This is a genomic window from Pseudomonas sp. TE24901, from assembly GCF_054058375.1.
In genome coordinates this window covers 340,482-455,824 of record NZ_JBSSAF010000005.1, presented here as the reverse complement: position 1 = coordinate 455,824, position 115,343 = coordinate 340,482, and the positions used below count along the sequence as shown (strand labels likewise).

Annotated in this window: 85 protein-coding genes (2 of these 85 cut by a window edge); 45 read left to right on the top strand and 40 right to left on the bottom strand. The window is 61.0% G+C overall.

All coding sequences use genetic code 11. The annotated features are described in order from the left end of the window. Positions 1-2,039, top strand: partial view of a cystathionine beta-lyase gene (gene metC / locus ACVWVP_RS13050; RefSeq protein ID WP_457406337.1) — the 3' portion only. The gene continues 655 nt to the left of window position 1, outside the view; 2,039 of the gene's 2,694 nt are visible here — the last part of the coding sequence; its start codon lies beyond the left edge, outside the window; the stop codon is at positions 2,037-2,039. A 42-nt stretch (positions 2,040-2,081) separates the two neighbouring features. Here metC and ACVWVP_RS13045 read toward each other — a convergent pair whose 3' ends face one another. The 6 genes from ACVWVP_RS13045 to ACVWVP_RS13020 form a co-directional block, all read right to left on the bottom strand. Further along, the gene (locus ACVWVP_RS13045; protein WP_259171280.1) at positions 2,082-3,158 is read right to left on the bottom strand and encodes a nucleoside hydrolase; all 1,077 of its coding nucleotides are present in this window, start codon (positions 3,156-3,158) and stop codon (positions 2,082-2,084) included. A gap of 27 nt (positions 3,159-3,185) precedes the next feature. Next, the gene (locus tag ACVWVP_RS13040; protein ID WP_178924527.1) at positions 3,186-4,496 is read right to left on the bottom strand and encodes an MFS transporter; all 1,311 of its coding nucleotides are present in this window, start codon (positions 4,494-4,496) and stop codon (positions 3,186-3,188) included. A 227-nt stretch (positions 4,497-4,723) separates the two neighbouring features. Further along, complete coding sequence (locus tag ACVWVP_RS13035; protein ID WP_457406335.1) at positions 4,724-5,356, bottom strand: N-carbamoylsarcosine amidohydrolase; 633 nt, start codon at positions 5,354-5,356, stop codon at positions 4,724-4,726. Between the two features lie 11 nt (positions 5,357-5,367). Beyond that, on the bottom strand, positions 5,368-6,120 hold the full coding sequence (locus ACVWVP_RS13030; protein ID WP_122307871.1) for a maleate cis-trans isomerase family protein: 753 nt from the start codon (positions 6,118-6,120) through the stop codon (positions 5,368-5,370). An 11-nt stretch (positions 6,121-6,131) separates the two neighbouring features. Next, positions 6,132-6,935 carry an alpha/beta fold hydrolase gene (locus tag ACVWVP_RS13025; protein WP_457406333.1) on the bottom strand — a complete coding sequence of 268 codons (804 nt, stop codon included), beginning with the start codon at positions 6,933-6,935 and terminating at the stop codon, positions 6,132-6,134. Continuing rightward, complete coding sequence (locus tag ACVWVP_RS13020) at positions 6,932-8,065, bottom strand: FAD-dependent monooxygenase (RefSeq protein ID WP_176998131.1); 1,134 nt, start codon at positions 8,063-8,065, stop codon at positions 6,932-6,934. Before ACVWVP_RS13020 ends, ACVWVP_RS13025 begins: the two co-directional genes overlap by 4 nt. A 307-nt stretch (positions 8,066-8,372) precedes the next feature. Between ACVWVP_RS13020 and ACVWVP_RS13015 the strand changes: the two genes are divergently transcribed. The 4 genes from ACVWVP_RS13015 to ACVWVP_RS13000 all read left to right on the top strand — a co-directional run bounded on the left by ACVWVP_RS13015 (position 8,373) and on the right by ACVWVP_RS13000 (position 14,193). Continuing rightward, on the top strand, positions 8,373-9,425 hold the full coding sequence (locus tag ACVWVP_RS13015) for a 2,5-dihydroxypyridine 5,6-dioxygenase (protein ID WP_178924532.1): 1,053 nt from the start codon (positions 8,373-8,375) through the stop codon (positions 9,423-9,425). 177 nt (positions 9,426-9,602) lie between these two features. Beyond that, positions 9,603-10,037, top strand: coding sequence for a MarR family winged helix-turn-helix transcriptional regulator (locus ACVWVP_RS13010; RefSeq protein ID WP_176998133.1), 435 nt, complete (start codon positions 9,603-9,605; stop codon positions 10,035-10,037). Positions 10,038-10,180: 143 nt separating this feature from the next. Continuing rightward, positions 10,181-10,663, top strand: coding sequence for a (2Fe-2S)-binding protein (locus tag ACVWVP_RS13005; protein WP_178924536.1), 483 nt, complete (start codon positions 10,181-10,183; stop codon positions 10,661-10,663). A 5-nt stretch (positions 10,664-10,668) separates the two neighbouring features. Next, positions 10,669-14,193, top strand: a complete 3,525-nt coding sequence (locus ACVWVP_RS13000; protein WP_457406330.1) for a molybdopterin cofactor-binding domain-containing protein — start codon at positions 10,669-10,671, stop codon at positions 14,191-14,193. Between the two features lie 121 nt (positions 14,194-14,314). On the opposite strand, the gene ACVWVP_RS12995 is transcribed toward ACVWVP_RS13000, so the two are convergent. Then, positions 14,315-14,962 carry a TetR/AcrR family transcriptional regulator gene (locus tag ACVWVP_RS12995; RefSeq protein ID WP_457406327.1) on the bottom strand — a complete coding sequence of 216 codons (648 nt, stop codon included), beginning with the start codon at positions 14,960-14,962 and terminating at the stop codon, positions 14,315-14,317. 159 nt (positions 14,963-15,121) lie between these two features. Here ACVWVP_RS12995 and ggt point away from each other — a divergent pair, with 159 nt between their 5' ends. Continuing rightward, positions 15,122-16,846 carry a gamma-glutamyltransferase gene (gene ggt / locus ACVWVP_RS12990; protein ID WP_176998137.1) on the top strand — a complete coding sequence of 575 codons (1,725 nt, stop codon included), beginning with the start codon at positions 15,122-15,124 and terminating at the stop codon, positions 16,844-16,846. On the opposite strand, the gene ACVWVP_RS12985 is transcribed toward ggt, so the two are convergent. The 4 genes from ACVWVP_RS12985 to ACVWVP_RS12970 form a co-directional block, all read right to left on the bottom strand. Further along, a complete protein-coding gene (locus tag ACVWVP_RS12985; protein ID WP_457406325.1) occupies positions 16,840-17,970 on the bottom strand; it encodes an FAD-dependent oxidoreductase in 1,131 nt (376 codons plus the stop codon). The two genes, ggt and ACVWVP_RS12985, sit on opposite strands and share 7 nt — an antisense overlap. Beyond that, positions 17,967-18,500: an AAA family ATPase gene (locus ACVWVP_RS12980; protein ID WP_178924559.1), complete on the bottom strand. Its 534-nt coding sequence runs from the start codon at positions 18,498-18,500 to the stop codon at positions 17,967-17,969. Before ACVWVP_RS12980 ends, ACVWVP_RS12985 begins: the two co-directional genes overlap by 4 nt. Next, positions 18,497-19,060, bottom strand: a complete 564-nt coding sequence (pnuC, locus tag ACVWVP_RS12975) for a nicotinamide riboside transporter PnuC (RefSeq protein WP_176998139.1) — start codon at positions 19,058-19,060, stop codon at positions 18,497-18,499. Before pnuC ends, ACVWVP_RS12980 begins: the two co-directional genes overlap by 4 nt. Positions 19,061-19,225: 165 nt before the next feature. Further along, positions 19,226-20,860, bottom strand: coding sequence for a methyl-accepting chemotaxis protein (locus tag ACVWVP_RS12970; protein ID WP_178924544.1), 1,635 nt, complete (start codon positions 20,858-20,860; stop codon positions 19,226-19,228). 210 nt (positions 20,861-21,070) lie between these two features. On the opposite strand from ACVWVP_RS12970, the gene ACVWVP_RS12965 reads away from it, so the two are divergent. Next, the gene (locus ACVWVP_RS12965; protein ID WP_178924546.1) at positions 21,071-21,901 is read left to right on the top strand and encodes an undecaprenyl-diphosphate phosphatase; all 831 of its coding nucleotides are present in this window, start codon (positions 21,071-21,073) and stop codon (positions 21,899-21,901) included. After that, positions 21,898-22,281, top strand: a complete 384-nt coding sequence (locus tag ACVWVP_RS12960; protein ID WP_176998142.1) for a DUF1294 domain-containing protein — start codon at positions 21,898-21,900, stop codon at positions 22,279-22,281. The genes ACVWVP_RS12965 and ACVWVP_RS12960 overlap by 4 nt, the downstream gene beginning before the upstream one ends. Positions 22,282-22,933: 652 nt before the next feature. On the opposite strand, the gene ACVWVP_RS12955 is transcribed toward ACVWVP_RS12960, so the two are convergent. The 3 genes from ACVWVP_RS12955 to ACVWVP_RS12945 form a co-directional block, all read right to left on the bottom strand. Then, a complete protein-coding gene (locus ACVWVP_RS12955) occupies positions 22,934-23,281 on the bottom strand; it encodes an MmcQ/YjbR family DNA-binding protein (RefSeq protein WP_457406322.1) in 348 nt (115 codons plus the stop codon). A gap of 2 nt (positions 23,282-23,283) precedes the next feature. Then, entirely contained in the window at positions 23,284-24,192 is a 909-nt protein-coding gene (locus ACVWVP_RS12950; protein WP_457406320.1) for a LysR substrate-binding domain-containing protein, read from the bottom strand. Between the two features lie 63 nt (positions 24,193-24,255). Next, complete coding sequence (locus ACVWVP_RS12945) at positions 24,256-25,629, bottom strand: NAD-dependent succinate-semialdehyde dehydrogenase (RefSeq protein ID WP_457406318.1); 1,374 nt, start codon at positions 25,627-25,629, stop codon at positions 24,256-24,258. 188 nt (positions 25,630-25,817) lie between these two features. Here ACVWVP_RS12945 and ACVWVP_RS12940 point away from each other — a divergent pair, with 188 nt between their 5' ends. Next, positions 25,818-26,714 carry an AraC family transcriptional regulator N-terminal domain-containing protein gene (locus tag ACVWVP_RS12940; RefSeq protein WP_457406362.1) on the top strand — a complete coding sequence of 299 codons (897 nt, stop codon included), beginning with the start codon at positions 25,818-25,820 and terminating at the stop codon, positions 26,712-26,714. Here ACVWVP_RS12940 and ACVWVP_RS12935 read toward each other — a convergent pair. Beyond that, positions 26,680-27,870: an MFS transporter gene (locus tag ACVWVP_RS12935; RefSeq protein ID WP_259171297.1), complete on the bottom strand. Its 1,191-nt coding sequence runs from the start codon at positions 27,868-27,870 to the stop codon at positions 26,680-26,682. The two genes, ACVWVP_RS12940 and ACVWVP_RS12935, sit on opposite strands and share 35 nt — an antisense overlap. Before the next feature lie 232 nt (positions 27,871-28,102). Between ACVWVP_RS12935 and ACVWVP_RS12930 the strand changes: the two genes are divergently transcribed. Together ACVWVP_RS12930 and ACVWVP_RS12925 are read left to right on the top strand one after the other, a co-directional pair. Beyond that, a complete protein-coding gene (locus ACVWVP_RS12930; protein WP_176998147.1) occupies positions 28,103-28,714 on the top strand; it encodes an FMN-dependent NADH-azoreductase in 612 nt (203 codons plus the stop codon). A 229-nt stretch (positions 28,715-28,943) separates the two neighbouring features. Further along, a complete protein-coding gene (locus ACVWVP_RS12925; RefSeq protein WP_176998148.1) occupies positions 28,944-29,981 on the top strand; it encodes an alpha/beta hydrolase family protein in 1,038 nt (345 codons plus the stop codon). Here the strand turns inward: ACVWVP_RS12925 and ACVWVP_RS12920 are convergent. The 3 genes from ACVWVP_RS12920 to ACVWVP_RS12910 all read right to left on the bottom strand — a co-directional run bounded on the left by ACVWVP_RS12920 (position 29,975) and on the right by ACVWVP_RS12910 (position 34,358). Next, a complete protein-coding gene (locus tag ACVWVP_RS12920) occupies positions 29,975-31,150 on the bottom strand; it encodes an MFS transporter (protein ID WP_457406314.1) in 1,176 nt (391 codons plus the stop codon). The two genes, ACVWVP_RS12925 and ACVWVP_RS12920, sit on opposite strands and share 7 nt — an antisense overlap. Positions 31,151-31,390: 240 nt before the next feature. Next, positions 31,391-32,977, bottom strand: coding sequence for an ABC-F family ATPase (locus ACVWVP_RS12915; protein WP_026083083.1), 1,587 nt, complete (start codon positions 32,975-32,977; stop codon positions 31,391-31,393). Between the two features lie 142 nt (positions 32,978-33,119). Beyond that, positions 33,120-34,358 (bottom strand): MFS transporter, encoded by a 1,239-nt coding sequence (locus tag ACVWVP_RS12910; RefSeq protein ID WP_457406360.1) that lies wholly within the window; start codon positions 34,356-34,358, stop codon positions 33,120-33,122. 155 nt (positions 34,359-34,513) lie between these two features. Between ACVWVP_RS12910 and ACVWVP_RS12905 the strand changes: the two genes are divergently transcribed. Next, on the top strand, positions 34,514-35,326 hold the full coding sequence (locus ACVWVP_RS12905; RefSeq protein ID WP_457406312.1) for a class I SAM-dependent methyltransferase: 813 nt from the start codon (positions 34,514-34,516) through the stop codon (positions 35,324-35,326). 136 nt (positions 35,327-35,462) lie between these two features. Here ACVWVP_RS12905 and ACVWVP_RS12900 read toward each other — a convergent pair whose 3' ends face one another. Next, a complete protein-coding gene (locus ACVWVP_RS12900) occupies positions 35,463-35,849 on the bottom strand; it encodes a TIGR03067 domain-containing protein (RefSeq protein WP_457406310.1) in 387 nt (128 codons plus the stop codon). Between the two features lie 289 nt (positions 35,850-36,138). On the opposite strand from ACVWVP_RS12900, the gene lpxO reads away from it, so the two are divergent. Continuing rightward, the gene (gene lpxO / locus ACVWVP_RS12895; RefSeq protein ID WP_457406308.1) at positions 36,139-37,038 is read left to right on the top strand and encodes a lipid A hydroxylase LpxO; all 900 of its coding nucleotides are present in this window, start codon (positions 36,139-36,141) and stop codon (positions 37,036-37,038) included. Positions 37,039-37,056: 18 nt separating this feature from the next. On the opposite strand, the gene ligD is transcribed toward lpxO, so the two are convergent. Beyond that, the gene (ligD, locus tag ACVWVP_RS12890; protein WP_457406305.1) at positions 37,057-39,528 is read right to left on the bottom strand and encodes a DNA ligase D; all 2,472 of its coding nucleotides are present in this window, start codon (positions 39,526-39,528) and stop codon (positions 37,057-37,059) included. A gap of 15 nt (positions 39,529-39,543) precedes the next feature. Then, positions 39,544-40,377, bottom strand: a complete 834-nt coding sequence (gene ku, locus ACVWVP_RS12885) for a non-homologous end joining protein Ku (RefSeq protein WP_259171306.1) — start codon at positions 40,375-40,377, stop codon at positions 39,544-39,546. A 182-nt stretch (positions 40,378-40,559) separates the two neighbouring features. On the opposite strand from ku, the gene ACVWVP_RS12880 reads away from it, so the two are divergent. Both ACVWVP_RS12880 and ACVWVP_RS12875 read left to right on the top strand, forming a co-directional pair. Next, on the top strand, positions 40,560-40,877 hold the full coding sequence (locus tag ACVWVP_RS12880) for a hypothetical protein (RefSeq protein ID WP_178925993.1): 318 nt from the start codon (positions 40,560-40,562) through the stop codon (positions 40,875-40,877). A 22-nt stretch (positions 40,878-40,899) separates the two neighbouring features. Next, entirely contained in the window at positions 40,900-42,057 is a 1,158-nt protein-coding gene (locus ACVWVP_RS12875; protein ID WP_457406302.1) for a PQQ-dependent sugar dehydrogenase, read from the top strand. A 30-nt stretch (positions 42,058-42,087) separates the two neighbouring features. On the opposite strand, the gene ACVWVP_RS12870 is transcribed toward ACVWVP_RS12875, so the two are convergent. Together ACVWVP_RS12870 and ACVWVP_RS12865 are read right to left on the bottom strand one after the other, a co-directional pair. Then, the gene (locus tag ACVWVP_RS12870) at positions 42,088-42,567 is read right to left on the bottom strand and encodes a nuclear transport factor 2 family protein (protein ID WP_457406299.1); all 480 of its coding nucleotides are present in this window, start codon (positions 42,565-42,567) and stop codon (positions 42,088-42,090) included. Between the two features lie 54 nt (positions 42,568-42,621). Continuing rightward, positions 42,622-43,185 (bottom strand): TetR/AcrR family transcriptional regulator, encoded by a 564-nt coding sequence (locus tag ACVWVP_RS12865; RefSeq protein ID WP_457406297.1) that lies wholly within the window; start codon positions 43,183-43,185, stop codon positions 42,622-42,624. A 125-nt stretch (positions 43,186-43,310) separates the two neighbouring features. On the opposite strand from ACVWVP_RS12865, the gene pssA reads away from it, so the two are divergent. After that, the gene (pssA, locus tag ACVWVP_RS12860) at positions 43,311-44,654 is read left to right on the top strand and encodes a CDP-diacylglycerol--serine O-phosphatidyltransferase (protein ID WP_457406294.1); all 1,344 of its coding nucleotides are present in this window, start codon (positions 43,311-43,313) and stop codon (positions 44,652-44,654) included. 61 nt (positions 44,655-44,715) lie between these two features. On the opposite strand, the gene efeO (ACVWVP_RS12855) is transcribed toward pssA, so the two are convergent. From efeO (ACVWVP_RS12855) to efeU, 4 genes are read right to left on the bottom strand one after another with little or no spacing between them, the layout of a single operon-like run. Next, on the bottom strand, positions 44,716-45,534 hold the full coding sequence (gene efeO / locus ACVWVP_RS12855; protein ID WP_176998162.1) for an iron uptake system protein EfeO: 819 nt from the start codon (positions 45,532-45,534) through the stop codon (positions 44,716-44,718). A gap of 26 nt (positions 45,535-45,560) precedes the next feature. Beyond that, the gene (gene efeB / locus ACVWVP_RS12850; RefSeq protein WP_178923810.1) at positions 45,561-46,865 is read right to left on the bottom strand and encodes an iron uptake transporter deferrochelatase/peroxidase subunit; all 1,305 of its coding nucleotides are present in this window, start codon (positions 46,863-46,865) and stop codon (positions 45,561-45,563) included. A gap of 14 nt (positions 46,866-46,879) precedes the next feature. Continuing rightward, a complete protein-coding gene (gene efeO, locus ACVWVP_RS12845) occupies positions 46,880-48,082 on the bottom strand; it encodes an iron uptake system protein EfeO (RefSeq protein ID WP_178923812.1) in 1,203 nt (400 codons plus the stop codon). A 10-nt stretch (positions 48,083-48,092) separates the two neighbouring features. Further along, entirely contained in the window at positions 48,093-48,938 is an 846-nt protein-coding gene (gene efeU / locus ACVWVP_RS12840) for an iron uptake transporter permease EfeU (RefSeq protein WP_178923814.1), read from the bottom strand. 220 nt (positions 48,939-49,158) lie between these two features. On the opposite strand from efeU, the gene ACVWVP_RS12835 reads away from it, so the two are divergent. From ACVWVP_RS12835 to ACVWVP_RS12820, 4 genes are all read left to right on the top strand, one after another. Beyond that, positions 49,159-50,175: an AraC family transcriptional regulator gene (locus ACVWVP_RS12835; RefSeq protein WP_178923816.1), complete on the top strand. Its 1,017-nt coding sequence runs from the start codon at positions 49,159-49,161 to the stop codon at positions 50,173-50,175. Positions 50,176-50,270: 95 nt separating this feature from the next. Continuing rightward, positions 50,271-50,972 carry a hypothetical protein gene (locus ACVWVP_RS12830; protein WP_457406290.1) on the top strand — a complete coding sequence of 234 codons (702 nt, stop codon included), beginning with the start codon at positions 50,271-50,273 and terminating at the stop codon, positions 50,970-50,972. A 44-nt stretch (positions 50,973-51,016) separates the two neighbouring features. Next, positions 51,017-53,491: a hypothetical protein gene (locus tag ACVWVP_RS12825; RefSeq protein WP_457406288.1), complete on the top strand. Its 2,475-nt coding sequence runs from the start codon at positions 51,017-51,019 to the stop codon at positions 53,489-53,491. Between the two features lie 64 nt (positions 53,492-53,555). Then, positions 53,556-53,804: a hypothetical protein gene (locus ACVWVP_RS12820; protein WP_457406285.1), complete on the top strand. Its 249-nt coding sequence runs from the start codon at positions 53,556-53,558 to the stop codon at positions 53,802-53,804. Between the two features lie 255 nt (positions 53,805-54,059). Here the strand turns inward: ACVWVP_RS12820 and ACVWVP_RS12815 are convergent, their stop codons facing one another. From ACVWVP_RS12815 to ACVWVP_RS12780, 8 genes are all read right to left on the bottom strand, one after another. Then, entirely contained in the window at positions 54,060-55,475 is a 1,416-nt protein-coding gene (locus ACVWVP_RS12815) for an efflux transporter outer membrane subunit (RefSeq protein WP_178923824.1), read from the bottom strand. Then, positions 55,472-58,651 carry an efflux RND transporter permease subunit gene (locus ACVWVP_RS12810; RefSeq protein ID WP_457406282.1) on the bottom strand — a complete coding sequence of 1,060 codons (3,180 nt, stop codon included), beginning with the start codon at positions 58,649-58,651 and terminating at the stop codon, positions 55,472-55,474. Before ACVWVP_RS12810 ends, ACVWVP_RS12815 begins: the two co-directional genes overlap by 4 nt. Before the next feature lie 15 nt (positions 58,652-58,666). Next, positions 58,667-59,908 carry a multidrug efflux RND transporter periplasmic adaptor subunit MexE gene (mexE, locus tag ACVWVP_RS12805; protein ID WP_178923828.1) on the bottom strand — a complete coding sequence of 414 codons (1,242 nt, stop codon included), beginning with the start codon at positions 59,906-59,908 and terminating at the stop codon, positions 58,667-58,669. Between the two features lie 216 nt (positions 59,909-60,124). Beyond that, positions 60,125-60,970, bottom strand: a complete 846-nt coding sequence (locus tag ACVWVP_RS12800) for an HNH endonuclease (protein WP_178923830.1) — start codon at positions 60,968-60,970, stop codon at positions 60,125-60,127. Further along, positions 60,967-63,279: an AAA family ATPase gene (locus tag ACVWVP_RS12795; RefSeq protein WP_457406279.1), complete on the bottom strand. Its 2,313-nt coding sequence runs from the start codon at positions 63,277-63,279 to the stop codon at positions 60,967-60,969. The genes ACVWVP_RS12800 and ACVWVP_RS12795 overlap by 4 nt, the downstream gene beginning before the upstream one ends. A gap of 156 nt (positions 63,280-63,435) precedes the next feature. Beyond that, entirely contained in the window at positions 63,436-65,646 is a 2,211-nt protein-coding gene (locus ACVWVP_RS12790) for a GMC family oxidoreductase (RefSeq protein ID WP_457406276.1), read from the bottom strand. Continuing rightward, the gene (locus tag ACVWVP_RS12785) at positions 65,643-66,155 is read right to left on the bottom strand and encodes a sorbitol dehydrogenase (protein ID WP_178923835.1); all 513 of its coding nucleotides are present in this window, start codon (positions 66,153-66,155) and stop codon (positions 65,643-65,645) included. Before ACVWVP_RS12785 ends, ACVWVP_RS12790 begins: the two co-directional genes overlap by 4 nt. Further along, the gene (locus tag ACVWVP_RS12780; protein WP_457406274.1) at positions 66,152-67,519 is read right to left on the bottom strand and encodes a cytochrome C; all 1,368 of its coding nucleotides are present in this window, start codon (positions 67,517-67,519) and stop codon (positions 66,152-66,154) included. The genes ACVWVP_RS12785 and ACVWVP_RS12780 overlap by 4 nt, the downstream gene beginning before the upstream one ends. A gap of 327 nt (positions 67,520-67,846) precedes the next feature. Between ACVWVP_RS12780 and ACVWVP_RS12775 the strand changes: the two genes are divergently transcribed. From ACVWVP_RS12775 to ACVWVP_RS12765, 3 genes are read left to right on the top strand one after another with little or no spacing between them, the layout of a single operon-like run. Next, positions 67,847-68,722: a trypsin-like serine peptidase gene (locus ACVWVP_RS12775; RefSeq protein ID WP_178923839.1), complete on the top strand. Its 876-nt coding sequence runs from the start codon at positions 67,847-67,849 to the stop codon at positions 68,720-68,722. Beyond that, entirely contained in the window at positions 68,704-70,824 is a 2,121-nt protein-coding gene (locus ACVWVP_RS12770; RefSeq protein WP_178923841.1) for a S8 family serine peptidase, read from the top strand. The genes ACVWVP_RS12775 and ACVWVP_RS12770 overlap by 19 nt, the downstream gene beginning before the upstream one ends. A gap of 1 nt (position 70,825) precedes the next feature. Continuing rightward, entirely contained in the window at positions 70,826-72,670 is a 1,845-nt protein-coding gene (locus tag ACVWVP_RS12765; RefSeq protein ID WP_457406272.1) for a hypothetical protein, read from the top strand. Between the two features lie 35 nt (positions 72,671-72,705). Here the strand turns inward: ACVWVP_RS12765 and ACVWVP_RS12760 are convergent, their stop codons facing one another. After that, entirely contained in the window at positions 72,706-73,224 is a 519-nt protein-coding gene (locus ACVWVP_RS12760; protein WP_178923845.1) for a sterol desaturase family protein, read from the bottom strand. Positions 73,225-73,603: 379 nt separating this feature from the next. On the opposite strand from ACVWVP_RS12760, the gene ACVWVP_RS12755 reads away from it, so the two are divergent. The 5 genes from ACVWVP_RS12755 to ACVWVP_RS12735 all read left to right on the top strand — a co-directional run bounded on the left by ACVWVP_RS12755 (position 73,604) and on the right by ACVWVP_RS12735 (position 88,573). Then, positions 73,604-73,921, top strand: a complete 318-nt coding sequence (locus tag ACVWVP_RS12755; RefSeq protein ID WP_178923863.1) for a hypothetical protein — start codon at positions 73,604-73,606, stop codon at positions 73,919-73,921. Between the two features lie 281 nt (positions 73,922-74,202). Beyond that, a complete protein-coding gene (locus ACVWVP_RS12750; protein ID WP_457406269.1) occupies positions 74,203-75,924 on the top strand; it encodes a ShlB/FhaC/HecB family hemolysin secretion/activation protein in 1,722 nt (573 codons plus the stop codon). A 33-nt stretch (positions 75,925-75,957) separates the two neighbouring features. Further along, positions 75,958-87,690 (top strand): two-partner secretion domain-containing protein, encoded by an 11,733-nt coding sequence (locus ACVWVP_RS12745; RefSeq protein ID WP_457406267.1) that lies wholly within the window; start codon positions 75,958-75,960, stop codon positions 87,688-87,690. A gap of 2 nt (positions 87,691-87,692) precedes the next feature. Further along, the gene (locus ACVWVP_RS12740; RefSeq protein ID WP_178923849.1) at positions 87,693-88,103 is read left to right on the top strand and encodes a hypothetical protein; all 411 of its coding nucleotides are present in this window, start codon (positions 87,693-87,695) and stop codon (positions 88,101-88,103) included. A gap of 50 nt (positions 88,104-88,153) precedes the next feature. After that, complete coding sequence (locus tag ACVWVP_RS12735) at positions 88,154-88,573, top strand: hypothetical protein (RefSeq protein ID WP_457406264.1); 420 nt, start codon at positions 88,154-88,156, stop codon at positions 88,571-88,573. Between the two features lie 267 nt (positions 88,574-88,840). On the opposite strand, the gene ACVWVP_RS12730 is transcribed toward ACVWVP_RS12735, so the two are convergent. Next, a complete protein-coding gene (locus tag ACVWVP_RS12730) occupies positions 88,841-89,755 on the bottom strand; it encodes a LysR substrate-binding domain-containing protein (RefSeq protein ID WP_105696920.1) in 915 nt (304 codons plus the stop codon). 268 nt (positions 89,756-90,023) lie between these two features. Here ACVWVP_RS12730 and ACVWVP_RS12725 point away from each other — a divergent pair, with 268 nt between their 5' ends. From ACVWVP_RS12725 to pgm, 4 genes are all read left to right on the top strand, one after another. Continuing rightward, entirely contained in the window at positions 90,024-91,046 is a 1,023-nt protein-coding gene (locus tag ACVWVP_RS12725) for a zinc-dependent alcohol dehydrogenase family protein (RefSeq protein WP_071483319.1), read from the top strand. 714 nt (positions 91,047-91,760) lie between these two features. Continuing rightward, entirely contained in the window at positions 91,761-93,197 is a 1,437-nt protein-coding gene (locus ACVWVP_RS12720) for a hypothetical protein (RefSeq protein ID WP_178923853.1), read from the top strand. Continuing rightward, entirely contained in the window at positions 93,194-94,600 is a 1,407-nt protein-coding gene (locus ACVWVP_RS12715) for an aminotransferase-like domain-containing protein (protein ID WP_457406261.1), read from the top strand. Before ACVWVP_RS12720 ends, ACVWVP_RS12715 begins: the two co-directional genes overlap by 4 nt. A gap of 105 nt (positions 94,601-94,705) precedes the next feature. Then, a complete protein-coding gene (gene pgm, locus ACVWVP_RS12710) occupies positions 94,706-96,349 on the top strand; it encodes a phosphoglucomutase (alpha-D-glucose-1,6-bisphosphate-dependent) (RefSeq protein WP_259171332.1) in 1,644 nt (547 codons plus the stop codon). Between the two features lie 69 nt (positions 96,350-96,418). Here the strand turns inward: pgm and ACVWVP_RS12705 are convergent, their stop codons facing one another. After that, positions 96,419-97,114 carry a pirin family protein gene (locus ACVWVP_RS12705; RefSeq protein ID WP_457406257.1) on the bottom strand — a complete coding sequence of 232 codons (696 nt, stop codon included), beginning with the start codon at positions 97,112-97,114 and terminating at the stop codon, positions 96,419-96,421. Positions 97,115-97,333: 219 nt separating this feature from the next. Between ACVWVP_RS12705 and ACVWVP_RS12700 the strand changes: the two genes are divergently transcribed. After that, the gene (locus ACVWVP_RS12700) at positions 97,334-99,781 is read left to right on the top strand and encodes a UvrD-helicase domain-containing protein (protein ID WP_457406255.1); all 2,448 of its coding nucleotides are present in this window, start codon (positions 97,334-97,336) and stop codon (positions 99,779-99,781) included. Between the two features lie 77 nt (positions 99,782-99,858). Here the strand turns inward: ACVWVP_RS12700 and ACVWVP_RS12695 are convergent, their stop codons facing one another. Further along, on the bottom strand, positions 99,859-100,131 hold the full coding sequence (locus tag ACVWVP_RS12695) for a DUF1652 domain-containing protein (protein WP_176998330.1): 273 nt from the start codon (positions 100,129-100,131) through the stop codon (positions 99,859-99,861). Between the two features lie 257 nt (positions 100,132-100,388). On the opposite strand from ACVWVP_RS12695, the gene ACVWVP_RS12690 reads away from it, so the two are divergent. The 4 genes from ACVWVP_RS12690 to ACVWVP_RS12675 are packed head-to-tail and all read left to right on the top strand — an operon-like array spanning position 100,389 to position 104,161. After that, positions 100,389-101,198, top strand: coding sequence for a helix-turn-helix transcriptional regulator (locus ACVWVP_RS12690; RefSeq protein WP_178924851.1), 810 nt, complete (start codon positions 100,389-100,391; stop codon positions 101,196-101,198). 48 nt (positions 101,199-101,246) lie between these two features. Further along, complete coding sequence (locus ACVWVP_RS12685; protein WP_457406251.1) at positions 101,247-102,653, top strand: NAD(P)/FAD-dependent oxidoreductase; 1,407 nt, start codon at positions 101,247-101,249, stop codon at positions 102,651-102,653. A gap of 26 nt (positions 102,654-102,679) precedes the next feature. Further along, the gene (locus ACVWVP_RS12680) at positions 102,680-103,021 is read left to right on the top strand and encodes a cupin domain-containing protein (RefSeq protein ID WP_176998327.1); all 342 of its coding nucleotides are present in this window, start codon (positions 102,680-102,682) and stop codon (positions 103,019-103,021) included. 60 nt (positions 103,022-103,081) lie between these two features. After that, a complete protein-coding gene (locus ACVWVP_RS12675) occupies positions 103,082-104,161 on the top strand; it encodes a polyamine ABC transporter substrate-binding protein (protein WP_178924855.1) in 1,080 nt (359 codons plus the stop codon). Positions 104,162-104,961: 800 nt separating this feature from the next. Here ACVWVP_RS12675 and ACVWVP_RS12670 read toward each other — a convergent pair. Beyond that, positions 104,962-105,747 (bottom strand): response regulator transcription factor, encoded by a 786-nt coding sequence (locus ACVWVP_RS12670; protein WP_457406247.1) that lies wholly within the window; start codon positions 105,745-105,747, stop codon positions 104,962-104,964. A gap of 200 nt (positions 105,748-105,947) precedes the next feature. On the opposite strand from ACVWVP_RS12670, the gene ACVWVP_RS12665 reads away from it, so the two are divergent. From ACVWVP_RS12665 to ACVWVP_RS12630, 8 genes are all read left to right on the top strand, one after another. Beyond that, positions 105,948-107,312, top strand: a complete 1,365-nt coding sequence (locus tag ACVWVP_RS12665) for an APC family permease (protein WP_259171336.1) — start codon at positions 105,948-105,950, stop codon at positions 107,310-107,312. Between the two features lie 9 nt (positions 107,313-107,321). Then, complete coding sequence (locus ACVWVP_RS12660) at positions 107,322-108,425, top strand: DmpA family aminopeptidase (protein WP_457406244.1); 1,104 nt, start codon at positions 107,322-107,324, stop codon at positions 108,423-108,425. Positions 108,426-108,792: 367 nt separating this feature from the next. After that, on the top strand, positions 108,793-110,226 hold the full coding sequence (locus ACVWVP_RS12655) for a serralysin family metalloprotease (RefSeq protein WP_178924863.1): 1,434 nt from the start codon (positions 108,793-108,795) through the stop codon (positions 110,224-110,226). Positions 110,227-110,274: 48 nt separating this feature from the next. After that, a complete protein-coding gene (locus tag ACVWVP_RS12650) occupies positions 110,275-110,643 on the top strand; it encodes a protease inhibitor Inh/omp19 family protein (protein WP_178924865.1) in 369 nt (122 codons plus the stop codon). Between the two features lie 103 nt (positions 110,644-110,746). Then, positions 110,747-112,498 (top strand): type I secretion system permease/ATPase, encoded by a 1,752-nt coding sequence (locus ACVWVP_RS12645; protein WP_178924867.1) that lies wholly within the window; start codon positions 110,747-110,749, stop codon positions 112,496-112,498. Continuing rightward, positions 112,495-113,808 (top strand): HlyD family type I secretion periplasmic adaptor subunit, encoded by a 1,314-nt coding sequence (locus ACVWVP_RS12640; RefSeq protein ID WP_457406239.1) that lies wholly within the window; start codon positions 112,495-112,497, stop codon positions 113,806-113,808. The genes ACVWVP_RS12645 and ACVWVP_RS12640 overlap by 4 nt, the downstream gene beginning before the upstream one ends. Before the next feature lie 2 nt (positions 113,809-113,810). Beyond that, complete coding sequence (locus tag ACVWVP_RS12635; RefSeq protein ID WP_457406236.1) at positions 113,811-115,139, top strand: TolC family outer membrane protein; 1,329 nt, start codon at positions 113,811-113,813, stop codon at positions 115,137-115,139. A 67-nt stretch (positions 115,140-115,206) separates the two neighbouring features. Beyond that, positions 115,207-115,343, top strand: the 5' end (the start) of a protein-coding gene (locus ACVWVP_RS12630) for a polyurethane esterase (RefSeq protein WP_457406233.1). The gene runs 1,294 nt beyond the window's last position; the window shows 137 of its 1,431 coding nt (coding positions 1-137); the start codon lies at positions 115,207-115,209; its stop codon lies off the right edge, out of view.

The following is a 115,343-nucleotide window of genomic DNA, read 5'->3' as shown; positions in this document are numbered from 1 at the left end:
CCCAGGGCTGGTACCTGGAAGATTTCCAGCTGGAGCACGGCAGCACCCGACGCTACGCCGACGCGGTCAGCAGCGATCTGGCTGCACAGCGCCACGCCGCGCAGCAGTTGGCACAGCGGGCGGGGGTGGTGAGCGTGTCGGCGGAGCAGGTGCGGCAATGGGCCGATGACGCGGGGCGCAGCCTGTTCCTGTGTGACGTGCGCACCGCCGAGGAGTTTGCCGCAGGCACCTTGCCCGGCGCGCAACACACGCCGGGCGGGCAGTTGATCCAGTCCACCGACCTGTACATCGGCGTGCGCCAGGCCCGGGTGGTGCTGGTCGACAGCGATGGTATTCGCGCGCCAATCGTGGCCAGTTGGTTGCGTCAGTTGGGGCATGAGGCGTATGTGCTGAGCGGCGGCGTCGACAGTGGCCTGGCCTTGCCGGTGCAGGCGCCGGTGGCTTACGAGCCTTTGCCGCTGATCAGCGCACAAGGTTTTGAGCTGAGTGAAGTCAACCTGATCGACCTGCGCCCGAGCATGGTGTACCGCAAGGGGCATATCCCAGGCTCGCGCTGGTCGATCCGCTCACTGCTCAACGCCGACCAGCGCCCTTTGGTGCTGGTGGCTGATGATCCGGCGCTGGCAGCGTTTGCAGCCCTTGGCTTGGACGCAAAACTGCTCGACGGTGGTTTTGCCGCCTGGGCTGCCGCCGGCCTGCCGGTGAGTGAAGACCCGCAGAACCCGCCGGACGCGCAGTGCATCGACTTCCTGTTTTTCACCCACGACCGCCACAGCGGCAACAAGGACGCCGCGCGCCAGTACCTGGCCTGGGAAATCGGTTTGCTGGCACAGATGAGTCCGGCGGAAATCGCCAGCCTCAAGCCGCTGGTGCCGACGTCCCGTGTGCGTACCCGGTTGATCCACGCCGCCCGCACGGAAAAAGGCCAGGGTGGCCGTGCGGTCAACGTGCCGGTCACGCGTATCAGCACGGTGCTGTTCGACAACCTCGCCCAGATGCGCGATGCCCGCGCCCGCCGTGACAGTGAACGCGTACTGACCTACGGTGCTCGGGGCAACCCCACCTCCCATGCCCTGGAAGACCTGGTCACCGAGTTGGAAGGTGGCTATCGCACGCGTCTCTATGGCACCGGCCTGGCTGCGGCAGCCCAGGTATTCCTGGCTTATCTGCGCCCAGGCGATCACGTGTTGATCACCGACGCGGTGTACTCCCCGGTGCGCAAGCTGGCCCGGGAGTTCCTGCAGCCGTTTGGCATTGAAGTCAGTTATTTCGCGCCGGACGGCAAGGGGCTCGAAGCGCAACTGCAAGCCAACACGAGGCTGGTCTACGCCGAGGTGCCCGGCTCGTTGTTGTATGAATTGTGCGACTTGCCGGCCATTGCAGCCTTGTGCAAGCCGCGCAATATCCTGCTGGCCGTCGACAACACCTGGGGTTCGGGCTACCTGTATCGCCCGCTGGCGCTGGGCGCGGACATCTCGATCATGGCCCTCACCAAATACCTCGGCGGCCACAGCGATGTGATGATGGGCAGCGTGTGCACCAGCGCAGCGGCCTGGCCGGCGTTGGGCCGCATGAGTGACACCTTTGGCAACGCGGTGAGTGCCGACGATGCTTACCTGGTGTTGCGGGGCGCGCGCACCTTGGCGTCACGCCTGGACGTGCATGAGCGCGGCGCGGTGGAGATCGCCCAGTGGTTGCAGGCGCAACCGCAGGTCAAGCGAGTGTTCCATCCGGCGTTGCCGGAGCACCCAGGGCATGCGTTGTGGCGACGGGATTTCACCGGCAGCAATGGGTTGTTGTCGTTTGAGCTGGCCAATGCAGACGCGGCGTACGTCGAGCGGTTGATCGACGGCTTGCAGCTGTTCGGGTTGGGCGCATCGTGGGGCGGCTATGAAAGCCTGGTCACCGTGGCCGATACCCAGGACCGCGACAGTGCAGCCGATCGCGGGCTGAACCCGGTGGTGCGCCTGCACATCGGGCTGGAGGACGTGGCGGCATTGATCGAGGATTTGCAGCGCGGGTTTGCGGCGGCAGGCTGAAAAAAAGATCGCTCCCACGCCCGGTGGGAGCGATCAGGCCGGTCAGTGTTTGACCGGTGTTGGCAGCGTCACGAGGTTGACGTAGCCATCCCAGAATTGCTTCTGGTCTACGCCGAACACCACTTTGGCTTTTTGCGTGCCCACCGGCGCGCCTTTCTTGTAGCCCAGTGCGCGGCCGTAGTCGGCGCCGAAGGTGGCGTCCACGTCTACCCACAGGTCGCGGGATTCGGTGACGATCTGCGGGTTGACCAGATACAGCGCCGGCAAGCTGTCCCACGTAAAGCTATGGTAGCCCGGGTCTTTGTCGAACAGCGGTCCGAACTCATGTTTGTACAGGTCGGCAATCGCGCCTTTCTTGGCGATCACGCGCTGGTACACCGCCTTGTCGAAGGTGACTTTCTCGCACACGTCGTTGGGGAAAATCACGTGTTCGATCGGTGAGCGCAACACGATCTTCGCGGCCTCCGGGTCAAACCACCAGTTGAACTCCGCCGCTGGCGTGGTGTTGCCCGGGATCTCCAGCGCGCCGCCCATGTACACGATGCGCTTGATCAGCGGCACGATGTCCGGTGCCGAGCGAATGGCCAGGGCGATGTTGGTCAGCGGGCCGACCGCGAGGATCGTCACCTGGTGCGGGTTGGCCCGCACGCTCTGCACGATGAACTGCGCGGCGGTCTCACTGCGCAGTTGGGTGTGGGTGGCCAGGCCGTCCGGTGGCGCGATCAACTGCGACGGTGAGGTCGGGCGAGGGTTCTTGAACGCCCCCGGCCAGCCCGCGCCGAACAGGGTTTTTTCTGCCTCGTAGGTGGCGTAGTCATGCAGCAGCGGGTAGGCGGCGCCGGAATAGACGCCCACCTGTTTTTCCACGCCCATGCGTTCCACGGCCTTGAGGGCGTCAACCTGCTCCTGGTCGACCCAGGCATTGCCGCTGACCAGGGTCATGCCCAACAACTCGATGCGTTTTTGCGCATGCAGCTGGGCGAGCATGATGAAGGCCTGGCCGTCATCGTTGAGCACGTTGAAGTCGGTGTCGAAGATGACCTTTTCAGCAGCTTGTGCGGTACCGGCACATAAACCGACCGCAACGAGCAGCGCACAGCGTTTCAGGAAGCCTTGCATGGTGATTCATCCGAAAAATTATTGTTGTCAACGGTTCACCAGTTTCGCCGGCAAGGCGATGACCAGGAAGCTGCTGAGGATCAGGCAGCCCGCGAAAAACCACAAGGCACCGGCGCTGCTGCCTGTGACGTCGATCGCAACGCCCATCAACGAGTTGCTCACCAAGCCGGCAATGTTCGCCACCGAACAGGCCAGGGCAAAGCCCGTGGCAGCCGCGGTGCCTTTGAGAAAGGTGGCCGGCAGGCTGAAAAACACGGGCACCGCGCCGATGATCGCGGCCGAGGCGATGGCGAACAGCGCAACCGTGGCCGCCACGTTATGGGTAAAGAAGGTGCTGGTGGCCATGGCCGCCGCGCCGATGAAGAACGGCACGATGATGTGCCAGCGGCGTTCGCGGTGTTTGTCCGAGCTGGCGCCGATCAGCAGCATGCCGAGCAAGGCCGCGATGCTCGGCAGCGCGGTGAGTACACCAATATGGAAGGTGTCGGTCACGCCGGCATTGCGGATGAAAGTCGGCATCCAGAAACCCATGGCGTAGGCGCTGAGCAGGATCGAGAAGTCGATACCGCCGAGCATCCACACCTTGAGGTTGAAGAAGCCGTCGCGAAAACTGTGCTTGCTGCCGGTGGCGTCGGCCTCGTCCTTGCGCAGTTCGCTTTCCAGCAGGGCTTTTTCTTCATCCGACAGCCATTTGGCCTGCTGGTAGGTGTTGGGCAAGGCCCAGAAGGTCAGCACGCCGAGCAATACGCTGGGCACGGCCTCGATCAGGAACAGCCATTGCCAGCCGCGCAGGCCGCCCATCTGGTCGAAGTGGCCCATGATCCAGCCGGACAGCGGGCCGCCGATCACGCTGGACAGCGGCAGGCCGATCATGAACAGCGCGATGATGCGCCCGCGTCGGTGGGTGGGGAACCAAGTGGTCAGGTAATACAGCACGCCCGGCAGGAAACCCGCTTCGGCGGCGCCAAGCAAAAAGCGCAGGATGTAGAACTGGGTGGTGGAGGTGACCAGCATGGTGCAGGCCGACAGCAGGCCCCAGGTGATCATGATGCGCGCGATCCAGATCTTCGCGCCCACCCGCTCCAGCACCAGGTTGCTTGGCACTTCAAAGATGATGTAGCCCACGAAGAACAGCCCGGCGCCGAGGCCGAACGCGGTTTCGCTGAAGTGCAGTTGGTCGAGCATCTGCAACTTGGCGAAGCCGATGTTGATACGGTCCAGGTAGGCCGCGAGGTAACAGAAACACAGGAACGGAATCAGCTTCCAGGTGATCTTGTGGTAGAGCGTGGTGACGGGGTCGGCGACGGTGGTCGCGGGCGCTGCATTCGCAATGGGCATTGGGGTGTCTCCTGGCGGTGACTTATGGTTTTTATACGGCCGCTTTGTTCCAGCACTTCGGAGTGCTGTAGAAGCGACTTCCAAAGGCAGTGTCAGAAGACTGAGGGGGTCCTGCTGGAGGTGATCCAGTGTGGGAGCGAGCAAGCCCGCTCCCGCATTAGATTGCATTCCAATGGGCCCTCAGTTTTTTCAGGACCACGCTCTATGGCGCAGTTCCTAATAGCGTCTTATTGCTCCCTGAACTTACTCATCGCCTCCTGCTTGCTCACCACGTCGCCATACTTGCTGTCGATATCGAACAGGTTGGCTTCATGGGGGGCCGGGTGTCGATCGCCGACGCACTCGCGCACGACGATGGTGCGAAACCCGTGTTGCACGGCATCCACCGCCGTGGCGCGGATGCAGCCGCTGGTGGAGCAGCCGGCCAGCACCACGGTGTCGATGCCTTGGGCGTGCAGCATCGGGGCCAGGCTGCTGCCAAAAAACGCGCTGGCATACTGCTTGGTGATCACCACTTCATCGGCCTGGGGCAACACCTCGCTGCAAAACGCGGCGAGCGGGTTGCCTTCGACCATGTCTTTCATGACCGGGGCCTTCTTGACCCAGATCCCGCCATCGACGAAATGGCCGGGATGGTAGCGGATATTGGTGTGCACCACCGCAATCCCATGTTTACGCGCGGCGGCCAACAGCTCCACGCTTTCGGCCACGGCACTGACCACGCCTGGCGCAAACAGCGGTGCGCCTTCGGTGGTGTAGCCCTGCATGAAGTCGATCATCAGCAGCGCGGCCTTTTTGCCAAAGCCGATGCGATTACCCCATACGCCCTGGTAGTTGGCGTCGGCGGATTGTTCGTTCATCACAAAGCCCCTCAGTAAGCGCCGGAGAGCAGGGCGCCGGCGCCGGGCACGATAGGCTCCAGGTCCAGGGCCTTGAGCATGGCGTAGGTAGTGGCGATGGCAGCGGTCAGCACCGGTTTGCCGGTTTGCGCCTCGACCTTGGCCACCACCGGCAGCGATTGCATCTGCACGCAGGCAGACAGCACGATCACGTCAACGCCTTCCAGGTTCATGCCAGCGACGATGGCCGGCAGGTTGGCCGGGTCGTGGCGGGCCACTTCGAGGTTGTCGGGGATCTCCAGCGCGCGCCAGTCCACCACCTCAAAGCCTTCTTCGCGGATGTAGTTCACCACCAGCTCGGTGAGCGGCTTCATGTACGGCGCAACGATGGCGATGCGCTTGGCGCCCATCACCTTGAGGCCTTCAATCAACGCACCGGCACTGGTGATCACCGGGGCGTTGGCGTCGTTGTCGGCGGTGGCCTTGCGCAGGCGTTGCTCGGAGTTACGGTGATAACCCAGGCCCATGGCCATGATTGCCACCAGGCAGGCGTAGCCCAGCACGTCGACCTTGGCGTCGGACAGCTCGACGGCGCAACGGTCGGACTCGCCGTCCATCGCCGCCAGCTCTTCCTTGCGCACTTGCTTCATGCGCATGCGGCTGGAGTGAAAGGTAAAGCGCTCCGGGCGGATGGCCTGGCGTGCGGTGAGCATCGCCGGGATCTCGGTTTCCATGGTGGTGTTGGAGCTCGGCACGATCTGGCCGATGCGGTAAGGCTTGAGCATGGTGGTTTCCCTTATTGTTCGGTGGGTAGGAAGTCGCCCAGGGCGTCGAAGAAGCCTTGGAGGTCGTCCCACGGAATCATGTGCCCGGCGTTGGCCACGCGAACCACGTGGATCGCCGGTTGCAGGTCCTGAATCTCGGCGACGTCTTCATCGAGGATCACGCCGCCACGCCCGGCCACCATCAACAGGGCAGGGGCCTTGAGGTGGGGCAGGTCTTGATGGAAGTCGACGTCGTGAAAATCATTGAAGGCGCGCACGATGGCCGGCTCGAAGCAGGTGTGCAGCCATTCGGCGCGCAATTGCAGTTGTTCCTCGGTCCAGGTGGCGCAGAAGGCGCGCATGGCCTCCGCATCCATGCCGACCAGCGACTGGCGGATGGAGTCGACGTACCACGGCAACTTGCTCGGGTATTCACGGCGGCCGGGACCGGACACCGGTGGATCGATCAGCACCACGCGGTTCACGCCTTGGGGGTGCTTGACCGCACTGCGCACGGCAAAGCGTGCGCCCATGGAGTGGCCGACCAGATGGTAGCGGTCGAGGTTGAGCGCTTGGGCAAACGCGCCGATATCGTCGGCACAGGTCTCAGCGCTGTAATCCAGCTCGGGGCCGGTGGACGACAGGCCGCGCCCACGCACGTCGAGCACGTAGGTGTCGTAGTGCACACCGAGGCGCTCGGCCACAAAACCCCAGGTGATCGCCGGGCTGGTGATGCCCGGGATCAGGATCAGCGCCGGGCCCTTGCCGCCGTAACGCAGGTAGTGCTGGCGGATGCCATTGGCCTGGACGTTGCCGCCGTAGAGGAAGGTGCTCACGCGGCCACCCCCGATTTCAGCTCCTGGGCGTACAGGTCATAGCCGTAGACCCAGGCCGGGTCTTCTTGCGTGCGCAGCCAGGTGTTGGCGTTGGACACGGCCTGCACGCGGGATGCACGTTCCTTGCGGTTGGCTTCGTAGAGCTGGAATGCGGTGCGGTAGTCGCTGATGCCGGTTTCCTGCAGGCAGCGAGTGAGCATGGCAGCGTCTTCGATGGCCATGCCGGCGCCCTGGGCCATGTGCGGTTTCATCGGGTGGCAGGCGTCGCCCAGCAGCACCAGGCGACCACGGCTCCACAGCGGCAATGGGTTGCGGTTGCGCAGCGGCCATTTGGTCACGCTTTCGGTGGATTCGATCAGCGCCTGCACGGTGGGGTGGTAGCCCTTGAAGGCGTCGAACATCTCTTCGCGGCTGCTGTCGACGAAGGCGCCCTGGAAGTCCCATTCGGCGTGGGGCACGCCGGTCACGTAGTAGTACTCGTCGCGCTTGCCGGTGGTGTAGTAGACCATCATGTGGCGGTCTTCGGTCCACCACTTGATGCAGTCTTCGAACTTGAGGTCGTACTTGGCCAACTGGTCGCCACGGATCAGCGCCCGGTGCGCGACCCAGCCGCTGTACAGCGGTTTTTCCACGCCCAGCAGTTCTTCGCGGATCTTGGAGTTGATGCCGTCGGCGCCGATCACGATGTCGGCGTAGGTCACCTCGCCATCGGCGAAGGTCAGGCGCACCTGGGTGTCGGTTTCTTCGAGGGTTTCCAGGCGCTTGTTGAAGTGCAGGGTGCCCGGCTTGAGGGTGGACATCTGCAGGGCATGCAGGTCACCGCGGTGCACGGTGATGTAGGACGCACCGTAGCCGGTGAGGGGGATGCGTGACAGGTAATCACCGCTTTCGCCGCAACGGCTGAACCAGTGCTCGGGGTGCGAGCCCATCAGGTCCAGCTGCTTTTCGATGCCCATGCGGCGGAAGATTTTCATGATGTTGGGACCCATGTGGATCCCCGCACCCAGCCGGGAGAATTCTGGCGCTTGCTCGTAGATGTCCACATCGAAGCCAGCTTGCTGCAACAGGGTGGCGGCTGCGGCACCGCCAAGGCCGGCGCCGACGATGGCGATTTTCTGTGTGCTTCCCATGGGGCGTGATCCTCTCTCTTTTTGATTTTTGGCGGCGTCTGTCCGCAAGGTTTTTAAAGTGTATACGCTCATTTTTTGAAATGGGAAGCCCGCGTCTAAAAAATTATTTTTTGGCCATATTTATCCTGTGTAACGGGTTGTAGCCATTAAATAGTGGGTTTGTGTGGATTGGTAACGTTTTGGCGCGGTGCTTGCAGTCAGCCTGCAATTCAGGTCTTATCGTCAGTAATTGGCGTATACGCTATAAAAGTGCACTAGAGTGAAGCGCGGTGCTTGAACTTGGTGCAGCCCCACAGGAGACAGGAAAATGCCGGTAAGCGATTGCGAACTGACCCAGATGTTCGAGCATGTGTTGAAGCTGTCGAAGGTCGACCCGACCCAGAGCGTCGCCGTGCTCAAGAGCCATTACTCCGACCCGCGCACCGTGCGTGCCGCCATGGACGCCGCCCAGCGGCTGGGGGCCAAGGTGTATGCGGTGGAGCTGCCGTCGTTCAATCATCCCAAGGCGATGGGCAATGACATGACCGCCTACTGCGGCGACACCGCGCTCACCGGCAACCTCGCCGCCCAGCGTGCTCTGGAGGCGGCGGATCTGATCGTCGACACCATGATGTTGCTGCACTCGCCGGAGCAGGAGCAGATCCTCAAGACCGGCACCCGCATCCTGCTGGCCGTGGAGCCCCCGGAAGTGCTGGCGCGCATGTTGCCCACCGAGGAAGACAAGGTGCGCGTTCTGGCGGCGGAGCAGTTGCTGAAAAAGGCCCGCTCGATCCACGTCAAATCCCGCGCCGGCAGTGATTTCCGCGCCGCCCTGGGGCAATACCCGTCGGTGACTGAGTACGGCTTTGCCGATGAGCCGGGGCGCTGGGACCACTGGCCCAGCGGCTTCCTGTTCTCGTGGCCCAACGAGGAAACCGCCGAGGGCGTGCTGGTGCTGGATATCGGCGACATCCTGCTGCCGTTCAAGACCTACACCCGCGAGAAGATCACCCTGGAGATCGAGAAGGGCTTTATCACCAGGATCCACGGCGGCTTCGAGGCTGAGTACCTGCGCGACTACATGAAGTACTTCAACGACCCCGAGGTGTACGGCATCTCTCATATTGGCTGGGGCCTGCAGCCACGGGCGCAGTGGACGGCCATGGGCCTGCACGACAAGAACGACGGCATGTGCATGGACGCGCGGGCGTTCTATGGCAACTTCCTGTTCTCCACCGGGCCGAACACAGAAGTCGGCGGCACACGCAAGACGCCGTGCCATATGGACATTCCGCTGCGTCACTGCGATGTCTACCTGGATGACGAGGCCGTGGTAATCGCCGGTGACGTCGTCGCCCCCGCAGCCTCCCTGGCTCGCTAAACATCCCCCCTGCTTCTGTGGCGAGGGAGCTTGCTCCCGCTGGGGCGCGAAGCGGCCCTAAAAGATGGGGCCGCTGCGCAGCCCAGCGGGAGCAAGCTCCCTCGCCACAGTAAAAGCGTTCTGGCAGGTGTATGAGGTAATATGCCTCCCCATCGCCCGCTACCTTCCGAGCCCGCCGTGCCTGATTCCTATGTCTTTTCCGAGCAAGTTGGCCACCTGCTGCGCAAGGCCTACCAGCGCCACCTGGCGATTTTCCAGCAGAATGTCGGTGACTCCCAGCTCACCGCCGTGCAGTTCGTCACCCTGTGTGCCCTGCGCGATCACGGTGCAAGTTCGCTGACCGAGCTGGTCAAGGCCACCGCCGTCGACCAGGCGACCATTCGCGGCATCGTCGAGCGGCTCAAGGCCAAGGAGCTGATTACCCTGGAGCCTGACCCCCAGGACAAGCGCAAGGTGGTGGTGGACTTGTCGGCGTCCGGCGCCGAACTGGTGGGCCAGACCGCGCCGCGTGCCGCGCAGATCAGCGAACTGACCCTAAGCAATCTCAACCCCGCCGAACGCGTGGCGATGCTGTTCCTGCTGCGCAAAATGATCGACGATCCGCAGGAATAAGCCGGTACTGGCACCGTTTTTGCTCTGAGTTGATGTAGTAGCCACTTCACCAGCCAAGTGTGTCGCGAGGCCCCAGGTCCGCGACGCTTTTTTTTGGCTGTTTCGTGTAGTGACCACTTCACCAATTGGCACAGGCGAAGCGAATGATCAGCCAGCACATCACGGTAGCGCTTGAGGTCAACGGCCAAACAAGCGAAGTCAGCGCCATGGCGGATACCCCGCTGTTACTGGTGCTGCGCAATGACCTGGAACTCAACGGCCCCAAGTACGGCTGCGGCCTGGGCGAGTGCGGTGCCTGCACCGTGATCATCGACGGCGTAGCCGCACGGGCTTGCGTATTCCCGTTGTCGGGCGCGGTGGGCCGCCAGATCGTCACCTTGGAAGGCTTGGGCACACGCCACGCGCCGCACCCGGTGCAGCAGGCCTTTATCGACGAGCAGGCCGCGCAATGCGGCTACTGCCTCAACGGCATGATCATGACCGCCAAGGCCTTGCTCGACCGCAACCCCAACCCCAGCGAGGCCGAGGTGCGCAATGAACTCTCGGGCAACCTCTGCCGCTGCGGCACCCATATCGAAATCCTGCGTGCGGTGCTGCGTGCCGCTCGCCTCATGACGGTGGATTGATGAGCATGACCGACACGACCCTTTCCCGTGACCAGTGGCTGGCTAAGGCCGGTGTGTTGTTGATCGTCGATGACGTGTTGCCGCCGTCGGGGCCGGTGGCCAAGGGCGGCACGCCGACGGTGAAGCCCAAGGAACTGGGGCTGTTTATCGCCGTGAACGATGACGGCCTGGTCTATGCCTTCAACGGTCATGTGGACCTGGGCACCGGTATTCGTACGTCGCTGGCGCAAATCGTTGCCGAAGAACTCGACCTGGCGCTGGAGCAGGTCAAGATGGTGCTCGGCGACACTGAGCGCGTGCCCAACCAGGGGGCAACTATTGCCAGTGCGACCTTGCAGATTTCCGCCATCCCGTTGCGCAACGCCGCAGCCGAAGCGCGGCGTTTTCTATTGGCACGGGCGGCAGGGCGCTGGGGCGTGAGCACGGGCAGTCTCAAGGTTGGAGCCGGTGTGATCCACGCCGCAGACGGACGCACCACCACCTATGGCGAGTTGGTCAGCGGCCAGCACGATCAACTGCGTATCAGCGGTGATGCGCCACTCAAGGCCATCGAGGATTACCACTTGGTCGGCAAGGGCGCTGCGCGAGTGGACATCCCCGGCAAGGCCACCGGCGAGCTGACCTATGTGCACGACATGCGCGTGCCCGGCATGCTCCACGGCAGGGTGGTGCGCCCGCCGTATGCGGGGCTTGATTGCGGGGCGTTTGTCGGCAATAGCCTGCTGAGCGTGGACGAGGCCTCCATCGCGCATATTCAGGGTATCGTCGCCGTGGTGGTGATCCGCGACTTTGTCGGCGTGGTGGCCTTGCGTGAAGAGCAGGCGATCAAGGCGGCCCATGAACTGCAGGTGCACTGGAAGCCCTGGAGCCACGCCTTGCCGGACATGAGCGACGTGGAGCAGGCGATCCGCGACAACCCACGGGTCCGCCGCACGGTGCTCGATCAGGGCAATGTCGACGAGGCACTGGCCGGCGCCAGCCAGCGCATGCCGCGCAGTTACCTGTGGCCCTATCAGATGCACGGCTCGATCGGGCCCTCTTGCGGCGTGGCGGACTATTCGCCGGCGGGCAGTCGGGTATGGTCGGGCAGTCAGAACCCGCACCTGTTGCGCGCCGACCTGGCGTGGTTGCTGGAGTGCGAGGAAGGGCTGATCGACGTGATCCGCATGGAAGCGGCCGGCTGCTATGGGCGCAACTGCGCCGATGATGTGTGCGCCGATGCCTTGTTGTTGTCCCGTGCCGTCGGCAAACCGGTGCGCGTGCAACTGACCCGCGAACAGGAACACCTGTGGGAGCCCAAGGGCACGGCGCAATTGATGGAGGTGGACGGCGGGCTGAATGCTGATGGCAGCATCGCCGCCTACGACTTCGAAACCAGCTACCCCTCCAACGGCGCGCCGACCCTGGCGTTGCTGCTGACCGGTCGGGTAGAGCCGGTGGCCGCGATGTTCGAGATGGGCGACCGCACCTCGATCCCGCCCTACGACATCGACAACATGCGCGTGACCATCAACGACATGGCGCCCATCGTGCGCGCGTCGTGGATGCGCGGGGTGTCGGCATTGCCCAATACCTTTGCCCATGAATCCTATATCGACGAACTGGCCTTTGCCGCCGGCGTCGACCCGGTGGAGTACCGCCTGCGCTATCTGAAGGACGAGCGCGCCATCGACCTGGTGAAATCCACCGCCGAGCGTGCGAACTGGTCGCCGCGCACCGCGCCGATGCAAACCGCCAACGAGGACCACCTGCTGCGCGGTCGCGGCTTTGCCTATGCGCGCTACATTCACAGCAAGTTCCCGGGGTTTGGCGCGGCGTGGGCGGCCTGGGTGGCGGATGTGGCCATCGACAAGCACACCGGCGACGTGTCGGTGACGCGGGTGGTGATCGGGCATGACTCGGGGATGATGATCAACCCGGCTGGGGTGCAGCATCAGATCCACGGCAATGTGATCCAGTCCACCAGCCGCGTGCTGAAGGAACGGGTGACCTTTGAAGAGTCGACGGTGGCGAGTAAGGAGTGGGGCGGTTACCCGATCCTGACCTTTCCGGAAGTGCCGAAGATCGACGTGCTGATGATGCCGCGCCAGGACCAGCCGCCCATGGGCGCGGGCGAATCGGCGTCGGTGCCCAGTGCGGCGGCGATTGCCAATGCGATCTATGACGCCACCGGCATTCGTTTTCGTGAGTTGCCGATCACCCCGGAACGGGTATTGGCGGCGCTGAATGCCGGCACGTTGGGCGAACCGGCCAAGTCGCCGGAGAAACGCAAGAAGTGGTGGTTTGGGGCGCTGTTCGCCACCTTGGGCGCCTTGGCGGCCACGGCCTGGCCCTTTCACAGTGAGATCGCGCCGATTGCCCCGCCCGCTGCCGGCACCTGGTCCAAGGCCACCCTGGAACGCGGCCGCTTGCTCGCCGCCGTTGGCGATTGCGCGGTGTGCCACACGGCGCCGGGTGGTGCGACCAATGCGGGCGGGCTGGCGATGGAAACGCCGTTTGGCACGCTTTACAGCAGCAATATCACCCCGGACGTAAAGACCGGTATTGGTGCCTGGTCGTACCCGGCCTTCGAGCGGGCCATGCGTGACGGCATTGGCCGCGATGGGCGCAACCTGTACCCGGCGTTTCCCTACACGGCGTTTCGCAACATCAACGATGCCGACATGCAGGCGCTGTATGCCTACCTCATGAGCCAGGCACCGGTGAGTCAGGCGCCGACGCCGAATGCCATGCGCTTCCCGTTCAATATCCGGCCGTTGATGGCAGGGTGGAACGCGTTGAATTTAAGGCGCGGCGAAATCACCGTGCAGCCGGAGCGCGGTGAGCAATGGAATCGCGGCAATTACCTGGTCAATGGCCTGGGGCACTGCGCGGCATGCCACTCGCCGCGCAACCTGATGGGCGCGGAGAAGGGCGGCAAGGCGTTCCTTGCCGGTGGCATGGTCGATGGGTGGGAGGCGCCGGCCTTGACCGGGTTGTCCAAGGCGCCGACGCCGTGGACCGAGGATCAGTTGTTCACGTACCTGAGTACGGGGTACTCGGACGCCCATGGCGTGGCGGCCGGGCCGATGGGGCCGGTGGTGAGTGAGTTGTCGAAACTGCCCAAGGCGGATATCCGGGCGATGGCGGTGTATCTGGCGTCGCTCAATGGCGAAGCGACAGCCCAGGCGCAAGCCGCCGCGGTGGTTGTGCCCAATCCCAGCGGCCGACGCATTTTCGAAGGTTCGTGCAAGGCCTGTCACGCCGATGGCCTGGGGCCGAAACTGTTTGGGGTGAGCCCGTCACTGGCCACCAACACCAACGTGCACAGCGACCAGCCGGACAACTTGATCAAGGTGATCCTGCAAGGCATCAGCAACCCGGCGACCAAGGACCTGGGGTACATGCCGGGGTTCAAGGACAGCTTGTCCAACAGCCAGGTGGCGGATCTGGCGGCGTACCTGCGTGGGCAATTTGCGCCGAATGCGCCGCAGTGGCAGGGGTTGGAGCAGAAGGTGGCGCACCTGCGGGCCAATCCCGGCACTCACTGACACGCCGCGGTTAATACTGTGGGAGCGGGCTTGCTCGCGAATGCGGCGGTTCAGTCAACAGCTCCAGAGACTGATACACCGCATTCGCGAGCAAGCCCGCTCCCACATTTGGATTCGGTTTCTACAGGGAAATCGGGGTGACGCCGCGCAGCACGAGGTCGGTGATGAAGGCCAGCCAATCCTGCTGCTGCCCCTTGTCGGTCAGGTCCTCACCGAGGAACGAGCTGAGGGTGTGGCGGTTGGAGTTATAGAAGTAGCAGAGCGAGGCAATCATCAGATACACGTGCTTGAGGTCCACGTCCTGGCGAAATAGACCTTGCGCCTGGCCGGCCTCGATGATCGGCCGCAACACGCCAACCGCCTCACCTGACAACCGACGCATCTCGCCGGACTGCTGCGCATGTTTGCCCTGGTGCAGGTTCTCGATGCTCAGGATCGCCACGAATTCCGGGTGCTTGACGTAGTAGTTCCAGATAAACCCCACCAGATCACGCAAGGCCTGCACTGGCGCATTGAGGTCGAGCTTGAGCTTGCTTTCGGCTTTGTTGAACTGCTCGTAGATGTGTTCCAGCACGCAGACGAACAGGTGTTCCTTGCTGCCGAAATAGTAATACAGCATGCGATCGTTGGAGTCGGCCGCCTTGGAAATGCTGTCGACACGGCCGCCGGAATACCCGTCGCGGGCGAACACCTTGACTGCCGCCTGCAGGATGCGTGCACGTGTCTGGTCCGCCTGTTGGGCACGAATGCCGGTCTTCTTGATCACCATGGGGAGCGCCTTGCGCGACAGTCAGGGCGCGAAATATAGCATGGGCATTTTTTCGGCCGTTCTGTGACCGACAAGTTCTGTAATAAAAACGCCATTGCGCTGGGGATTGGATCCTGAACGGGCTATTTTGGTGCACCTCAATAAATAGAGTAGCCATGGATGAAATACCAACCCTTCAGCCGTACCTTGATTGCCACTGCCCTGGTGTTGACGGTCAGTGGTGTGCAAGCCGCTTCCCAGGCCCCGGTGGCCGGTGAAAATGGCATGGTGGTGACTGCCCAGCATTTGGCCACTCATGTGGGTGTGGACGTGCTCAAGGCCGGCGGCAACGCGGTGGATGCGGCCGTCGCCGTGGGCTATGCGCTGGCCGTGGTGTACCCGGCGGCGGGTAACCTGGGCGGTGGCGGGTTCATGACCGTGCAACTGGCCGACGGGCGCAAGACCTTCCTCGACTTCCGCGAAAAAGCCCCGCTGGCGGCGACTGCCGACATGTACCTGGACAAGGACGGCAAGGTCATTGACGGCCTGAGCGCCAAGGGCCATTTGGCCGTGGGCGTGCCTGGCACCGTGTCCGGCATGGAACTGGCCCTGAGCAAATACGGCACCCTCAAGCGCGCCCAGGTGATTGCCCCGGCGATCAAGCTGGCGGAAAACGGCTTCGCCCTGGAGCAGGGTGATATCGACCTGCTGCACACCGCCACCGGCGAGTTCGAAAAAGACAAGGACATGCGCGGGATCTTCCTGCACAACGGCCAACCGATGCAGGTGGGCCAGAAGCTGGTGCAGAAAGACCTGGCCAAGACCCTCAAGGAAATCTCCGCCAAGGGCACTGATGGCTTCTATAAAGGCTGGGTAGCGAAGGCGCTGGTGGATTCCAGCCAAGCCGGCAAAGGCATCATCACCCAGGCTGACCTGGACAAGTACAAAACCCGTGAGCTGGCGCCCATCGAGTGTGATTACCGTGGCTACCACGTGGTTTCGGCGCCGCCTCCGAGCTCCGGTGGCGTAGTGATCTGCCAGATCATGAACATCCTCGAAGGCTACCCGATGGCCGACCTGGGCTACCACTCGGCCCAAGGCCTGCACTACCAGATCGAAGCGATGCGCCACGCCTACGTGGACCGTAACAGCTACCTCGGCGACCCGGACTTCGTGAAGAACCCGATTGCCCACCTGCTGGACAAGGACTACGCCGCCAAGCTGCGCGCCGCCATCGAACCGCAGAAGGCCGGCGATTCCCAAGCCATCAAGCCCGGCGTGTCGCCCCATGAAGGCAACAACACCACCCACTATTCCATCGTCGACAAGTGGGGCAATGCGGTCTCGGTCACCTACACCCTCAACGACTGGTTCGGTGCAGGCGTGATGGCGAGCAAGACCGGCGTGATCCTCAACGATGAAATGGACGACTTCACCGTCAAGGTCGGCGTGCCGAACATGTACGGCCTGGTCCAGGGCGAAGCCAACGCCATCGCCCCGGGCAAGGCGCCGCTGTCGTCGATGAGCCCGACCATCGTGACCAAGGACGGCAAGGCCGTGATGGTGGTGGGTACGCCGGGTGGCAGCCGCATCATCACAGCCACTTTGCTGACCATCCTCAATGTCATCGACTACAAGATGAACATCCAGGAAGCCGTGGACGCGCCGCGTTTCCACCAGCAGTGGATGCCTGAAACCACCAACCTGGAAACCTTCGCGGTCAGCCCGGACACCCAGAAGATCCTCGAAAGCTGGGGCCACAAGTTCGCCGGCCCGCAGGACGCCAACCACTTGGCCGCGATCCTGGTGGGCGCACCGTCCCTGGGTGGCAAGCCGGTGGGTAACAACCGTTTTTACGGCGCCAACGACCCGCGTCGCAACACCGGTTTGTCCCTGGGTTACTGAGGCGTGAGGTGTTGATGCAGGTGGGCCAGGGACAGCGCCACGCTGTCATGGGATAGCTGCAGGGCAGCGCCCTCGGCGCTGCCCTGGGCTGCCGGCATCACCCGTTCGAACATGTGGTTTTCATACGCCTGCACGGCTTTCGAGCCGTCAGGTGTCTCCAGCAGGTGCTGCGCCAGTTCGGCAGCATCGAGCATCGCAGCATTCACCCCTTCGCCGCCAAACGGCGACATCAAGTGCGCCGCATCCCCGATCAACGTCAACCCGGGCCGATGAGCCCAGCGATGGCCGACGGGCAGGGCGTGGATGTGACGGACGAGCAGGGTGGGGCTGGCGGCGTCAAACAGCGCCAGCACGTCTGGGTGCCAGCCTTGGAATTGGGTTTTCAGCGAAGGCGCGTGGGACAAATCAATTGTGTTTGCCGCCCAATCCGTAGGTACGCGGAAGATCGCATAGCCGCGCAGGTGCGCGTTGGCATTGCGTTGCACGATGATCGAGCGAGCTTCGCCGGCCACCTGCAGCGTGCCGCGACCGACCAGGCGGGCGGCGAGTGGGTGCCTCAGGTCGGCGTCATCGATGTTGAATTCAATAAAGGTCAACCCGCTGTACTGCGGCTGATAAGGCGACAACAACGGGCGGATTTTCGACCAGGCCCCGTCGGCACCCACCACCAAGTCAAAAGGCCCGTGATGGCGGTCGCCTTGATGCAGCGTCCAGCGTTGGTCATCGCCCTGGCTGGCATGGTTGATGCTCACGCCCCACTTCACGCAACCCTCGGGCAGGGAATCCAGCAGGATCTGGCGCAATTGCGTGCGGTCGACTTCCGGGCGGTCTCCCGCCTCGGGGTTCGGGTCTTCAAACAGCAGTTGGCCGTGATGGTCCATCAGCCGTGATCCCTGGTCTTCATAGCGGGCGATGCGCTTGAAGGCATCGTCCAGGCCGGCTTGTTGCAACGCGAACTGGCCGGACTCCACGTGCAGATCCAGCGTGCCACCTTGCGGGCGCTCCAGCGGCCCGCTTTCACGTTCGAATACGCAGACGGCCACACCGTGACGGCTGAGGATACGCGCCAGGGTCAGGCCGCCAGGGCCGCCGCCGACGATGGCGATACGCAGTGGGTGAGTCATGCAGGCGCCTCGGCAAGGAGTTGTTCAACGGCTTTGAACGCAGTGGCGCGACGCGCTTCCCAGCTGCCGCGAATGACCAGCGCTGGCTGCTGATGCTGCTCGATCCAGTCCAGGCTGCCCTGGAAAAACGCCTGGCGGTCCGCCAGCTCCGGTTGGCAGCGCTGGCCGTCGGCGGTCCACTCTACGTCTTCGGGGGACAGCACCAGGTGCAGGTCGTAGTGCCGCGCCAGCAGCTCACTGTCGAGCCAGCTCGGGTAGTCACCGAACAGGGTCTGGCTCCACAGCTTGTTGGTCAGCAAGTGCGTGTCGAGGATCAGCAGGCCGGGCTGCCTGGCGCGGGCGGCATCTTCCCAGGCCAGTTGGCCGTGGGCGATGTCAGGGATGTCGGCCAGGGTGGTGTCGCGCTGATGCTGGTCGATGAAGTGGCGCACGTATTCGCCGACCATCACGCCGCCAAAATGCGCTTGCAGTTCCGCCGCCAGCCAGCTTTTACCACTGGACTCGGGGCCGGCCAGTACCACCACCTTCATGCGCGCAGCGCCGGGTCGGCGCGCCATTCACGCCAGCCCTGCACGGCGATCACGGTGAACAGCGCGTAGAGCGCGGCCGTGAGGTACAGGCCTTTGTAGAGGAACAGGCCGACGAAAATCACATCCACCGCGATCCACAGCGGCCAGCATTGCACGCGTTTCTGCGCCATCCACATCTGCGCGACCAGGCTGAAACCGGTGAGAGCGGCGTCGAGCCAGGGCTGAGCGGCGTCGGTCCAGTGGGCCATGGCCGCGCCCAACAACAGGCTGCCGGCCGCACCCACGGCCAGGCTGGTCATGATCGCCGGCCAGCCGAGGCTGGTCACCTGGCGACCCTGCTTGACCTCGCCGGCGCGGGTCCACTGCCACCAGCCGTAAACCTGCAGCGCGGCATAGACCACTTGCAGCAGCATGTCGGAATAGAGTTTTACGTCGAAGAATATCCAGGTGTAGAGCAGCACCATCACCAGGCCGATAGGCCAGCACCAGGGGTTCTGTTTGACCGTCAGCCAGACAGCGATCACCCCCAGGGCGGCGGCGAACAGTTCAAGCCCGGACATGGCGGTTCCTTAGGGGAGACGAAGAGGGCGCTGATTGTAACCAAAGAAGATAGGCTTAGGCATTGGCTTTGTAGTGAGCGGGCTTGCCCGCGCTGGAGTGCGTAGCGCTCCCATTTTTTTGGGGCCGCTACGCAGCCCAGCGCGGGCAAGCCCGCTCACTGCAGATTAGATTTTGAATTGGCGCAGCAGGCCATCGAGTTGTTCGCTGAGGCCGCGCAGGTGCGCGCTGGCGACGCTCGATTGTTCTGCCGCCAACGCGGTGCTGTGGGACAGGCCCGCCGCCTGGGTGACGTTCTGGTTGATGTCTTCGACCACGTGGGCCTGTTGCAAGGTGGCGCTGGCGATCGAGGCATTCAGTCCGTTGAGATTACGCAGCGCCTGGCCGATGGCATTGAGGCTGGCCCCGGCCTGGCCGGCTTGTTCGATGGTCAGTTGCGACGCGCTGTGGCTGTCGCTGATCACCTTGACCGCCGCTTCCGAGTGGCCCTGCAGGCGCTCGATCATCACCTGGATCTCGGCGGTGGACTTTTGCGTGCGCTGGGCCAACAGGCGTACTTCATCGGCCACCACCGCAAACCCCCGGCCTTGCTCGCCGGCGCGAGCCGCTTCGATGGCGGCGTTGAGGGCCAGCAGGTTGGTCTGGTCGGCGATGGAGCGGATCACTTCGAGTACGCCGCCAATCTGTGTGCTTTCGCTGGACAGGGTGCGGATCACCTCTACGGCCTGGCTGATGGTGCCCGAGAGCTGGTCGATCTGCTGCAGGCTGCCGTCGATGTTCACCTGGCCTTGCTGCGCCTGGGCCTGGGCGTCACGCATTTCGCTGGCGGCGTGCTCGGCGTTTTTTGCCACGTCCTGCACGCCGTAGGTCACTTCATTGATGGCCGTGGCCACCAGTTCCATCTGCTGCGACTGCTGCTGGCTGCGGTCGTGGGCCTGGCTGGCGTTGGTGCCCAGCTCGGTGGAGGACTGCCCGAGGGCGTTGGCGCACACCTGCAATTGGCCCACCACCTGGCGCAGCTTGGCGGTGAAGCTGTTGAAGTGCCGGGACAGCTGGGTCACCTCATCATTGCCGTGGGTGTCCAGGCTGCGGGTCAGGTCGCTTTCGCCGCTGGCGATATTGCCCATGGCATTGACCGCCGCCTGCAACGGGTTGACGATACTGCGGGCGATCACTGTCACCAGCAAGGCCATGACCAGCGCAATGCCCAGGCCAATCAGTGAGGCTTTCCACACCTGGCCCTTGAACTCGGCCTGCACGTCGTCCACGTACACGCCAGAGCCGATGATCCAACCCCAGGGTTCGAACAGCTGGATGTACGAGGTTTTCTCCACCGGCGCTTCGGCGCCCGGCTTCGGCCAGCGGTAGTTGACGATGCCGGCGCCCTTGGCCTTGGCCAGGATCACGAACTCGTTGAACACCGCAAACCCGTCCGGGTCGCGGATGGCCGAGAGGTTCTGGCCGTCCAGCTTGGGGTTGGCGGCGTGCATGATCATCACGGGGGTGAGGTCGTTGATCCAAAAGTAGTCGTCGTGGTCGTAGCGCAGGCCGCGCACGGCGCTCAACGCCTGTTTCTGCGCGGCTTCGCGGGTGAGCACGCCCGTCTTTTCGAGGTTCTGGTAATAGGCGAGGACGCCGCTGGCCGTCTGCACCACGTGCTGGGTCTGCTGGCGCTTGGCCTGGTAGAGGTCGCCGTGGATCTGCTTGAGCATCAGCAGGCCCAGGGTCAACAGCATCAACACGGCGACGATCAGGATCAGCCAGAGACGACGGCTGATCGACATGCTGCGCAAACTGTTCATGGTCCTGTCACTCCGTGCTTTTTATAATTGTGGGTGCTGCATCGACATTTCCGGCTTGTCTGATAGGCTTTCGGCCTGCAATCGGAAAACCTGAGTACCGCCTGATTTTTCACGCAATTTTTGCACGCCGGCGTTGATTATCAACGCCGCGCCTGAAGAAGCGCTCGCCTCTTTGAATCATTAGAAATACGCACCACCTTTGGGAGAAACATGGACATTTGGACCGCCATACAGGCATTGATACTGGGCGTTGTGGAAGGGCTGACCGAGTTCCTGCCGATCTCCAGCACCGGCCACCAGATCATCGTCGCCGACCTGATCGGCTTCGGCGGCGAACGCTTCGAAGCGTTCAATATCATCATCCAGCTGGGCGCGATCCTCGCCGTAGTCTGGGAGTTCCGGCGCAAGATCTTCGACGTGGTCACCGGCTTGCCGACCCAGCGCACTGCCCAGCGCTTCACGGTCAACCTGATCATCGCGGTACTGCCGGCGGTGGTACTGGGGGTGATTTTTGCCGACCTGATCAAGCACTACCTGTTCAACCCGATCACCGTGGCAACGGCGCTGGTCGTCGGCGGCGTGATCATGCTGTGGGCCGAGCGCCGCCAGCATGCGGTACACGCCGAAACCGTGGACGACATCACCTGGAAAGACGCGGTCAAGGTGGGCTTTGCCCAGTGCCTGGCCATGATCCCGGGCACCTCGCGTTCCGGTGCGACCATCATTGGTGGCCTGCTGTTCGGCCTGTCGCGCAAGACCGCCACCGAGTTCTCGTTCTTCCTGGCCATGCCGACCATGGTCGGTGCCGCCGTGTATTCGGGCTACAAGTACCGCCACCTGTTCCAGCCCGATGACCTGCCGGTGTTCGCCATTGGTTTTGTCACCTCGTTCATCTTCGCAATGATCGCCGTCAAGGCCTTGCTCAAGTTCATCGCCAGCCACAGCTACGCGGCCTTTGCCTGGTACCGCATCGCGTTCGGCCTGGTGATCCTGGCCACCTGGCAGTTCGGCTGGATCGACTGGACAGCGGTCAAGCCATGAACATCCAGCACCCACGCCTGAAGGCGCTGATCTTCGTGCTGCTGTGCGCCGCGCCGCTGCTGGGCTCAGCCTTGCTCTGGCATCGCGGCGAAACGCTGATCCCGCTCGCGGCCTACGGCGTGGTCAGCGTGGTGGCGTTCCTGATGTACTGGAACGACAAGCGCAAGGCCCAGACCGAAGGCCGCCGCACCCCGGAAAACATCCTGCACGCCGTCGAACTGGCAGGCGGCTGGCCGGGCGCGCTGCTCGCCCAGCAAGTCTTCCGGCACAAGACGCGTAAAGTGTCTTACCAAGTGCTGTTCTGGGTGATCGTGCTGTTGCACCAAGTGTTCTGGCTGGACCAACTGTTCCTGGGCGGCACGCTGCTGTCAGTCCTCTAGGCATAACACCCAAGCGTAACCACGATGCGAAGCGAGCCGCTCTTGATGAGTGGTTGGATCTAAAGCAGATACCTGTAGGAGCTGGCTTGCCGGCGATGCAGGCACCTCGGTGAATCAGGCATACCCGGTTGATGCCATCGCAGGCAAGCCAGCTCCCACAGTGAGGGCTCGCGTCATCGTTGATGAGCATCGCCGGCAAGCCGGCTCCTACAGTGGACCGCGTTTGCCTTTGCCTTTGCTCCACACCACTCAAGCCGGCTGTCAGGCCGCTGTGCTCTTGCTTTTGATCTTGATTTTGATCTTAGGCGCCCCGTCAAACACGCTGGCCGGAATCTGACAGGGATTTGGGGGGTAAGCCGGCAGGACGCCGGCTTAGCCGCCCCGCGCCATGGATGGCGCGTGGCGGCGGCCCCCCAAATCACTGTCGGATTACGGGCACACCGAGCCTAGGCGAGGTGCCGAGTGTTGGGGCAAGAGCCTTTTGCTTACTTTTGGGCTTTTCAAAAGTGAGCCGCTGTAAAAGCGGAACCATAAGCCGCCGTTACCGAAGAAATGGATATGTACCTCGTGAGACCGCCATCGCAGGCAAGCCAGCTCCCACATGTTTGATCACAGGGCGGCAGTTGGAAAACCATCGCCTGTCAGCCCCCCCTCACTCCAGGCGCAACCCCACCTGCGTCCGCTTGGGCAACTTACTCACCACCAACTGATGAGACCGCTGCAACAGCCCCCGCAACTCCTCAGCCCCCAGCGGATACGGCGTATTCATAATCACCCACTGCGCCCGCGCCAAATAAGGCGCCGGATGAATCCCCGGCCGGTCGACATGCCCAAGAAACAACTCCTTGTCCACCTTGAACGCCAACGACTCCCCCCGCAAGTTCTGCAAGGCAAACATCTTGTTGCCAGCAATCGAAAACACCCGCACACCGCCCCATTTATAGTCCTCCCGAGCACCGGGCAAACTCAGGCAGAACGCCGCGACTTGGGCCTCGGTCATTATCATAACAAGCGATCTCCACAGCCCTTGAAGGCCTCTTCCAGGTAATCGATCCACGCGCGAATGGCCGGCAGCACGCCACGGCGATGTGGGTACACCGCCTGCAGCCAGCCGCCCGGCGACGACCATTCGGGCAGCAGTTGTACCAACGCGCCGCTGGCCAATTCTTCTTCGCAGTACATCATCGGCAACACGGTAAACCCCAGGCCCTTGAGGGCGCAGGCCTTGCGCACGATAAAGTCGTCGATGCCCAGGCGCGCCTCCATCGACAAGTCCTCGGCATTGCCTTGGGGGTCGATCAGGCGCAGGTGAACCAGGCGGTCGGCCTCCAGCGCGCCGAGCACCGGCAGTTGCTTGAGATCTTCCAGGGTGTTGATCTGCCGTCCCTTTAGAAACGCGGGGCTGGCGACCAATAAGGTCTGGGCCTGGCGCAGGCGCTTGGTCACCAGCAATGGGTCTTCATCGCCCAGCTCGCGAACCCGCAGAGCCACGTCGATGCCTTCGGCGACCAGGTCGACGCGGCGGTTGACCAGGGTCATTTCCAGTTGCACCAGCGGGTGGGCGGCGAGAAAACCCGCGACCATTTCCGGCAACATGTGCTGGGCCATACCCACCGGGCAACTGACCCGCAACCGTCCACGGGGCTCGCTGGACATGCTGGCCACGGCCTCGTCGGCCATCTCCGCTTCCAGCAACATCGCCTGGCAGTGGCGCAGGTAGCGTTCGCCGACGGCCGTGAGGGTGAGTTGACGGGTGGTGCGTTGCAGCAGGCGGGCGCCCAGGCGTTCTTCCAGTTCGGCAATGCGCCGCGACAACCGCGATTTGGGAATGCCCAGCAGGCGGCCGGCAGCGGCAAAGCCACCGGCTTCCACGACTTTGGCGAAATAGTAGAGGTCGTTGAGGTCTTGCATGATCAACCCAGTGTCCTGTCAGTGGGACGAACTATCCGCGTGTGGCACGGGCAAATCCAGCCCCTACATGCCGGCCATCAACACATACTTCACGTGCACGTACTCTTCGATCCCGTAATAGCTGCCTTCGCGGCCATAACCGGACTGCTTGATGCCGCCGAACGGAATCGAGGCGGTGCCCACGGAGCCCGAGTTCAGAATCACCATGCCCGCTTCGAGCCGGCGAGACAGGCGCAATGAACGGCCCAGCGCGCAGGTGTAGGCGTAGGCCACCAGGCCGAACTCGGTGCTGTTGGCACGCTCGATCACTTCTTCTTCCTCGTTGAAAGAATAGAGGGCGAACACCGGGCCGAAGATCTCCTGGGTGGCCAGCGGCGAGTCATCCCCCAGGCCGGTGATGATCGTCGGCGCGTAGAACAGGCCACCTTTGGCGTGGGGCTTGCCGCCCATGAGTACGGTGGCGCCGGCAGCCTTGGCGTCTTCCACCAGGCGCACCACCTTGTCAAAACCCAGCTGATTGACCAGTGGCCCGACCACAAAGCCTTCGCGCAGGCCCTGATCCACTTCAATCGCGGCGACCGCCTGCTTCAGGCGCTCGGTGAACGCTTCAAGGATGCCCTGCTGCACAAAGATGCGGTTGGGCGAGATGCACACCTGGCCAGAGTTACGCAGCTTGGCGCTCACCAAGCCTTGTACGGCGTCGTCCAGGTTGGCGTCGTCGAACACGATAAAGGGTGCGTTACCGCCCAGTTCCAGGGTCAACTTCTTGACGGTGGCGGCGCATTGCGCGGCGAGTAACTTACCCACGGCGGTGGAGCCGGTGAAGGTGATCTTGCGGATACGCGGGTCGCCGGTGAGGATCGGGCCGATTTCCTTGGGGTCGCCCACCACCACTTCCAATACGCCTTCGCCGATGCCGGCGTTGCGTGCGTATTCCAGCAGCTTGAGGGCGGTCAGCGGCGTGTCCTCGGCGGGCTTGATCACCATGGTGCATCCGGCCGCCAGTGCCGTGGCGACCTTGCGGGTGATCATCATGAAGGGGAAGTTCCAGGGCGTGATGGCGGCCACCGGGCCGACCGCCTCCTTGGTGACCATCACCTGGGCGTTGCGGTCGTGGGTGGGAAGGGTGTCGCCGTAGACGCGTTTGGCTTCTTCGGCGTACCACTCGATGAAACCCAGGCCGTAGTCGATCTCGCCACGGGCTTCGCTCAGGCATTTGCCGTTTTCGCGGCACAGCAGTTCGGCGAAGGCTTCCTTGTCGGCCTTCACGCTGTCGTGCCAGCGGCGCAGGATGTCGCTGCGCTCCTTGGCGAGTTTGCCGGACCAGTCGGGGAACGCGGCGCAGGTGCGGTCGACGGCGGCCTTCACCTCGGCCGCAGAGTGCTTGGCCACGCGGCCGATTTCTTCACCGGTTGCAGGGTTGTAGACGATAAGCATGGGGGAATCTCCGTGGGCTGAAAGTGCTGTTTCAGGCTACGGAAAAGCGCGGTCTGGGCGAATATCCATTCCAATGTGCTGATTGCCTATTCCTATGAGTGCGTAGCGCCAGCCACCTCTGGCGCAGTACTGTGTGGCTTTGCAGAGGAGCCGCCGCCGTGGGCCGTACACAGCGAATTGTCGAACTGATGGGCGCCCTGGCGCCTGTTGAAGGCTATAACCTGACCGTATTGGATGACGTGCGTTTCCTACGCTCCAACCGACCGCTGCACCGCGTGCCGGTGCTGTACGACCCGGGCATCGTGATCGTGTGCCAGGGGCGCAAGAGCGGCTATCTGGGCGAAGAGATCTACCGCTACGACGCCCAGCATTACCTGGTGGTGTCGGTGCCGGTGCCGTTCACCATGGAAACCGAGGCCAGCGAAGCGGAACCGATGCTGGCGGTGTACCTGCGGCTGGACTTCACCCTGGCGGCCGAGTTGATGCTGGCGCTGGATGACTTCCCCGAACTCCCGCAGGCCAAGCCCCGGGGTATGTATTCCTCGCCCATGGATGAGCGACTCAGTGAGTCATTGCTGCGTTTTCTGGAGGTGATGAGCGTGCCCATGGAGGCGCAGATATTGGGGCCGACCTTGATGCGCGAAATCTACTACCGGATTTTCACGGGGGAGCAGGGCGGCTCGATGCGGGCTGCGCTCAATCGCCAGGGGCAGTTCGGTAAGGTGGCGCGGGCGATCCGCAAGATCCATGCGTGCTATCACCAGCCCCTGGATGTGGAAGCGCTGGCGGGTGAGGCGATGATGAGCGTGCCGAGCTTTCACGCGCACTTTCGCACGGTCACCGACACGTCGCCGATGCAGTACCTCAAGTCCACGCGCCTGCACCAGGCGCGTTTGTTGATGCTGCGCAGCGACATGACGGCCGCCGCTGCCTGTGCCAGGGTCGGCTATGAAAGCGCCTCGCAGTTCAGTCGCGAGTTCAAGCGCTTCTTCGGGCGAACGCCCTTGGACGAGATCCAGTGGATGAAGCGCACCTACGCACTGCCGGCGCCTAGGACGTCATCGATTTACGTGTCGTCCCACTGAGCAGGGTAATCAGCAGGGCCAGCCCGGCAAACCCCGCGCCGGTCAGCGCCTGGCCCTGCCAGCCGTAGTGCTGCGACGCGAAGGCGCCGGCCGCGGAGCCCAGGGCGCCGCCGATGAAGTAGACCACCATGAATACGGTGTTCAGGCGACTGGTGGCCGAAGGTTCCAGCGCCAGCACGCGGGTCTGGTTGGCCAGTTGGTTGATGCGGTTGCCCAGGTCGAGGAAGGTCGCCGCGATGAGGATCGGCCACCACCAGCCGCTGGGGCCGAAGGCGTAGATCAGGACAAAGGCCACCAGCACGGTGGTGATGCCCACCCATTCCAATAGCTGGCTGTGGCGACGGGTCTGTTGGCCGATGGTGGTGGCAAGGAGGATGCCGACGATCGCCGACAGACCCAGCAAGCCCGCCTGCGCACTGGAGAAGCCATAGGGCGGCAAGGCCAGCAGTGCCGCCATCGAGCCCCAGAACACGTTCAATGCGCCAAACACCAGGCCCGCTTTGAGGGCCGACAGGCGCAGGGTAGGGTGCTGCCGGGCCAGGCCCCACAATGATTTGAGCAAGGCGCCGTAGGCCAGTTTGCTGGTGGAGATGGACACCGGCATGCGCGTCAGGATTGCGATAAACAGCAGCACGTCCAAGGCTGCCGCCAGGGCAAACATGCCGCGCCAGCCCAGCCAGCCACTGACCACGCCACTGACGGTCCGCGCCAGCAGACCACCGGCGGACAGCCCGCTGACCATCAAGCCGAGGACCGCGCCTTTTTGCGCCGGCTCGCTGAGGTCGGACGCGGCGGGGATGATCACTTGGGCGCTGATGCCTGACAGGCCCAGCAGCCCGCTCGCCACCAGCAGCCAGGTAAACGATGGCGCCGAGGCCGAGGCCAGCAGGCTGATGAAGTTCAGGCACAGTACGGCCAGGATCAGCGTGCGCCGGCTGATGCGGTCGCCCAGCGGCACAAACAGCAGCAGGCCGCTGGCGTAGCCGAGCTGGGTGAGCATCGCGATCTGCCCGACATGGGCGGTGGTGACGTCGAAGCTGGTGGCAATCAACGGCAGCATTGCCTGGTTGTAGTAGATGGTCGCAACCGAAAACCCGCAGCAAATGGCGAGCAGCAGGGTCAGGCCCTTGGTCAGGACGGGGGAGTTCGCGTGCATGGCAGGCCCGGTGGCTGGCAAATGTGCGGCGAGAATGCCGCGTGGCGCGAGTGAAATCCAGCGCCGCAGAGGATTGGGCAAGAAACCGGTGGGATTGGATCAGGGCTGAAATCGGATTGTCCTGCTGGCAGGACAAACAGTCGCGTTTGAGCGGTCTAATCGTTTATTGGGTTCATGTGTAGGATCAACCTCAATTGATCGCCCAGTGGCGATCCTCACTTGGAGATCCCGCATGAAACTGTTGCACATCGATTCCAGCATCCTCGGCGACAACTCGGCGTCCCGCCAGCTCAGCGCAGGCGTGGTCAAGGCCTGGCAAGCCGCAGAGCCAGGTGTGAGCGTGACTTACCGTGACCTGGCAAACGAAGGTATCAGCCACTTTTCCGGTCTGACCCTGGGCGCCCTGGGCACTGCCGCCGAACTGCGCGATGCCGTGCAAAAGCACGAGGCTGAACTGAGCGCTTCGTCCCTGGCCGAATTCATCGCCGCCGACGCCGTGGTGATCGGTGCGCCGATGTACAACTTCTCGGTGCCTTCGCAACTCAAGGCCTGGATCGACCGCATCGCGGTGGCGGGTCAGACCTTCCGCTACACCGAAGCCGGCCCTGAAGGCCTGTGCGGTGGCAAAAAGCTGATCATCGTGTCCACCGCCGGTGGCCTGCACGCTGGCCAGCCGAGCAACGTCGGCCATGAAGAGTACTTGAAGCTGGTGTTTGGTTTCCTGGGCATCACCGACATCGAATTCGTCCGCGCCCAAGGCCTGGCCTACGGTGATGAAGTGCGCAGCAAAGCCCTGAGCGACGCCAACGTACTTATCAGCGAACAATTGTTCGCTGCCGCGTAAGGCTTGTGTAAATTTCGCCTTTGCTCGGTTTCAATCTGAAGCCGGGCGCCTAAACTCTGTATTCTGGTCACCTGAACACGACCGGAGTACGGAGTTTTTTCGTTTACCCGCTGTCTCTACTTTGGCCCAGGTTATGCAGTCATGGGTTTACCACCCGGTACGAGCACCTTGAACCATGGACTTTTCAAACAGACATGCCGGTTTTAATGCAGCAAAGGTGGACATCCTCATGATGCGTCTTTGTGCTGTTTTGGTACTTTCCTTGCTCGGTGGCCTGATTTCAGTGCACGCCGCCCCAGCGCCGCACCCGCATTGGAGTGTGGGCTTCCACCGCATGACGTTCCTTGATCCGCTGGATTTGCAGCCGATGAAGGCCATCGCGTTCTATCCGTCCACCGACGATCAACATTCCACCCAACTGGGCCCTTACCACGTCGCGGCTACTGAAGACTCCAAGGTCGCCATCGGGCGCTTCCCGATGCTGATGCTGTCCCACGGCAATACCGGTACACCGCTGGCCCTGCATGACCTGGCCACGTCCCTGGCGCGCAAGGGGTTTGTGGTGGTGGCGGTGCTGCATCCTGGCGACAACTACAAGGACCACAGCCGCCTGGGCACGGTCAGCAACCTGTACGGGCGGCCGATCCAGATTTCCGAAGCCATTACCGCCACCCTGGGCGACCCGATGCTCTCACCCTTCGTCAACGTTGATCAGGTGGGGGTGATCGGCTATTCGGCCGGTGGCGAAACCGCGCTGATCCTGGCGGGGGCCAAGCCTGACTTTGATCGCCTGCGTCGCTATTGCCAGGAACGCCCGGAAGACCGAGATGCCTGCACCACCAAAGGCGAATTGGTGGTCGACCGTGACGACCTGCAACCGCAAGCCGACCCGCGCATTCACGCACTGATGCTGATGGCGCCGCTGAGCCTGATGTTCGGCCGCCACACCCTGGCCGATGTGCATGTGCCGGTGCTGCTCTACAGCGGCGACGGCGACAAATTGGTTGCCGTGGATAAAAACGCCGCCGCCCTGGCGCGCAAACTGCCGGAGCCGCCAGATTTCAAACTGCTGGCCGGGGCAGGGCACTTCGTGTTCATGGCGCCGTGTGACAGCGACCAACTGGCCGCCATGCCGGCGATCTGCACCGATGCCGACGGGGTTGACCGCGAAGGCATTCACCGCGACCTGGTATCAGAGGCCGGGCGCTTCTTCATTCACACCCTGGGTCAATCGACCCGTGCCGGGTTGCAGACGGCCGATCAGTAAGCGCGGCGCTTGAGCAGCACGGTCACGGCCAATGCCGTGACCGACAGCAACGCAGCGCAGAAGAAGATCCAACCGTAACCCAGGTTCAGCGCCACAAACCCCATCAACGGCCCGGCAATCGCCAGGGCGAGGTCGAAGAACACGGCATAGGCGCTCAACCCCGCGCCCCGGCTGCTGTTGGGCACTTGCTTGATGGCTTCCACGCCCAGCGCCGGGTATACCAGCGACAAACCAAAGCCTGCCAGCCCGGCGCCGATCAGCGCGACGCCGGTGGACGGCGCCAGCCACAGCAAGGTCAGACCCAGGGTTTCGATGGTCATGCAGGAAATCGCCGCCCTGAACCCGCCAAAACGGCTGATGGCCGAGATAAACACCAGCCGTGACAGGATAAAACACACGCCAAACACCGTGAGGCAGTACGCCGCGCCCGCCCAGCCACGGTTGAGGTAGTACAGCGTGATAAAGGTGGTGAGGGTGCCGTAGCCGATGGAGGCCAGGCACAAGCTGGCCCCGAACGGCGCAATACGTCCGAACACGGCCCAGAACGGCAACCGCTCGCCACGCACCACCGGCACCGACGGCTTGTTGCGGATCAGCATCAGGCCCAAGGCTGCCAGCACCGACAACGCGATGCCAAGGCTGGTGTAGCCGTACTCGGCCACCATCACAACACCCAGCGGCGCCCCAATGGCGATGGCGCCGTAGGAGGCAATGCCATTCCAGGAAATCGAGCGCGCGGTGTGCTCGGCGCCGACCGCACCCATGCACCAACTGATGGTGCCCACGCCGATCAGGCCTTGGGCCACGCCGAGCAACAGGCGGGCGACGATCAGGATACCCAGGCTCAAGGTCGGTGCGCTTTGCACCAGCGTTGCCAGGAACGTCAGCACACCGCTGAGCAGAATGCCCGCCAGGCCCAGCACGATGGCGCGCTTGGTGCCGACGTTGTCGGACATGCGCCCGGCCATCGGGCGGCTGAGCAGGGTGGCCAGGTATTGCGAGCCGATGGTCACCCCGGCGACCACGGCGCTGAAGCCCAGTTGCTCGTGGACGTAGCCCGGGATCACCGCAATCGGCAGGCCGATGCAGATGAAGGCGATGAAGGTGTAGAAGACGATAGAAACGATCTGCAGGGTGATCGACAGGGAGCTGGGGGCGGCGGCAGGCATGGGAACTCGTTCGCGGGCGGGCGGTGAGGGCATGATGGCAAGGGGCGGAAATAAAAGGAAGCTGCCTAACGATTAAACTCGCGCAAACCTTGAACCTGTAGGAGCCCGCTTGCGGGCGATGGCGGTCTTACGGACGCCATCGCCCGCAAGCGGGCTCCTACGGGGTTTGTGTTGCCAATAAATGGCCAATAAAAAGCCCCGTCACAATGGACGGGGCTTTTTGTGTGCAGCGGGCGGTGCTTAGAACACCACGCCTTGGCTGCGCAGGTAGTCGTCGTAGGTGCCGCTGAAGTCGATCACGCCGGTGGCGCTCAACTCGATGATGCGAGTGGCCAGGGACGACACGAACTCACGGTCGTGGCTGACGAAGATCAGCGTGCCCGGGTAGTTCTCCAGCGCCAGGTTCAGCGCTTCGATGGATTCCATGTCCAAGTGGTTGGTCGGTTCGTCCATGATCAGCACGTTCGGCTTTTGCAGGATCAGCTTGCCGAACAGCATGCGGCCTTGCTCACCACCGGAAATCACCTTCACCGACTTCTGGATCTCGTCGTTGGAGAACAGCATGCGGCCCAGGGTGCCACGGATCATCTGCTCGCCTTGGGTCCACTGGCCCATCCAGTCGAAGAGCGTCACGTCGTCTTCGAAGTCGTGGGCGTGGTCTTGGGCGTAGTAGCCCAGTTCCGCGGCGTCGGTCCACTTGACGCTACCGGCATCCGGAGTCAGTTCGTTGACCAGGGTGCGCAGCAGGGTGGTCTTGCCGATACCGTTCGGGCCGATGATCGCTACGCGCTCGCCGGCTTCAACCTGGAAGCTGAAGTCCTTGAACAGTGGCTTGCCGTCGAAGCCCTTGGCCATTTTTTCGACCATGACGGCCTGACGGTGCAGCTTTTTGTTCTGCTCGAAACGGATGAACGGGCTCACACGGCTCGAAGGCTTGACCTCGGCCAGTTGGATCTTGTCGATCGCCTTGGCGCGGGAAGTGGCCTGCTTGGCTTTCGAGGCGTTGGCCGAGAAGCGGCTGACGAAGGATTGCAGCTCGGAGATCTGCGCCTTCTTCTTGGCGTTGTCCGACAGCAGTTGCTCGCGGGACTGGGTCGCCACGGTCATGTACTCGTCGTAGTTGCCCGGGAACAGGCGCAGCTCGCCGTAGTCCAGGTCAGCCATGTGGGTGCACACGCTGTTCAGGAAGTGACGGTCGTGAGAGATGATGATCATCAGGCTGGAGCGCTGGGTCAGGATGTTTTCCAGCCAGCGGATGGTGTTGATGTCCAGGTGGTTGGTCGGTTCGTCGAGCAACAGCACTTCCGGGTCGGAGAACAGCGCCTGGGCCAGCAAGACGCGCAGTTTCCAGCCTGGGGACACTTCGCTCATCGGGCCAAAGTGCTGTTCCAGCGGGATACCCAGGCCCAGCAGCAATTCACCGGCACGGGATTCGGCGGTGTAGCCGTCCATCTCGGCGAATTCGGTTTCCAACTCGGCCACGGCCATGCCGTCTTCTTCGCTCATTTCCGGTAGCGAGTAGATGCGGTCGCGTTCGGCCTTGACCTTCCACAGCTCTTCGTGACCCATGATCACGGTGTCGAGTACGGTGAATTCTTCGTAGGCAAACTGGTCCTGACGCAGTTTACCCAGGCGAACATTGGGCTCCAGCATGACCTGGCCGCCGGACGGATCGAGGTCGCCGCCGAGGATTTTCATGAAGGTCGACTTGCCGCAACCGTTGGCACCGATCAAACCATAACGGTTGCCAGCGCCGAACTTGACCGAGACGTTCTCGAAGAGCGGCTTGGCGCCGAACTGCATGGTGATGTTAGCTGTGGAGATCAATTACTTTACCTATCAATGGGTTGCGAGCGTGGCGGCAGGAGCCTTCAGGCATGCGTCAACAGCGACATCAAGGCGCGAAACCCGGTCGCTGAGCAGAAGATTTTGGATGTGTGTTGGAATTTGGCGCGCATTGTCGCATATGTCAGGCGACAGTTGTATGGCAGGCGAACGAAGGTTTCGCCAAGGTCTCCGGCATGGCCAGCCAGAGCAGCGCCAGGGCAAGGGCGGCCACGCCGGCCAGAGTCAGGAAAGCTGCGTTGTAGCCCGCCAGTTGCACGACAAAACCCGCGAGGCTGCTGCTCAAGGCCGCGCCGAGGCCAAATACGGTCGAGAGCGCACCCAGGCTGACATTGAAGCGCCCGGTGCCCTGGGTCAGGTCCTTGACGATCACCGGGAACAGCGCGCCGAAGATCCCGGCGCCGATGCCGTCGAGCATCTGCACTGCCACCAGCCAGTACGGGTCGCTGGACAAGGTATACAGCACACCGCGCAACGGCAGGATCAGGAATCCGGCGATCAATAACGGCTTGCGCCCCCACACATCGGCCCGGGCGCCCACCAGCCAGGCCATTGGCACCATCACCAACTGCGCGGCGACGATGCACGCCGAAGTCAGTGGCGTGGCCATCTGCAGGTTGATCTGCGCCAGCTTCTGACTGACCAGTGGCAGCATCGCCGCATTGGCCAGGTGGAAGAGGGCGCAGCACACGGCAAACAGCAGCAGGGGGCGGTTGCCCAGCAATACCTTGATGCCGGAGGGCTGCTCGTGGTCGTGGGCATGGGCCGGGTCAAAGCCTCGGGCAACGTCATGGTCGATGGCCGCTGCCGGCACGCAACTGACCGCCACGACACTGGCCACTGCCATGAACGCCATTAGGTAAAAAACCACGACCGGGCCGTACAGGTACGCCAGGCCGCCAGCCAGCAAGGCGGCCACGGCATTGCCGGCATGGTTGAAAGTTTCGTTGCGCCCGGTCCGGCGGGTAAAGGCGCGCGGCCCGGTGATCCCCAGGGAAATGGCGGAAATCGCCGGGGCGAACACCGACGCGGCCACCGCACTGGCGGCCTGGGTCAACGCCACCCAACTGAATGCGCTGACAAACGGCAGCACCAGGCAACTGAGCGTCACCAGGATTGCGGCAATCGCGATCACTGCGCGCTTGCTGCGGGTGCGGTCGATCAGCGCGCCGGCAGGTCCTTGGGTGATCAATGCGGCAATGCCGGCCAGGGTCATGACCACGCCGATGCTGGCCGGGTCCCACTTGTGTACCGCCAACAGGTAGATCGCCAGATAAGGCCCGAGGCCGTCGCGTACATCCGCCAGGAAAAAATTCAGGCTGTCGAGGGACAAGGTGGTACGCAGGTCGGTGTGATGGGCCACGGCGAGGTCTTCAGGGGGCGGCACTCAGGGGCTGAGCGCTCATTGGCTTAGTGACCTGTAGGCCCGGGGATTAGTTTCGCCATGCATGAGGGTTTTATCTGACAGGCAATTGGCTTATTTTCCGAACCCCGCTTTATTCAAATCCTGGAGTCGCAATGGACATGCCCTCAGCCCAGCAGGCAATCACCCGCAACAAGGCCGCTTGGGACGCTTCGGCCGCGCTGCACAAAGGCACCGCCACTTGGAATGCGCTGGTGGCGTCGGTTGCCCAGCCGGGTTTTTCGTGCCTGGACCCGACCATTACCGCACTGCTGCAAGACGTCGGCGTTGCCGGCAAGGACGTGGTGCAACTGTGCTGCAACAACGGCCGTGAGAGCCTGTCGCTGTTCGGGCTTGGCGCTCGTTCTGTGGTGGGCGTGGATCAGTCCCGAGCTTTTCTTCAGCAGGCCCAGGAGCTGGCTCATATTTCACCCCACACACCTGAATTCATTGAGACGGATATTCACCACTTGCCTGAGCATTTGCTCGGCCAGTTCGATGTCGCCTTGGTGACTATCGGCGTGCTGGGCTGGATGCCGGACGTGGCGCTGTTCATGCGTCATGCGGCCAGCACCTTAAAGCCGGGCGGCACACTGGTGATCTACGAAACCCATCCGTTTCTGGAGGTGTTCGACCCCAGGGCCGACAACCCGCTGTTGCCGGCCAGTTCGTACTTCCAGCGCGATCCGTTCGTATTGCAGGAGTCGATTGTCTACGAAGGTACCAAGGCCGAAGCCGGGCCGGCGTCCTATTGGTATGTGCATACGCTGGGGAGCATCGTCAGCGGCGCGGTTGCGGCGCAGTTGCAGATCAGCCACTTGCAGGAGTACCCGCATTCCAATCGTGAAGAACTCTACGATCAGTACGAGCACCAGAGCGCGCAACTGCCAATGTGTTTCACCCTGACGGCCACTAAACGGTCCGTGTGATCCACTGGCGTGCAGGCAAAAAAAGGCCCGCGAGAGTGGCGGGCCAAGGGATTCACTGGAGTAGGTAGGCTTAACCCTATAGGTGGGAAAGTGAAGGCCTTGTGAAAAGCGTGTCGCAAATTCGGATGTGTATGGGTCACCGGCGACGTATGAATGTTCGCATGGTCTGACCCGGCCCGGTGCTGAATTCGGTCGGCCTGGGCATACCTTCATCGGCGGCGATGAACACGAAGTCGTCGCCTTCAAGACGATAACTGGCGGGCAGGTGTTTGCCGGCGTCTTCGCCGATGGCGTCCACCCAGGTAATGCTCTTGGGGGTTGTCGTGCTGTCCAGGGAAAAACGGCCGGCCAACAACACTTTGCCCTCGGTAGTCAGCACTTCAAAGCTGTCACCGCTGATGATCGTCACGGCGCCGGGAGCGCTATGGGCGTCGACCGGATTCAGCACGCCACTGTCTTCGAGAGCGGTCTGTTCCCAAGTGCCCTGAAGGGCTTGAAAATCCACGTCGGTGCGGGACGACATACAAATTCCTTTTTGCAGTAAGGGGTTGCGGACAGTGCCGCATCGCGGCGTTGCAAGGCAAGCGTTGGCATTGATCCAGCACATTGAATGGACAGGTTTTCACAATTCTTAGTTAACCTTTGGTTACAAACTGTGGCTAAATAACTGCCAATGGTGATGAACCGGTGCTCATTTAGCCGGTCGTGCCGCATAAATGTGAATTGTGATTTCAGGTGCTGCTTATTCAATCCTCGGCCGTCGTGGGCACGCAGGAGCAGCCTGTTCTCTCTACTGACGTGTGACGAATCCCTTGAAACTCATCATTGTTGCTCTCTACGTTGCCTCCATTGCGTATGTACACCTGCGTGGCCGGGTGCGACACAAGCTGGGTCGCCAGCTTAGCGATCACTCGACATTCCTGGCGCCGATCAACTGCTTTCTCTACCTCTTCTCCAAGCAACCCAGCCGACCGTACCTGTCGCCAAGCGACTTTCCCGACCTGGCACCGTTGCAGGAACACTGGGAAGAGATCCGCCAGGAAGGCCAGAACCTGATGCAGGCCGGGGCGATCAAGCGCTCCGACCAGTACAACGACGTCGGTTTCAACTCCTTCTTCAAGTCGGGCTGGAAGCGCTTCTACCTCAAGTGGTACGGCGACAGCCACCCGTCGGCCATGAAGCTGTGCCCGCGCACCACCGAACTGGTGCAGAGCATCGGTTCGATCAAGGCCGCGATGTTCGCCGAGTTGCCACCGGGCTCCAAGCTGGTCCGCCACCGTGACCCGTATGCCGGTTCCTACCGTTACCACCTGGGTCTGGACACACCGAATGACCCGGGTTGCTACATCAACGTGGACGGCGAAAGTTACTACTGGCGCGACGGCGAGCCGGTGATGTTCGACGAGACCTACATCCACTACGCTGAAAACACCACTCAGCAAAACCGCATCATCCTGTTCTGCGATATCGAGCGGCCGATGAAGTACCGCTGGGCGGCAGCATTCAACAGCTGGTTCAGCCGCAATGTGATGGCTGCAGCCGGTTCGCCGAACGATGATGGCGACAAGACCGGAGGTTTGAACCGGGCATTTACCCGCCTGTACAAGATCCGTCTGCGCGGCAAAGAACTGAAGAAACGCAATCGCGCACGTTACTACTTGGAAAAGTGGGCGATTTTCGCTGGCTTGGCGCTGATCTTCATCCTGATCTAAAGCGCGATCGGGCGCGGCTCACTCGGGTGGGCGCGCGCCCAGCTTGTCCCACATTTTTTTGCTGAGCTTCTGCCGATTGGCATACCCGACCCACGGGTCGGCTTTCAAACCCTTCAAACGCTCCTGCAGGTTGGCGACCGTCCACTGCTGGGCACCGCGCAACGTTTTCAACTCCTCACGACTCACCGGCACTGACACGGGAAGGCCCGGCCGCGCCCGCACGGAATAAGCCGCGACCGTGCTCGCGCCGCGCGCATTGCGCAGGTAGTCGATAAAGATCCTGCCGATGCGGTTTTTCGGCCCGGCCGTGGCGGTGAAGCGCTCGGGCAATTGCTGCGCCATGAACTGCGCGATGGCTTTGGCGAAGGCTTTCACCCTGTCCCAGCCATCCCGGCGCGCCAGCGGAATCACCAGGTGCAAGCCCTTGCCACCGCTGGTCTTGACGAAGGCGTCCAGCCCCAACTCATCGAGTACCGACAGCGTGAGCTGCGCCGCCTCCAGCATGGTTTTCCACGGCAGCGCAGGGTCAGGGTCCAGGTCGAGTACAAACAGGTCTGGCGTTTCGATCTTGTCCGAGGTGGCGCCCCAGGTATGCAGCTCTATGGCGCCCATCTGCACGGCGCCGACCAGGGCGCTCACGCTGTCGATTTCCATCAAGCGCGCATGGCCAGGATCCAGCGCCGGGTCCAGCTGCTTGATGTGGGGAATGGCGAGGCGCTCGGCATGTTTTTGGAAGAACTGCTCACCTTCGATGCCTTCCGGTGCACGCAGCAGTGACACAGGCCGATGACGCAGGAAGGGCAAGAGCCATTCGCTGATACCCTCGTAAAAGGCCGCCAACTGTTGCTTTTGTGTACCGCTTTGCGGGTCGATGACCCGGTCGGGGTGAGTGATGTTCACGCCAGCCTCCGTTTTTTGGGGCCTGGAGGCTTTCAGCGACTTCGCCGCACGCGGTTGCTCATGAATGATCTGTGACACCGGCTTGTCGGTGCGCAATGCCACAAATGCAGCCTGGCGTACGATGCCTTCCCGCGTCCATTCGGCAAAGTGCACCTCGCCGACCAGCGCAGGTTCCACCCAATGTACACCGCGTGCTTGAGTGCTGTTCAGCGGTGTTGCCAGCGGTGAGGCCTTGCACTCAAGCGGTGTGAGCTGCGCGTAGATGGCTTTCAGCGAGGGCTGATCAAACCCGGTGCCGACGCGCCCGGCATACACCAGGCCCGTCGCGTCGTTCACCGCCAGCAGCAGGGCGCCGAACCCGGTGCGCGAGCCTTTGGGGCGCGTGTAGCCGACGATGACGAACTCCTGGCGCAAACGGCATTTGAGCTTGATCCAGTCCGTATTGCGGTTGGACACATACGGGCTGCCCAGGCGCTTGCCGATGACGCCTTCCAGGGCCAGGTCGCAGGCGCTTTCAATGATGTCGCGCTGGTTGGCGACAAAGGCTTCGGAAAACCGCAGCAGTTTGCTGCGACTCCTGCTGAGTACGGATTTCAGCGCCGCCCGACGTTCCTCGACGGGCGCCTTGCGTTGGTCCACTCCGCCCAGGAATGGCGCATCGAACAGGTAATACACGATGTCCAGGCTGCGGCCGATATCGAAGGCGTTCTGCAACGCCTGAAAATCCGGCAAGCCGTCACCGTTGAGGCTGACCACTTCACCATCGAGCCAACTGTCCTTGAGCTTGAGGGCTTGCAACGCCTTGACCTGACGCGGCAGGCGCTCGGTCCAGTCGTGGCCATTACGGGTGAACAGGCGCACTTCGCCGTCAAGAATGCGCGCAAGCATGCGGTAGCCGTCAAATTTGATTTCGTACTGCCAGTCACCGTCTGGCGCGCGATCGACCAGAGTGGCCAACTGCGGCGTGAGTTGCTCGGGGAGAGTGATTGGCTTTTTCTCGCGTTTGGCCCGGGTTTTGGATTTGCCGACTGTGGCGTCGCTGAGCACGCTTTTGGGCATGGCCTGGACGATGTCGTAATCAGTGGCAGGGCGTGCCTGAGGGTCTTTTTCCTTGATCAGCAGCCATTGCTCTTTGTCGCCACTGCCTTTGAGACGGGTGCGCACCAAGGCCCAATCGCCGGAGAGTTTTTCGCCGATCAGGGTGAATTTAAGTTTGCCCGCCGCGTAAGCCTTGTGCGGATCGTCATGGGGTTGCCATACGCCACGGTCCCAGACGATGACATCCCCGGCGCCGTATTGGCCGGGGGCAATGGTGCCTTCGAAGCCGCCATAGCTCAAAGGGTGGTCTTCGACGTGTACTGCCAGGCGTTTCTGGCTGGGGTCAAGGCTCGGCCCTTTGGGCACCGCCCAGCTTTTGAGCACACCATCGAGTTCAAGGCGAAAGTCGTAGTGAAGGTTGCGTGCATCGTGTTTTTGAATCACGAACGACAGCGCCGACGTTTTGCGCTGGCGACTCGGTGCGTTGCCCGCCGGTTCTGCGGTGATCTCGAAGTCGCGCTTGCGGTTGTACTCGCTCAAGGGCTTTGGCATGGGAGGTTCCGTGGCTCAGGAGGCTTTGGTGGCTTTCTTCGCGGCAGGTTTCTTGGCCGGTTTGCCGGCCAGGCTGCGTTTGAGCAGTTCGGTCAGGTCGATCACGTCGGCCGATTTGCGCTCGTCACTGCCTTGGGTGGTTTCCACGTCTTCGATTTTGCCGGCCTTGGCTTTTTTTGCCACCAGCGCCAGGATCTTCTCCTGGAAGCTGTCGCGGTACTCGTCGGGTTGCCAGTCGGCACTCATGTCCTCTACCAGGCGCTTGGCCATGTCCAACTCGCCTTTGGCCAGCTTCGGCTTGGTGACGTCGCTGCCCAGTTCCAACTCATCCAGGCTGCGCACTTCGGCGGGCCAGCGCAACATCACCAGCACCAGGGCTGAATCCAGCGGCATCAAGGCGGCCAGGTGCTGCTTGGTGTGCAGCACCACATTGGCCAGCGCGACTTTTTGGGTTTTCTTCAGGGTTTCGCGCAGCAGGGCGTAGACCTTGCCACCGCGTTTGTCCGGGGCGAGGAAGTAGGGTGTGTCGATGTTCTGCAACGGGATCTGGTCACTGGCGACAAAGGCGATGATCTCGATGGTCTGGGTCGACTTGGGGTGCGCCGAGCGAATTTCGTCTTCGCTGAGCACCACGTAGCGGCCTTTTTCGAAGGCCACGCCTTTGACGATGTTGTCTTTGGTGACCTCTTTGCCGGTGGTTTTGTTGATGCGTTTGTAGCCCACCGGGTCCATGCTGCGTTTGTCGAGCCAGTCAAAATCAACGCCCTGAGCGGACGTTGCCGACACCAGCGACACCGGTATATGGACCAAGCCGAAACTGATGGCGCCTTTCCAGATTGCCCGTGGCATGGCTGCGGTTCCTTGAACAGAGTCAGTGTTCAGGTGACCGGCAGGCGCTGGCAAAAGTTTCGATGAGCAGATATGCGGACAGATCGTGTTACACCTAATGAGAAACTATTTAGTTACGAAAGCCGAACCCAAGGCGTAGCGTGTTATCGAAAGCACGTATTACTCCTCAGAGAGGCTTTGTCATGAACAGCTGTGTGCGTCATCTAGCAGTGCTGGCGTTGGGTATGGCACTCACGTCACTGGCCCAGGCGCAAAGCCTGCCCGGCCGCACCGATTCCAACAACAGCCCGATTCACCGGGCCAACCCCAACAGCATGCAGGGCACCCAGCCCAATGCGCCGGCCACGCGCGGTGTGCAGATCGGCCCGACCAGCCCCCGGCCCACCGTGGAAAACGGCGGTATCGGCAACCGTTATCCCAAGCGCGATGCCGCTCCCAGTCGTCCCGCGACCGAAACCAAAGCCCCCACCTTTGATGCCAACGGCAATCGCCGGCCTTGAGTGCCGGTAAGGACTTCGCCTTATGTTGCTACGCAAAACCCTTCTCGCCGTTGTCTGCGCAAGCACGTTGCTGCCCCTGACAACAGTGTTTGCCGCCCCAGCCCAACAATTTCCCAGTGAACAAGGCAGCCTCTCGGTCACGCCAATCGCCAAGGGCCTGGACCACCCATGGGCCGTGGCGTTCCTGCCGGACAAGCAAGGCTTCCTGGTCACAGAGCGCCCCGGCCACCTGCGCTTTGTCAGCCCGGACGGCAAGTTGTCGGCGCCCCTGACCGGTGTACCGCAGGTGTGGGCCAAAGGGCAGGGCGGTTTGCTGGACGTGGTGCTGTCGCCCGACTTCAAGGAAGATCGCATGGTGTACCTCTCTTACGCCGAAGGCGGTGGCAAGGGCGGCACGGCGGGCACTGCGGTCGGGCGCGGGCGCCTGGCGGATGACTTGAGCGGCTTGAAGGATTTCAAAGTGATCCTGCGTCAGGAGCCCAAGCTGTCTACCGGCAACCACTTCGGTTCACGATTGGCCTTTGACCGCGACGGCTATCTGTTCGTGACCCTTGGCGAGAACAATGACCGCCCCACGGCCCAGGACCTGGACAAGCTGCAAGGCAAGGTGGTGCGGATCTTCCCGGATGGCCGCGTGCCAGAAGACAACCCCTTTGTTGGCCAGCAAGGCGTGCGACCGGAAATCTGGTCCTATGGCCAGCGCAACCCCCAGGGCCTGGCGTTGAACCCCTGGAGCGGCACGATCTGGGAAAACGAACATGGGCCGCGCGGTGGCGATGAAATCAACATCATCGAGCGCGGCAAAAACTACGGCTGGCCGTTGGCGACCCATGGCATCAATTATTCGCTGACGCCGATTCCCGAAGCCCAGGGCAAGGCCGTGGAGGGCACCGTTCCGCCCCATCACGTGTGGGAAAAGTCGCCGGGTATCAGTGGCATGGCGTTTTATGATGCCGACCGCTTCAAACCGTGGCAGCACAACGTGTTTATCGGTGCGCTGGCCAGCCAGGAACTGATCCGGTTGCAGTTCGACGGTGACAAGGTGATCCATGAAGAGCGCCTGCTCGGCGGCTTGAAAGCGCGGATTCGCGACGTGCGCCAGGGGCCGGATGGTTACCTGTACGTGTTGACTGACGAAGACAACGGCGTGTTGTATCGCGTCGGTCTTAATCAGGATTGAAAGAAGGGGCCGCAATGCGGCCCCTTCTTGTTACAACCCCAGCTCGGACAGCCCCGGATGATCATCCGGGCGCCGGCCCAGCGGCCAGTGGAACTTGCGCTCGCTTTCCTTGATCGGCAGGTCGTTGATGCAGGCAAAGCGGTTGGCCATCAGGCCGTTCTCATCGAACTCCCAGTTCTCGTTGCCATAGGAGCGGAACCAATTGCCGGAGTCGTCGTGCCATTCGTAGGCATAACGCACGGCGATACGGTTGTCGGTGAACGCCCACAATTCCTTGATCAGCCGATAGTCCAGTTCCTTGGCCCATTTGCGGGTCAGAAAACCTTTGGCTTCTTCGCGGCTGGTGACGAATTCGGCGCGGTTGCGCCAGTGGGTGTCCAGCGTATAGGCCAGGGACACCCGTTGTGGGTCGCGGGAGTTCCAGCCGTCTTCGGCCAGGCGCACTTTTTCGATGGCCGAGGCGTGGGTGAACGGCGGCAGCGGCGGGCGAGTTTCAGCGGTAGAGGACATCGGGCAGCTCCTGAAAACAATAACGGATGATCGAAAGTTGCTTGGCGTGCGGTTTCACAGTCCCAATAACGTTCGCGCCATGCATTGCGCATCATCGGCAGCTGTTGAATCACCCATCACCAGGGCAACGGTAATGGCGCCATCGATCAGGATCAGCAGTTGCGCGGCCTGCCGTTCCGGGTCGGGGGTGCCATGTGCTTGGCACAGTTCGAGTGCGTACTCGAACAGTTTCTGTTTGTGGGCCTTGGCCAACAGGCGCACCGGGTTGTGCGGGTCGCCGGTTTCGCCGCTGGTGTTGATAAAGGCGCAGCCGCGAAAATCCGCCGAGCCGAACCAGGCCTTGAGGGCGCTGAACAGCGCCAACAGGCGCTCACCCGTGCCTTCGCTGCGTTCCACTTCGCCACGCAGCCACTGCATCCAGCGCTCGTCGCGGCGCTGCAGGGCGGCAATCACCAACTCGTCTTTATTGGCGAAGTAACGGTAAATACTTTTGCGCGAGACACCGGCGGTTTTCACCAGAAAGTCCATGCCGGTGGCGGCGATGCCATGGCGGTAGATCAACTTTTCGGTGACGTCGAGGATGATGTCGCGGGTTTCGTTGCCTGTCATATCGTTCATGTGGCGTACAGTAGAACGATCATTCTTCTTGGTCAATTAACTTTTTTCCATGCGCTGCTGCGAGACCTGAGCACCCCCATGGTGTAAGCTCGGGGCCTCTTCGGATTCGACCCATTGCGAGCCTTATGCCGTCGTTCTTCAAACGCTCCCTGCTGCCCAAACTGCGCGGTTTCCCACTTTCCAGCGATTCCATCGAGGTGCTGTCTGGCGCCGATGCGTTCCGCCGTTGCCTGTTGGAGAAGATCCCCCAGGCCACCCGGCGCATCTACATCGTGGCGTTGTACTTGCAGCAGGACGAAGCGGGGCAGGAGATCTACGACGCCCTGCACGCGGCCAAGGCGGCAAGACCGGAATTGGACATCGTGGTGGTGGTCGACTGGTTGCGCGCCCAACGCGGCCTGATCGGTGCCGGCAAACAGCCTGGCAACAGCGCGTGGTACCAAGCGATGACTGCGTCCCACGTAAGCCAGGTGCCGGTGTACGGCGTGCCCGTGCAAACCCGCGAGCTGTTTGGCGTGCTGCACCTCAAGGGTTTCGTGATCGACGACAGCGTGCTGTACAGCGGCGCCAGCCTGAACAATGTGTACCTGCACAAATTCGAAAAATACCGCTTCGACCGTTACCACCTGATCCACAGCCAACCGCTGGCAGACTCCATGCAGCATTTGGTGGAGCACGGCCTGGTGGCCTCCAAAGCGGTCAATCGCCTGGATCTGCCCAACCCGCCCACCACCCGCAGTTTGCGCAACGATATCGGCGACTTGCGCAGCCGCCTCAAGCACGCGGCCTATGACACCACGGCGGGGCAGTTGCCCAATGGCCACCTGTCGGTCAGCCCGTTGCTGGGGGTGGGCAAGAACAACCCACTCAACCGTGTGGTGCTGGAGCTGATTGCCAGCGCCCAACACCAGCTCACCCTCTGCACGCCGTACTTCAACCTACCGTTGCCGGTGACGCGAGAGATCAACCGGGCGTTGGCGCGAGGCGTGAAGATCGACATCATCGTCGGCGACAAGACCGCCAACGATTTCTACATCCCGCCGAGTGAGCCGTTCAAAGTGATCGCGGCGCTGCCGTACCTCTACGAAATCAGCCTGCGCCGCTTCGCCAAACGCCATCAGCCGATGATCGACAGCGGCCAGTTGAACCTGCACCTGTGGCGCGACGGCGACAACACCTACCACCTCAAGGGCATATGGGTTGACCAGCGCTACACCTTGCTCACCGGCAACAACCTCAACCCCCGCGCGTTCCGCCTCGACCTGGAAAACGCCTTGCTCATCGATGACCCGCAGGGTGAGTGGCTGGCACCTCGGCGTATGGAGCTGACGCAGATTTACCAGCACACCACGCGCATCGAAGGGTACCAGCAGCTGCAAACCCTGCTGGATTACCCGGAAGCGGTGGGCAAGTTCCTGCGTCGGGTCAGCCGCGTACGCATTGAGCGCTTGCTGTATCGGATACTCTGATTACCGGGCAAAAAAAGACCCGGGCCCTGTCGAGGGGCCCGGGTCTTTTTTGCGCTGCTGCTTAGTTCAAGCCCAGCTTGCCACGCAAGGTGGACAGGTCTTCTGCCAAGGTGTTGACCGGGCCAACCAGGGCTTTGCGATCGTTTTCCTTGACCTTGTCATAGGTCTCGAAACCACCGTCCTTGGTCTTGTACTTGGCCAGGATCTTGTCCACGGTGGCGAAGTTCTTGTCGACCTTGGCCAGGAAGGCCTTGTCTTGCTTCTCGATCTGGCCACGGAACAGGTCGACGATTTTCTTCGCGCCGTCGATATTGCCCTGGAAGTCATACAGGTCGGTGTGGCTGTAGCGGTCTTCTTCGCCGGAGATCTTGGTGGCGGCGACTTCTTCGAGCAGGGCTGCGGCGCCGCCCACGACTTTCTCAGGCGGGAAGGTCAGGCCGTCGACACGGGTCTTGAGGTCGTTGACGTCGGTGTTGAGCTTGGCGGTCAGCGTTTCCAGGCCTTTGGTGGTGTTCTGCGAGAACAGCACGTATTCGATGCGGTGGAAGCCGGTGAAGTCTTCGGCGGTCACGCCTTTTTCATGGTCGTCAACACGGGAGTCGATCGAGGCGTCGAGGTCGCTGAACAGTTCGGCGATCGGCTCGATGGACTCATAGTGCACGCGGGTCGGTGCGTAGAGTTTCTTGGCGGTGGCCAGGTCACCCTTGTTGATCGCGTCGGTGAAGGCTTTGGTCTGGGTGACCAGCTCGCCGATTTCTTCGGTCACGTAGATCTTGTAGTCCGAAACCGGGCCTACCAGGTCCAGCGGTGCGGTGGCGGCGAAGGCTGCCAGCGGCGAAAGGGACAGCAACAACGACAACGCAATAGTCGACTTCTTCATGGGACAGTTTCCGCTCTGGGTTTATTTTAGGTGTTGGCAGTGGTTTGAGGGTGCGTTGCAGCGAGCAGCGTACGCCCGAGGAAATCCTTGGGCCCCGTGACGCCCGGCAAGGTGAAGAAATACCCGCCGCCCACCGGCTTGAGGTACTCCTCCAGGGGCTCGCCGTTGAGCCGGGTCTGTACGCTGATGAAGCCTTTCTCCAGGTCAGCCTGGTAGCAGATGAACAACAGCCCCATGTCCAGCTGACCGTTTTTATTGACGCCGTTGGAGTAGTTGAACGGCCGGCGCAGGATCAGGTTGGCCTGAGTCTGCGGGGTACGTGGGTTGGCCAGGCGGATGTGGGCATCGAGCTTGGTCAGCTTGCCTTCCGGGTCCTTGCTGTAGTCCGGCACCTGGGTTTCCTTGTCGCCATCCATGGGCGCGCCGGTCGGTTTGACGCGGCCGATGATGCTTTCCTGTTCCTGCAGAGGGGTACGGTCCCAACGCTCGACGAAGTTGCGGATGATGCGCACGGCCTGGTAGCTGCCGTTTGCGGCCCAGGCGGGCTCGTCACTGCCAGGTTGCACCCAGACAATCTGGTCCATGGCCTTGTCGTCGGTGGAGTTCGGGTTGGCCGAACCGTCACGGAAACCGAGGAAGTTACGTGCACTTTGCGCCGGTTCGCCCGGTTTGGCAGGGGCCTGGGGTGGCACACTGCCTTCCTGTTTCCAGCGCACCAGCAGCAAGTCCGGCAGGTTCTTCACGATGTCGCGCAGGGCGTGAATGTTGGTGTCTGGCGTGTTGGAGCTGAACTGCAGGCTCAGGTCGCCGTGACACTGCGAAGGCTCCAGCGCGTCGTTGGGGAAACCCACCATGCGGCTCAGGCGCTTGGGTTTGACGGCGGTGAGGCCGAAGCGCTCATCGAACAGCGATTCGCCGACCGACACGGTGATGGTCAGGTTGTCCGGCGTGACCACCGGGCCGAGGATGCCCGAATCGGTGGGTGGCAGTTTCGGGTCCACCTGAGGCACGGTGCCGCCGGTCATCAGGAAGCTGATGCGCTCGTTCAGGGTGCGGAACAGACGCTCCAGGTCTTCCCGGTCGCTGGCCAGTACGTCGAACGCAACGACCATGCCGCAAGCCGGGCGCGGGGTGACGATGCCGCTCTGGTGCTTGCCGAAGAAATCATGGTGGTCCTGGGTCTTGTCACTGCGCGGCGCGGTGGTGACTTGCTCGGCGGCAGCGGCCATGGCCGGGCAGGTCAGGGTGCTGCCGGCAATGGCTGCACCGGTGGCGGCCATGCCCAGCAGGACGCGGCGGCGCTGAAGGTCAAACTGTTCTGAATCACTCATCTGTGCGGTCGTCTTCACTGCAGGCCGGAAAGGCCAAGGGCGGGGTCGATTCCATCGAGTGCAACGGCCAGAGCCTTGGCCTTGTCGGCGATCTGCTTGCGCTGATCGGCGGTAACGCTGTCGTACGAGCTGTAACTGTTATTGACTTTGAAACCCGCGAGTTCGCCATCGAACGCGCTGAGAGCGCTGTCGATTTTCGGCAACAGGTCGGCGGCCGATTTGGTCAGCAAAGGACGCATCAACTCGACCACTTTATGGGCGGCCTCAAGATTGGCGGCAAAACCGTTCAGGTCGACATGGCTGTAGCGTTCCTCTTCACCGCTGACGGCGCGTACATCGGCGAGGCTGTTGAGGTTGCGCACCACAATGCTCACCAGTTGCTCGGGTGGCAGGGACTGGGCCAGCAGTTGTTGTTTGAGGCTGGTGACGTCGGCGACCAGGCGCTGCGCAACCGGCGCCAGACCGTCGAGGCTGCGCTGCTGGAACAGGCTGTATTCGAGGCGGTGGAAGCCGCTGAACGCTGGGTCCTGTTCGCGTTTTTCAAAGTAGTCGGCGCGGGCGTTGATCGCGTTGTCCAGCTCCGCCAGGCGTTGGGACGCCGGGGCCAGGCGCTGGTAGGCCTCGCGGGCCGGCACGTACAAGGCTTGCGCCTGGGCCAGGTCACCGGCATCGATGGCTTGTTGCAGGGCCGTGGCGGCCTTGACCAATGCACTGCCTTGGCCGCTCAGGTACACGCGGAATTCCGACAACGGGCCAATGAAGGCCACCATCGACGGTTTGGCCTTGGCCTGGGCGTCGGACTCTGCCGTTGGTGTGACGTGCAGCGTGCCCCGTGGGTTGCTCAACAGTCCGCAGGTGATGGCGTAGTCGCCAGGCAACAGGTTGGCGTTGATCACCTGGCTGAGGCCCGGGGCGATGTTTTCCCGTTCTTCGATCACCAGTACGCCGTCGAGGATTTCCCACTCCACCGCCCGGTCGGAGCGGTTGATGATGCGGAAGCTCGCCCGTCCTGCGGGCACGGTCAGCTCATTGGGCTCGCAGGCGTGGCCGTGGATGGTCACGGCAATTTCGTTGTGGTTGGTCTGGCGTTTGGCGGCGGCCAATTGTGAGGCGTAGTAGAACAGGCCACCGGCGGCGATCATCACGACCACCGAGCCGGCCACCGCCCAGCGCAGGGCGCGAGGGGGCGAGGCCGGTTGAGGGGTAGGGTTGGACAAGAGACGGTCCTTACTGGCTGGAAACGGAAGAAGAGTTGGCGACAGGCTTGGCAGGGGCCGAAGGCAGGAAAAACATCACCAGGGCCACCACCAGGTAAATCAGATAAGCACCCAGGGTGCTGACGGTCGGTGCCTCTTGATAGCCGAACATGCCAGCCAGCACCGAGCCCAGCGGGCTGTCCATGGGCAGCGCAGCGCTGAAGTCGAACAGCACGGTTTGCAGGTGGTTCCACACCCCGGCTTCGTGCAGGGCCTGGACCGAATTGGCCAGGATGCCAGCGGCGACCACGAGGATGAACAAACCGGTCCAGCGGAAGAACGCACCCAGGTTCAGGCGCATGCTGCCGGAATAGATCAGGAAACCGACCACAATCGCCAGGATCAGGCCGAGCAGGGCGCCAATCGGTGCGCCGGGGCCTTCGCTCTGCTGGAACACGGCCAGCAGGAAGAACACCGTCTCCAGCCCTTCACGCGCCACGGCGAAAAACACCATGGCAATCAGCGCGATGACTTGGTGCTTGGAGCCGGCCAATGCGTGATCCAGGGATTCGTGCAGGGCATGCTTGATGGAACGGGCCACCTTGCGCATCCAGAACACCATGGAACTGAGAATGCCTACGGCGACCAGGCCGACGACACCTTCGAACAGCTCCTGTTGTTTCTGCGGGAATTCGGCACTGACCAACTCCAGGCCACCGCCCACCAGCAGGGCCAGTGCGGCGGCCAGGAACACGCCGATCCATACGGCAGGCATCCACTGGCCACGGCCGGTTTGCTGCAGGTAACTGGCGATGATGCCAACGATCAGTGCGGCTTCAATGCCTTCGCGCAGCATGATTAAAAAGGGAACAAGCATTCGGCACCGCGTCGAGACTGGATAGGATGCTAATTTGTAACATAATGATACTCATTACTAAACAAGCAATCTTGACCTTTACTGAACCTTGACTGAACGGCCCGCCAAACGGCCGTCGCGCGGCATTGCGTCACAGGGGGACGGGGTTACACCTACTTTTTTGTAAGTCGAGTCCCTAAGATGGCGGCACTCCACGCAACACAGGGCCCGGAACGCGCCAATGTCCGAAAAAGACACCATCTCCATTCACCTTGTCCGCGAGGCGTTGCTGCAAAGCTGTGCGCCCGGCATGGCCACTACCGAAGCGCTGAACAAGGTGGGTATCGACCCCGCCTGGCTCGACCTTCCCGATGCCCGCGTACCAGCAACGGCATACGCGCGCCTGTGGCGTTTGCTGGCCCGGCGCATGGACGATGAGTTCTTCGGCATGGACCCGCGCAAGCTCAAATCCGGCAGCCTGGAGTTTCTGTGCCGTGCCGCCATGGCTCAACCGACCCTGGCGCAGGGGATCGAGGCCGGCCTGGGGTTTCTGTCGTTGATGCTGGATCACCTGCCGGCGCAGTTGGTGCGTCAGCAGAGCCTGGCTGAGATTGTCTTGCTTGAACCCGAGCCACAGCCCAAGCGTGCGTTTACCTACTTTGCCTATTGGATGATTGTCCACGGCGTGGCGTGCTGGCTGGCAGGACGGCGCATTCCGATCCTGGCCATTGAGCTGCGCAGCCCTCAGCCGGATTTTTGTGATGATTACCAGGTGATGTTTTCTGACAACCTGCGGTTTGATCGGCCACGGACGCGGATGATTTTTTCTGCCGACTGCCTCGACCTGCCGATCAAGCGCAACGCTGAAGAACTCAAACGTTTCCTTGCCCACGCACCCGCCAACATCCTCGTCAAATACCGCGATCCCGAAAGCCTCGCCACCCGCATCAAGCACAACCTGCGCCAGATGCCCCCCGACACCTGGCCTGAAACCGAGGGCTTGGCGGCTACCCATTGCATCTCGGCCTCCACTCTGCGCCGCCGCCTGGCGGAGGAGGGGCAGACTTATCAGGGCCTTAAGGACAGCGTGCGCAAAGAGTTGGCGATTGTGTGGCTGGCGGAACCACAGATCAGCTTTGCCGAGATAGCGGCGCGATTGGGGTTTGCCGATATCAGTTCTTTTTATAAGGCGTTTCGTAAATGGGTTGGCTCCAACCCAGGGCACTATCGAAGCCTGATCTTGAGTGAAGCTGATTGATCGTTGTGTATGACCCCTCGCAGAGACTTTTCCGATAGAGCATTGGTAAATCGTACTTCAGGCTGTGGAGATCTTTCCTCGTGTGAGAACGTCAAATGCCGCTGTCGACATTTACCCCGCTACGCGCCCCCGGCACCTCAATTCCCGGCAATACCCCACAGGCTCCTGTCAGGGCGAAATCCGCTCCAGTGCCTCCTGGAGAGGGCAGCAACTTCGGTTTGAGCGACGAAAGCGTGCAGCGTTCCAAACTTAAGACACGCTATCCGGCGCCCACCCAGGAGGAGTTGAACGCGCAGTCGAGCAGTGGGAGAGTGAAGCGTGCCGAGGTCCAGAAGACTCCGGAGGAAACTCTTTACGAATCACAGTTGGTCGCCAAGATCGACGAAGTGCTCGCGCAGGTGAGCAAGTGGGTCGATACGATTTATGCGCCGATTCTGAACCCTTCGAGCGTGGTGGATGAGGTCATCAAGCAACGTATTCGTGAATATGAAAAGAAGACCGATGACGAACAGGGAATGACGCCAGATACCAAGTTGACCGTGACTTACATGGAGAAGCAGCCGGCCAACCCGAATCTGCATTTTACGGCTCCCGTTAGAAAGCAAAGGGTCTACACCCTCAAGGAAATCGTCACGGGCACCTATTCGAACGACATCAGATTAATGCGCGACAAGTATGGGCAAGTCTTCGAGGCCGTGGAAGTTGAACAGCAGGCGCTGGTTGATTTCATTCGCAAAGGGAACCCTATACAGAAGCGCTTGGATGACGACTTCGCCGCCTACAAAGCGCGGCCCTGAATTATCTAGAGAGAACACCCGTCACAGACCCTGGTTACAAGTTGATGAGTGCCTTCCTGAACGGCGATCTCAAGGTGTCGCAGGTTAAGTTCCATGGAGCAGTGGTTAATGGCGTATTTGCGGTCACCCAAGGCGAAAAAGCGGTCCTGTGCAGCGTAGATGATGACATTTCCTTTTATATTGGCGAGCGAAATAATCGCTATTGGAAGTTTGGTGCTCGCCAAAGTGAACCTGAACCGACGTATCCAACAGACCCTAAATTCAAGGAATGGATCACCCAGAAATTACCAATTATCGAACAGCTGAAAACGCAGAGAGATACGCAGGCATTCGATGTCCTCAAAGACAAAGACTCCACGAATGCGCACATCGGAATTTCGAGGACGGTCGGGCAGATCAATAAGAAGCCTTTTAGCTTCGAAGCTCAAGACAGTACAAAAAAACTCGCCGGGGCGTTATACGAAGGGAATATCGCGCGTGTCGGTTCGGATATTGACTCGTTGATCTATACCAAATGGGAGGATTTCGGGCTTGAAGCTCTGAGTGTGATACAACAAATGTTAAATACCTTCAGCAATTTGTCGATGTTGGGCAGTGCTGGAACGGGGATGTTTATGCTCAAGGCGATCACCTTTGCTGCGCTCGGTGCCGCCAACGCCGGGGTGAATGCCTTGCGGGGGGCGATCACCGACGACCCCACTGTACGAGATGGTGCCAATCGAGCGGCGTTTATCTCAATGCTGACGACTGCCATTCAATCGACGCTGTCGGGCTTTTTTTTCGCTGGTGGCAAGGCGATCGACGCAGGAAAGACCGTGAATAAATTTGCTTCGGCAATTGGCTATCAACGATTTGCCAAGCAGTACATTAACGCCAACATGCCGCGTATCGTTCGTGAGTACTTGGGCAAACGCGTGGGCAGCCAGGTAGTTAAGCCCACTCAGAACTCGAAATTGCCGATTGAGAGCAAGCCTGGCACTTCCCCTGCTCCTGCTCCTGCTCCTGCTCCTGCTCCTGCTCCTGCTCCCGCTCCTGCCCCAACGGCGGGGCCCGGCTTTGGAGGCGTGAATGTCCCTTGGAACAAAATGAACGATGCTCAAAAGATCGAGCACGTGCAATTTAAAGCGACCACCTCAGCCACCGGGTTGCAACTGATTGGGCAAACCAGCAAGCACGCGGTCAGAGCGTCGATCGCCAATAACCTGCTACCGCACGGCTCAGATCTGCAGGTGCCACGTAATTGGAACAGCGGTGCTACCGAGACCAAGTTTGCCATAGCGAAGTTGCAAACCGAGTTAAAGCGTCTGAAGGCAATCGATGAGTTTTTGGGTGGGCTGCGTACTAATACTCCTGCGCTGGAAGTGACTCCGGCGATGGGCCAGCCGATCAATGCGGCAGCTGCATGGGTAGCAGCATCCAGCAGCGTGAAGCTCCCCCAGGAACAGGTACGCAAGCTGATTGAACAGTTTCAACACGCAGATTTGACCGATATGCGTGTGATTGAGGACATTCAACGGTCGTTGTCAGGCACGTCGACCGATTTTCGCGCCACAGGTACCAGCAACCTGCTGGGCACTGATATAGCCCATGCGGCCTTCGAGGCACGCCTCAAGCCGCTTGATGCTCCTGCTGGGCTGTCGCGCGCGAGTTGGTTGTTTGCGCTGACCAAGAGTTACCAACCGTTCGGAAAAAACAATGACCCATTGGCCAGGGTGCTGTACGCCCTGGCGGACCTTCAAGACTCGAATAACAACGGGTTCAAGGCGATCACAAAAACCACCGAACTGAAATTGTCGCGGCCTGAGCCAGTGCAGGCCCCCATCCCCAGCAACAGGCACCAAATAAGCACTGCGCCGCCCGTCGTCGATCCCAGGGTGCAGCCATTTCGACAGATTGAAGCCAACCCTAGCAGTGAGTTGCCCGCTGAAATGCAGGGTTTCATGAACATGCTCCGCAATGATCCCAAATTATCCACGGCGTTTACGAATCCTGCAGGGGAGTGCGCCAGATGCGCGGAAATTGTCGCCGAATTCATGCGGCGCAAAGGTTTTACAAACATCAGGTACCGAACCCTGCTTATATGGCCTACGCGTAACCCGAACAGCGTGCAAAATCACTTTTTCCCTATCGGCGATTTCAACGGCAAGACGTACGCCTTTGACCTGACGGCGCCCCAGTTCGCTAATAAAGGCATGCCTTCGTTGTCTGAGCCGATGATCCTGCCGGAACCGGCACTGATGAGAAAGTATCAAACGGCAAATGAAAAAATGCTGATCAAATACAAGGACTTCTCTAACCTGAGGTCGGCGGAAACCGAACTTTCTACCTTGGCTACTCCTGGGCCAAATGAGTTCATTGAAGGTGGATACACGCTCAATCAAGGCTGGAACACTCCTGCGGCCACACCACCTGCCGCTCCTAACGAACGTGGCCCGGGCAGGATCACTTCGAAGGACATCACGCGCTTTTTCAGGAATCGAGCGTCAGCTGCGGATCGGCTGACGAACCCCTCTGGCTGACATCTACAAGCCAGCCTCGGGGCAGGCATATCACTACTGGCGCTCCAGCAGTGATCCGGTGTTCATGTCGTCGGATATCGGGCATGCGGGACTCAAGAAAATGCTGCCGCAACTTGCCCAAAGTGCCCGTTCGGGTAAGTTGCCACTGGCTGACGGTCTGTCTGCGGCCGCGGTCCGCTTCAAGGCATTGACACCCGCAGGAGAAGATGCTCTGAACCCCCAGGTAATAACGTTGAAACAAACCTTGGCATACCGCATCTGTTCAGCAGTCAACAAGATAGCCATGTCGCCTTCCTCCATTAGTAATAAGTGACACTTCGTTGTCGAGACGTGTGCGTATTGCTTTAATGGCGCGTGGCGTCTGAAATGTGAGTTGGTTGTGAGGCATTAAAGCCGGGCGGCGAGGTACAGCACGGGGCTAGGATATTACCTACGAAGGCCTTCTAATTTGACTTACAGAAGTTACTTTCAACATTTTAGGAGGTCCTGACAAAAAAAAGCCCCACGACCGAATGGGGCATGGGGCTAAAAATTGGCTGGATGCGACCAACCAAAGGAGCTCTTTACATCACTTGGCGCTGGCCACCACCGTGTCCGGCTGCCAGCCACCGCCTAGGGCCTTGTAGATCGCGACGATGCCGCGGTACAGGTCCACTTCGGCCTGGGCCTGGGAGTCTTCGGCGGCCAGGCGTTCGCGCTGGGCGTCGAGCAATACCAGGAAGTCCACGGTGCCTTCGCGATAACGAATCGCGGCGAGGTCAGCGGCGGCGCGGCTGGATTCGCTTTGACGAATCAGTGAGACCAGACGCTGTTGGCGCTTGCCGTAATCACTGAAGGCATTTTCCGACTCTTCCAATGCCAGCAACACTTGCTGCTCATAGGTCGCCAACGCGCCATCGGCCTCGGCATTTGCGCCGCGCAAACGTGCACGCACGCTGCCCAGGTCAAACGCTGCCCAGGTGATGCTTGGGCCCAGGGACCAGGCATTGGCGGCGGCTGAACCGATCTGCGAACCACGCCCTGCGGTAAACCCGAGGAAGCCGCTGAGGCTGACCCGTGGGAACAGGTCGGCCTTGGCCACGCCGATACGCGCGGTGGCGGCGGCCAGTTTGCGTTCGGCACTGAGGATGTCCGGGCGACGTTGCAGCAGTTGCCCCGGGTCACCGATCGGCAACGCCTTGGCAATCGCCGGCAGGTCTTTGGGGCTCAGGTCCACGGTCAGCTTGTCCGGACGCTGGCCGAGGAGGGTGGCGATGCGGTTACGCTCGCGCACTTGCTCGGCTTGCAGTTGCGGCACGCTGGCCTCGACGGCGGCCAGGCGTGCGTCAGCGCGTTCCACATCCAGCTGATCACCCACACCGGCGTCACGCAGGCTGACGGTGATGGCGCGGGATTCCTGCTGGTTCTTCAGGTTGTCCAGGGCGATGCGTTCGCGCAGTTGAGCGCCGCGCAGTTGCCCGTAAGCGTCCACCAGTTCGGCAATCATGGTGACTTGCAGTTGGTACAGGTCGGCTTCGGCGACCTGTTGGTCAGCGTCGCTGGCCTCCAGGTTGCGGCGGATGCGGCCGAACAAATCCACTTCCCAGGCCATGTCCAGGCCCAGGTCATAACGCTCGCTGTTCACACGTTTGGTGGTCTGGCCCGGGATCTGGCCCTTGCCCACATCGCTGCTGGCGCGCGTGGTGACCACCGGCATGATGTCGGTAGCCACGTCATCACGGATGGCACGTGCCGCTCGCAGGCGGGCAAAGGCCACGCGCAGGTCGCGGTTACCGCTCAACGACTGGGTGACCAGCTGGTTGAGGGTCGGGTCGTCGAACTGCTGCCACCAGATGCCTTCGTACTTGGCGTGGTCGTAGCTCTTGGTGTCGGCGGCGGCCGTGATGTTGGCCGCCTCCAGCTTCTCGGTCTTGTAGTCCGGGCCCACGGCACAGGCACTCAGCGCCAGTACCAACAAGCTCGGCAGGAATACTTTTACGCTCATTGCTGTGTCTCCAGCTTCAAGGCCTTGGCCGCTTTGCGCGCTTCGCCGCGTTCGACATAGCGACGAATCAATACGTAGAACACTGGCGTCAGCAACAGACCGAAGAAGGTCACACCGATCATCCCGGAGAACACCGCCACGCCCATGGCATGACGCATCTCGGCACCGGCACCGCTGGACAACACCAGAGGCACCACACCCATGATGAAGGCGAAGGAGGTCATCAGGATCGGCCGCAGACGCAGACGGCAGGCTTCCAGTACCGCCGCGAGCGGATCGAGGCCTTCCTGCTGTTTATCCTTGGCAAACTCGACGATCAGAATCGCGTTCTTGCACGCCAAGCCCACCAGTACGATCAAGCCGATCTGGGTGAAGATGTTGTTGTCGCCGCCCGAGATGATCACCCCGGTGATGGCCGACAGCAGCGTCATCGGTACGATCAGGATCACCGCCAGTGGCAGGCTCCAGCTTTCGTATTGGGCGGCCAGTACCAGGAACGCCAGCAGTACGCAGAGCGGGAACACGAACAGCGCGGTGTTGCCCGAGAGGATTTGCTGATAGGTCAGGTCAGTCCACTCGTAGGTCATGCCATTCGGCAGTTCTTCTTTGAGCAGCTTTTCAATCGCGGCCTGGGCCTGGCCGGAGCTGTAGCCCGGTGCGGCGTTGCCGTTGATTTCAGCGGTGATAAAGCCGTTGTAGTGCATCACGCGGTCCGGGCCCGAGGTGTCGCTGACCTTGATGAAGGTTGCCAGCGGGATCATCTCGCCTTTGTTGTTGCGTACTTTCAGCTGGCCGATCTGGTCTTCATCCAGGCGGAACTGCTGCTCAGCCTGCACGTTGACCTGATAGGTACGGCCAAAGCGGTTGAAGTCGTTGGCATACAGCGAACCCAGGTAGATCTGCAGGGTGTCGAAGATGTCGCTGATCGCCACGCCGTGGGTCTTGGCCTTTTCGCGGTCGATGGCAGCATCGACCTGAGGCACGTTGACCGTGTAGCTGGTGAACAGGCCGAACAGCTCCGGCGTGGTACGGCTCTTGGTGATGATGTTCTGGGTTTCTTTGTACAGCTCGTCATAACCCAGGTTGCCACGGTCTTCGATCTGCAGGCGGAAACCACCGATCGTACCCAGGCCCTGTACCGGCGGCGGTGGGAAGATCGCCATGTAGGCTTCCTGGATGCTGCTGTATTTGCCGTTCAGTGCACCGGCAATCGCACCGGCCGACATGCTCGGGTCTTTACGCTCGTCGAACGGCTTCAAGGTCACGAACACGATGCCGCTGTTCGGGCTGTTGGTGAAACCGTTGATCGACAGGCCCGGGAACGCTACCGCGCTTTCCACGCCTGGTTGCTTCAGCGCGATGTCGGACATGCGCTTGATCACGTCTTCGGTGCGGTCCAGGCTCGCGGCGTCCGGCAATTGGGCGAAGGCCACCAGGTACTGCTTGTCCTGGGCCGGTACGAAACCGGTGGGCGTGTGGGCAAAGCCCAGCCAGGTCAGGACCATCAGGCCGGCGTACAGGAACAGTGCGATACCACTGCCGCGAATCACTCGGCGAACGGTGCCGACATAACCGTGGCTGGCTTTCTCGAAGAAGCGGTTGAACGGGCGGAACAACCAGCCACCCAGCAATTTGTCGAGGAACCGCGAGAACCCGTCCTTTGGTGCATCGTGACCCTTGAGCAACACGGCCGCGAGGGCAGGGGACAAGGTCAGCGAGTTGAAGGCCGAAATCACCGTCGAGATCGCAATGGTCAAGGCGAACTGTTTATAGAACTGCCCGGTCAAGCCGCTGATGAACGCAGCCGGGATAAACACCGCGCACAGCACCAGGGCCGTGGCAATGATCGGGCCGGTCACTTCGCTCATGGCTTTTTCAGTGGCCGAGAACGGTTCCAGGCCCAGTTCGATGTTCCGCTCGACGTTCTCCACCACCACGATGGCGTCGTCCACCACGATACCGATCGCCAGTACCAGGCCGAACAGCGACAGCGCGTTGAGCGAGAAGCCGAACAGGTGCATCACCGCAAACGTACCGATCAACGATACCGGCACTGCCACCAACGGAATGATCGAGGCGCGCCAGGTCTGCAGGAACAGGATCACTACCAATACAACGAGGATCAGCGCTTCGAACAGGGTGTGAACCACCGCTTCGATGGAGCCACGCACGAAGATGGTCGGGTCATAGACAATGCTGAAGTCCATGCCTTCCGGGAAGCTCTTTTTCAGCTCCGCCATCTTGTCGCGCACTTCGTTGGAGATCTCGATCGCGTTGGAGCCCGGGCGTTGGAAGATCGGGATCGCCACGGCCGGCTGGTTGTTGAGCAACGAACGCAAAGCGTACTGGCTGGAACCCAGCTCTACCCGTGCGATGTCCTTGAGGCGCGTGATTTCACCATTGTCGCCAGAGCGAATGATGATGTTCTCGAACTCTTCCTCAGTCACCAAGCGGCCCTGAGTGTTGATCGACAACTGGAAGCTGGTGGCATTCGGTGCAGGTTGTGCACCCAAGGCACCAGCGGCCACTTGGCGGTTCTGCTCGCGGATCGCGGTCACTACATCGGTGGCGGTCAAGTTGCGCGAAGCGGTCTTGTTCGGGTCCAGCCATACACGCAGGGAGTAGTCGCCCATGCCGAACAGTTGCACGTCACCCACGCCGCCCAAGCGGGCCAGCTCGTCTTTGACATTGAGCAAGGCGTAGTTGGACAGGTAGAGCATGTCGTAACGCTTGTCCGGGGAGGTCAAGTGCACAACCATGGTCAGGTCGGGGGAGGCCTTGTCCACGGTGATACCGATACGCGTCACTTCCTCAGGCAACTTTGGCTGAGTCCGGGTCACACGGTTTTGCACCTGCACCTGCGCGTTGTCCAGGTCAGTGCCCAGGGCGAAGGTGATGGTCAGGGTCAGCTTGCCATCCGCGGTCGACTGCGACGACATGTACAACATGTTTTCGACGCCGGTGATGGCTTGCTCCAAAGGGGCAGCCACGGTTTCACCGATGACTTTAGGGTTGGCGCCCGGGAAGTTGGCACGGACCACCACGGTCGGTGGCACCACTTCCGGGTATTCGCTGATCGGCAGCTTGAACAGCGAGATCGCACCGGCGATCAGGATCAACAGCGAGAGCACCGCTGCGAAGATCGGCCGCGAAATGAAGAACTTGGAAAAATTCATCTTGAGTTGTATCCCTTAACCGCGTGGAGTCGCGACGGCTGCGAGCTTGGGCGCGGCTTTATCCGGCGCCACTTGCTCCAGGTTGCTGGCTTCAAGCGCTTGTCGTTGTTGTGCCAAGGCGGCGAGGGTTTCCTTGCTGGCCATCGGGATGGTTTCCGGTGCAACCGGCGATCCCGGGCGAATGCGCTGCAAGCCCTTCACGACGATGGTGTCGTCCTTGTTCAAACCGCTGCGCACGATGCGCAGGCCTTCGATCTTCGGCCCCAGTTCCACCGCGCGGTAAGCCGGCTTGTCGCCGTCCATCACCAGCACGAACTTCTTGCCAAGGTCGGTGCCCACGGCTTCGTCATTGATCAGCACGGCGGAGTAGGTGCCGCTGCCAACCAATTTGAGGCGGGCGTACAGGCCAGGGGTGTATTCGCCTTTGCTGTTATCAAACACGGCGCGACCGCGGATGGTGCCGGTGGCCGGGTTGACCTGGTTGTCGACGAAGTTCATCTGGCCCAGGTGCGGGTTGCCGGTTTCGTTGGACAGGCCCAGGTACACCGGGGTGGTTGCGCCACGACGGCCTTCGCGCGCCAGTTCGGTGTACTTGAGGTACACGCGCTCATCGGCGTCGAAGTAGGCGTAGACCTTGTCGGTGGAGACCACGCTGGTCAGCGCCGTGACGTCGGCGGTCACCAGGTTGCCGGCGGTGATTTCGGCACGGCTGACGCGGCCGCTGATCGGCGAGGTCACGCGGGTGAAGCTCAGGTTCAACTTGGCCAGGTCCAGTTGCGCCTGGATACCGGCAACGGCTGCGCGGGCTTCCTGGGCGGCGGTGGTACGCGAGTCAGCCAGTTCGGCGGAGATTGCGTTGCTCTGACGCAGGCGTTCGCCCCGTTGCGCTTCGTTATCGCTACGGGTGGCGGCGGCTTTCGTTTGGGCAAGCTGGGCTTCGAGGCGGCGCACTTCAGCCTGGAACGGACGCGGGTCGATCTGGAACAGCAGGTCGCCTTTCTTCACCAAGGCGCCTTCGGTGAAGGCCACCTGATCGATCTGGCCCGACACGCGCGGACGAATCTGCACGGTTTCCGGGGCTTCCAGACGGCCGGTGAATTCGTCCCACTCGTTGACCGGTTGTTCCAGCACCTTGGCCACGCTCACTTTTGCAGGGGGCATGGCGGCCGCTTGTTCCGGGGCTTTACCGCATGCGCTCATCACCACCACGGCCAAAATCGCCAAGGGGAAGCGCATATGTTTGAGTGACTGTTCCATGAGGTGCATCCGCCAATGTATTTGAGATGGGCGGATCATGCGCGGCGATGTGCTATGTCACGAATCGAATGAAGCAAAGGTAACTATCATTCGGAATGATATAAGCGCGAGGTTAGCCCTCTAGCATGGGGGGTTCGTTAGGGGGCTATCAATGGGCGTGATGACAAAAGAGTGTTGTGAAACCTGCAAGGAACCCTCTGGCGGCTGGTAGCGTGTTTATAGGCTCAACTGTTCATGAATGACGCCAGGAGGCTCCGATGCCTGCCGATGCTGACCGCCGTCGCGCCTCGTGGCGGGGGCTTTGTGAGGTCTCCCTTCTTCAGGAATGACCCACAGTGCATTGGCCATGTCGCCGTCCTGTAACCGTTCGGTGATGGCGACTTCCATGGCTTGGCGAAACGCATCCAGTTGTGGCCGGTCGGTCGAGTCGCCTCGGGCGTCCAGGTCATCCAACGTGCGTTGCCAGCCCGCCAGTGCAGGGTAGCTGCGTTTCAGGCTGCGCTTGCCAACCACAGCACTGAGCAACTGTGTGCACAAGTGCTGGCCTTGGGGCGTGAGGCCGTGGTAGCTGACAAACTCCTGCCGATTGGTCTCCATGCGGATGAAGCGAATATGCTCATCATAGCGATGGTGACGCGGATGAAAGAAGTCCAAGGATTCAACCGCCGGGTAACGGCTGGGGGCTACCGGGAAACCACCCCAGTCGGCTTTGCCCTTCACAGAGTTGCAGTCGACGCAGGAGATCGCCAGGTTGCGTGGCTGTAAGGCGAATTGCGGATAGGTATCGCGTGACAGTACATGTTCGATGGGCGCGGCACTGGCGTGGTTGAGCAGCCAGCGCTTGCAATAACAGCACCTGGGCTCCTGGCGGTTTTTCAACGCCAGGCGTAGGTGCTTTTTAATAGCGGCATACGCGGGATTCGTCGTGTCGCCCAATTCGCCCCAGACCGTTTTGTCATTGAGATGGGCTGCACTGCGCAACTTATGCAGCAATGCCATCTTTTCACGGTAGGTGAGCTTTTTCTTTGGCGCCTTCAGCTCATCGGGCTTGCTCGTCTTCATGCCAGCCCTTCCTGCGCAGCTAATGCAAAGGTCTCGTTGATAGCCCGTCCCGCCTGCTCAATCAGTTGCAGGTCCAGCTGGAAACGTTTGTCTTCAGCATTGCCTGAACTGACCATGATTGCGGTCATATAATCCAGGGCTTTCTTGAAGCCTTCCTGACGCTCGGCGTACTTTTCCGTGTCGTCTCGGTTGGTCGTTCGGATCGCCTCGGTGACCAGGGCCGCACAACGCTCCGCGACCTCACGATTGTGCGGTGTGTAGGTCTCAAAGCCCTTGAGCAGGATGGTTTCCACTGAGTGACGTTGCGCTGGCGCGATCTCAGTCAATTGACTGTCCTTGGCCATGAAACAATGACTGAGGTTGTCTTTGGCGTTGGCCACCAGCGTTGGCGAGTGGGTGGCGATCACGAATCGAGTCTGCAGCTGTTGGGCCATCAAGCTGAACAGGCTCGGCAGCAATTGTTGCCAGCCCACATGCAGGCTGACTTCCGGCTCATCGATCAGTAGCACTTTGCCCGGCCCGGCGCTTGCCGTGATTTTTGCGAACAGGACCAGCACCTGCTGTTCGCCGGAGCTGAGGTCGGTGAATTTCAGCAAGGTGGAGCTACCCTGCCGACTCAGCGCGAGGGTCAGCCCTTTGATCGAGACATTCGAGTGGACGGCGTCCGCCAATGAAATGACTTGGGCGGCCAGATCGAGCGGTTGCAACAATTCGTTGAAGGCGCCTTTGGGTGCAAGATACAGGCGCTGTTTGAGACCCAGGCGCTCGAGCACGCTTTCCAGCAAGGTCAGACGCTCAGGAATACCGACCGTTTCGATCAGCAGGTCGATCAACTTGCGTTCAATGGTTTGCGAGGAATAACCGGTGCTCGTTCGGTCGCCCAGATATCGATAATCCGGGTATTTTTCGCGGTCTGCCAAAGGAAAACGGTCAATGGGCCCGATCACGATCGCCACACTGGAAATTGATTGTTGCTTGAGGTGGTTGACCAGAGACGACAGCAATAGGCTTTTGCCTGCGCCGTTGTTACCAATGACGTAGATGCAAGCGGATAAATGATCGGATTGTCCCAGCAAGTGTTCCAGTGGGCGACGGTCGAGCAGTGAAACATCACGTTCGTGATCCTTGCGCTTCACCCGCCTGGCTGAAATGCCACTCTTGAGAACTTCCCGGGTTTCCAGTTGCGTGCAAATGCCATCGATAGGGCTATAACCCTCGTCGAACCAACGGGCGAACAGGCCTTGGAGCGAACCTAACTGTTTTGATTGAGGGTATCGGCTGGAATTCAGTGCTCCATTCGATCTCCAGACTTGGTATATCCCAGCGGCGAAACACGCCAGTTCTTCCGAGGTGACACCTCGGGTGACCTCCAGCAATTGGCGTGTGTCGATGCAAAGGGTCTGACCCGGTAGGGTTTTTTCGTCATTCAACAGCCAGGCACAGTGTCGGCTCGATTTGCCGGCATCGTTGTAACTGATGAAGTCAAGCACGGCTTCCAGCAAGTCCCTGTCGGATAAATGCTGCTTCAGCGCCTCCAGCGCCTTAGGATCATCGGTACTGCCGGACCGGAATACCACCAGCGTTCGACCGGTCATCGTCGGCCCGATGATCGTGCGTTCCTCAAGCAGATGCAGCAAGGTGCTGAAAGGACGTTTGAGGAACGACGGGTTGTCCAGCAGTGACAGTTCGGTGCGCTTGAAGTGGCGCGGATCAAGCTGGATCAGTTCGGCATCGATGCCCTGCACGACGAGCCTGAGCTGGGTCAAGTGTTGCAAGGGAGATTGCCGATCAACCAGCTTATAGTCGAATCTGTACTGATACAGTTCGAAATGCTTGATGAAAGCTTCACCGCTGTAGGGCGCAATGTCGATCAGCCCCTCCGCATGCGCAAGGCCCGCAGCGAGTGCGCCGCTGATGTGTGCATGGCGGCGATCAAAGCGTCCCTGGGTGACGATGTGATAGAAAAGTGAATCGAATAGATCGAGGCATTCTTCGCCATCCAGTTCCTCTGTGACCTCATCCAACAAGGCTGACAGCTGTTCGTAGGTCTGCTCGTCACACGTGGTGGACATGCTTGGGTGGCGACAATGCTCCATCAGCAAGTGCACGTTGGCCTGAGACGTGTCGTGATAGTTCCAATACTTGGCCTCCCGCTCCTGGGTCCACTTGGGACTGTCCCAATCGATCATCTGGGCGGCGAGTACGTAAAGCAGCGTCTGCTGAAACTGTCCTTCGCTCATCTGCCCTTGAAGTTGACTGTCCTGCGCACGTCTAAGCAACCTGCTCAGCCAGATGTGACTTTCTTCCATGAATTTCGACCCGGTACCAGTGGCGATAAAGACTGGGGAGTGCGCCCCGACGTTGAAGTCGGAAAGTCTACCTATCGAGCCGAGTGATGGCGAGTAGCCATTTATCCATCGCGAGAGGAGCAGGGCTGCGGGCATCTCTACCCGCAACCCCGTTTGCTACAACGTACCGAATGCCACCTGCACGGTCAGCGCGCCTTGATTATCCGCCAGGCCGATGCCGTTGCGCCCCTCCAGGTCATCATTGATGCACAGTTGCAGTTCGCCGCTTTGGCCGGGCGGAACCGCACCCTTGTCTCCCAGTAGAAACGGCGTACCGGAACTCCCCACGCGGCCCACCAATGCACCTTCGTTGGCTCCCGGCAAGGTGTAGCCAGGCTTGGCGATCAACCCCGGGCTGCCATTGCCATCGACCATGCCGCCCACCGGGCTGGCCAGCCATTTGCCACTTATGTAACGCACCCATCGTGGGCTCGGCCCGCTGATCTGCACGCCGGTGCCTTGCCACGGCTGGTTGGCCTGGACCTGCACCGTCGTGGCCTTGAGCTCGTTGCACAACGTATCGCCGGCCTGGATCGCCAGGGCTGCAATGGTCAGGCTGGGGTTGGACGTACCGGTGCTGGGGAACACGCCATCGCCCACCAGGAACAGGTTCTTGTGGTCCCACGTGCGTTGGTATTTGTCCACCACCGAGGTCGCGGGATCGTTGCCCATGCGGTAGGTGCCCATCAGATGCCCGGCCCCCTGGTACGAATAGGATTGTCCCTGGTAGTCGAACACGCCGGGCTGAATGTCCTGGGTCAGTTCGGTAGCGCCGAGCAATTCGGTGATGATGTGACTGGCGAGCAGGCGTGCTTGCTTGAATCCCTCCTTGGTGTAGTCCGACAGGTCATAGTGGATTTCTGGGCGCGGGATGCCCAGGCGGTCTTTGTACTGGCTGGACGGCACGATGTAGCAGTTGGCGTTGTCGGGATCCTTTTCCACCTGTTCCACCAGAAAGCCGATGCGGAACTGGCGTGTCAGCAGGTTATTGAGTTGCTGCACCAGCGCTGTGCCAAACAGTGCCTGGGACGGCACCGTTGAGGAGGGCAACGGGTTGGTGCGACTGACGTTGGTGCCGTCGATCAGGTCGGCGACGGTGGTGTAAGGGTCGCCGATCGGCCAGTTCCAGCCTTCATTGCCGATCTCGATGCGCCAGGCCGCGCGCTGACTACGGAAGGCACCATCGCGCAGGCTTTCGATACCTGAGGTGGACACTGGCCCACGGTACGGGAACACCGTCTTGCCTTCGGGCATCAGGCCCCACGCTAGGTAGATCGGGTGATCGGCCAGGCTGCGGCCGACCTGACCGCTGCTGTTGGCGACGCCTTTGGGCCAGGTGCTGCTGGTGGAGTTGAGCAATAGCTTGGGGGTTTCGATCGCGTGAGCGGCGATGACGTAGCGCTGTCCGGTAGCAACCCCTGTGGCCGTGGCCGGGCCGTCGCCGAGCTGGTACTGGATGAACTCGATGCCGCTGATGGTGCTGTCCGCCGCTACCGTCACCTTGCTGGCCACGGTTTTGTAGAGCACCCGCACATTGCCAGTGTTCAGAGCGTTGTTCATCGTTATAGTGGCGTCGTACTTGGCCTGGATCGGGCAGATCGGCGTGCAATTGGTATTGCCCGCGCACACGCGGCGCCCGGCATAGGGTTGGGAGTTGCGTCCGGCGGGTGTCGGGCTGACCACCAACGGCAAGCCGTCGAAGGACTGGCCCTGTACGGCGCTGACAAAGCTGCCGTCCACCAACGACAGCGGAATGCTGGTCATCGGGAACTGATAGTTGCTCGGGAAGGTGATGCCCAGGTAAGCCTGGTCGGCCACATCGGCAGCCACGCCGATTTCCGCTTCGGCACGGCAATAAGCGCTCTGCAGGTCGTTGTAACCGATCGGCCAGTCCATCCCCACGCCGTATAGCGATTTCATCTGGAAATCATGGGGCAGCATGCGCAGGCAGGTGGCTACCCAGTGCCAGGTTGTGCCGCCGCCCACCCGTTCATAGGTGCTGGTGAATGGCATGGGGCCTTTCTGCACCAAATAGCTGACGTCCGGGTTGTTCCAGCCATTGATCAGGTCGGCAATGGTCGCGCGGGGTGCATTCTGTTCGGCGGGATTGCGCGCTGGGCTCAGGGTACTCACTGGAGGGTAGGGGGACTCGGGTGTCTTCAGCGTTGCGGTGTAGAAACGCTCCAGGTATTGGTTACGGTTGGGCGGGATCTGCGGACCGGACTCCAGCACCAATACCTTCACCCCCGCCAATCCCAGTTGATAGGCAATCAGGCTGCCCGCCAGGCCAGCACCGACGATCACCACATCTGCTTGTTCAGTACTCATGACGATGCTCCTGTCTGGGCGCTGGCCGTTACGCCGGTGAAGTCCTCAAGACTCGGCGGTACTTCGTTCCAATAGCCGAAGAAGAACTCGCTGTAACCCATCGGGTGGGCCTGGGCCATTTTCCAGGCCCAGCTCTCGGTGTAAGCCTCACTGCTGACGACGGTTTGTTCGCCCGCGGTAAACGTCCCTTGTGCGTAGGGTTGGTACCACACGCCGAGCAGCCATAGTTTCATGATCGCGCGCGCCGCCAGTGCCGTCTGCGTAGTGGCCGGTTGGCCGTTCTGCATCAGGATTGCGTTGCCGATCTGCTGCGGCGTCGACTGGTCTGCCAGCAGCGTTGCGTATTGAGCGAGCAGGGCACTGAGCACGTTTTGCCCAAGCCTGGGGCCGATGAACGCAAGGAAGGTGGTGGGCAGGCCGATGGGATCTACGGACGGCGCCAGCAGCTCCTGATTGATACCGGTGAGCACCACACTCAGGCCGGTGAAGTTGTCCAGGTCGGTACTCATGGCTGACTCCCTGTTGCGCCGGTGGATTGGGCGCGCTCCAACAAGTAGGTGAAGTCCGCGAAGCTGGTGCGCGGCGATTGGGTCACGTGGGTGGCGGCATTGCCGTGGCAGGCGATGCAACTGGAAGATGCCTGGGGCACAGTGCCCTGGATGTAGGTCTCCAGCGTGGTATTGGCGAGGAACGACGGCGCTGGTTTGCCCAACGGGACAGTGGTCGAGATCTGACACGGCGGCTGGCCGGTGAGGGTCGGCCACTGAGTGCTGATCAACTGGTAATTGGCCCACACACTGTTGGGGTTCACCGTGCGCAACAGGTTTTGATAAGTGCTGTTAAGGGTTTTGGTGGCGTCGGTCAGCGGTATTTCCCGCACAATTTGCGAAGGTGTGGCCTTCACCGCCGGGTTCCACGGGCGGGGTGGCGGTTGGTTCACTTCGGCCTTGCTGCTGGCGTTGTAGAACAGGTACGGGCCAGTGCGCTCGGCAGGCGGTGTGGTTTTTTCCGGCGCGTTGTCGACGTGTTCGAAGGTGGACCATACCCACTGGGGGGCGCTGGTGGTCTTGTGCACGATGTGCAAGCCCACCAGCCCGACCGGCTCGGCGGTGCAGGACTCGGCCACTACCGGCCCTTTGCTTGGGTCGCTGTTGCCGGGGGTGTACACCAACGCGTCGACGGTGTGGAAGTTGCCAGGCTGGTCATTGCCGTCCAGCACTTTCCACGAAGCCTTGACCATCAACGCACCCACCTCGCGGCTGGTGGGGTTACCGCAGCTGAATGCCACGGTGTTGGTCGGGCTGGCAGAAAAGAACGCCTGTTGGCCCTGGATGCTGTACAGCCCGTTGTTGACGATGCCGTCGAACATCGGCTGGTTCACCACGATTTCATTGCGCGTATACACGCCGCTCTGATCCACCAATGGGCCGCTTTCAAATGGCTGGATAAACTCGTCGAGTACATCCGGCACCTTGCCCATTTGTTGCAACAACCGGCCGGAACCCTTGCCCTCACAGGCTTTAGGCACGGCAGCGGGGGCATGGTAGGGCTGCGGTTTCTGCCCTTGGGGCAGGAATATCTGGTAACTCTCGCGGTAGCTTTCCCATACCGTGGCCGCGTCCTCGTGGCCGATCTGCACCTTGGTATCGGGGGTGCCATCGGGCAGGGCCGGCCAGCTCAGGGCGATAAAGGTCTGCCAGGACATTTCATCGAAGTTTTCCTGCAGGCTGGTGAGGGAAAACGGCGGAGTCGCCGTGACATCGAAGGGAATTTGCGTAGACAGCGTGGGGGCCGCGACAACCACAGGGCTCAACAAGGCGCCGAACAGCGCGCAGCCGAGCCATGGCCTGGGCCGATGGGGTTCCATTCTCATCGTCATCTCCTTGGCATCAGGGCCAGGAGTTCGCCGGTCCGTCATGGACTCTTCACTGCGCCTCCTGGCACGTTTGTGAGCGTAGATAACGCGCTACCGGTGAGTGTTCGCGGGACTAGATTGTTTCGCAATAATCACAATTGCTGCTCAGGAGAGCAGGGAGGCAAGCCGGTTTGACAGGTCAATAGGCGCAACTATATTGGTGATGTCACGACGCAATCACAGGCCGCTCGCATGGAAGGGTATGGTTCGCTTCGACGTAGATTGCGAGGGTCGCGGCGACGTGGCCAGCTCACCTGCCTGGCCTTTTCTGGCATGTGTGCGTGTATGCCGGTGTTTGCCGGAGCGGAACCTGTCATTGATGGCACGACGGTCAGTTTCACACTGGTGCCGAGAACGCTGAATGACAGTGACATTCAGGTGTTCAACGGGGTACCCGCCCAGAGCGGCGACTGGCGTTCCATTGCGATTAGCCAATCGACGGGTGCAGGCCCCACCTGCACGGCCACGTTTGTCGGAAACGGCGTCCTGTTGACCGCCGCTCACTGCGTGGTGCTGGGCAACAACCGGTTCGCCTCGTCCATCCGCATAGGGCCGTTCAAGTACCGATGCGCTGTGGACGATGCCTATCTTTCAACGAAAGAGATGCCCAGTGTGCGTCATCCGGCAGACTATGCCCTGTGCCTTGCCGAACCCTATGGCGACAAGGTTCCCGATGAATTCCTGCACCTCGTCTGGGACACGCTGGACCTGCGTGCGGTAGCCAAAGACGATGTGTTGATGGTGGCCGGTTATGGCTGTGTCTCCTGGGCGTTCAACCCGTCCACCGGCCATATCAGCGAAGCCGCGCATGAAAAAATCCTGGCCGTTGGCGATTTCAAGGTCAATGCCCTGCAAGTCGACACGTTCTCCAGCGAGTCGGATGGCAAAACCCTCAGCGCGCTGTGTGCAGGCGATTCCGGAGGCCCGGCGTTCAGCGGTGTCAACGCGATGAAGCCCGGTGGTGCCCGTACCATTCGGGGAGTCGCTTCGAGACGGCGTATCGACCAGAGCACGGTGGTGTCGTACTTCGCGTCATTGTCGAGCGCGCGGTTCACGCAATTTCTGGCGTGTTGGAAAAAAGCCAATCCCACCGCTTATGTGAACGTCAAGCCCGCCGTTCCAAACGTACAGGAGGCCTCGGCATGCGTCAGTACCCTCTAATGACACTGGCTTGTGTGCTCGGCGGTCTGGCGTTGGAGGCCTCGGCCATCGATTCGCCGGGCAACGCTTCGACGTTCCGTGCGACCCGTCCCGAGTTGCCTGACGCGCTGGTCAATTATGTCGCGACCCATGCCGAACCCCGGTTGTTGGACCGAGCGACTTACCCAGCGGCCCATCAGGTCAGTGCCCAAGCCATGATTGAACTGCTCTGCGGCAAAAGGCAGTCCGGGTATGAGACCGTGTGGCGTGAGCGCAATGACCTGCCGAGTACATTCGACATGCATCAACCCCTGGGGGAGCAGGTCTACGCCATGAACTGGCCTGCGTGTTTTTACATCACCGATACGAGCAGCGAGTTCGTGGTACAGCCCAATCGCCCGCTGAGTGTCAAGTTCGTGGAGCGCATAGGTCGGGCGGGCACTACCCAGGAAATGCAACAGTATTTCCAGCGAGCCAACGTTGACAAGGTCCAACCCGGCGAGACGGTTTCTCTGCCGTTCGCAACCGAGTCCGTTACCTTCACGCCCAGTGTTGACCGGGCTGAGTTCGAGCGTGAAGTCGCTACGCGGGCCATCGACCCGGACGGCGTTTCCCGAACGGCCGCAATGAGGGTGACCACGCCGCCCAAACTGGCCGATGAGATCGTGACCGCTGTCAGCGAAACCGGCGTGGCATTGCCCGATTGCGTTGGCAGCCAGGCCACGCCTTTTGATGCAGTACGTGTCCGACATCTTCTGTCGGCACTGCGCCGTGACTATAAAAAGCCGCTCGACACGGTGACGGTCATGGTGCTGGACAACGGTTTCAGTGCGGCTCGTCTGACCGGTACCGAGTTGACCTTCGCCAGCAAGTTTCCCAAACCGCTGTTCCAACTGAGCGAAAACAACGGTGAAGAGGAGCTGGAAAGCCCGGTAGCCATCTCGGATGAGGTTCGCCTGCAATCGTTGATCCAGCTGGCCGATGTCAACGCTCCGCGCGCGATTGCCGGGCATGGCACGCACGTGACCGGTACGGTGATCGGCGGGCAATGGATGGACCCCGTATCTTCGTTGTTTGTTTCCGGTGACCAGGAAAGCTGGCTGCGCCTGCGCGTGATTCCGCTATCGGCCGGCACCCAACGGGTCTCGCGCATGGCGCTCAACGAAGCGATGTTCCGAGTCGGCCTGAGCCAGCCGAAAATCGTCAACATGAGTGTCCGTTACGGGTCCGAGCAGGACCTGAAGTTGAGAAAAGTCATCGGCGATAACCGGGGAACCCTGTTTGTCGTGGCGGCTGGAAACGACGCGCGGGATGTCAGCAGTCGATATGGGAATCAGACAGCGCTCATTCCGGCCAGCCTGGGTGGAGACGAAAACCCCAATGTCATCTCCGTCGGCGCTGAAAATGGTTACGGCTACCTCACCCCCTTCAGTAACTTCAGCGCTTCACGGGTCGATATCGCGGCATTGGGTTGCAACGTCGCATCGACGCTGGATGGCGAGCAGGTCGAGTTGCTCAGTGGCACCTCCCAAGCCGCCGCGCTGGTGAGTTTTGCCGCTACGTTGCTGGCACGCTACGGGCTGGACGCAACGGGCATCAAGCGCCGTCTGTTGATCAGCGGCGACCTTCTGGAAGGCGTGCTTCGGCTGGATAACGGCAACCTGCGCAAGGTGGCGGCGAATGATCAAGCCCCTGTGCGCATATATTCGCGTTCGCGGGTGAATATCGAAAAGGCTTTGCTGTTCAACCGGGACTACCTGCGTTTGCGGGTAACGGACACGGCGAGTAGCGACGCACCAGCAAAGGAGGTCGAGCTGTTAGGCAACCTTCAGGTACAGGGGGCGATCGACTGTGGCGTGGCGACTGACGGGCAGCACATTTTTGCGCTCAAGCGCAGTGCTTCCGGCAGTTTGTGGTGCTTCCGGCATGACCAGCTCGAGCCTTCACTCGCCTCCCTGGGGGAAGACTTTCAGGTGATCGTTCAGGTTCGTGAAGAACTCAACGTCGCGGCGGGTGGGGCATCACGTTACACCAAGGGGCAAACATTCGAAGTGGCCTTGGGCGATCTTCAGGAATTCATTCGTTCGGACACCTACTTGCGTGTCACACAGGAGGGCAGGTGATATGCGCTATTTCGGCACGGCTATTGCGGTTGCGGCATGTTTCACCACAGCGGGTTGCACGACCCACCTTCAATCGCACACGCCTTCTGACAAGGGCATTACGCAAGGGGCCACGTATCATTTGCCGGAACTGCACTATGACGTAGAGGTGAAACGCACCCTGACCCAGTGCCCCATTCTCCCGGATCAACACCATCCTGATGTGGTCGGTCAGGTTGAGTTCCAGACCCGTGCGACCGCGACGCCGCGCACTGTTGCCGGGCAGGAGGTGGTGATTGACGTGGAGGCATTGTCGGCGTTTACCAAAATCACCAGCTTTGACCTGGAGCGCTATCCCAGCGGCATCATCAAATCGGTCAACGCCAAAGTGGATGACCGCACGGCGGATGTGGCCAAGGAAGCGTTCAAGGCGATTGTCAGTGTCGGCAAGATAGCGATCGGGCTACCCACGCCGACGGCGACGGGCGAGGGGCTGATCCAGCGTAATGCCTTCCTGGCATGCAGTGCCAATGCCAGCCAGCAGGTGGCGGCCGTGCCGGTGTTGCGCCAAGCGGTAAAAGACCGCGATGCAGCGCTGAAAACAGCTGCAGAGGCGCTGAAGGCGTTCGAGGAAGACCACCCGGCGGCGTCGCGTAAAGGCGCCTTGGTGAAGCAGGCTGCCCAGTTGACACGCGCGCAACGAGTGGCGAAGGACGCTCAGACGGCGGCAAACGAAGCGCTGACCAAGGCCCTTGACGAAATTACGGTGGTCTCTCGGTTTACTTACGTGCCAGGGCAGACCTCTGCGGATCGGCCCGTCCTGGCCGCTCGCCACCTCCAGAAGTTCAAAAGTTGCCGCGGGGAGCAACTGCCTGTTGTGCCTGCTACTGGGGAGGTCAATGGTGTCTATAACGGCCTGGTGGATGCGGTGGGAGGCAACACATCGCCGCAATCCATTGTGCAAGTACGGTCCTGGTCCAGTGACAGGGCCGGAAAACAGCGCTGGCTTGTGCATGCCCTGGGGCCTGACCTCACGCTCGATTGCGATGCGTCAATCCAGGCGCAGGCCCTCTGGGGGGATGCCGATGGCCAGCCAAATGCGGTCGAGCGCGCTGAAATAGCGTCTGCCGTGCAGTCGGTCTGGAAAAACACCGTGGCTCTGGATGAAATCAACCTGGTCACCCGAAGCCTGCAAGGTACCGATGTGCTGGTTACCACCCACACGCTGTCGTCGACCCGTCATGCGTTGGCGCTGGGTGATACGCCGACTTGCACCGCCGAGGGTGAACGGCGCTGTGGCATTCTTTATAGAACGCCTTTGCCGGCGCGCTTGCGTATCTGTCGCTATCTGTCAGACGAGCAAGGTATCGCCAACCCGGAGCAATGCAACGGTTTGAGCGGTACTGACCCGGCAGTGCTGGTCACGGACGAGCGCCCCATTCCACAGTTGGGGCACCTGGCGTCACTGGGCTTGCGCAACGGCCCGTTCACCAACAACGAACTGTCGGCCTCGTTCAACGAGGACGGAAGCCTGATCACGATGGGCTACAAGAAGCCTCGCGCAGAAGCCGTCGCCGTTGGCGAAACGCTCAATTCGGGGCTCGACGCAGTGACCGCCATCAAGCTCTATTCGAACGCCAGAGAACTGCGTGATCTGGCACAGGACAAGGCCGTCGCCGATGCTCAGGTTGCGTTGCTCAACGCTCAGAAGGCGCTGCTTCAGCCACGGCAAATCACTGCGCTGGAGAACGAGGCCAACCTGCTCAAGGCCCAGGGCGCGTTGGTCGATGCACAGATTCAATTGCACAAGAAACAGGCTGAGCTGCAGGCTCTGACCGACCCGGTTGACGCGGGGGCAACACCGTGACTGGCCGGCCTAGACTCATGCCGGACGTTCTCGTTCTACGTCCGGTTCGAGGGGCGCATGTAGCTACCCAAGACATGGTCCCAGAGCGGCGAAGACACACCGAAATTCTTCTCGATGCCCTTGCGGTGATGCAAGTCGTGATTGGCCACCAACCGAGGAATAAACCGGTACGCCCAATGCTCGGGACGATGCATCACGTAATGCACCGAGATATAGAAAAAGTAACCCGCAACGGCCCCGATAAACACCGACGTCAGTTCCACGTACCAGGCGCACAGCAATAGCAGCGCAAAGGTGGAACTGGTCTTCCAGCTGGATACGCCGATGTAAGCCAGTACATCCAGGTGATGGGTCCAGTGTTCGCGGCGATACAGCGAGTGAAACAGGAAGCGATGCGCCGAATATTCCACCAGCGTCCAGGCCAGCAGGCCTGCGACGATTTGAACGGGGTCAACGGGGGCGAGGTACAGCGCCAGCAGGATAAACAGGGGGACGGTGAAGAAGTCGAGGTAATACGCGACGGATGACATCAGCCATTTGTTTGAAGCGGCCATGGGCAGAAAATCCTTGTAGTGCTCAAGGGTTGAGTGAAGTGCCCGGCTCTCCAGGCAGGAAGACTATCCCTTGGGGATGATGCTACATGCTGTAGGAAAATTCCCGGCGCATTGGGTGTCCGGGATCACACTCTGGTGTTTACGTCGCTGAAGCGTTCGTGCCAGTCTCTCGGCAGGCGGCAAGGGGCCGCCTGGTACATCAGGAGATTGACGTGGGTAAGTACTTCGATAATTCAGGGCTGTTCAAGATGACTTCGTATCGCGGCATCCGCTCCACACGCAGCGCCATCACGGGCTGGGAGCTGAAAAACCTGTCCCTGAATACGAAGGAATTTTTGACATGTCCAAAGAACTACTCGGAGTTTCTGCTCTAGGCCTGATGGTATTGGGTGAGTTTTGTGCGATCTACAGCGAGGTAGCCACCGCCCGGCTTGCGCAAGTGGATAACGGCGCCTGGTCGGCCTTTGTCGTGCCGGTCCTGCTGATGTGCTTTGCAGGGTTGTGCCTGCTGGGGGCGTATTGGCTTGGCTATGTAGCGGTGGGTGACATTTGGGTGGTCACTGTGGTTTCCGTCACGTCGTTGTTGCTGCTTGAGCCGTTGGTGGTGTGGTGTCTGTTCCAGGAGATGCCGGGGCGCGGAGCGCTGGTCGGATTTGTCCTGGGGGCGTTGGGGATGCTGGCTACGGTTTTGCTGTAGATGCATGCAGGCTGGCTCGAACCGCAATGGTCGAGCCAGTTGTTAATCCGCTATTCGCTCTTACCTGTCCTGTAAACCCTAAATGCATCAATGCTCAGCCAAAATGGGATTTCATCCGTTTGTTGGTTAAGTATTTGATGCCAAAAGATTAAATTCCCGACCATCCAATCTGAATGTTTCAGCTCTGAAACAATTTCGTACATTTAATTGACGCCATCAAAACGCCACCATAAGATCGCCGCAAACAAATAGTGGCACAAAGCCATTTAGAGGGATCTAAGATGTGGCGTTCGGTACGTCGGACCAGGCTCAGCCTGCTGTCCGCTTTTTTTTGCCTGGGCACAGCCAGCTTGGCTCAAGGCGCCACTCCACCGAACACGCCAGGCGTCACTGACCTGATCCGCGATCGCCAGGACCGTCTGCTCGAAGAGCAGCAACGCCGCCTCGACGAACTCAAAGACCTGCCCGGCAAAACCGCCGCCCCAGCCAAACCGTCAGCACCTGCCGACACCCGCTGCTTCCCCATCAAAACCATCGAACTCAGCGGCGCCGACGCCCTGTCCGAAGGCGAGCGCGACAGCCTGCTCAAATCCTACATCGGCCAATGCCTCGGCGTGCCGCAGCTCAACGAGCTGCTCAAGGCCATTACCGACCATTACCTCGGTAAAGGCCTGGTCACCAGCCGTGCCTATCTGCCACAGCAGGACCTCTCCAGCGGCAACCTGAAGGTGCAGGTGATCGAAGGCCGCCTCGAAGGGATGAAGGGCGAGCAGGGCAGCGGCATCAGCGATCGCCAACTGGCCATGACCTTCCCCGGCAAACCCGGCGACCTGCTCAACCTGCGTGAAATCGAGCAGATGGTTGACCAGTTGAACCGTCTGCCGTCGAACCAGGCGCAGATGGAATTGGCCCCCGGCAAGGCCGTCGGTGGCAGCGACGTGCTGGTGAAGAACGCCCCACAGAAACCCTGGCGCGTCGGCCTGTCGCGCCACAACGGCGGCCAACGCAGCACCGGCGAACAGCAGTGGGGCGCGAGCCTGGACTGGGACAACCCGCTCGGCCTGGCCGACCAACTCTCCCTGCGCGGCGGCCATGATGCGGTGAGCGACCACCAGAAAACCTCGCGCAACTCGATGCTCAATTACAACCTGCCCTTTGGCTGGTGGAACCTCAATTACAGCTACAGCGAGTCTGAATACCGCTCCCTGGCGCAGGCCAGCAACTTCAACTTCAAGCAGTCCGGTGACAGCCAGAACCATCAGTTGCGCCTGGAGCGGGTGATCCACCGCGACTCGCTGAGCAAAACCTCCCTCAGCACCGGCGTGGCTTACCTGCGCACCAACAACTTCATCGAAGACAGCAAGCTGGCCCTGAGCAGCAACCGCCTGAGCGAAGCGCAATTCGGCATCAACCACGGCCGGCGTATTGGCGGCTCATTCCTCAACATCGACCTGGGCATGCAGGACGGCATCGGCGCCTTCGACGCCCAGGCCAATCACAACCCGCGCCCGGGCCAACCGGATGCGCGCTACCGCAAATACACCGCGACGCTCAGCTACCTGTACCCCTTCAAGCTGTGGGGCGAGTCGTTCAGTTTCAGCAGCCTGATGACCGGCCAGCGCAGCGAAGACGTGCTCTTCAGCCCACAACGCATGAGCCTGGGCGGGCAGTCGTCGATTCGTGGCTACAAGGACCAGACCCTCAGCGGCGACAGCGGCGGCTACTGGCGCAACGACCTGCGCTGGAGCCGCCCGGTGACCTGGGCCTGGCTGCAACCGGTGCTCAGCGAATACGGCACCAGCCTCGGTTACGACCAGGGCGTGATCAGCCACGGCCGTTACAACGCCGAGCAGCATGGGCGCATGAGCAGCAACTCGGTCGACCTGTTTGCGCGCGGCCAGAACGTCGCCGCCACGGTGACCTTCGCACACTCTTTGGAAAGACCGGGGCCGATCACCGAGCGTGAAGCGCCGATCTATTTTCGCCTGGATTTCTTCCTTTAAATCTTTACCGCCCTTTGGGCATCGAGACACGACATGGATGTTCGTCAGTTCGCTTTCCTCGCGCGCCAACCTGCTGCGGCCGTAAAAAACCGTACTACCTTCCTGGGCATGCCCAAGCGTGGGCTGGCATTGGTTTTGGCCAACGCCATGTTCTGGCAACCGTTGCTGGCCCAGGCGGACGGTATCGCAGTAAGCGGGCCGGGGACCACGCTGGGGCAGGCGGGCAATGGCGTGCCGATCGTCAATATCGCAGCGCCGAATGCCAGCGGGCTGTCGCATAACCAGTTCAAGGACTACAACGTCGGCGCCAACGGCCTCATCCTCAACAACGCGACGAATCGCACCGAGTCCACGCAGCTGGGCGGGATCATTCTCGGCAACAGCAACCTCAGCGGTCGCGCCGCCAGCACCATCCTCAATGAAGTCAACGGCGGTAGCCCAAGCCAGCTACGCGGCTACACCGAAGTGGCGGGCCAATCCGCTCATGTGATCGTCGCCAACCCATACGGCATCACCTGCAATGGCTGCGGATTTATCAATACACCACAGGCGACGCTGACCACCGGTAAAGCAGTGATTGAAAACGGCCAGGTCGGCCGCTATCAGGTCGATCAAGGCAACGTCTCCATCGAAGGCGCCGGGCTCAACGCCAACAATATCGACCGCTTCGAAATCATCACCCGCTCGGCCAAGCTCAATGCCGAGATCCAGGCCAAGAGCCTGACGATCATCGCCGGCGCCAACGATGTCGATGCCAAGACCCTGAAAACTACGGCACGTGCCGCTGACCCGGCGACCGCCCCTCAACTGGCTATCGACTCTTCGGCGTTGGGCGGTATGTACGCCGGCGCAATCAAGCTGGTCAGCAGTGAAGCCGGCGTAGGCGTGAAGCTCGACGGCAAGATGCTCGCCAGTGGCGGTGACATGCAGTTGGATGCCAATGGTCATTTGAGCCTGGTGGAAACCTCTGCGACCGGTGCCGTCAACGTCAAGGCTGCCAGCCTGGAAGCCAAAGGGCCGGTCTACGCCGGCACCACACTGGACATCAAGACCCAAGGCGACCTGACCAGCCAGAACAACCTTGTCGCCAAGGACCGCATCACGCTCGCCAGTGGCGGCCAGTTGACCAACAACGGCATTATCGAAGCCGGGGTCAATCTCGATAACACCCGCAATACCGAGGGCGATGTCAGCATCCACGCGCAAAGCCTCGGCAACCTTGGCAAGACCATCCTTGCCAGCCGTGACCTCGACATCACCACCACCCAGACCCTGAACAACAAAGGCGGCACCCTGAGCGGGCAGCGGCAGACGACCGTCACCGCCGGCACCCTCGACAACAGCAACAAGGGCCGGGTGCTCAGCGCCGACGGTCTGACCTTGACTGCCGACAAAGCGGTGAACGACCAGGGCGGTCTGATCGCCAGCAACGGCGACCTGGTGGCCAACGTCGGCGAACTGAGCAATCGCGACGGGGAAATTTCCAGCCTGGCCGATGTCACCCTGAGTGTCGCCAGCCTCGATAACACCTCGGGCCTGATCGCGGCTGAAAAGGGATTCGGTCTCACTGCCAGCGGCGCGATCAATAACCGTGACGGCACCTTGTCGAGTTCAACCCAGGTCACGTTGAAAGGCCTCAGCCTGGACAATACCCGGGGGCAGATCACCGGCGACCTGGGCTTGAGCATCGACCTCAGCGGCGCCTTGGATAACCACGCGGGGACCTTGGGTTCCGGCAAGGGCCTGACCCTGACCGCCGCCAGCCTGGACAACCGCGCGGCGGGCACGGTGCTGGCAGCCGGCGGCACACTGAGCGCCACCCTCCAAGGCGTATTCGACAACCGTGAACAGGGCAAGCTGCGCGCCACGGACAGCATCGAACTGGGCACCGGCAGCCTGGACAATCGCGGCGGCAGCCTGGCGGGCAAGGGTCACCTGACCTTGCGCGGCGGTTCGGCGGACAATCGTGGCGGCCTGATCCAGGCCGACAAGGACCTCACGCTGCGGGTCGATCAACTGGACAACCGCGACAAGGGCAACCTGGTTGCCAAGGCGGCCATCGGCTTTGAAGGCGTCCGTCTGGACAACAGCGGCGGCCTGCTCAGCTCGGTCGGCCCGGTCAATCTCAAGGCCAAGGAGGTGGTTAACACCTTGGGCCGTATTGCCAGCCAGGCCGACCTCGAAGCCCGCATCGACAGCCTGAGCCAGCAGGGCGGGGCGTTGGTGGCCCAGGGCTCTCTGCTGCTGACCGGCAAAAATCTCGACAACCGTAACGGCGGCACGCTCGCCAGCACCCAGGGCCTGACCGTCCAGGTCGAACAGATCGACAACCGGGCCGGCGAGCTTTCCAGCACCCACGGCAGCGTCAATGTCAGTGGCCAGCGCCTGGACAACAGCGATGGCGGCAAGCTGTTGGCTGAAACTGATCTTGGCGTCGCTGTGGCACACGTGATCAACCAGACCCAGGGCCGTCTGTTCGCCAAGGGCAGCGTTAACCTCAACGGCACCCAACTGGATAACAGCGGCGGGACTCTCGCCGCCCTCAAAGGCCTGGATATCCGCCTCGATGGCGCGCTGCTCAACAACAGCGGCTTTCTCAGCAGCGAAGGTGCCGTGGGCCTCAAGGTTGGCAGCCTGGATAACACGGCCGGTAAGCTCGGCAGCGCCGCAGACCTGTCGATCGACAGCCGTGGCGCGGTGCTCAATCAGCGCGGTTCGATCCTCACAGACCAGGGCCTGGTACTCGCCAGTACAAGTCTCGACAACAGCCACGCAGGCCTGATCAGCGGCCAGGGCGCGACCCGCGTCACCACCGGCACCCTCGACAATAGCCAGAGCGGCCGGCTGACCAGCGACGACCGCCTGGACCTGACGGCCACCCAGGTCAGTAACGGTGCTTCCGGCCGTATTGCCAGTGCCAAGGACCTGACCGTAAGCCTCACCGGCCTCGACCAGCAGGGCGGCGAGCTCTTCAGCAAGACCCAACTGAGCCTCGACCTGAACAACGGCCGCCTGGACAACAGCGGCGGCCTGATCAACGGCCCGCTGCTGGTGCTCAAGAACCTCGACGAGGTGGTCAACAGGGGCGGTGAAATCTCCAGCGCCCAGGCCTTTGCCCTGGCTGCTAAAAGCCTCGACAACAGCGCAGGCAAGTTGCTGAGCAACCAGGGCCTGACCCTGCGTATCGATCAGGCGCTTAACAACATCAAGGGGCTGGTGGCTGCCGCGTCTCTCGACAGCCGTAGCGCCAGCCTGGACAACAGCCAGGGCCTGGTCAGCAGCCGGGGTGCGGTCGACCTCGGGGTGAGCGGGGCGTTTATCAACCAGGGCGGCACCCTGGTGGGCGACGGCGCGCTCCTGTTGACCGCCAACAGCCTGGATAACAGCAACGGCGCCGTCTCCGGCAAGGCCGATGTCACGGCGAATATCGCCGCCCTGGACAACCGCAACGGCAAGCTGATCGCCAGCGGTGCGCTGGCCCTGAGCGGGGCCTCCGTGGATAACCGCCTGAACGGTCTGGTCGGGGCGACAAAAGCGCTGACACTCGATGTCGACGCGATCGACAACCGTGGCGGCGAACTCTCCAGCAGCGCCGATATCCGCCTGACTGGCAAACGCCTGGACAACAGCGACAGCGGCAAGCTGCTCGCCGATACCGCGCTGACCCTCGAAATGGCTCAGGTGCTCAACCGCAATCTGGGACTGCTCAAGGGCAAGACCGGTGTCACGCTGGATGGCCAGACCCTCGACAATACCGGCGGCCAGCTACTCAGTGGCCAAGATGCACGCGTCACCCTCGGCGCTGACCTCGACAACAGCGCAGGCCTGATCAGCAGCGAAGGCCAACTGGATATCACCAGTGCCGGGCTAACCAACACTGCCGGCAGCCTGTCGAGTGCCGGGGCGCTCAAGGTCAAGGCTAACGGCGCCTTGGGTAACAGCGGCGGACGCCTGGTCAGTGACAGCGGTATCAAGCTGAGCAGTGAGCGCCTCGACAATTCCCAGCTGGGTGTTATCAGTGGTAAGGGGGCGGTCACGGTCAGTACCGGGGCCTATGACAATAACACCGGCAGCCTGAGCAGCGGCGACAGCCTGACCCTGACGGCAGGGCAGGTCAGCAACAAGAACGGCCGCATCGGCAGCGACAAGGCCTTGGTTGCCAGCGTCACCGGCCTCGACCAGCAGGACGGCAAGCTCTTCAGCAACACGGCACTGACCCTGGACCTGAACAACGGACAACTGAATAACCAGAACGGCCTGATCAATGCGCCGTCACTGGTGCTCAACAACCTCAAGGGCGTAAACAACAGCGGCGGTGAGATCTCCAGTGCGCAGGCCTTCGCATTGGCCGCCGACAGCCTGGATAACAGCAACGGCAAACTGCTGAGTAACCAGGGCGTGACTCTGCGGATCAATCAGGCACTGAGCAACCTTAAAGGCCAGATCGCCGCCGCCGCGCTCGATCTCCGCGCCGCCAGCCTCGACAACAGCGGCGGCGTCGTGACCAGCCGTGGCGACCTCGCCCTGACCACCAGCGGCCAACTGAGCAACCGCAACCAGGGCCTGATCAACGCTGCCCAAACCCTGAACGTCAGCAGCGCCGACCTCGACAACCAAGGCGGTAGCCTGCTGGGTGCCAGCGCCGTGACCCTCAACGCCATGGCCCTGAACAACAGCGCCAAGGGCCTGATCAACAGCCAGGGCGGCCTGACGATCAACGCCAACAACCTGGATTCCGGCAGTGGCGGCGAAGTCTCGGCCAAGGGCGATATCGACCTGACCCTCGGCGCGCTGGCCCAGAACGGCGGCCGCCTGCTCGGCGACCAGGCTATTCGCCTTGACCTGGCGGGCGGTGATCTCGACAACCGCAACGGCCTGCTCAACGCCAAGGGCCCCCTGACCCTCAACCGTTTGCGCGACCTGAGCAATCAGGGCGGCGAAATCTCCAGCAGCCAGAGCTTCAACCTCACCGCACGCACGCTGGACAATAGCGGCGGCAAGCTGATCAGCAACAACCAGTTGGGCGTGACCGGCAACAACCTGATCAACCAGGGCGGCCTGGTTTCCGGTTGGCAAGGGCTGGCCGTCAACGGCGCGAGCCTGGACAACCGCAATAGCGGCACCTTGTCCAGTCGCAGCGGTAACCTGGATGTCAACCTCAGTGGCGCATTGCTCAACAGCAACGCCGGTGCGCTGGTCAGCCAGCAGGCCCTGACCGTCAACGCGGCCAGCCTGGACAACAGCGCCGGTATTCTTTCCAGTGGCGCGGCTCAGCGCCTGACAGTCAGCGGTGTGTTGAACAACGCCCAGGGCGGCTCCATCGACAGCGCCGCCACCCTGACACTGCGCGCCATGGCCCTGAACAACAGCGGCAGTATCAGCGCGCAACAGGCCCTGGATTTCACCGGCACCACCCTGGACAACCGCAACGGAACCCTGAGTGGTAAGGGCGCGGTCAGCCTCGATCTGCTCGGCGCTCTGACCAACAGCGACGGCAAGCTCGCCAGCGGCGGACCGCTGGTCATCAGCCGCAGCAGCCAAGTCGACAACCAGGGCGGCCAACTGGTCAGCCAAGGCTTACTGAGCCTGCTCACTGGCAGCCTGGATAACCGCAATCGCGGTACCGTCGCGGCCAATGACAACCTGGTGATCGGCAGCACCGGCGCCGTACAGAACAACAGTGACGGTCTGATCTACAGCCAGAACGGCGACGTACGCCTCAACGCCGCGAGCCTTGCCAACGGCAAGGGATCCCTGCAGGCACACGGTGCACTGAACCTGACGGTCAGCGGTGATATCGACAACCAGAGCGGCAGGCTGATCTCCCAGAATGGCGACCTGAGCGTCGGCGCGGCCAACCTCGACAACCGTGGCGGTACCCTGGCCAGCATCCAGGGCGCCATCGACGGCCGTATCGTCGGCGTGCTGAAAAACGGCTATGACCTGAACAACAATCGCCAGGGCGGTATCCTCCAGGCCCAGCGCCTTACCCTCAGCGCCCTGGGCGGGACCGACAACTACGGCGGACGGATCGCGGCGCAAAGCGGCGATGCCCTGATCACCACCGGCGACTTCGACAACCGCAATGGCGGCCTGTACGCCAAGGGCCTGGTACAGGTCCGCGGCAACAACTTCGACAACAGCGGCGATAACGACGGGCAGATCGCCGGCCAGCGAATCGACCTCAGCCTCAACGGCGCGCTGAACAACCGCCTGGGCGTGATTGAAAGCGACAGCAGTTTGAGCGTGCGCGCGGCCAGCCTCGATAACCAGACCGGACAGATCCGTGCACTGGGCGCCAGCGGCAAGACCGACTTCCAGATCGGCGGCCTGTTCGACAACCGCAACGGCAAGCTGGAAACCGCCAACAGCGACCTGACCCTCAATGCCGCCAGCTTCCAGAACCTCGGCGGCAGCCTGCTGCACGTGGGCAACGGCACCTTTGATATCAGCACCGCCAATATCACCAACGCCGGCGGCAGCCTGGTCACCCGTGGTGGCCTGACGCTCACGGCGGACAGCTGGACCAACAGCAGCGTGATCCAGGCCGGACGCCTGACGGTGAACGTCAACACCCTTAACCAGACGGCGGGCGGGCAATTGCTGGCCTCCGAGAGCCTGACCGGCAACGGCGGCAACTGGAACAACGATGGGTTGATTGCCAGTGACGGCACGGCCAACCTGACCCTTGGCGGCACCTACGGCGGCAGCGGGCGCTACAGCAGCGTCGGCACCCTGGGACTGAGCGCGGCTCAGGTGAACCTGGACGCTGCCACGAGCATTGCCGGCGGCGCAGATACCACGATCAATGCCGGTGGCTTGAGCAACGCCGGGCGCCTGACGTCCAACGGCTCGATGACCGTCACCGCCAATGGCATCGGCAACACGGGCACGCTGGGCGCGGCCCAGGACCTGACGCTGAAGACGCCCACCCTGGTGAACGACCACGGCCTGATCTTCAGTGGCCGCAACATGGGCTTGCTGGTCAATGACTTCACCAACAACAACGGCAATGTCTACAGCATCGGCAACCTGAACATCTCGGGCCTCAATGGCGGTCGCGCCAACAGCGTGACCAACCTGGCGTCCTCGATCAACGTTGATGGGGATTTCTCGCTGTCGGCCAACAGTTTCAACAACAAGACCGAAGGGGTTATTGGCATAGAGCGGCTGGTGTCGGGCGACATCACGTTTAACGGCAGTACGTTTTATATCGCTGAAAACTACACCTCGGAGTCGACCATCAGCGGCACGCGAGCGAGCGTGGCGGTGGCCGGAAACATTGAGGGTGATGTCGGCCGTTTTTCCAACACCGCCTCGACGATTTCCGCTGGCAAGAATATTCGCCTGAACGTGGACACCTTCGAGAACCTGGGCTTGGAGGCCGGCAACTTCACCCGTAACCGGGTCTATACCGGCGTGCGCAATGTCTTCAATAACAAAACCATGTCGAGCGACGCGCTGGAAGCTTACGCGCGACGATATTCCCAGTACGTCTACCGATACACCAAGACCGTGCATGAACCCGATAAAGGCGGGACTCACACCGAGCTCAACGATTACGGCAAGCAAAAAACCAATACCTTGAACGCCAATTTCGGCCAGGGACCGGATGTGGCCGTTCCTGCTGGCATCCTGGCGGGCAACCTCAACAGTGACAACAAGGTGTTTACCGCAGGGGGTGGCAGTGTTGCTTCGGTGGTCCAGGCCGGCCAGGCGATACAGATCAACGCCAAGAACACCATCGACAACAGCAACCTGCATGCCAATACCCAGTTCTCCGGGACGACGAAAAGCGGGGCCGGTACCCAGGTCGGCAACGTGGCCAAGCCGACGGTCGTCTACTTGAACCCACAGTTGCCGCCGAACCTGGCCCAGCAGCGGGTGGATCCGCTGGCGTCCCAAGGTTTCAGCCTGCCCAGCGGGCAAAACGGTCTGTTCCGCCTGAGCGGGCAGGGTGGTTCTGCGACCCAGGCCAGCCAAGCCAGCACCGGGTCACAGACCTGGAGCATGGGCAGCGCGGCAGTCAGCAATGCCCAGCGGCAACAGGGCGCGGATGACGTGCAGGCGCGCAACCTGCAGTTCAGCGATGCGGCGCGGATCGCCGCGAGCACGCTTCAACTCGAACAAACGACCCGCCAGGCCACGGGCGGCGGTGTGTCCGGCAGCGTGATCAATGTCAATACTCCGGGTGATTCCGGCAGTGTCCAGTTACCGGGTCAGGTGGGCGGGATTTCGCCGGTAGGCAGCCAGGTCATCACTCGCGTGCAGGGCCTGCCGGACACCTCGGGCAGGTCCAATCCGCAGAAGTACCTGATCGAAACCAACCCGGTACTCACCGACCTCAAGCAGTTCATGAGTTCGGACTACCTGCTGGCGAATCTCGGCTACAACCCTGATCAAAGCGCCAAACGCCTGGGCGACGGTTTCTATGAGCAGAAGCTGATCCAGCAGGCGGTGGTCGAGCGTACCGGTCAACGTTTCATCGATGGCCAGACCTCTGACGAAGCGCTTTACAAGTACCTGATGGACAACGCCATCAAGAGCAAGCAACAGCTCGACCTGTCGGTGGGGGTCAGCCTGACGTCCCAGCAGGTCGCGGCGCTGACCCACGATATCGTCTGGCTTGAAGAGCATGAGGTCAATGGCGAGAAGGTCCTGGTGCCGGTGCTTTACCTGGCCCAGGCCACCAATCGCCTGGCGCCGAACGGGGCGCTGATTCAGGGCGCGGATGTCACGCTGATTGCCGGCAAGGACCTGAATAACGCCGGTACGTTGCGGGCGAGCAACAACCTTTCTGCCACTGCGTTTAACAATCTGGTCAACAGCGGTTTGATCGAGGCTGGTAACCGCCTGGATCTGCTGGCAGGTAACGACATTGTCAATAAGGCGGGCGGTGTCATCGCGGGGCGTGACATCACCATGACCGCCGTCGCCGGCGATGTGATCAACCAACGCACGGTGGCGGGCAATGACGTCAATTACAAAGGGTACAGCGGGCACAACGAGTATGCCGACAGCGGCGCTCGGATAGAGGCGGCGAACGACCTGACCATCAACGCCGCGCGTGATTTCGTCAGCACCGGCAGCACGTTGCAAAGTGGCGGTGACACTAAGATTACCGCGGGCCGGGATGCCATTATTGGCGCTGCTGAGCAGCACAACAGCGTGGTGGCTGGCGCCAAGAGCAACAGCGTTACCCAGTACGGCTCGGATGTAACGGTGGGGCGTGACCTCTCTGTCCTGGCGGGGCGTGATCTGGCGGTGGTTGCCAGCCAAATAGAGGCAAACCGCAACATCGATTTTGACGCAGGCGCAAACCTGACGGTGACTTCGGCTGCCGACGAAAGCCATTCGTATTCCAAGTCGAAGAAGGTCACGGCGCAGGAAGACCACGTCAAACAAGTTTCCAGTGTCATCAGCGCCGGGCAAGACGTTACGTTCAATGCCGGCAAAGATATGGAGCTGATCTCGAGTCGCATCAATGCCGGCAACGAGGCGTACCTGGTAGCGGCTGGAAAACTGGACGTACTGGCGGCCCAGGACACCGATTACTCGCTGTATGACAAAAAGGACAAGGGCAGTTGGGGGCGCAAGCAGACCAAGCGCGATGAGGTGACCACAACCGTCAACGTGGGCACCCAGATCACCACGGGGAGTGATCTGACGCTGATCAGCGGTGGTGACCAGCGTTATCAGGTGGCCAAGCTTACCAGTGGCAAAGATTTGATCATCGACAGTGGCGGTTCGATCACCTTTGAGGCGGTGAAAGACCTGCACCAGGAGAGTCACGAGAAGTCCAAGAACAGCATGGCCTGGACCTCAATGTCGGGTAAGGGGCACACCGACGAGACGGTACGTCAGACGCAAATGACGGCTCAGGGAGAGTTGGTGATCAATGCCGTTGACGGCTTGAACATCGATATCAAACAGATCAACCAACAGACCGTCCACCAAGCTATCAACGCGATGGTTGCTGCCGACCCGCAGTTGGCGTGGCTGGCAGAGGCGGAGAAACGCGGTGATGTGGACTGGCGCCGCGTCGAAGAAATTCACACCCACTTCAAGTATTCCCATTCGGGGCTTGGCCCCGCCGCTCAGGTGGTGCTGGCGATCGCGCTGGCGGTAGTCACCGGCGGTGCGGGCCTGGGTGCCGGCATGGTAGGGGCAAGCGCCGGTACGTTTGCCGGTGGGTTTGCCGATGCCGTGCTGGCGGCGGTCATGAATAAAGCCGTCAACAGTGTGATCAGTAACAAAGGCAACCTCGGCGGCACGCTCAAAGACATCACCAGCAAAGACGCAATGAAAGGCTATGTCGTCTCGGGCTTCATGGGCGGCATTGGTGGGGCAATGGGGTATGACCCGACCACCTTGGGTTTTGACTGGAACAGCGTGGGCCAGGTCGTTCTCAAGACCGGCGCCGAAACGGTCGTGCAGACCGCAATCAACGGCGGCAGTCTGGGCGATAACTTTGCCAACAACCTTTTGGGCTCGGTGATCAGTATTGCCGGCGCCGTGGCCGCCAAACAGATCGGTAACACCAATCTGGTTGACGGTAGCCCCACCAAGATTGCTGCCCATGCGTTGCTGGGTGGCTTGAAGTCGATGGCCATGGGGGGCGACTTCCAGACAGGTGCCTTGGCAGGCGGCGCCAACGAAGCACTGGTGCAATACCTTGCGGAGTTGGCATTGCCAGCGAACTACAAGCCGAATCAACCTGGCGATCAACAGGCTCAACTCAACTTGATGGCGATGTCTCAGCTGCTGGGGGTTCTGGCGGCTGTAGTGACGGGCGGCGATCCGGAAATCGCAGCTAACATCGCGGCCAACGCCACTCAGTACAACTATCTGAGCCATTCGGATCTGGAGCGGGCATCCAAGGAGCTTTTAGGGTGCGGTGACGACACAGCATGTGCGTTAGATGGTTACACGAAATACCACGACCTGAGCGCGAAGCAGACGGCTGAGGCCTTTGTCGCCTGCGCGGATGACATAAACGCCTGCGCACGCATCTCGAAACTCGTGAACGAAGCGGAGGTGGACTCGGCCAAATTCAAGGACATGGCTGCCAGTGCTCCTCCTGCCGTTGCGAACATGCTTAATAGGCTGATTGCCGAAAATTACGGTTTTCAGAATGACTTGGCAGGCGTTACATCCGGCACCGTTACCGAGCTTTTGGCCTCCAAGCTTGGTATGTCTCCGGAGCGTGCTGCAGCGCTTGTCGTTGCAGTCAGATTGGCTGTTGCGGCGTTTAATACGGCAAAAAGTAGTGGCAGCGCAAAAGGCTTGGATGGTCCAAACGGCACCGGTGGTACTACAGTTGACAGGGGTGGGCCCGCTGTTCCGCCGGCCTCAAAACCGGGTTCCCCTGCGTCGCAAGCCGATGGTGACTTTGGCTACTTAAACCAACCGGAACCAATTAAGCCAGCGGCCTTTTTTGATGCTCAAGCTTCAGCTAAGAGTTTCATTAATAATGGTAGGATTAGCGCCGCAGATTTACAAAAATTGGTTCCGCCTGGCACGCCAGATCTATTCAAACCTTCAGCTACTATCACCGACGGTAGCAAGTTCCAGTACACGTTGAATGGCCAGCGGGTCGAGATAAAGTGGCATGCTCCAGATGCGAACGCTGCCATAAATCATGTAGGTTCGAACTCGGGTGCTGGATGGACCGCGCAAATAAAAATAGGAAATAAACTGCTGGGCCAAGACGGCGTGCTTTACCGGAAGCCTTCGAATACAACCCATATACCTGTGGATTTCTAAACATGAAAAATCTTGAATATTACGCGGCGCTGCCAGATTTCATGACCAGGGAGGAGCTTGAAACGGCGTTTGCAGAGTTGTTGGATGAGTTCGAATCAAAAAAAAAGTACAGCGCGCAGCTTATAAAGTCATTGGTGCAACTGAGTGACAGGCAGTGGCATACCTATAGCGTGTTAGACAACAGCCTCAGACAGCGAATTGAACATTGCTTGTTGTCTTTATGGAATGGGCATGATCTGGAACAGGCTGAAGAAGTTATTAGTATAATGGCGAGCTTAGGGCTTGAGGCGATAAAAACTTTCCTGGCCTCACGCTTGCCTAAAGACGTGTCGCCGGAAGTTTTTAATGAGATTTCACTCGCGCTATCTGAGTTTGGTGACTCCGTATCAGACCCATATATTGGTATGCGCTAAATAGCGGCGACACGGTTGCGAATAACTGGCTACTTTTCTAAGGAATATCAATGTTGAAATCCCTGCTGCCTGTCATTGTCCTTTCATTTCTGATGGGCTGTACAAACCACTCAGCTATCAATCAAGAAACCGTCAGCTCGTCCACTACACCTATTGCACATTCATTCGAGCAAGCCATCCAGTTGGCTCGCGCAACGCCGTTGCCGGTTGATCGTGGTCTATTTCCAGAACGCTGGGAGATCGACGCATCTGACCCTCGACTCGAGGTTGGTCAGGCGCCCGGTAACTACCGAGTGTTCGACTTCAAACTGCGCAAGGGCCAAACCTACGTCATCAACGTCATTTCGATGTGCAATAACATGTGTTTCGGTTTTTCGAAAACAATACTGAAACCACGCGTAACGGTAGTCGATTCGCAGGGTAAGCTCGTTGCCAGACCATCTGGAGGGGCAGAATCCCCTGTCAATTGAATGGTCCGGCGTCGCACCTGCGGACGGTAGGTATTTTCTGATTGTCTCTGCAGATAATGAGAAGCCAGGCGCGACGGTGCTTACTGTGAACGCCCCCGTGCCGGGATACACCGGAATGATCGTTCCGGTCGGCATGGCGAGTGCGCCATTCGGGAAAGTTATTGCCTATTTGGGAATTCCCGAAGGTTGAAGTAACTGGAGGTGGATGGATCCCCATAGTCTATGAAAAGGCATAAATGATCAGATAAACAGCCTGCCCGACAACGCCTAAAGACTCTCAGGATCCCCAAAAAACATCTGAATCCGCGACCGCAACCACCGCTCCCCCGGGTCATTATCCTGCGACCCACGCCACGCCATGTGCAGTTCAAAGCTGCGCACCGGCAACGGCGGATCTTCCGCCCGCAACCCACCCGCCGACGTCAACGCCTCAGCCGCATAATCCGGCACGGTCGCCAGAATGTCGGTGCCCGCCAACAACGTCCCCAATCCATTGAACTGCGGCACCGCCAACACCACGTGGCGTTTGCGCTCGAGCTTCTCCAGTTCTTCGTCAATAAACCCACTCAGGTCGCCGGCAAACGACACCAGCGCATGAGGGCGGGCGCAGAAGTCGTCCAGGCTCAGGGAGCCTGGCACGCTGTCTGCGCGTAGCAGTTTGGGCAGGCTGCGACGCAGGACTTTGCGCTTGGCGTTGGCCGGCAGGTCGGCGGTGTAGCTGACGCCGATGGAGATTTCGCCGGAGGCCAGCAGGCCGGGCATGAGGATGTAGTTGACGCGACGCACCACCAGCACGATGCCCGGGGCTTCGGCACGCAGGCGCTTGAGCAATTGCGGCAGCAGGGCGAATTCGACGTCGTCGGACAGGCCGATGCGGAATACGGCGGTGCTGGTGGCCGGGTCGAATTCGGCGGCGCGGCTGACGGCGGTGGAGATCGAGTCCAGGGCCGGGGAGAGCAGTGCGAAGATTTCCACGGCACGGGCCGAGGGCTCCATGCTGCGGCCAGTGCGTACAAACAGCGGGTCATCGAACAGCCCGCGCAGGCGTGACAAGGCCGCGCTGATGGCCGGCTGGCCGAGGAAAAGTTTCTCGGCAGCGCGGGTCACACTGCGCTCATGCATCAAGGTTTCGAATACGATCAAGAGGTTAAGGTCGACACGACGCAGGTCGTTACGGTTCATCTTGTGTCCTGGAAGAGTCAGCAAACTTGACGTGAGCGGCCATCCTGGAACCCTTCAGATTCCATTTAGAAGCATGACCGGCATGAATCTTACGGGTAAAGACTGGTACTCTGCACCGGCTAATTGAGTTTTCCTACGATTGTTGAGGTCGATTCCTCAGTTGCGGAATCAATGACAGGCATGTCGACTATTAACGGCGACCGGTGGTCTTACCCGGAAAGCCCAGATAGAGTTCATGGCATTAGAGGTTACTTTGACGAGGTTTGCGATGTCCCGCACGATCCGTTTTCACAAGTTTGGTCCGGCCGAGGTGCTCAAGTGCGAAGAGCATGTAGCCGCGCAGCCCGCACCGGGCGAAGTGCAGGTGCGTGTCGACGCGATTGGCATCAGCTGGTACGACATTCTCTGGCGCCAGAACCTGGCGTCTTCCCATGCTCGCCTGCCTTCAGGGCTTGGCCATGAGATGGCTGGGGTTGTAGTTGCCCTGGGCGATGGCGTGGATGATTTGGCAGTGGGCGATAAAGTGGCCAGTTTTCCGGCCGAGAGCCCCAATGATTACCCGGTGTATGGCGAGCAGATTGTTTTGCCGCGTTCAGCCCTGACCCGTTATCCGGATGTGTTGAGCCCGATTGAAGCCAGCGTGCACTACACGCCGTTGCTGATTGCTTACTTTGCCTACGTGGACCTGGCGCGGGTCAAGCCCGGCCAGTTTGCCCTGGTGACCGACGCCAGCCATTGTGCCGGCCCGTCTTTTGTACAGCTGGGCAAAGCCCTGGGTGTGCGGGTGATTGCTGCGACCAAAGACAGTGCGGAGCGTGAATACCTGCTGTCCCTGGGCGCCGAAAAAGTCATCGTGACTGAGGAGCAGGACTTGCTGATGCAGATCAACAAGTTCACCGACAACCGCGGTGTCGACGTGGTGTTCGATGGCCTGGGCGGCCCGCAGATGTCGTTGCTGGGGGATGTGTTGGCCCCGCGTGGCAGCTTGGTGCTGTACGGATTGCAAGGCGGCAACCAGACACCATTCCCGGCGTGTGCGGCGTTCCAGAAGAATATCCAGTTCTTCGTGCACTGCATCGGTAACTTCACGGGCAAGCCCGAGTTGGGCATCATTCAGGACCAGGTTGCCTTGCAACGGGCCTTGCGTGACATCAACCAACTGACTGCAGACCGTGTGTTGGTGCCGCTGAAGACCACCGTGTTCCCGTTCAATCAGTTCGTGGAAGCGCACCGCTACATGGACGAATGCCCATGTCGCGAACGAGTTGCGTTGCAAGTCGAAGCTGTTTGAAGCGTAGGAATATTCTTAAACGAGTCTTTCAACCCCGTGGCGTATGGGGCAAATACGCCATTTGGGAAGGCGTAACCTGCGCGTTGCATGACGCGCGCGACCGCCGCCAAGTCCTGTAAACGATACCTTTCTCCCTCACGCCGCCCTGAATCCCAGCGCGGCGTCTTTGTGTGTGCGTCTTGCGCGCGCTGTCGGTTGTCTATCTGAACTGGTTTTTGGCCAGGTTCTGTGTCTGTTAATCATTATTCCAGCCTTGATAATTGTGCTGTCACTGTCATCTCAAGGACTGAGCAATGATTGAATCAACTATTCTAGTGCAGGCACTTCCTGCAACTAATGGCTCTGCATTTACCTGGCATCAGGGTGAAGAGTGTTTTCGGGTGAAATCTCAAATTGTCACCGTGCAAACAGAAACGGTTGGCGTGATTTATTTGTGGGATAGATCTTTTAAATCAGAGTTAAGAGCGTGTAGGAAGTTGTCGGAATCCTCCTAAGGCGCTACCAGGAGCCGCCAAGAGGCCCTGTGTCCGCGCCCTTGCCAGCGCAGGCCCTCTGGAGGGTCAAGCATGCAGTTCAGATCGTCTTGTTACAGGGTGCTAGTGTCTATTTATCGAAAGGCCCCTGTGTCGAGCGACATTCTTACAACCGTAACAGGTCGAGCAGACACGATTATCAGTGGCTCGAAACTTATACTTAAACTCAGGTATTAGAACGATGAGCGCTATTCACGAACAGGCCATGACTTATGTTTATCAGCAAGTCCTGCAACGTTTGATCGGGCACTTCAACCGTGCGGAACGCACCGCACTTCAACTGTTGATCCAGCGTATTGTCGTGGCTGCCGGTGGTATGGAACAAGTGGGTGACTACAAGGTGCTGGTGGCCCATGGAGGCGGCGAAGTCAGCAGTTACACCCTGGCCTTGTTGCGGGCCGCGCAATTGACCATCGCCGGGCGCGCGCCCAGGACGTTCCAGCTGCGGGTCGCCACGTTGCGCCACGCCGGGATGACCCAGGCCAGCTTGGACACACTTCAACGCGGCTACGGCCGACTGTTCTTCCATGACGATCCCAGGGTCGAACTGCTGATGGTGGACAATCAAGAAGTGATGCCATTCAACCATCAGCGCCCGGCATCCGCCCTCGGGCTTGAACTCAGCCAGCGCAACCGGCTGATGGTAGGGCACCTGACGTCCGGGGACATACGCGCCACGCTGTGCAATGACACCTACCTGGCCCTGGGTGACTTCTACCAGCGTGTCACCAGCTACAATGGCGGGGTGCACGCCGTGGTCAGTGGTGACTCCGGACGCAAGCAAAGCCAGTTCCTGGCCTGGCTGAAAAAATCCGCGCAAAGCGCAGGCCTTGTCATCCCCAAGGGCAAGCCTGCGTCGCTTAATGGGCTGTATGCGCGCATGGACGAATGGAGCAACGGTTATTACCGTGAACTGTACGGCGAGCACTATGTCGAGCGTGATGACCGCTGCAAGGGCGGGCATCGTCAGCTGGCCTACATCGGTATTGCCGACTTGCTGGAGAATATCGAGCCGCTTGACAGTAGCCTGCTCAACGACTTCATGGCTTACGCGGCCGATCCCTTGGGTTTTCACTTCAGTAACCCGATGTATGCCAACCCGTTGTTGATGGCCCACCTGCGGGGCCTGCAGGCGGAGTGCCTGAGGGAGTTGGACTATGAAGCGGGTGCTGAAAGCTTCGTCATACAAGCGGCCAACGCCCTGCACGATCGCCAGATTCCGGAACAACTGCTGGCCCAGGCTGCAACGCGGGAGGGGCGTGCGTTGGCGTCCGCCTATGCCCAGCAGTTTTTCGGCGTGGAGGAGGGGGCGCTGGTCTGCCTGCTGTTCTCGCCGTTCATTCATCACGGCGAGCGCCTGGAGGGTTACTTGCGCCAGTGTCACCCGGGCATGCTGGTGGCGTTGCCTGAGTTGCACAAAATACTCCAGGGCAAGCCCGCGGCCGACCTGCTCCAGCAATGGGTGGTCGACACCAGTGGGCTGTCATTGCAGCTGCTTCAGCACCTGTACCGCCAGCGGCCATCGCCGCTGGCCGCCGACCACGGCGCGTGCAGCCATCGCCAGGCGCACTCGACGCCCCCACGCCAAGCGCAGGCCTTCCAGCTGTTCGGGCGATGACTCCGCGCGGCACGCGGCAGGCCGGCTTTGCCTATCAGGCGGTCTATCGCTACATGATCAACCTGATCAATGAGGTCAGTACCGATACCCGGGTGAAACTGCCGTCGCTGCGGCAGTTGTCCGAGCGCCTGAATGTGTCGATTTCCACCATCCAATATGCGTATTCGCTGCTTGAGAAGGAAGGACGGGTCTATTCCGTGGCCAAGTCCGGTTACTACGCCTGGCCACTGGCGGGCAGCCCGGCGACATGGCCGGGGGGGGATTTGCTCGAAAGGCTGTACGTGGCGACTCGTCGGCCGGGGATGGTGGTGCTCAGCGGCGATGAACCCACGCTGCTGGCATCACTGGATGCAACCCTGCTGCGACTGGAACGTGAGCTGGTACGCCAGTACCCACGCCAGTTGCAGCCCTGGTCCCAGCCTTGTGGTGTATGGGAGCTGCGAGCGGCATTGGCGGCCCGTTACACCACCTCGCCGACCCGCTGCTGGCACGCCGACGACGTCTACATTGGCGCCGACCTTCGCGGTGTGCTGGATATTCTCATCGAAGTGCTGGGCTTGCGAGGCACCACGGTGGTGGTCGAGTCGCCGTGCGACTGGCTGATACTGCGGCTCTTGCAGGATGCCGGGGTGCGCGTCATCGAGCTGCCGTGGACCGCTGAGGGGCGGCTCGACCTGGTGCTGCTGGAAGGGCTGCTGCGCGAAGAACCCGTGCACCTGGTGCTGTTGTCGTCCGCCGTCAGCCTGCCGTCGGGGGTGGCCCTGCATCCCCGCGACCGGCTGGACGTCGCGCGGCTACTGGACCAGTACGGTTGCTGGTTGCTGGAGAATGACACGCAGGGCGAGTTGAGCTTCACAGCGGCTCAGGCGCCACTGCGTGAGCTGGTCAACCCGGAGCGGCTGGTTGTGTTTTCATCCTTCGAGAAAGTCCTCGGCCCAGAGGCGCCTTACGGCTATGTACTGTCCCGGCGCATGAGCAGCGAGTTGCAACGCCAGTTCCTGTTGCGTGCGTTCCGGTTGTCGTCCATTCGCCAGCGTGCGATCGCTCGCCTGTACCACAGCGGGCGGATCGACCAGCATGTGCGCAGCTTGCGCCTGTTGTTACAGGAACAGGCCGAGGCGGTCAGGCAGCGCTTGGACCTGCACCTGGGGCAGCAGGTGAGCTATCGCATGCCGGCAGGCGGGGCAGCGTTCTGGTTGAGGGCAGCCCATGCCGTGGATATGCGCCAGGTGTTCCAGTGCATGCTCGCGCAGCAAGTCGTGGTGGCGCCCGGCGAGCTGTTCAGCCTCAGCGGCCTGCATCACCAGCAGTTGCGCATCAGCCATACCTTCCAGGGGCATCCCAACCTGGACATGACCCTGGCTGCCCTGGGCGAGGCCCTGCGGAATGCGCAGGTGGGGTGAGCGCGTGAAATTTCTCTTGTTGATGTAGGATCGATACCGTCGCGCAGCAGTCCAACTCTCAGTAAACTGTCACTTTTTCCGAATCCTTCTTCTTGAGGTTTATGCATGACAATCAGTCCTTTTGCGGGCAAGCCGGCGCCAGCCCAGTTGCTGGTGGATATCCCGCGACTGGTCACGGCCTATTACACGGGCCAGCCTGATGCAGCGATCTCCACCCAACGCGTGGCCTTTGGCACGTCCGGGCACCGTGGCAGCTCGTTCGAGCTGAGCTTCAACGAATGGCATGTGCTCGCCATCAGCCAGGCCATCTGCCTGTACCGCGAAGCCCAGGGCATCAACGGCCCGCTGTTTGTCGGCCTGGACACCCACGCGCTGTCCACGCCTGCCGGTGCCAGCGCCCTGGAAGTGCTGGCCGCCAACGGCGTGCACGTAATGCTGGCCGAAGGTGATGAGTACACGCCGACCCCGGCCATTTCCCACGCCATCATCTGCTACAACCGCGGCCGCACCACTGGCCTGGCGGACGGCATCGTTATCACGCCGTCACATAACCCACCGCAGAGTGGCGGCTACAAGTACAACCCACCCAATGGCGGGCCGGCTGACACCCACGTCACCAAGTGGATCGAAGCCAAAGCCAATGAACTGCTGGCCAACAAGCTCGCCGGCGTCAAGCGCATCACCCACGCGCAGGCCCTCAAGGCCGACACCACCCATCGCCATGACTACCTCAACAGCTACGTGGCCGACCTGGTCAACGTGATCGACATGGACGCGATCCGCAGTGCCGACCTGCGTCTGGGCGTAGACCCGCTGGGCGGAGCAGGGGTGCGCTACTGGTCGGCGATTGCCGAACATTACCGCTTGAACCTGGACGTGGTGAACACTGAAGTCGATTCGACCTTTCGCTTCATGAGCGTCGACTGGGACGGCCAGATCCGCATGGACCCTTCCTCCAGCTACGCCATGCAAGGCCTGATTGGCCTGAAGGAGCGCTTTGACGTGGCCTTCGCCTGCGACCCGGACCACGACCGCCATGGCATCGTGACCCCGTCCGGTGGCCTGTTGGCACCGAACAACTACCTGGCGGTGTCCATCGACTACCTGTTCCAGAACCGTCCTGACTGGCGCGCTGACGCCGCCGTGGGCAAGACCGTGGTCAGCAGCGGCCTGATCGACCGCGTGGCCGCACGCATCGGCCGCCGCCTGTATGAAGTGCCGGTGGGCTTCAAATGGTTTGCCGATGGCCTGTTTGAAGGCTCGCTGGGCTTTGGCGGTGAAGAAAGCGCCGGCGCTTCGTTCCTGCGCAAGGACGGCACCGTCTGGAGCACCGACAAGGACGGCCTGATTCCTGCGTTGCTGGCGGCGGAGATGACTTCGCGCAAAGGCCAGGACCCGAGCCAGATCTACCGTGGCCTGACCGACGCCCTGGGTGAGCCGTTCGCCATTCGTGTCGATGCGAAGGCAACACCGGCGCAGAAAGCCCTGCTGGGCAAGCTGTCGCCGGAGCAAGTCACCTCCACGCAACTGGCCGGGGAAAGCATCCAGCAGATCCTCAGCCACGCGCCGGGCAACAACCAGGCGATTGGCGGCTTGAAAGTGATGACCGAAAATGGCTGGTTTGCCGCGCGGCCATCGGGTACCGAGGACATCTACAAGATCTACGCCGAGAGCTTTATTGGCGAAGACCACCTCAAGCAACTGGTGGAAGAGGCGCAGGTGCTGGTAGACGGTGCTATCTCCCAGTAACACTGCAACATAACCTGTGGGAGCGGCGGTGCGACGATTCGACTTGCTCGCTCCCACATTGGGACAATGTTAGGCCAAGTCGACCAACACGATCTCACTGTCCTCAATCGCCGTCACCCGCAACACCCGTTCATCCTCAATCGCCACGCCGTCTCGAGCTTGCGCACGCAAGCCATTGACTTCAATCACACCGGTCGCCGGCACCAGGTACGCCCGACGCCCGCTATCCAGCACATACTCGGCACTTTCCCCAGCCTTCAGGTTGGCCGCTACCAGGCGTGCATCGGCGCGAATGCGCAGGCTTTCGCTGTCCCCAGACTTGCCACTGGCCAAGGTCACAAAGCCTTCGCGATCACCTTTTGGAAACGGCTTGGCCCCCCAGGAAGGCGGCAGGCCGGCTTCATTCGGGATGATCCAGATCTGGAAGATCTCCGTCGGCGTGGCCTCCAAGTTGTATTCGCTGTGGGCAATGCCGGTGCCTGCGCTCATGACCTGTACGTCGCCGGCCTCGGTGCGGCCTTTATTGCCCAGGTTGTCGGCATGGCTGATGGCGCCTTTGCGCACGTAGGTGATGATTTCCATGTCGCGATGCGGGTGCTGCGGGAAGCCGGTGCCGGGGGCGATGATGTCGTCGTTCCACACCCGCAGGTTGCCCCAGTGCATACGCTTGGGGTCATGGTATTCGGCGAACGAAAAATGGTGATGAGCGTCAAGCCAGCCATGGTGGGCGCCGCCCAGGGAGTTGAAAGGTCGAAGTTCAAGCATGATCGTCTCCAGTTGATGGCATCTATGATCCAACAGCCCTAGATCGATAAAAAGCGTAAAAACTTCCGTGTTCCTATCGGTTCTCTCGATGAGTTGCCGGCGTTTTGACTTTCACTTCATCGCCTAACTGCATGACAGCAAAGCAATTGGCTGGAACTGCGCGCGGTTTCCGGCGACCATGGCGCACTCTTCAAAGCCAAGCTCATCGAAGGAGTCCGCGTGCCGCAACAACAGCCTGATCTGCCCCCTGAACTGCGCCCACTGGCCGAAATGCCCCTGCTCAAGCGGCTGGCCGCGCGCCTGTTTGGTCATGGTCTGACGCGCTTGCGGGCGCAGCACCGTTTTTCGTGGCTGCACGGGCAGGCGGATGGGTTCCGCAGTGGGCATGAAGCCGGCGTGGAATATGGTTACCGCGAGGGCAAGGCCGATGGCATCGAGGAAGGGCGCCAGGTCCTGTTGATCCGTGACTTTCGTCCCGAGGAGCACCGTGCCCCCGGCGTTGACGACAGCTTGTTCGATGACTGGCGCCTGCCCCTGACCGCTGAGATCAAGAAACGTATCAAGGCTGACGTGGCGCGCCTGCTGCCGGCCCATGCCCAGCCCAGTGCTGCGCAGTGGAAGATGATCTTCAGTGACACGCCCTCGACCTCCGTGATTGCCGGCGCGGGTGCCGGCAAGTCCACCTCGCTGGTGCTGCGCATCCTGTTGCTGACCCATTACCTGGGGTTTGAGCTGAACTCGATGACCGTGGTGACCTTCACCCGTGAGTCACGCAAGGATTTCATCAATAAGCTCATGGAAGTTCTCAGCCTGTGGGGCCAACCCCTTGGCATGAAAGAAGCCCAGGCCGTGGTGCGTACCTTTCACTCGCGGATTCTGCCCATGGTGCGCAGCCTGCCGGGCTTCGAGCGGCTACAGGCCTTCGAGACCCTGAGTGCCGGTTTCGAAGACGCCGACAGCAATCCGTTCGATCTGCGTATCAGCGATGCCCAGCGTCAACAGATGAATGCCTGCTATCACCGGCTCTATGGCCAGCATGCACGTTTTCGCGAGCTGATTGCGCCGCTGGCCCGACATGGCTTGCAACTCAAGGAGCTGGAGCGCGACCACCCCGACGTGCAAAAACGCATGGCGGTGACCGAACTGGCTGCCCAGCGTGATGAAGAACTCTGTGATGTGATCGAAGACCTGTGGTTCAGGGCCGGTGCCTGGCCAATCAAAGGCATTGAACCCAATCGTCAGACCGTCGAGATCAATGGCGCGCAGTTCCACTGTCACGGGTACATCCCTGAGCTGGACGCCTGGGTGGTGCTGGGTTTCGATCCCCGCGAAAACGCCCAGATCAGTCGTCCCAACTCGAAACTGTCGGTGCGTGCAGAGTGGGCGGTGAAACGCACCTTGTTTCAAGCTTTCTGTCGTAAGCCATTGATATGGCTAGATAGTTATGAGTCATCAAAACGGTTATTAAACAGCTTGGCCGGTGACGCCACAGCGGGGCCTGGCTTTGATTACAAGGTCAAGGGCGAGCTGGCCTCGGCGCCGCTGCTGGACAGTTTTGTGATGGCGGCAGGCTTTATCGAGAACCTCGGCCTCGACGTCCCCACCGCCGTCGGCCAGATGAGTTTTGCCAAGGACGACCCTGATCGGTTCTTCTTCGAGGCCCTGAGCATTTTCTGGAAGGCCCTGGAAGCCCATTTGCTCGACCAGTCGCCGCCGATCATGACCTATAACCGCATGTTTTCGCTGTTTGGTGAGAACACCCCGGAAAACCTCAAGCTGCTCAGCGATCCGCTGTTGCGGCCGATGTCGCACCTGATGATCGACGAGTTCCAGGACGTGTCCCCGCAGATCGTCTCGTGGATTCGCGCCAGCCTGCGGGAAATCCGCAGCCGGGGCCCGGCCATGCATGTAGGGCGCGGGGCGCAACGCTCTTCGTTGCTGTGCGTGGGGGACGACTGGCAGTCGATCTACGGCTGGCGTGGCAGCTCGCCCCAGTACTTCATGGAATTCAACAAGGAATTCCCGTCGCCAGGCACCACCCGCGTGATGTTGAGCGAAAACTACCGCAGCCATCAGCACATCATCGATGCGGCCGAACATATCGTGCGGGCAGCGCCGGCGATACCCGGCAAAAAGGCCAAGGCCAGTGGCGAGCCCAAGGCATTGGTACCGGTTACCGTGCTTGAGCGGGATGATGCGGCGCTGGGGCGCCTGGTGCTTGCGCACTATGAACGCGGCGATTCAGTGTTAATGCTGTATCGGAAAAGTAGCGATAAGTCATTGATAGAAGAGCATATTCAAGCTGTAGTTAATGTGGATTCTAGCTTGCCGGCCGGGTCTCGTCGGCTCAAGCAGTTGACCTATCACAGTGCCAAGGGCCTGCAGGCGGACGCGGTGTTCCTGTTGGGCGATTGCCAGCACGTCACCCGCTCGCCGTACAAGAACCAGGTCTACCGCATGGCGGGCTTGGGCAAGGACGGCGACAGCGAACCCTACGACAATGCGCAAAAAGACGAAGTGCTGCGCCTGGCCTACGTCGGCATTACCCGGGCGGTGAGCCACTGCTATTGGTATGTAGAAAAGCCGGAAGGCCAGGGCGTGAATGTGCCCCGTGCATCGGAGCGGGTCGACGGCAAAAAAGCCTTCTTCGACGATCAACGCAGCTAATGCTTTGTTAACGCGATTGAAAATGTGGGAGCAAGCCCGCTCCCACATTTAGAAATTAGTCATCCGATAAGTCTGAGTCACGCCCGCAGAGACTGCGGCGGAATGAACGACTCCAGCTCATCCTCCACTGCCTCGATGATGCGCTCCACATCGGCCGCATTCATCACGGTGGCGCAGGGGATGCCGGCGATGGCGATCAGCGTTTCGCCACTGGCGCGGTCGAACAAACGGGCAACCATGCTGCCGGGGGCGTCCATGCTCCCCTCGAAGCCCATCGGATGAAAATGCCAGCGCATCAGTTGGCAGGCGTTGGGAAACGTCACTTTGTTCATGTTGCCCACCTTGTTCATTGAGCGCTTCCTTTAGCTCGCGGCAGGGGGCCATGACCTTCACTGGTCGTGGCGTTGAAGACCCTCAAAATAGCATTCGTTCCTAACACTGCGGTGACTTTTTTCGCCCCGTTCGGCGGTTCTTTTCCATGAAATTGACGTGGGTCATGTCCTACCCAAAGCTAGGCAAAAGGCCATTAGTCAGAAGTGCCAATTGGCCATTGAAGGCCCCGGTAAAATTCGGCAATCTCCAGGGTTTACCCGCCGCCGAGCCTTCCATGCCTGACATCGCCTCAGACGATGATTGCCAGAACACCCAAGCCACCGGCGACCTGGTGCTGCGCCACAGCCTCTGCTGGCGCCATCGCGACCTGGACGGGGTGATGTCCTATTACCACCCGGACATCCAGTACCACGATTTCTTCCAGAACCGCGTGGTGGGGTATGCCGAGTTGCGCGAGTACCTGCAAGCCAGCATGCCCCGTGGCGTCGATGAAGCAATCGAGCACACCGACCGTATCCGTGCCGACGGCGATACCGCGTTTATCCAGTACCGCATCACCTTGCGCGGCGGCCAGGGGCTGGTGTCGTTTCGTACCAGCGAGGCCATCACCGTGCGCGACGGCCTGATCTGGCGGGTCAACGAATACGCGTCCCTGGTGCATGAACAGCCCGCCCAGACGATGCGCCCCACGGTCAGCCGCCTGGGCCTGTCGCCCCAGCAATTGGGGCATATGGCCAATGACCTGCAGCACTATTTCCAGCAACAGCAACCCTACCTGGACCCGGAGCTGGACCTGCAACGGGTGGCGAAGGAATGTGGCTACAGCCGCAATCAGATTTCCTACCTGCTGAACCAGGTGCTGGGGCAGAGCTTCTACCGCTACGTCAACCAGGCTCGGCTCCAGCATTTGCTCGCCGCCCTGGATAAAGCCGCGCCACCGATCAAGGTCGATGACCTGGCGTTTGCAGCCGGTTTCAATTCGCTGTCGGCGTTCTATAGCGCGTTTCGCCAGCACACGGGCCAGTCGCCCAAGGCCTACGTCAAACAAATTTCTTTGCGTGCACGCGCGCAAGACAGCCCCTGACACCGCGCTCTAGCATCCCCCTATCGAAACGAGGTAGGGGAGCTTGGCATGCCGGCATGGCGCAATATCAGTTTATGGATGGACCAGCTGGACGACCCGCTGGTGGCGCGGCCGTCCCTTGAGCAGGACCTGGATGTCAACGTGGCCATTATCGGCGCCGGCTATACCGGCCTGTGGACCGCCTATTACCTGAAGCGCCAGGCCCCCGAACTGAAGATTGCGATCATCGAGGCACAGACTGCCGGGTTCGGCGCGTCCGGGCGCAACGGTGGCTGGCTGATGGGCAACCTGCTGGGTGAAGACCGGCTGTTGGCGGGCCTTTCGCCGCAACAGCGGCGCGCCTCGTTTGACCTGCTGCACGGCATTCCCGATGAGGTGGCCCAAGTGCTGGCCCGCGAGGGCATCGAGTGTGACTACCGCAAGGGCGGCGCCTTGTACTGCGCCGCGCGCTACCCGGAGCAGGAAGGCAGCCTGCGCCGTTACCTGGACAAGCTTCACGCCCAAGGCCTCACCGAGGACGATTATCGCTGGCTCAGCCCGCAGCAATTGGCCGAACAGATCCGCATCGCCAAGCCTTATGGCGGTATCTATGCACCCCATGTCGCCACCATCCACCCCGCCAAGCTGGTGCGCGGCCTGGCGCGGGCGGTGGAGCGCCTGGGCGTAACGATCTACGAAAACAGCCCGGTGACCCATTGGCAGTCCGGCAGCCTGCGCACGGTCAAGGCGAGTGTGCGCGCCGCGTGGGTGGTGCCGGCCGTCGAAGGGTATGCAAACACGTTGCCGCCATTGGGGCGCTATCAGTTGCCGGTGCAGAGCTTGATCGTCGCCACCGAGCCGCTGCCCGCCAGCACCTGGGATGAAATCGGCCTGAGCCATGGCCAGGCGTTCGGCGAGAGCAGCCGGCAGGTCACCTACGGCCAGCGTTCAGCCGACAACCGCCTGGTGTTTGGTGCCCGTGGCGGCTATCAGTTCGCCGGCAAGTTGCGCCACAACTTCGATCTGACCGACAGCGAGGTCGAGCTGCGTCGCTACCTGTTCGGCGAACTCTTCCCACAGCTCAAAAAGGTGCGGATTACCCACTCCTGGGGCGGCAACCTGGGCATGTCGCGCAACTTCCGTCCGCACATGCTGTGCGACCACAAGACCGGCATCGCGCTGTCCGGTGGTTATGGCGGGGAGGGCGTCGGCGCCACCAACCTGGGTGGGCGCACCCTGGCCGACCTGATCCTGGGCCTGGACACGCCGCTGACCCACCAGCCATGGGTCATCCGCGAACGGGGCCTGGAGGCGCTCAAGGCCTGGGAGCCCGAGCCGTGCCGGTGGCTGGGTTACAACGCGATCATTCGCAGTTTTGTCCATGAAGACCAGGTGTTGGCCAACCCCAACACCGCCCCCTGGCGCCGCAAACTGGCGACCGGCGTGGCCGGGTTCATGGAAGGTTTCATGCACTAAGTCGTTTCACTCACACGGGAAAGCCCATGAGCATCACTCAATTCAAAGACACGCTGAACGCCCACTTGCCCGACTCGTCACCGGTGGCCGTGCCCTTGGGCGAGCCCATCGCCGTGGCCTCGACCTTGAGCGTTGAGCGCAGCGACGGCGTCGAAACCGGCATCTGGGAATGCACCCCGGGCGTCTGGCGTCGGCAGATCAAATCCCAGGAGTTTTGCCACTTTATCCAGGGCCGCTGCACCTTCACCCCTGACAACGGTGAAATTGTTCACATAGAAGCCGGCGACGCACTGATGTTGCCGGCCAACAGCACCGGGATCTGGGACATCCAGGAAACCGTACGCAAGACCTACGTATTGATCCTGTAACGCTTTGATCCTTGATCGCCTGCCATAAAAACAGCCCTAAAACCGCCAGGAAATCGAACCATGAAAGCCATTGCCCTGTTGCCCTTGATGTTGGTGGCCTCTATCAGCCAGGCCGCCGAGACGGTGAAGATCTACAACTGGTCGGACTACATCGCACCGGACACCACCAAGAACTTCCAGAAAGAAACCGGCATCGCCTTTACCTACGACGTGTACGACAGCAACGAAACCCTCGACGGCAAGTTGATGACCGGTAAATCCGGTTATGACGTGGTGTTTCCGTCCAACCACTTCATGGCCCGGCAGATCCAGGGCGGGGCGCTGAAAAAGCTCGACAAGAGCCAGTTGCCCAACTGGAAAAACCTCAACCCGGTATTGCTCAAGGCCCTGGAAACCAACGACCCGGGCAATGCCCATGGCTTCCCGTACCTGTGGGGCAGTACCGGCATCGGCTACAACATCGACAAGGTCAAGGCGGTACTGGGCGACAACGCGCCGGTGGATTCCTGGGACCTGATCTTCAAGCCCGAGAACATGGCCAAGTTGCAGAAGTGCGGCGTGGCAATCCTCGACAACGGCCCGGAGCTGCTGCCGGCCGCGCTGAACTACCTGGGCTTGCCGCACCACAGCAAGAAGGCCGAGGACTACAAGAAAGCTGAAGACCTGCTGATGAAAGTGCGGCCGTACGTGGCGTACTTCCACTCCTCGAAGTACACCGCTGACCTGGCCAATGGCGACATCTGCGTGGCCGTGGGCTTCTCCGGTGACATCCTGCAGGCTGAAAGTCGCGCCAAGGAAGCCAAGAACGGCGTGAACATCGGCTACAACATTCCCAAGGAAGGCGCCGCGATCTGGTTCGACATGGTCGCCATGCCCGCCGACGCCCCCGACGAAAAAGCCGGCTACGCCTTCATGAACTACCTGCTGCGCCCGGAAGTCATGGCCAGCATCACCAACTACGTACACTACGCCAACGGCAACGCCGCCGCCGACAGCCTGGTAGACCCGGCCATCAAGGCCGACACCAAGGTGTACCCGAGCCCGGACATGATGGGCAAGCTGTTCGCGCTGGAAGCGATGCCGCTGAACATCGACCGGATTCGTACACGGGTGTGGAACACCATCCGTACGGGTCGCTGAGGTTGGATGTCACCCCGCCAAACCCGTAGGAGCCCGGTTTGCCGGCGATAGCGCCCGCAAGATCGCCATCGCCGGCAAGCCGGACTCCTACAGGTCGTGGGGTGTCAGGGGTTTTCCAGGTCATGCCCCAACGACTGGATAAACAAAGAAAACAGATCCGGCTGTGCATCGCGTGCAGATGCATCTGCGACAATGGCTATAAGTAATCCACTTTTTATACTGCCATTTCTGACAGGTTCTTTTTTTTAGTTTTCCCCCTATTTTATTCACTCGTCGTTTCAGCACACAGCTAGGGGTGAGATATGAATAGGACAGCTTTAGAAAAAGTACTCAACACTGACGGGTTCATCGGGTCATGGGCTGGGGTGATAACCGATCCCGACGAGACCACCAGGCACGTTCAATCCGCTACGGTCTACCATGACCAGCAATTCGGAGAGGAGCGGTGTATCGGACAACAAGGTACTGAGGACAGGTGGCAAGCTTTCCAGGTGACACTCGCAGGTGATACTCCCAGTGGCTTGCTCAGCTTGGGAGATGGCAAGCTTCTGGGAATGTATTACAAACCTTTTGAATCGCCTGACTCCGAGCCGGCAGGGGAAGGCTCTGCCGTGTTTTCCAGAGGAAGTAACGGTTTGCTAAGCCTTACCGGGGTGACTTTCAAGTCAGCCAAAGGTCGACGGGTTGACTGTAACCTGATCATAGAGGGCCAGGCTGATTAAGGGATGGGCGTCGAGGCTGATCATCACTAGGATTCGCGTATCAAAGCCTGTCGTCTTCGATGATCCAGACTCGCTCGTTCAGGGATTCTCCAGGTCATGCCCCAACGACTGGATAAACAACGAAAACAGCTCCGGCTGTGACGAAATATCCAGCTTCGCGTACAAGTGCCGACGGTGCACCTTCACCGTGTCCGGCGAGATATTCAGGCGTTCGGCCATGGCCTTGGATGAAAACCCGCGCAATACCAGCCGCGCCACTTCCAGTTCGCGGTCCGACAGCACGCCACAGCCGAAATGACTCAACGCATCGCGGATCTGGCTGTCCATCGCTGCGGGGCGTTGGGTGCTTTGCTGCCAATGCTGCTGCATCAACGGCAATACCCAATTCGCCACCGTAGTCATCAGCCCGGTCTCTTCGGCACTGAACCGCCGCTGCATGCCCAATGACAACGACAAGGTGCCCGCACCCGGCAGTTGCAGGATGAACTGCACCTCGTCTTCCAGCACGTTGTCGTGGAAGTAATTGAGGAAGTACTCACTCTGGCGAAAATGGTCCGGCGCGACTTCCTCCAGGCGGTACACGCCGCTGGCATAACCCTCGCGGCAGGCCTGGAAAAATGGGTCGAGCAAATACAGGCCATTGAGGTACACCAGCATCGACGCCGGCTTGCTGCTGGGCTGGGCGTCATACTCTTCCAGGGCCTGGGGCGGGCCGTCGGCCGGGTAGAAAATCGCCAGGGCGTTATCGAATGGCAGGCAGTGGTGCAACAACAGCACCATCTGTTTCCAGAACCGCTCGGTGCCGATGTGCGCAACGGTGCGCCCCAACCCGGCATGCAGGCCGACTTCTTGAAACAGGCTCATGTGACAGGCTCCCGCCAACCCAAAGATCGGCCAAGGGTTCGGCTTTTGCCGGGTGGCGTCAAGGGGAGTACGCCAATAGGGGAATTGGCTGACATGAACGCCCTGTTTATGGTTGCCATCATTCAGCGGGAAACATATCTCGCGATATTCAGACGTTTCGTTTCTGCCTCACACCAAAAACAACGACAGAGGATAACGATATGAGCACTTCCCCCACGCCCGATGGCGTGCTGAAACCCACCTTGAGTGTCTTCGACGTGGTCGCGATTACCGTCTCGGCGGTGACCCCGGCCAGTTCCGTATTCGTGATCGCGCCCTTTGCCATCCAGCAGGCCGGCAGCGGTGTGTTCCTGGCCTTTGTGATGGCCGCCGTGCTCGCGCTGATGTTTGCCTTTTGCTACGCCGAGCTGGGCCGTGCCCATAACAGCGCGGGCGGTGAATACGTGTACGCCAAGCGCGTGTTTGGCGGCATGGCCGGGTATGCGACGTTTTTGACGGTGTTGGTGATGCTGTTGTTTATCCCGCCGGTGTTGGCCACCGGCGCGGCGACTTATCTGAATAACGCCCTGGGTACGACGTTCGATTCACAAACCGTCGCCCTGGTCATCGTGGTGTGCAGTTACGCCCTGGGCATCCTCAATATCAAACTCAACGCCTGGATCACCGGCACCTGCCTGTTGCTCGAAGTCGCTGCGCTGCTGGTGATCGTGTTTCTCGGCTTCGGCAACCCGGTGCAGCCGGCCAGCGTGTTGTTCCAGCCACAGATCGTCGAAAACGGGGCGCTGCACCTGGCACCCTGGGCCTTGGTCATCGGCGCCGTGGGCATCGGCCTGTTCTCGTTTAATGGCTACGGCCCGGCGGTGCTGCTGGCCGAAGACATGAAATGCGGCGGCAAAGGCGTGCACAAGGCCGTGCTGTGGTCCCTGGGGCTGGTGGTGATCATCGAGTTGGTGCCGATCACCGCGCTGCTGATCGGCGCGCCGTCCCTGAGTGCGATGATCAGCAGTCCCGACCCGATCGGTTATCTGCTGACCAGTCACGGCAACGAAACCCTGTCACGCCTGGTCAGCGCCGGGATCTTCCTGTCGGTGTTCAACGCGATTGTCGCCATCGTCATCCAGATTGGCCGCGTGGTGTTCAGCAGTGGCCGCGATGCACTGTGGACGCCAGGCATCAACAAGCTGTTCACCCGTATTCACCCGCGCTGGGATTCGCCGTGGTTGGCTACGCTGTTCCTGGCGATTCCCTCGGCACTGTTGAGTTTCAGCTCCAACCTGGCGGACCTCACCTCGTTCAGCGTATTGCTGATCATGCTGGTGTACCTGGTGGTGGCGTTGAGCGCCTTGATGAGTCGGGTATTGCTGCGGGACCGCGAGCATCCCTATCGCATGCCGCTGTGGCCCGTTCCGGCGCTGCTGGCGGTGCTGGGTGCGGGCTACCTGCTGGTGACCCTGGTGGCGGCAGCGTCGGTGCGCGACATCATGATCATCGTCGGCTTGCTGGCCCTGTCGGTGATTCTGTATTGCATCAGTGGCCGGTTGAGTCCGGCGTTTCAGAAATTGTAAGGAGTGGTTATGCGTGCACGTCAATTGGGCATCACCTTGGGGCTGGGCATGCCCGGCGAGTTGAATGCCATCACCGATGTACCGGGGGTGCGGGTCGGTCACACCACGCTCAAGACCCGTGTCGACGGCAAACAGGTGCGCACCGGGGTGACGGTGGTGCAGCCGCGTGCCGGAGAGGCGCGGCAGCAACCCTGTTTTGCCGGGTACCACGTGCTCAATGGCAACGGCGACGCCACGGGCCTGGAGTGGATCAGCGAAGCCGGGCTGTTGACCACGCCGCTGGCCATCACCAACACCCACAGCATCGGCATCGTGCGCGATACCCTGATCGCCCTGGAGCGTGAGCGCCTGGCGGACCCGGCGGTGTACTGGTGCATGCCGGTGGTGATGGAAACCTACGACGGCTTGCTCAATGACATTTGGGGCCAGCACGTCAAACCCGAGCATGTGCGCCAAGCCCTGGAAAGTGCCGAAGGCGGCCCGGTGCAGGAAGGCGCGGTGGGCGGTGGCACCGGCATGATCTGCCACGAATTCAAGGGCGGCATCGGCACGGCGTCGCGGCGCCTGACGGCCGAGCAGGGCGGCTGGACCGTCGGCGTGCTGGTGCAGGCCAACCATGGCAAGCGCCAGGAGCTGCGGGTGGATGGCTACCCGGTGGGGCGCACGTTGATGGACATCCCGTCACCGTTCGCGGAGCGCGGCACGCCGGGCATGGGGTCGATTGTGGTGATCATCGCCACCGACGCACCGTTGCTGCCTCACCAATGCAAGCGCCTGGCCCAGCGCGCGTCCATCGGCATTGCGCGCACGGGCGGCGGCACCGAGGATTCCAGCGGCGACCTGTTCCTGGCATTCGCCACCGGCAACACAGCATTACCGCCCGCCGACTACGGGCGCAAGGATTTGCCCCTGAATACCGCGCTGCACATGGTCAATAACGACCATATTTCCCCGCTGTTCAGCGCCGCCGCCGAGGCCGTGGAGGAGGCGATCATCAACGCGATCCTGGCCGGGGACGACATGCTCACTGACGACGGTGTGACAGTGCCGGGCTTGAAAGCCGAGTCCTTATTACAGGCATTGCGCACGACAGGCTGGAGTGTGTCCCGGTAATAGGGGGCAACTCTGATTATTATGATAACTAGTGGCTCTTTAATGTTGCCAATGACACCGTGACAATATATTGGATCCATTAATTAAGTCCGCCATTAGAGTGGGGCGGCTTTAGCGGTATTTAATATTTAAATAAGGGGAGGATGTTTTTTGTCGGACAAACTCAAGGCGGCCCAGCAAATACTGGATTTGACTTGCGAGAAATATTAGTTGGCCAGTTTTTAAAGCGGGAAATAGATGTAGACGAATGATTTCAAGTTGTGTCAGTTTTCTTACGCCTTCAAAAGAGGCGAGTGATAGGACGATCTCGCCCGCGGGGTTCCTATCGAACAAAGACTGATGCACTTGCAAACAAGGAAGTACGTTTATGTCAAAAGTGAAAGACAAAGCTATTGTATCTGCCGCGCAAGCCAGCACCGCGTACTCGCAAATCGATAGCTTCAGCCATCTGTACGACCGTGGCGGCAACCTCACGGTCAATGGCAAACCGTCCTACTCCGTGGACCAGGCAGCCACCCAGCTGCTGCGGGACGGCGCGGCGTACCGGGACGTCAATGGCAACGGCAAGATCGATCTGACCTACACTTTCCTCACCTCGGCCTCCTCGAGCACCATGAACAAACATGGCATCTCCGGGTTCAGCCAGTTCAACGCCCAGCAGAAAGCACAGGCCGCACTGGCCATGCAATCCTGGTCGGACGTGGCCAACGTGACCTTCACCGAGAAGGCCACCGGCGGTGACGCCCACATGACCTTCGGCAACTACAGCGGTGGCCAGGACGGCGCAGCGGCCTTCGCTTACCTGCCCGGCACCGGCGCAGGCTACGACGGCACCTCGTGGTACCTGACCAACAGCAGCTACACGCCGAACAAGACGCCGGATCTCAACAACTACGGCCGGCAGACCCTGACCCACGAAATCGGCCACACCCTGGGCCTGGCTCACCCTGGTGACTACAACGCCGGGAACGGCAACCCGACCTACAACGACGCGACCTATGGACAGGACACGCGCGGCTACAGCGTCATGAGTTACTGGAGCGAGAGCAACACCAACCAGAACTTCAGCAAAGGCGGCGTCGAGGCTTACGCTTCGGGCCCGCTGATCGATGACATTGCCGCGATCCAGAAGCTCTACGGCGCCAACTACAGCACCCGCGCCGGCGATACCACCTACGGCTTCAACTCCAACACCGGGCGTGATTTCTACAGCGCTACGTCCAACGCCGACAAGCTGGTGTTCTCGGTGTGGGACGGTGGTGGCAACGACACCCTGGACTTCTCCGGTTTCACCCAGAACCAGAAGATCAACCTCAATGAGGCCTCGTTCTCCGACGTTGGCGGCCTGGTGGGCAACGTGTCCATCGCTAAGGGTGTCACCATCGAGAATGCCTTCGGTGGTTCGGGTAATGACCTGATCATCGGCAACAACGCAGCGAACGTCATCAAGGGCGGTGCCGGCAACGACATCATCTACGGCGGTGGCGGTGCGGACCAACTGTGGGGCGGTGCCGGCAACGACACCTTCGTCTACGGGGCCAGCTCGGACTCCAAGCCAGGCGCGTCGGACAAGATCTTTGACTTCACCTCGGGTTCGGACAAGATCGACCTGTCCGGCATTACCAAAGGTGCAGGCCTGACCTTCGTCAATGCGTTTACCGGGCATGCCGGTGATGCTGTACTGACCTACGCGGCAGGCACCAACCTGGGTACATTGGCAGTCGACTTCTCGGGTCACGGCGTGGCGGATTTCCTCGTCACCACCGTCGGCCAGGCAGCGGTCAGCGATATCGTGGCGTGATGTAAAGCGCGCGGCGCTTCGGCGCCGCGCACTTGGAAGGAGCTGGAAATGCCGCGTTTTTCTCATTTGATCGCCTGTGTTTCACAGGTGTTGTTCGTGTCGGCAGGAGCCCACGCAATGGCGAGCAGTCTCGTGTTACCCACCACCGCCCAACTGGCCGGGCACTGGGCGTTGAAGCAACAGGACCAGGTCTGTGCCCTTGACCTGCTGGAACAGGCCAATGCCCTGGGCGGCGATGTGGCCTGTGCAACCCAATGGCTGGGCGACACGCCCCGGAGCTGGTCACCGACGCCGGACGGGATCTGGCTGATGAATGCCGAAGGCACCGGTATTACCCACTTGAACCGCCAGAAAGACGGCGAATACCAGGGGCGCACTCCGTCGGGCACCATCCTGATATTGCAGCGCACGCCTTAGTTGTCCGTTATAAACATATAACTTGATTTTATTAGTTGGCTGTCCCTTGTTCTGGGGGTGGGCAACTATTGCGCGCAATTAGGTTCAAGGAAGATCAAAACATATGGCCAAGCCCCATGCCGTTGCGCCCTTGTTCAAGGCGCTGGGTGAATACAAGAGCATTTTGATCAGCATTGGCTGTTTTACCGCATTGATTAACCTGCTGATGCTGGTGCCGTCGATTTACATGCTGCAAGTGTATGACCGCGTACTGTCCTCCCAGAATGAAACCACCCTGGTGATGTTGACGTTGATGGTCGTGGGCTTCTTTGCCTTTATTGGCACCCTGGAAGTCATCCGCAGTTTTATCGTGATCCGTATCGGCAGCCAGTTGGAGCGGCGTTTCAACTTGCGCGTCTATAAAGCGGCGTTCGAGCGCAACCTGCAACGCGGCCAGGGGCATGCCGGGCAGTCCCTGGGGGACCTGACCCACTTGCGCCAGTTCATCACCGGACCTGCGCTGTTCGCGTTCTTCGACGCGCCGTGGTTTCCCATCTATTTGTTCGTGATTTTCCTGTTCAACGTGTGGCTGGGCGTATTGGCCACGGCGGGCGCGGTGCTGCTGATCGGCCTGGCGTGCCTTAATGAATACATGACCAAAAAACCGTTGGGGGAGGCCAGTGGCTTCTCCCAGCAGTCCACGCAACTGGCCACCAGCCATTTGCACAACGCCGAGACCATCCAGGCCATGGGCATGCTCGGTGCGTTGCGCAAACGCTGGTTTGCCGTGCATTCGCAATTCCTCGGCTTGCAGAACCAGGCCAGCGATACCGGCTCGGTGATCACCTCGCTGAGCAAATCCCTGCGCCTGTGCCTGCAATCGTTAGTGCTGGGCCTGGGCGCGCTGCTGGTGATCAAGGGCGACATGACCGCCGGGATGATGATCGCCGGCTCCATCCTGATGGGCCGTGTACTCAGCCCCATCGACCAGTTGATCGCGGTGTGGAAGCAATGGAGTTCGGCAAAGCTGGCCTACCAACGCCTGGACGACCTGTTGCGCGAGTTTCCCCCGGAAGCTGAGCAGATGGCGTTGCCGGTGCCCAAGGGGCAGGTGAGTTTCGAGCACGTCAGTGCCGGGCCGCCCGGGCGGCGCGTGGCGACCTTGCAGCAGGTCAGCTTCAACCTGGGGGCCGGCGAAGTGTTGGGTGTGCTTGGCGCCTCGGGTTCTGGCAAGTCCACCCTGGCCCGCGTGTTGGTGGGTGTGTGGCCGACCCTGGCAGGCATCGTGCGCCTGGACGGTGCCGACATCCATCGCTGGGACCGTGATGACCTCGGCCCGCACATTGGTTATTTGCCCCAGGACATCGAACTGTTCAGCGGCAGCATCGCCGACAACATCGCGCGCTTTCGCGACGCCGACCCCGAGCAGGTGGTCAAGGCGGCTCAACAAGCCGGGGTGCATGAGCTGATCCTGCGTTTGCCCCAGGGCTACGACACTGTGCTGGGGGACAACGGCGGCGGGCTGTCGGGCGGGCAGAAACAACGGGTGGCACTGGCCCGCGCGTTGTACGGCGCGCCGCGCCTGATCGTGCTGGACGAACCCAACTCCAACCTCGACACCGTCGGCGAAGCCGCGTTGGCCAGCGCCATTGTGCAGATGAAGGCCCAAGGCAGCAGCGTGGTGCTGGTCACCCACCGTTCTTCGGCGTTGGCCCAGGCCGACAAATTGTTGGTGCTCAACGAAGGCCGCCTGCAGGCGTTCGGGCCAAGCCAGGACGTGCTGCGAGCGTTGTCCGGGCAGCAGGAAACCCCACGGGAAAAGGCCGGCGTGAGCCTCAGCCGTCAGTATCAAGCCGCAAGGAACCCCGGCGCATGAGTAGCCTTACTGTTGAACCGCGTTTTGAACAACGCGACGCACGCTTTTTTGTACGCATGGGCTGGCTGCTGACCGTGGTCGGTGCCGGTGGCTTTTTCCTGTGGGCCAGCCTGGCGCCGCTGGACCAGGGCATTCCAGTGCAGGGCACGGTGGTGGTCTCGGGCAAGCGCAAGGCCGTACAAACCCTCAGCCCCGGCGTGGTCAGCCGCATTCTGGTGCACGAAGGCGAGGCGGTGAAGCAGGGCCAGCCGCTGTTTCGGCTCGACCAGACCCAGAACCAGGCCGACGTGCAATCGCTGCAGGCCCAGTACCGCATGGCTTGGGCCAGCGTCGCCCGCTGGCAGAGCGAGCGCGACAACCGTGCCAGCATCCTCTTTCCGGTCGAGTTGAGCAGCAACCCCGACCCAGCGCTGGCGCTGGTGCTGGAAGGTCAGCGCCAACTGTTCAGCAGCCGCCGCGAGGCATTTGCCCGCGAGCAGGCCGGCATTCGCGCAAACATTGACGGTGCCACCGCGCAACTGGGCGGCATGCGCCGAGCGCGCAGCGACCTGACCGCCCAGGCCCAGTCCCTGCGCGATCAACTGAGCAACCTGCAGCCCTTGGCCGACAACGGCTACATCCCGCGCAACCGCTTGATGGAATACCAGCGCCAGCTGTCCCAGGTGCAACAGGACCTGGCGCAGAACACCGGCGAAAGCGGCCGCGTGGAGCAGGGCATTGTTGAATCGCGCCTCAAGCTGCAGCAACACAGCGAGGAGTACCAGAAGGAAGTGCGCAGCCAACTGGCCGACGCGCAATTGCGCAGCCTGACCCTGGAGCAGCAACTGACCTCGGCGGGTTTCGACCTGCAACACAGCGAAATCAACGCGCCGGCCGACGGCATTGCGGTCAACCTGGGCGTGCACACCGAAGGCGCCGTGGTGCGCGCTGGCGAAACCCTGCTGGAAATCGTGCCCCAGGGCACGCGCCTGGAAGTGGAAGGGCATTTGCCGGTGCACCTGGTGGACAAGGTGGGCACCCACTTGCCCGTGGATATTTTGTTCACCGCCTTCAACCAGAGCCGTACACCCCGCGTGCCGGGGGAGGTGAGCCTGATCTCTGCCGACCAGATGCTCGATGAAAAAACCGGCGCGCCGTACTACGTGCTGCGCACCACCGTGAGTGAGGCGGCGCTGGAGAAACTCCACGGCCTGGTGATCAAGCCGGGCATGCCTGCCGAGATGTTTGTACGTACCGGCGAACGTTCGCTGCTCAATTACCTGTTCAAGCCGCTGCTCGATCGCGCCGGTTCTGCGTTGACCGAGGAATGAGCATGAAGCCTGTGTTCCTCGCCTTACTGTGCCTGTGTTCCAGCGCCGAGGCGGTCATGGGGCCGTTTGATGTCTACGAGCAGGCGTTGCGCAACGATCCGGTGTTCCTCGGTGCCATCAAGGAGCGCGATGCCGGCCTGGAAAACCGCACCATCGGCCGTGCCGGCTTGCTGCCCAAGCTGTCCTACAACTACAACAAAGGCCGCAACAACTCCCAGGCCACCTTGCCCGACGGGCGCGGCGGCAATTACCACGATGACCGCAACTACAGCAGCTACGGTTCTACCTTCAGCTTGCAGCAGCCGTTGTTCGACTACGAAGCCTATGCCAACTACCGCAAAGGCGTAGCCCAGGCGCTGTTTGCCGACGAGAGCTTTCGCGACAAGAGCCAGGCGCTGTTGGTGCGAGTGCTGACCTATTACACCCAGGCGCTGTTTGCCCAGGACCAGATCGACATCGCCCGCGCCAAGAAGAAGGCTTTCGAGCAGCAGTTCCAGCAGAACCGGCATCTGTTCCAGCAGGGCGAGGGTACCCGCACCGACATTCTGGAAGCAGAGTCACGCTATGAGTTGGCTACCGCAGAAGAGATCCAGGCCCTGGATGAACAAGACGCATCGCTGCGCGAGCTGGGCGCGCTGATCGGTGTGCAAAGCGTGAATATCCAGGACCTGGCGCCGCTCAACCCGAGCTTCGCCGCGTTCGCCTTGGCACCGGCCAACTACGACAGCTGGCACGAGCTGGCGATCAGCAATAACCCGACGCTGGCGTCCCAGCGCCAGGCCGTGGAGGTGGCGCATTACGAAGTGGAGCGCAACCGCGCCGGGCATTTGCCCAAGATCACCGCGTATGCCAGCTCACGCCAGCAGGAGTCCGACAGCGGCAATACCTACAACCAGCGCTACGACACCAACACCATCGGCGTCGAAGTCAGCATGCCGCTGTATGCCGGTGGCGGCGTCTCGGCCGCGACACGCCAGGCCAGTCGCGCCATGGAGCAGGCCGAGTACGAGCTGGAAGGCAAGACCCGCGAAACCCTGATCGAACTGCGCCGTCAGTTCAGCGCCTGCTTGTCGGGCGTCAGCAAGTTGCGCGCCTATCAGAAGGCCCTGGCTTCGGCCGAAGCGTTGGTGGTGTCGACCCGGCAAAGCATCCTCGGTGGCGAACGGGTCAACCTCGATGCGCTGAATGCCGAGCAGCAGCTCTACAGCACCCGTCGCGACCTGGCCCAGGCCCGTTACGACTACCTGATGGCCTGGACCAAATTGCATTACTACGCCGGCAACTTGCGTGACACCGACCTGGCCAAGGTGGACGAAGCCTTCGGTCATTGATTCGTGTAGGAGCCGGCTTGCCGGCGCCCACAGTGGGGTTTGTACAACAACAAAAAGAGGCGCTGCGATGGGAATCTTCGACTATAAAAACCTCGGTTCCGAGGGCTCCAAAGCGTTGTTTGCCGATGCCATGGCGATCACGCTGTATTCCTACCACAACCTGGATAACGGCTTTGCCGTGGGCTACCAGCACAACGGTTTGGG

What these genes read in the sequence shown, in the direction of transcription:
- ACVWVP_RS13045 (WP_259171280.1), bottom strand. Translation starts at nt 3,158, where the DNA reads ATGCAAGGCTTCCTGAAACGCTGTGCGCTGCTCGTTGCGGTCGGTTTA.
- ACVWVP_RS13040 (WP_178924527.1), bottom strand. Translation starts at nt 4,496, where the DNA reads ATGCCCATTGCGAATGCAGCGCCCGCGACCACCGTCGCCGACCCCGTC.
- ACVWVP_RS13035 (WP_457406335.1), bottom strand. Translation starts at nt 5,356, where the DNA reads ATGAACGAACAATCCGCCGACGCCAACTACCAGGGCGTATGGGGTAAT.
- ACVWVP_RS13030 (WP_122307871.1), bottom strand. Translation starts at nt 6,120, where the DNA reads ATGCTCAAGCCTTACCGCATCGGCCAGATCGTGCCGAGCTCCAACACC.
- ACVWVP_RS13020 (WP_176998131.1), bottom strand. Translation starts at nt 8,065, where the DNA reads ATGGGAAGCACACAGAAAATCGCCATCGTCGGCGCCGGCCTTGGCGGT.
- ACVWVP_RS13015 (WP_178924532.1), top strand. Translation starts at nt 8,373, where the DNA reads ATGCCGGTAAGCGATTGCGAACTGACCCAGATGTTCGAGCATGTGTTG.
- ACVWVP_RS13005 (WP_178924536.1), top strand. Translation starts at nt 10,181, where the DNA reads ATGATCAGCCAGCACATCACGGTAGCGCTTGAGGTCAACGGCCAAACA.
- ACVWVP_RS13000 (WP_457406330.1), top strand. Translation starts at nt 10,669, where the DNA reads ATGACCGACACGACCCTTTCCCGTGACCAGTGGCTGGCTAAGGCCGGT.
- ACVWVP_RS12995 (WP_457406327.1), bottom strand. Translation starts at nt 14,962, where the DNA reads ATGGTGATCAAGAAGACCGGCATTCGTGCCCAACAGGCGGACCAGACA.
- ggt (WP_176998137.1), top strand. Translation starts at nt 15,122, where the DNA reads ATGAAATACCAACCCTTCAGCCGTACCTTGATTGCCACTGCCCTGGTG.
- ACVWVP_RS12985 (WP_457406325.1), bottom strand. Translation starts at nt 17,970, where the DNA reads ATGACTCACCCACTGCGTATCGCCATCGTCGGCGGCGGCCCTGGCGGC.
- ACVWVP_RS12980 (WP_178924559.1), bottom strand. Translation starts at nt 18,500, where the DNA reads ATGAAGGTGGTGGTACTGGCCGGCCCCGAGTCCAGTGGTAAAAGCTGG.
- pnuC (WP_176998139.1), bottom strand. Translation starts at nt 19,060, where the DNA reads ATGTCCGGGCTTGAACTGTTCGCCGCCGCCCTGGGGGTGATCGCTGTC.
- ACVWVP_RS12970 (WP_178924544.1), bottom strand. Translation starts at nt 20,860, where the DNA reads ATGAACAGTTTGCGCAGCATGTCGATCAGCCGTCGTCTCTGGCTGATC.
- ACVWVP_RS12965 (WP_178924546.1), top strand. Translation starts at nt 21,071, where the DNA reads ATGGACATTTGGACCGCCATACAGGCATTGATACTGGGCGTTGTGGAA.
- ACVWVP_RS12960 (WP_176998142.1), top strand. Translation starts at nt 21,898, where the DNA reads ATGAACATCCAGCACCCACGCCTGAAGGCGCTGATCTTCGTGCTGCTG.
- ACVWVP_RS12955 (WP_457406322.1), bottom strand. Translation starts at nt 23,281, where the DNA reads ATGACCGAGGCCCAAGTCGCGGCGTTCTGCCTGAGTTTGCCCGGTGCT.
- ACVWVP_RS12950 (WP_457406320.1), bottom strand. Translation starts at nt 24,192, where the DNA reads ATGCAAGACCTCAACGACCTCTACTATTTCGCCAAAGTCGTGGAAGCC.
- ACVWVP_RS12945 (WP_457406318.1), bottom strand. Translation starts at nt 25,629, where the DNA reads ATGCTTATCGTCTACAACCCTGCAACCGGTGAAGAAATCGGCCGCGTG.
- ACVWVP_RS12940 (WP_457406362.1), top strand. Translation starts at nt 25,818, where the DNA reads ATGGGCGCCCTGGCGCCTGTTGAAGGCTATAACCTGACCGTATTGGAT.
- ACVWVP_RS12935 (WP_259171297.1), bottom strand. Translation starts at nt 27,870, where the DNA reads ATGCACGCGAACTCCCCCGTCCTGACCAAGGGCCTGACCCTGCTGCTC.
- ACVWVP_RS12930 (WP_176998147.1), top strand. Translation starts at nt 28,103, where the DNA reads ATGAAACTGTTGCACATCGATTCCAGCATCCTCGGCGACAACTCGGCG.
- ACVWVP_RS12925 (WP_176998148.1), top strand. Translation starts at nt 28,944, where the DNA reads ATGATGCGTCTTTGTGCTGTTTTGGTACTTTCCTTGCTCGGTGGCCTG.
- ACVWVP_RS12920 (WP_457406314.1), bottom strand. Translation starts at nt 31,150, where the DNA reads ATGCCTGCCGCCGCCCCCAGCTCCCTGTCGATCACCCTGCAGATCGTT.
- ACVWVP_RS12905 (WP_457406312.1), top strand. Translation starts at nt 34,514, where the DNA reads ATGGACATGCCCTCAGCCCAGCAGGCAATCACCCGCAACAAGGCCGCT.
- ACVWVP_RS12900 (WP_457406310.1), bottom strand. Translation starts at nt 35,849, where the DNA reads ATGTCGTCCCGCACCGACGTGGATTTTCAAGCCCTTCAGGGCACTTGG.
- ligD (WP_457406305.1), bottom strand. Translation starts at nt 39,528, where the DNA reads ATGCCAAAGCCCTTGAGCGAGTACAACCGCAAGCGCGACTTCGAGATC.
- ku (WP_259171306.1), bottom strand. Translation starts at nt 40,377, where the DNA reads ATGCCACGGGCAATCTGGAAAGGCGCCATCAGTTTCGGCTTGGTCCAT.
- ACVWVP_RS12880 (WP_178925993.1), top strand. Translation starts at nt 40,560, where the DNA reads ATGAACAGCTGTGTGCGTCATCTAGCAGTGCTGGCGTTGGGTATGGCA.
- ACVWVP_RS12875 (WP_457406302.1), top strand. Translation starts at nt 40,900, where the DNA reads ATGTTGCTACGCAAAACCCTTCTCGCCGTTGTCTGCGCAAGCACGTTG.
- ACVWVP_RS12870 (WP_457406299.1), bottom strand. Translation starts at nt 42,567, where the DNA reads ATGTCCTCTACCGCTGAAACTCGCCCGCCGCTGCCGCCGTTCACCCAC.
- ACVWVP_RS12865 (WP_457406297.1), bottom strand. Translation starts at nt 43,185, where the DNA reads ATGAACGATATGACAGGCAACGAAACCCGCGACATCATCCTCGACGTC.
- pssA (WP_457406294.1), top strand. Translation starts at nt 43,311, where the DNA reads ATGCCGTCGTTCTTCAAACGCTCCCTGCTGCCCAAACTGCGCGGTTTC.
- efeO (WP_176998162.1), bottom strand. Translation starts at nt 45,534, where the DNA reads ATGAAGAAGTCGACTATTGCGTTGTCGTTGTTGCTGTCCCTTTCGCCG.
- efeB (WP_178923810.1), bottom strand. Translation starts at nt 46,865, where the DNA reads ATGAGTGATTCAGAACAGTTTGACCTTCAGCGCCGCCGCGTCCTGCTG.
- efeU (WP_178923814.1), bottom strand. Translation starts at nt 48,938, where the DNA reads ATGCTTGTTCCCTTTTTAATCATGCTGCGCGAAGGCATTGAAGCCGCA.
- ACVWVP_RS12835 (WP_178923816.1), top strand. Translation starts at nt 49,159, where the DNA reads ATGTCCGAAAAAGACACCATCTCCATTCACCTTGTCCGCGAGGCGTTG.
- ACVWVP_RS12830 (WP_457406290.1), top strand. Translation starts at nt 50,271, where the DNA reads ATGCCGCTGTCGACATTTACCCCGCTACGCGCCCCCGGCACCTCAATT.
- ACVWVP_RS12825 (WP_457406288.1), top strand. Translation starts at nt 51,017, where the DNA reads ATGAGTGCCTTCCTGAACGGCGATCTCAAGGTGTCGCAGGTTAAGTTC.
- ACVWVP_RS12820 (WP_457406285.1), top strand. Translation starts at nt 53,556, where the DNA reads ATGTCGTCGGATATCGGGCATGCGGGACTCAAGAAAATGCTGCCGCAA.
- ACVWVP_RS12815 (WP_178923824.1), bottom strand. Translation starts at nt 55,475, where the DNA reads ATGAGCGTAAAAGTATTCCTGCCGAGCTTGTTGGTACTGGCGCTGAGT.
- ACVWVP_RS12810 (WP_457406282.1), bottom strand. Translation starts at nt 58,651, where the DNA reads ATGAATTTTTCCAAGTTCTTCATTTCGCGGCCGATCTTCGCAGCGGTG.
- mexE (WP_178923828.1), bottom strand. Translation starts at nt 59,908, where the DNA reads ATGGAACAGTCACTCAAACATATGCGCTTCCCCTTGGCGATTTTGGCC.
- ACVWVP_RS12800 (WP_178923830.1), bottom strand. Translation starts at nt 60,970, where the DNA reads ATGAAGACGAGCAAGCCCGATGAGCTGAAGGCGCCAAAGAAAAAGCTC.
- ACVWVP_RS12795 (WP_457406279.1), bottom strand. Translation starts at nt 63,279, where the DNA reads ATGGAAGAAAGTCACATCTGGCTGAGCAGGTTGCTTAGACGTGCGCAG.
- ACVWVP_RS12790 (WP_457406276.1), bottom strand. Translation starts at nt 65,646, where the DNA reads ATGAGTACTGAACAAGCAGATGTGGTGATCGTCGGTGCTGGCCTGGCG.
- ACVWVP_RS12785 (WP_178923835.1), bottom strand. Translation starts at nt 66,155, where the DNA reads ATGAGTACCGACCTGGACAACTTCACCGGCCTGAGTGTGGTGCTCACC.
- ACVWVP_RS12780 (WP_457406274.1), bottom strand. Translation starts at nt 67,519, where the DNA reads ATGAGAATGGAACCCCATCGGCCCAGGCCATGGCTCGGCTGCGCGCTG.
- ACVWVP_RS12775 (WP_178923839.1), top strand. Translation starts at nt 67,847, where the DNA reads ATGCCGGTGTTTGCCGGAGCGGAACCTGTCATTGATGGCACGACGGTC.
- ACVWVP_RS12770 (WP_178923841.1), top strand. Translation starts at nt 68,704, where the DNA reads ATGCGTCAGTACCCTCTAATGACACTGGCTTGTGTGCTCGGCGGTCTG.
- ACVWVP_RS12765 (WP_457406272.1), top strand. Translation starts at nt 70,826, where the DNA reads ATGCGCTATTTCGGCACGGCTATTGCGGTTGCGGCATGTTTCACCACA.
- ACVWVP_RS12760 (WP_178923845.1), bottom strand. Translation starts at nt 73,224, where the DNA reads ATGGCCGCTTCAAACAAATGGCTGATGTCATCCGTCGCGTATTACCTC.
- ACVWVP_RS12755 (WP_178923863.1), top strand. Translation starts at nt 73,604, where the DNA reads ATGGTATTGGGTGAGTTTTGTGCGATCTACAGCGAGGTAGCCACCGCC.
- ACVWVP_RS12750 (WP_457406269.1), top strand. Translation starts at nt 74,203, where the DNA reads ATGTGGCGTTCGGTACGTCGGACCAGGCTCAGCCTGCTGTCCGCTTTT.
- ACVWVP_RS12745 (WP_457406267.1), top strand. Translation starts at nt 75,958, where the DNA reads ATGGATGTTCGTCAGTTCGCTTTCCTCGCGCGCCAACCTGCTGCGGCC.
- ACVWVP_RS12740 (WP_178923849.1), top strand. Translation starts at nt 87,693, where the DNA reads ATGAAAAATCTTGAATATTACGCGGCGCTGCCAGATTTCATGACCAGG.
- ACVWVP_RS12735 (WP_457406264.1), top strand. Translation starts at nt 88,154, where the DNA reads ATGTTGAAATCCCTGCTGCCTGTCATTGTCCTTTCATTTCTGATGGGC.
- ACVWVP_RS12730 (WP_105696920.1), bottom strand. Translation starts at nt 89,755, where the DNA reads ATGAACCGTAACGACCTGCGTCGTGTCGACCTTAACCTCTTGATCGTA.
- ACVWVP_RS12725 (WP_071483319.1), top strand. Translation starts at nt 90,024, where the DNA reads ATGTCCCGCACGATCCGTTTTCACAAGTTTGGTCCGGCCGAGGTGCTC.
- ACVWVP_RS12720 (WP_178923853.1), top strand. Translation starts at nt 91,761, where the DNA reads ATGAGCGCTATTCACGAACAGGCCATGACTTATGTTTATCAGCAAGTC.
- ACVWVP_RS12715 (WP_457406261.1), top strand. Translation starts at nt 93,194, where the DNA reads ATGACTCCGCGCGGCACGCGGCAGGCCGGCTTTGCCTATCAGGCGGTC.
- pgm (WP_259171332.1), top strand. Translation starts at nt 94,706, where the DNA reads ATGACAATCAGTCCTTTTGCGGGCAAGCCGGCGCCAGCCCAGTTGCTG.
- ACVWVP_RS12705 (WP_457406257.1), bottom strand. Translation starts at nt 97,114, where the DNA reads ATGCTTGAACTTCGACCTTTCAACTCCCTGGGCGGCGCCCACCATGGC.
- ACVWVP_RS12695 (WP_176998330.1), bottom strand. Translation starts at nt 100,131, where the DNA reads ATGAACAAGGTGGGCAACATGAACAAAGTGACGTTTCCCAACGCCTGC.
- ACVWVP_RS12690 (WP_178924851.1), top strand. Translation starts at nt 100,389, where the DNA reads ATGCCTGACATCGCCTCAGACGATGATTGCCAGAACACCCAAGCCACC.
- ACVWVP_RS12685 (WP_457406251.1), top strand. Translation starts at nt 101,247, where the DNA reads ATGCCGGCATGGCGCAATATCAGTTTATGGATGGACCAGCTGGACGAC.
- ACVWVP_RS12680 (WP_176998327.1), top strand. Translation starts at nt 102,680, where the DNA reads ATGAGCATCACTCAATTCAAAGACACGCTGAACGCCCACTTGCCCGAC.
- ACVWVP_RS12675 (WP_178924855.1), top strand. Translation starts at nt 103,082, where the DNA reads ATGAAAGCCATTGCCCTGTTGCCCTTGATGTTGGTGGCCTCTATCAGC.
- ACVWVP_RS12670 (WP_457406247.1), bottom strand. Translation starts at nt 105,747, where the DNA reads ATGAGCCTGTTTCAAGAAGTCGGCCTGCATGCCGGGTTGGGGCGCACC.
- ACVWVP_RS12665 (WP_259171336.1), top strand. Translation starts at nt 105,948, where the DNA reads ATGAGCACTTCCCCCACGCCCGATGGCGTGCTGAAACCCACCTTGAGT.
- ACVWVP_RS12660 (WP_457406244.1), top strand. Translation starts at nt 107,322, where the DNA reads ATGCGTGCACGTCAATTGGGCATCACCTTGGGGCTGGGCATGCCCGGC.
- ACVWVP_RS12655 (WP_178924863.1), top strand. Translation starts at nt 108,793, where the DNA reads ATGTCAAAAGTGAAAGACAAAGCTATTGTATCTGCCGCGCAAGCCAGC.
- ACVWVP_RS12650 (WP_178924865.1), top strand. Translation starts at nt 110,275, where the DNA reads ATGCCGCGTTTTTCTCATTTGATCGCCTGTGTTTCACAGGTGTTGTTC.
- ACVWVP_RS12645 (WP_178924867.1), top strand. Translation starts at nt 110,747, where the DNA reads ATGGCCAAGCCCCATGCCGTTGCGCCCTTGTTCAAGGCGCTGGGTGAA.
- ACVWVP_RS12640 (WP_457406239.1), top strand. Translation starts at nt 112,495, where the DNA reads ATGAGTAGCCTTACTGTTGAACCGCGTTTTGAACAACGCGACGCACGC.
- ACVWVP_RS12635 (WP_457406236.1), top strand. Translation starts at nt 113,811, where the DNA reads ATGAAGCCTGTGTTCCTCGCCTTACTGTGCCTGTGTTCCAGCGCCGAG.